Below are 115,343 nucleotides of genomic sequence, written 5' to 3' on the forward strand. Positions count from 1 at the left end.
TCCGAAGATATCAGCCGCCATGTTCTGCACCTGAAACCCGTGCTGGAGCAATTCAACATCGGCCTGCCGGAGGGCATCCGGGAACCCCGCAGCATTCAGGCCGACCCGACACCCATTCTCCAGCTCTATTCCTTGCCCCGGCCTGACGGCCTGCCGCCACAGATGGCTGCCAAACTGCTGTTCAGCTACGACGGAGTGATTCTGGGTCTGGGCGAGACCATGGCCGTTGTCCAGCTGGAACAGGACGGCGAAACCTTGCTGGTTGAACGCAACCCGCGCAGGGAGTTCGAACACCGGAACCGGATTGTCGGCCTGGTTCCCCTGGCGCAAATGGCCGAGGGGCTGATGACCCTGCCCCCGGCTATCCGGAACGATCTGACCTTTCCCGCCCATGGAGACTGGCTGGACTTTCTGGCCTGGACGCTCCCAGCTCTGGAGACCGAAGGCTGGGTCATTGAAATGGACGAGTCCTTCCAGGTGCCGGTGGTGGAAGCCGACGAATGGTACGGCGCCTCCAGCGCCGCCGGGGAAGACGGTTGGTTCGACCTGGAGCTGGGCATTATGCAGGACGGCCACCAGATCAACCTGATCCCCCTGCTGATGCAATGCCTGGAATTACTGCGCCCCGACTTCGGCACAGACTCCACCGGCGAGCTCCAGCTACCGGAAAACCTCTGGCTGCACGACGAAGAAACCCTGATCCGGGTGCCTTCGGAACGGGTCAGGCCCATGCTGGAGACCCTGTTCGAACTCTACCGGGACAAAGACCCGTCCGAGCCTTTCCGTCTGCCCAGAATTGAAGCCGCCCGGCTGATCGGCCAGTCCGAGGCCGACTGGCGTGGTGGCGAACAACTGCAGGACCTGGGCCGCAAGCTGGCAGACTTCAACGGACTGGACACAGTGCCCGCCCCCGAAGGCCTGCAGGCGGATCTTCGCCACTATCAGCAGGAGGGCCTGAACTGGCTGCAATTTCTTCGCGACGCTGGCCTGGGCGGCGTGCTGGCCGACGACATGGGCCTGGGCAAAACCCTGCAAACCCTCGCCCACCTCCAGGTTGAGAAACAGGCGGGTCGCCTTATCAAGCCTGCCATTGTGATCTGTCCCACCAGCGTGATACCGAACTGGAAGGCGGAAGCCGCCAAGTTTACTCCGGGCCTGATGGTAACGGTGCTTTACGGCCCCAAGCGCAAAAAACAGTTCCAGGAACTGGACACCACCGACCTGATAATCACCAGCTATCCGCTGCTGGCCCGGGATGGAGAGATGCACGAAAAAACCGCCTATTCCACCGCGGTTTTCGACGAAGCGCAGAACCTGAAAAACCCCAGGGCGGCTGTCTCCAAAGCCGCCAGAGCTCTGAAAGCAGAACACAAGATCGCCCTCACCGGCACCCCCATGGAAAACCACCTGGGAGAGCTCTGGTCCCTGTTCGACCTGGTGCTGCCCGGCTATCTGGGTGATCACCAGGAATTCCGCGAGTTCTTTCGCAACCCCATCGAGAAAGACGGCAACCCCGAGCGTCACACTGCCCTCTGCCGTCGCATTCGGCCCTTCCTGCTACGCCGCACCAAGGAACAGGTAACCCCGGAGCTACCGGAGAAAACCGAGATGGTGCGCATGATTGAGCTCAACCGGGGCCAGCGCGACCTGTACGAAACCATCCGCGCCAGCATGGACAAAAAGATCCGCGACCTGATGGCCGACAAGGGCATCGCCCGCAGCCAGATCGAAATTCTGGAAGCCCTGTTGAAACTGCGCCAGATCTGCTGTCACCCCGCCCTGCTCAAACGCCAGGCCAGCGACAGCGAACTGGCCTCTGCCAAGCTGGACCTTCTGCTGGACATGGTCACCGAGCTATTAGAAGAAGGCCGCAAGATCATCATCTTCTCCCAGTTCACCTCCATGCTGGGCATTATCGAAAAAGCCTTTCAGGAGCGCGGGCTGATATACGCCAAACTCACCGGCCAGACCAAAAACCGCGCAGCCCCGGTAGAACAGTTCCAAAGCGGCGCAGCGCCCTTGTTCCTGATCAGCCTGAAAGCCGGCGGCGTAGGCCTCAACCTGGTCGCCGCCGACTGCGTGATTCACTACGACCCCTGGTGGAACCCCGCCGTCGAACGCCAGGCCACAGACCGCGCCTGGCGCATCGGCCAGGACAAGCCCGTCTTCGTCTACCGGCTGATTTGCGAGGGCACCGTCGAGGAACGCATACAAACCCTGCAAGAGAGAAAAGCCCGGCTCGCCGACAGCCTGTACGGCACCACAGAAACCTTCTCCGCCGCGCTGACAGCGGACGATGTGAAGGCGTTGTTTCAACCATTGAAGTAGCGTTTAAGCTCTGGGATAAAACCGGCGGTAGGCCGATGCTCATTCAGGTGCGACGGCAGTGCTCAGGACCGCTTCAGATGGAACAACCGTTCACGTTGAACCAGAATCGGTGTTCCTGTTCAGCCAGAATGATTGCTCAGATTGGGCCGGATTGTGCACTGACGGTGCAAAGCGGGCTGACGACGGCAAACAAACGACCCTGACCGCCATTATCGAGAACCTGACCCAGACCGCCGCCATCGGCTTCACCCAGTCCCTTTAGGCGCTAAGCGCTCGCCGGTTGAACATTCGCGCTTTGGTTGCCGCCTAAAGTCCCTGGCGTCTCGCTAATGATAGTAGTCCGATCCGCAGCTAATAATTTATAGGTCTTCACGAATACTCCCTTATCCATAACGAGGCTGTAGAAAACCCTTCACAGAGCCCAATCATCAGCCGCTTTGTTGTTTTGTCATTGCCTGCCACTAACTCGTGCAAGCTTGTTCGTTCGTCGGCAATACTCGATCAATAGCACTAATCAGCTCCTAATGCCGCCCTGTCAGACGCTTCAGGGCTATTTCTCGCGATTTCATAGACCTGCATCATGCCGCCAACTGCCCATAATTGGCCAGCTTCTCAATGTTGTGCACCAGGCAATACAGTTGCCACTGACCCTGCACCTTTTTTTTGCTCCGCAGGCTGAAGCGATCCAGGCCTTTGTTACTGTCGATGTTGCCGAACACCGGTCCAACCACTTCAGACCCAGCCGCACTGGACGTTGATTGGGAGGGGTGCCAACTGAACAACGCATATCTGAACGGCGCGAACCTGGTGACCGCGAACCTGAGCGGTGCACTCTGGATTAATGGCATGCAATGCGCCAAGGTGCCCATCGGTGAATGCAAGTAGCCTTGATTTGGCTCAGGGCAGGGCGGAAAGAACGATAGCCTCGTTCCGCGAGGAAGTAATATCAGAGTAGCGTTTTAAGGGATTTGTTAAGGGTCGACGTTGACTGGTCGGTATGTCGCCCAGCCGATCCGGCCCCTAAATTCGCCTCTTTGTAGTGTTAAGAAGGAAAAACCACAACGTCATCTCCCTCTTGCCATGGCCGAAACTTGGTCATGGCTTGCAGAAAGAATGAGTGCTCCAGCCAGTGTTGTAACCACAGATGCACGTTCGGGTAAGGTAGGTTGTAAAAAACATCGCGATCCACATGGGCGAATTGACGGACAAAAGGCACGATACCAATATCGGCGATGGTCGTGTTATCCCCCAGTAGGTAAACGTTTTTAGTCAGCAACTCCTCTAAAACCTGTAAAAAGGCCTCGCCCTGTTGCCGATACTCTGACTGGGTCATCTCGAGATATCGGTCGGCGTATTTATAGCGATCCAACCAATGTTTAAATTCATTGTCGTTTCGCTCAATCAGAGCATTGGCCTGATGCAAAACCGTTGCATCCAACAGCCCTTGTGGATCTTGCTGCCGAAGCGCCCACACCATTATTTCCCGGCTCTCTTCAACCACGGTACCATCAAAAAGCTGTAAAACAGGCACGGTGCCTTTCGGGCTAATCGCCAGCATCTGGTCCGGTTTGTTTTTCAATATTATCTCCCGAAGCTCCACCTGCAAATCAGCAAACAAGAGGCCGAGACGGGCCCGCATAGCATAGGGACAGCGACGAAAAGAGTACAGGCGATGAAGTGAGGAACTCATGAGTATTTTTCGCAGTTGAATCGAAATCAGTGGGCTTAGAGTCACTGATTTCAGTGGTTACTTAATTTCACTCTTGATTTTTGAGGTACGGGATCAGGTCAATGGCATAGCCATGTCTTGGTTCCTCACGTAGAAACTGATTGTTATATGTTTTTCTTGGAAATGTATCTGACATTCACCAAGCCCTCGAAGTCATTATCTTGAGTCCAGATAACAGCGGAGTACTTTTGAGCAGTGGCAAAGATAATGCTGTCAGCTAGTGGAAGTTTATGAAGAACACCAACCTTGGCGGCATTCATCGCCAACTCTGAATCCAGCGGGATTACTTTGCCTTGGTTCATATGGGCCGTGACAATCAAGGCCGCCTCTTCTCCGCGTTGACGCAGCACGTTCTTAAAAACTTCCGTAATCGTGATGCTCGGCACCAGCAACTCCGATAACTTTTCGATTGGCTCAGCAAATACCGTGGCATTGCTGTCACTGGCGAAATACGACAGCCAGGCTGACGAATCAACAACATTCATACCCTGTCTTCTTCCCTGACTACTGAGGTATCGATCCCCTTGAGGAAGCCCCTCATCTCCTTCATAGATTTTAGCGGGATCACCTCGATTCGTCCTTGATACGAGATAATTTGGACCTTTTGCCCAGAGACTATGCCCATGGATTCTCGAATTTCTTTAGGAATTACAATCTGATACTTTGGAGAAACAGTTACTTCCGTCATAGCGGCACCGATCGATGAGACTTTGGTATTACGATATCCCTATCGATCGAAGTGGTCAAGGCACATAACGGTGAGCTCACCGGTAAATTACGAGCATAGCGAGTAATTTACCCGAGTGCAGCGCATTGTTATGAACCTTCTGCTCGGTCATCATGCTGTCTTCTGTCAGACGGGCGGCAGGTTCAGCTCTTTTAGATATTGATTGTGCGCCTTCGCGGCCTTATTCATCCGCTCATCTATCTCGGCAAGTTCGGCGTGGACGTCTGCAAGTTTGATTTCGGTTTCTGGCTTTGCAGTGCTGACGTAGCGCTCTTCTTCCTTGCGGTATTGATAGAAGTCGACAATCTGGTCGATATTCTCCGGTCGCAAGTAATTTTGACGCTTGCCTTTTTCAAAGTGCTCACTGGCGTTGATAAAGAGCACGTCATCGGGTTTTTTGCATTTTTTCAGGACCAGAATGCACACGGGTATGCCAGTGGAGAAAAACAGGTTGGACGGTCGGCCAATCACGGTGTCGATGTGGCCGTCCTTGAGCAACTTGGCACGGATGCGTGCTTCTGCGCCACCGCTGAACAATACGCCGTGGGGCAAAATGATTGCCATGGTGCCTTCGTCGCCAAGAAAGTGAAAACCATGCAGCAAAAAGGCGAAATCCGCCGCTGATTTTGGGGCTAGGCCGTGGCTTTTAAAGCGAAAGTCTTCGCCTAGGGCGTTATTGGGCTCCCAGCGGTAGCTGAACGGCGGATTCGCCACTACCGCATCGCATTGCAGTTTTTTGGCCAGATTCATTTCGTTGAGCAAATCCCAGTCATTCACCAAGGTATCACTGTGGTGTATTTCGAACTCGGTATCCTTCATCCCGTGCAGCAGCATATTCATGCGCGCCAGGTTGTAGGTGGTGATGTTCTTTTCCTGACCATAAATCATGCCGATGCCGTGCGGGCCCATCTGACTGCGCACGTTTAGCAACAAGGAACCGGAGCCACACGCGAAATCAAGCACCCGATTGAGGGGTATAAAACTCGCCCGCTTTCTTACCAGAGCCGGCGGCAAACTGGCCGATCAGGTATTCGTAGGCATCGCCCAGCACATCGCTGTCGGTAGAGAAGTGCGCGATGCCCTCGGCGATTTTGGTAATGATGGTGCAGAGCTTTTTGTTCCGGTCGGTCGATTGTTTGCCGAGCTTTTCGGAGTGGAGGTTAATTTCCGAAAACAAGCCCTGGAAGGTGCTGGCAAAGGATTCGTTTTCAATGTGTTTGAAGCCGCGCGCCAGGGTTTGCAACAGCTCCGCGTCCTGCGTGCGCGCCAGCTCGGCGATGCTGCTCCACAGGTAATCCGGGTGGATGACATAGTGCATCTTCCGACGCATCTGCTTTTCAAACGCGGGTATGTCGTCGACGTTGTCCTGATACCACAGAGACAGCGGTGCAGAACGGAGGTAATGCCTTTGGAGTAAGCAAACAGAATAATCTTCAGCAAGATGGCCGGATCGTAGGCCAGGCGGCCGGTGCAGCCGATTGTTACGCACTTGTTGACACCAACGGTGAAATTTCAACCAAAGGACGGTGCGAAGACAGGTCGTGAGCTGACTGCAGGCTTAGCCAAAATTCGGGGGACATGTTGAACGCCTTTGCGAACAACCAGGCTGTCTCGGGGGTTATTCCTCTTTTGCCGCGGACTATCTCGTTTACACGCTGAACAGAAATACCCAGATGCTCAGCTAAGGCGGTTTGACTCAACCCTAAAGGCTCAAGGAACTCCTTTATCAAAATAATGCCGGGATGTGTACTTACTCTGTGAGTTGGAATCATGGGGACACCTCAGTGATAGTCAACGATCTTAACGTCGTGGGCTCCGGCGCCTTGCCATCGAAAAACGATACGCCATTGAGAATTGACACGAATACTATAGAAGCCAACGTAGTCTCCCTTCAGAGCCTCCAACCGATTGCCTGGCGGAGATCGGAGCTCCTCCAATGACCCGACAGCATTCAGAATATCGAGCTTATAGAGCGCCGGCTCTTTGACATCGCTCGCCATCACCTGTGACAAAGCCGCAGCGAAGCGGAGGGTTCGGCATCCGGTGCATGGCCTGGTTATGTGCTGCTCTAGGCAGCGACAAGCTTCTTAACCTTGAGCTCTTTACGGTGCTGCTCAGCATGCCAGAGTTCATATTGAGACTGCTGGTTCAGCCAACTTTCTGCCGAGGTATCAAACGCGATAGAAAGCCGAATAGCCATTTCGGGACTAATACCAGCCTTGCCGTTCAGCACGGCGCTCAGAGTTTTGCGGCTTACCCCCAATGCTTCTGCGGCAGCCGTTACAGACAAGCCAAGGGGTTCCAGACAAAGCTCTCGCAAGACTTCGCCCGGGTGGGGAGGGTTGTGCATCAACATCGGCGGTACCTCAGTGGTAATCTTCGTAATTCACTATCTCGGCATCTCCGTCCTCAAACCAGAACGTCACTCGCCAGTTACCACTGACCGTCACTGACCAAATTCCGGTGCGATTCCCCGAGAGCTCGTGCAGTCGAAGGCCTGGTAAGTCCATATCATTAACGTCTGACGCTGCATTTAGCCTACCGAGAATAAGCCGAAGCCTCTTTGCATGAGCGGCCTGAATCCCTGCGGTGCTGCCGGACTTGAAGAATTTAGCCAAGCCCTTGTGTTTGAAGCTTCGAATCATTCCTTGAATGTACCCCGTAACGTATCGGGTGTCAAAAGTACATAACGAGGCTGTAGAAAAACCCTTTTTAGAGCCAAATCCGCAGCCGCTTTGTTGTTTTTCGCACCCTGCGATCAACTGGCGTAAATTTGATCATTTGCTGGCAACACCACAGCATTATTGATATCCGGCGCTGAACACTCTACACATGGCCGTCTGTGACCTATATCTGGCCACATCCTAGCCCCGGTTTCATGCCGCTAACTGCCCATAATTCGCCAGCTTCTCAATGTTGTGGACCAAGCAATACAACTGCCACTGACCCTGCACTTTTTTCTTAGTTCGCAGGCTGAAGCGATTCAGACGTTTGTTGCTGCCGATGTTGCCGAACACGGGCTCAACCACGGACATGCGATGACCGTAAATCGCTTTGCCTTGCTGGCTATCGACTCGGTGTTTCATCCAGTCGGTATACGTTGGGCCGCGCCTGAGCTCCAGGGTGTAGGAGACCTGTCTCCCTTTTCCCTTGTGGTGATCTGCTGAGCTGGAGTTTTGCATGCATTGATGTTTTTTTGGACAATGGCGACACTGCAATAACCGGCCTTGGAAGCGGGCTCTGGGTACGCCATTTTGGTCGGTTCGGGTGCCTTCGTGGCGCAGGGATTCTCCGGCGGGACAGATGCACGTCATCGTAACCGGGTCGAACTGGAAGTAACCGTTGATCTGACGTTCATACAGGTACTTCATATTGGGTTTACTCGTCTCATCCATGAGACTCGCCCTTCGGGCCAGCCTGCGGCTGGTCAAATTTACTCCAGATAAATTTGTCGTTGGCGAAGCCGGTGTCGGCGGTCACTATCGCGCCGGTTTGATAGATGTTGTCGGCAATGCCGAGCTTTTTAAAACGACGCTGAACCGTCTCCAACACCGGCTTTAACGTGTGATGTTCCTGGCCTTCACCGAAGGCTTGAGCATCGATGATAATCTGGTGTTTTTTGTCCACCGTAGCCACGCCGTTATAGCCTTGAATCGTGCCTTTGCTGGTAGTCATCTTGCCGCTTTCGTTATCGGTGATGTTGCTCTTCACTTCTTTGGGCCGTTTCCCTGGCCCATCCTTGGGCTGTTTGTCTTTAGGAAACGGTCCACTTTTTTCATCGACTCATCCAGAGAGAGCACGGTTTTCGCGCGTCGAATATCTCTATCCAGTTCGGCTTCCGTCTCCGCCTCATCCCGCTCATGATGCTCATGCAGGTGGTGGCGAATCAGTCGCTTCAGCTTATCCCGTTTTTCGCTCAGCTCTTTAAAGGTGCCAGACCATTCCTTCGCCGCGTCTGATGACATTTTGCAGCCGTCGATGGCAAACAACTCGTTGCCCAAAAGGCCCTGTTCATGGCACACCAGCAGTATTTGCTCGAACAGTTCTTCAATCTCATCGGCGTGCTGGCTGACGAACTTAGCCAGGGCGGTGAAGTGCGGGACGGTGATTGCAGGGCAGTGCTTTAAAGATGATGTTGGTCTCGCAGCACCACTGGATCTCGCGGCTGGAGGTGATGCCTTTGGAATAAGCAAACAGTATGATCTTCAGCAAGATGGCCGGATCGTAGGCCAAGCGGCCGGTGTCGTCGTTGCGATATTTCGGGTGAAAAACCGTCAGATCCAGCTTGTGCTCAATCAGGTAATGAACGGCGTGTTCAAAAGTGTCGGGCTGGAGTTGTTCTCGGTAGTTGATGACGACCATCGTATCTTGGTCGTAGTTGTAGTGCTTGAAACGAGGCATACCGACGGCTCCTTGTCTGTTTTCTCAATACTACCAAAATCGGTCCGACTTGGGGTTTTTCTACAGCGACAGCCTCAACGCCTGCAACAACTGCACTTAGGATTGGCGCTGCTTTTGCCGGCTTTTATTTTTGCAAAAACAGCGACAAGACTAAAGTGTCAGATTGCTTGCACTTGTGTACGCCCAGCATGGGCATGAACTAATGGGGTGAAAGTCCCCTGTGGGAAGATCACCGTTCAGCCGGTTTTACCGATTGAACGCTAACCACTAGCGAATGGCAAGGGCCAACCCGCGAGGTGCGGTCTCCGGAACGCCGGCCGGAAGTAAGCCGCTAGCAAAGCTGCGAGCTGATGAACAAGAACATCATATGAGGCGTAGGCCGGAGGCGAGTTGGCACAAGCCGACGGGGCGGCCTCCCGCGAAGCCGCGTGATCTAACGGCCACCGTAAATGATGCAGTTGCGCAGTGACAGTGCATGTTCTTATTTGGGGCGGTCCGACGCTTCGGGATCTGTTCAACGAGCGATCGGTCAATTACCAGTCAGGCCACTGGTCGATCAAGCCTGGGCGCAGCCGTTGCCATCGGCGGTTGCGAGCGAACAAGGTGGACACCGATAGCGCCGATAGGGGTAACCCCGCCGGTGATTGAGCAGAAGTCAGCAGACGGCATAGTAGCCAAACGCCCATCGTAATGGTTGGGACAGGGTGAAGGCCTGAACCCGAAAATCAATGAGGAGCCTGTGCCGCTGCCCGATTCCATGTCCGACCGGACTGAGGAACGTTGGCGCAAAATCAGAAGCCATCATTGGGGTAGGAGGAGGTAATCGGCCATCTTACTCTGAACGTTTTCGGGAAACGCCCTGTGCGGACCCGCCGGTCCGACGCATCGGTGCAGGGTGTTGTGGAGGCTGAGGGTTAAAAACCCTCGGCTACCCGATTAGACGTCTGTGTTTTATAATGGAAGTGGAGCCTACGCTGCTGGCTTGACATGGAGTTGCAACCCTAGCGCCTTAGCAACTTTCAGCACGGTACTTAGCTGCGGGTTGCCTTCAGCCGACAGCGCTTTGTATAAACTTTCACGCCCTAGTCCCGTTTCCCGCGCCAGTTCAGCCATACCTTTGGCCCGCGCAATATCTCCGAGCGCCATTGCGATAAAAGCAGCATCTCCGTCGCTTTCTTCAATAGCCGCCTCCAGATATGCAGCCATCTCTTCGGTCGTACGAAGGTGCATTGCCACATCATAGTCATGAAGTTTAATTGTCATTGCCTAACTCCAAGCCCTTTACTAATTCATAGGCCAGTTCAATATCATCAGCTTGGCTAGACTTATCCCCGCCACAGAGCAGGACAATCAGCACGTCGTCCCAGTCTGTGTAATAAACCCGATATCCAGGCCCCAAGTCGATTTTCAGCTCCGACACGCCATGCTTGAGATTCCGATGCTTGCCCGGATTACCCAAGGCCAAGCGCTGGATGCGCGTCTGTATTCGGGCACGACCGCTAATGTCCTTTAAGCGGTCCAGCCATTTCGTGAACTGGGTGGTGGTCTGAATCCTTTTCATTTGGGCATTGTATCTCATGGGATACGTTTTGCAAGCCAATTCTTAGGCCTGAAGGTAAGAGTGTGGATAGCAGTCTAACGCTCGGCTTTGCGGCGTGCCGGAGCGCAGCGTAGGCGCGTCCGACAACAGCCGCTTGTGTGCGGTGTACGCCCAGCATGGGCATGAACTAATGGGGTGAAAGTCCCCTGTGGGAAGATCACCGTTCAGCCGGTTTTACTCGATTGAACGCTAACCACTAGCGAATGGCAAGGGCCAACCCGCGAGGCGCCGTCTCCGGAACGCCGGCCGGAAGTAAGCCGCTAGCAAAGCTGCGAGCTGATGAACAAGAACATCATATGAGGCGTAGGCCGGAGGCGAGTTGGCACAAGCCGACGGGGCGGCCTCCCGCGAAGCCGCGTGATCTAACGGCCACCGTAAATGATGCAGTTGCGCAGTGACAGTGCATGTTCTTATTTGGGGCGGTCCGACGCTTCGGGATCTGTTCAACGAGCGATCGGTCAATTACCAGTCAGGCCACTGGTCGATCAAGCCTGGGCGCAGCCGTTGCCATCGGCGGTTGCGAGCGAACAAGGTGGACACCGATAGCGCCGATAGGGGTAACCCCGCCGGTGATTGAGCAGAAGTCAGCAGACGGCATAGTAGCCAAACGCCCATCGTAATGGTTGGGACAGGGTGAAGGCCTGAACCCGAAAATCAATGAGGAGCCTGTGCCGCTGCCCGATTCCATGTCCGACCGGACTGAGGAACGTTGGCGCAAAATCAGAAGCCATCATTGGGGTAGGAGGAGGTAATCGGCCATCTTACTCTGAACGTTTTCGGGAAACGCCCTGTGCGGACCCGCCGGTCCGACGCATCGGTGCAGGGTGTTGTGGGGGCTGGGGGTTAAATACCCCCGGCTACCCGATTAAATTATTGCTAGGATTGACCAAAATGACATTAAAGCCACCACAAATAGGCTTAGTATCCCAAGATAAAGTAGTGGGGTTTTCGTCTTTTTGAGCTGAAGCTCCACGTATGCGTGCTCGACTATTTGACGCCTCGTCTTCTGCGAGTTTTCTCTCAGCTCCAAAATCTCGGTTGGGAAATAGTGCGCACCTACATCAATGGCTCGAAATGAGATGTATATTGAAATCACGCTGGCAGCAAGGGCTATGTAGTTATTGCCTATACCAGCACAACCAACCGCTAGCCCGAACGCGAGAGTGCCCACCACTACCTCAAGATGCACCTCCCAACTTCGTAATTTTTTTACAAGCTGCTCTCGATCCACATTCTACTCCTCAAGCTAGACCTGTTTGCCGTAAATTTAACGCGAAGCTTAGCGGCGCCCTTGTAATGGAGGCGAAGCCGCAATGAAAAGGGCGTCCGGCGGCCGTAGGCCGCGTACTACAGCGACTGGTTAGCTGGGGGCAACTGTGAAACCTGAGCCCTGGCAACCAACACGGTGGCCTACTCCGCCGCCCTTGCACCGGAAACCGCCGATGCACTGTGATTGAAACTACCGCTAATGATGCGGTGAACGAACCTGAACCTGAGATTAGCAGATCCGGAACCAGATTTTCGTGGACGGCCCCACACGGCAAACACCGTTTTCTATATCAACACCGCGACCGATTGAGCTGCCAGCAAGACGCGGATTCCGACGGCCTTGGCGATGACGGAACTGCCGGTTTTGCTACAAACTTTCGGCCAAGGCCACTGGCACACAGCCACCAAAAAAGACCGAGGCACTACCAGCTAACGCTTGCAGCAGGGGCGCGACTTTGGGAGCGTCCCTTGCCTGCACTTGTGTACGCCCAGCATGGGCATGAACTAATGGGGTGAAAGTCCCCTGTGGGAAGATCACCGTTCAGCCGGTTTTACCGATTGAACGCTAACCACTAGCGAATGGCAAGGGCCAACCCGCGAGGCGCGGTCTGGAGGAAGCCGCTAGCAAAGCTGCGAGCTGATGAACAAGAACATCATATGAGGCGTAGGCCGGAGGCGAGTTGGCACAAGACGACGAAGCCGCGTGATCTGACGGCCACCGTAAATGATGCAGTTGTGCAGTGAAAGTTCATGTTCTTATCTGGGGCGGTCCGACGCATCGGGATCTGCTCAACGAGCGATCGGTCAATTACCAGTCAGGCCACTGGTCGATCAAGCCTAGGCGCAGCCGTTGCCATCGGCGGTTGCGAGCGAACGAGGTGGACACCGATAGCGCCGATGGGGGCAATCCCGCCGGTGATTGAGCAGAAGTCAGCAGACGGCATAGTAGCCAAACGCCCATCGTAATGGTTGGGACACGGTGAAGGCCTGAACACTTAGTTGAATAAAGGAGGAGCCATGACAGACTTGAACACACGAACACCGTCCGGTGATGACGTGATTCAGCGTATGGATATGAAGCCAGCCTTTAGCGAAGATCTACTCGGACAAGCGTTGCAACCTGAAAACCTTCAGGCGGCATGGAAACGCGTTCGAGCCAATAAAGGGGCGGCTGGCATCGACGGGATGACCGTTGATGAGTTCCCCTCTTGGGCAAGGTGTGGCCGTTGGAAAGAGGTTGTTGAGGAACTGGAAACAGGTCTCTATTATCCCTTTCCGGTCAGACGTGTTGAAATAGATAAACCTGATGGCGGCAAACGCCAATTAGGGATACCCACGGTCACTGATCGTGTTATTCAGCAAGCCATTGCCCAAATACTAACTCCCATCTTCGATCCAGACTTCTCGAACAATAGCTTCGGGTTCCGTCCAAGTCGTAATGGGCAGCAAGCGGTTAAGCAGGTTCAAGGCATCATCAAAACGGGTCGCCGTTTTTCTGTTGATGTTGACCTGTCTAAGTTCTTTGATCGAGTTAACCATGATTTACTGATGACGTACCTTGGCTACAAAGTGAAGGATAAACGGCTTCTTAAATTGATTAAGCGTTATCTCCGAGCTGGGGTTATCGATAACCAGCTCTATAGTGAAAGTCATGAGGGTGTTCCTCAAGGTGGGCCTCTTTCGCCATTATTGGCGAACATCATGCTCGACCCACTAGACAAAGAACTTGAGAAGCGAGGCCACAAATTCGCCCGATACGCAGACGACTTTACGATCTTAGTAAAGAGTAAGCGTGCAGGCGAACGTGTACTTCATAGTATCAGTAAATACCTGCAATGCCGTTTGAAATTGATCGTTAACACGATCAAAAGCCGCGTCGTTAAAACCAATGATAGCAAGTTCTTGGGATTCACTTTCCGAGCAGGGAACATTCATTGGCACCCGAATACGTTGAACAAGTTCAAACAACAAGTTCGGAAACTAACGAATCGCAACTGGGGTGTATCAATGCGATACCAACTCTTCAAGCTGAGCCAGTACCTACGTGGCTGGATCAATTACTTTGGTATCGCCAAAGGCTATCAACTCTGTGTCGATCTAGATCAATGGATTCGGCGCAGGGTCAGAATGGCTTACTGGCGACAGTGGCGCAAGCCACGAACCAAGGTAAGAAACTTGATGAGACGAGGTGTGCATGTGCAGTCAGCAGTTGCGTGTGGCATTACCAGCAAAGGGCCATGGCGTAGCGCTAAAACTCCAGGGATCAATCAAGCATTGTCTTTAAAATATTTGAAATCTGAGGGGCTTTATTCGTTGCGTGATGGTTGGATCAAGCTTCACTACCCTAAGTGAAACGCCCTGTGCGGACCCGCATGCAGGGTGTTGTGGGGGCTGAGGGTTAGATACCCTCGGCTACCCGATTATGTGATGGTTGCACTTCATAGTTGAAATTCAGTTTGAATTTACCAGTTCAGTTCTTCTTTTGAAGCTTTACTCTGTTCGTTATACATCATAAGAATGGTGTTGTAATTACACATACCTATATTACAATATTGATCAATTACGCCATCAAGTAACTTCCTATTTTTCACTTTTCTTAGTTTTTTAAAGGAATTTAGTTCTTCTTTTTCCATCATTCTGAGAGTAGAAGGATCTCCCATTCCGATTTGGCTATATGTTTGTTTTACGCTAACCGTTATCTGAGCTATAACATTAGCTTTTTCATCTTCTGTACCCTTGAAATCTAAAGGGTGGATTAAGCTCGAAGCACTGCTGCTTAGTGGCAACATCATAGCTAATACGAGAGTTGTAAACCTGCTCATTATTTTCTCCTTAATTTGAGCTATAAAAACATAACGCCTTGCTCACTGGAGAGTATGTTGGCGATATTTTTGCGTCTTTTCTTTTGCAAAAATAGCAACAGCTGTATCGATTCCAGTGCAGCAACATGTTAGTACTCATTTTCCATAACACATAAATTTACAGATTAAATCTGGTTGTCGCTTCTCGTCGGTTTCGGCCATATAAGCACGAAACATGAAATTTTCACCTTCACTAGAAATCGAACAAGAATAATAACTTGCTTCCTTACCTCCTGCTATCTCAAAGCCAGAATATGCGCAAAATTAAAAGTTCTTGGAAATATAACTTTTAGGAAGAAATGCTATACAACCACTTTCATTTTTTACACCAGTGGTTGACATGGGATTTTTCTTAATTGCCACACCGCGCTCTTTCAGCCAGCAAGTAGATGAGTCAATGCTTAACTCTGTTACTTCTGCCGATACGTACCCTAGAGGTAAGGAACAAAAAAATAATACAATAAGAATTTTAGATATTTTCACGATACCACCTTGAGTACTAACAGCGTATTGGGCAGCGCCCTTCATTATTGAATCATCTGACATCTTCGTTTTCACCCATCACGATTACGCAGCTTCCAATCGACTCACTCATAAAACTAGCCAAAAAACAGCAAAATACCAGCCTAACGTCGTCAAAATTCGTAATATCACAACGCAATAACGAAGCTGCCACGCGATTACCAAAAGTACTCGGCCACCATCCAAAAAAAAGGCCCGAAGCAAAACCCCGGGCCTTTTTATCACTTCACCAAGTCATTACCTCAACCACACTTACTATCACCACAATTCAAACAAGTCGCACAGCCATCCATCACAATCACCGCTTTAGTGCTGCACTTGCCGCACATAGTGGCGTTGGGTGGGAAGTCACCGGACGTGTCGTCGTTGGTGGCTTTGCTCTGATTGGCTTCAAAATCAGCCCGTTTTTCAGCGAGGATGCGTTTGGTGGTTTCGCTCATTTCTTCGCTTTCCAGCAGGCCCACGGCCTTCAGGTGCTTTTCAATCACGGCGCCAATTTCGGCGACCAGTGAGGGCATGAACACGCCGCCTTTTTTGAAGTAGCCGCCGTTGGGGTCGTATACCGAACGCAGTTCTTCCACCAGGAAGGTCAGGTCGCCGCCTTTGCGGAATACCGCAGAGATGACGCGGGTGAGGGCGATAACCCACTGGAAGTGTTCCATCGACTTGGAGTTGATGAACACTTCGTAGGGCTGACGGCTTTCGTGGTCGGTGTCTTCGTTCAGCAGAATGTCATTAATAGTAATGTACATTGCGTGCTCCGCCACCGGCGGTTTGATTTTGTAGGTGGTGCCCAACAAAAACTCTGGCCGCTCGATGTATTCGTTCATCTTAACGAGCGTGCTTTCTGCAGCCGGCGCGGGCTGGTTGTTTTCGTCGGCTTTGGTTACCCGATAACCGACGATTTTGTTGCTAATTTTTACTGTCATGTCTGTATTCCTGTGTCGGTTTTCGGATCAATACTTGCCGTAAGTGCCTTCTTTCAATGCATCAAACAGGTTGGCGGCGGAGTGGATTTCGCCGTCGTAATCAACCTGCTCGTTACCCTTCAGTTTTACTTTGGTGCCATCGTCCAGGGTGAATTCGTAGACGGTGTTTTCCAAATCGGATTCTTTAACCAGTACGCCCTGGAAAGCTTCTGCGTTGAAGCGGAAGGTGGTGCAACCTTTCAGGCCTTTGTCGAAGGCGTACAGGTAAATGTCTTTGAAGTTCTTGTAGGGGAAGTCGGTCGGCACGTTGGCGGTTTTGGAGATAGACGAATCTATCCACAACTGGGCTGCGGCCTGGATGTCTACGTGCTGGGCCGGGGTTACGTCATCTGATGTGGTGAAGTAATCCGGCAGTTTTTTATCAGCGTCGTCTGAGAACGGCATGGCGCCCGGGTTGCTCAGGTGGCGGTAGGCCAGCAATTCGAAGGAGAACACGTCGACTTTCTCTTTGGTTTTACGGCCTTCGCGAATGATGTTGCGGGCGTAATGGTGCGAGAAGCTTGGCTCTATGCCGTTACTGGCGTTGTTGGCCAGTGACAAGCTGATAGTGCCGGTGGGCGCGATGGAGGTGTGGTGGGTAAAGCGGCCACCTTTCTCGGCCAGTTGTGCCACCAGCTCCGGTTCTACTTCAGCGATGCGCTGCATATAGCGGCTGTACTTGGCGTGCAGCACGCGGCCCTTGAGCTTGTCGCCCAGGTTGTAGCCGTCGGCTTTCAGCTGCGGGCACTTGCCCAGCATTTTCGGGGTGATTTCGAACTCGTCGTCCATAATCGGCGCCGCGCCTTTTTCTGCGCCCAGGGCCAGGGACTGGCGCCAGCCTTCTACGGCCATTTCACGTACGACGTCTTCGGTGAACACCACGGATTCTTCAGAACCGTAAGGCATACGCAGCATGGCAAGGGTGGAACCCAGGCCCAGAATGCCCATGCCGTGACGGCGCTTGTAGGTAATTTCGTGGCGTTGCTGTGCCAGTGGCAGGCCGTTGATTTCCACAACGTTGTCTAACATGCGGGTGAAGATGCCGACGACTTTTTTGTACTTTTCATAGTTGAAGCTGGCTTTGTCGGTGAACGGGTAGTCCACGAACATGGTCAGGTTTACCGAGCCTAGCAGGCAGCTGCCGTAAGGGGGCAGGGGCTGTTCGCCGCAGTTGTGGGCGTGAAAACCGTTGGCATCGAAGGTATTGATACCGGGAACCTGCACGTCGTAAACGGCTTCGACAGACGCTGTTTCTACAGCAGTAACGCGGGCTACGAAGCGCTCACGATTCATTTGCCGCTTGTAGCTGGACAGTGACGTTTCAAGCTGACTCTGTTTGTCGGTGTCGGCAAAACCCACTTCATCAGCAAAGCGGCGAAGGTTCTCTCCGCTTATGACCAGTTCGTGCTGGGGCTGGGTGGGGTAAGCCTGTTGTCCGCCTTTGCCGTTCGGCAGGGTAGCGGTTGAGGCGACGCGCCGGTCTTCGTAAATGCTGGCAACGATGCCAAGGCGTAACAGCATGCGCTGGGTTGCCTTCAATCTTTGCAGGTCAGACTGTGCCAGGCGAACACTCACGCCTTTTTGCTGGGTGCCCTGTACAGAACCGTCGGCGTCGAAAAAGCCCCGCAGAAAGCCGCGATAAGCCGCTGAAGATGCTTTTTCAAGACTTGCGGTAATAATTTTATTACCCGGGCTCATGCCTACGTCGTGTGCAAGCTGTTTCAGGGCAGCGGTGCTCATGCGGTATTCGTTACGGCCGCTGACTTGCTGCCAGCCGTTAAAATCAGCGCGGTGGGGCAGGCTGCGCAGGGCTGTTTCAGCCGCCTGCATGATGGCGCTGTGGCCGGTGGCTGCCGGGCCGCCGTTAACGGCGATGGCGGGTTGCCATACCGACAGAACGGCTTTGTCTTGCTTCAGAGTGCCGTCACCGACCAGCAAGCCCAGTAAATAGCCTTGGTCTTCATTCAGGGTGCCTTCCCAGTCGGCCAGCTTACGCTGATCTTGAAGGAGTACGCGGTCGCCCTGTTGCAGTTCACCAGCGGCACACCATTCGGTTTCTGTGCGATAGCGGGTGAAAGCACTCACGCGGCGCACACGGTGATCAGCTGTCAGCTTGAGTTCGTAGCCTTCTGCAGTTTTCAGCACCATCGTTGCTTTGTCGGCGGTTTTGAAGAAGCCTTCGGCGCCGGATTCGTGGGCCTGACCGTCCACCATGGCGGTGAAGGGCTTGCCAATCAACTCGCTGACCTGGCGTGGGCCTTGGCTGGTCTGAACCCAGGTGTCACTGGTCACGCACGGGTTGGTGGCGCGGATGTCCTCGCAGAACCAGTTGTTGTTCATCTGGTTTACTTTGTCGATCAGGATGAAACCTGGCTCGGCGTAGTCGTAGGTGGAGGTCATGATGGTGTCCCAGATGAACCGGGCTTTCAGGGTGCGGTAAATGCGGCAGGCTACTTTGCCTTCGGCGTTCATTACGTAGTCTTTTACTACCGGGAAGTCACGGTATACAAACTTGGCCGGGTCGGTCAGGTCCAGGCCTTCTTCTTCCACTTCTTTATCGGTCACCGGGAAGGACAGGTCCCAGTCTGCGTCGTCACGTACGGCGTTAATGAAGTCTTCGGTGATCAGCAGTGACAGGTTGAACTGGCGCAGGCGGCCATCTTCACGCTTGGCCTGAATGAAGTCGATGATGTCTGGGTGGTGAATGTCAAAGGTGGCCATTTGAGCGCCGCGACGGCCACCGGCTGATGACACGGTGAAGCACATACGGTCGAAGATATCCATGAACGACAGCGGGCCGGATGTGGTGGCACCGGCGCCAGCGACGTACGCACCGCGGGGACGCAGGGTAGAGAATTCATAACCGATACCACAGCCGGCTTTAAGGGTCAGGCCTGCTTCGTGGTTTTTCCCCAGAATGTCGTTCATGGAGTCGTTAATGTTGCCACTAACGGTGCAGTTGATGGTAGAGGTGGCAGGCTTGTGAGCCTGTGCGCCCGCGTTGGAAATAATGCGACCGGCAGGAATAGCACCGTGTTTCAGGGCCCAGGCAAAGTCTTTGTAGTGCTTGGCGCGCAGGTCTTTGTTTTCGACTTCCGACAGAGCGCGGGCTACGCGCTCGTAGGTGGCCAGAATGTCTTTGTCGACGGCTTCGCCGGTTTTGGTTTTCAGCTGGTACTTGCTGTTCCAGATGTCGAGTGATGCGTCTTGCATCGGAATGGTTGTGACTAATGCCTGTGCTTTAGCGTTCATTGCCGCCCTCGAACTGTGTGTGTCGGGAAAAAAAGCGCCGCCGTGTGCGGTGCGCCATGTCAGTGCTTTATCAGTACTTTCGCCAGGCGCTCGTGCTGGGCGCCTGGCTGGAAATTTGCGTGTGTTTACGTATTTATTTCTCTACCAGATTAGTGCGTAGAACTATATATAGGTCTAAGTGAGCGTGAGTATAACAGGATGTAGTGTTTTTAAAAGAAAAGCCCGGCTATGGCCCGGGCTAATATGACGGTTAAAATCAATGGAAAAGCGCTTGCAAAATCGCAACAAACTGAAAACCGAAGGGCTTCAATATGTTGGGGGCGGGTGTGTCTTTTCAGACAACCGCCTTGTGACAGGGTTTAGCCCAGCAGCAGGCTGTCGTCGTCTACGGTCAGGCCACGCTGTTGTTCAAACAGGTTGAGCAGGTCTTTTACTTCCAGCCCTTCGCGGTCTTTGCCGGCAATGTCAAACACCACTTCGCCTTGGTGCAGCATTACGGTGCGGGTGCCTACTTCCAGCGCCTGCTTCATACTGTGGGTGACCATCAGTGCCGTGAGTTTCTGTTCAGCGATGATATTCTGGGTCAGCTCCAGCACGAAAGACGCGGTTTTTGGGTCCAGCGCAGCGGTGTGCTCGTCTAGCAGCAGAATACTGGACGGCGTCAGGCTTGCCATCAACAGGCTAACGGCTTGGCGCTGGCCGCCAGAGAGAAGGCCCATTTTATCAGTCAGGCGGTTTTCCAGGCCCAAACCCAGAGTGGCCAGGCTCGAGCGAAAGCGTTCCAGGTACTGTTTTTTCACTCCAGTGCCCAGGCCGCGGCGTTTGCCGCGTTTGATGGCCAGGGCCAGGTTTTCTTCAATCGACAAGCCTTCACAGGTACCTGCCAAAGGGTCCTGAAATACCCGCGCTACGCGCCCGGTGCGCTTGTGGGTTGGCAGCTTGGTTACGTCGATGTTATCGACAAGAATTTTGCCGCTGTCTATTAGCACTTCGCCGGCCAGGGCGTTCAAAAATGTCGATTTTCCGGCGCCGTTACTGCCAATAACGGTGACAAATTCGCCTTGGTTGACGGTCAGGCTCATGCCACGCAGAGCCGGGTTTTCCAGTGGGGTGCCTTCGCCGAAGGTCAGCCGGAGGTCTGTTGCGGTAATCATGGTGCCTCCTCAGGCCTTTCTGCGTTTGAGTTTGTTCATCAGTGACACGCGGGCACCGGGCAGAACAATGGCCAGGGTGACCAGAACGGCGGTAACCAGATTCAGGTCTTGGGCTTTCAGGCCCAGTGCATCGGCGTTCAGTGCGAAGGCGATGGCCAGGCGGTAAATGATGGCGCCAATCACGCAGGCCAGCAACGCACGAAATACGCTGGTGGGCGTAATAACCGCTTCACCGCCAATCAGCGATGCCAGGCCGATCACAATAACGCCCACGCCCATGGTGACGTCGGCTGCGCCCTGGCTTTGGGCGAACAGTGCGCCGGCCAGGCCCACCAGGCCGTTAGATACCGCGACACCTAGAATAATCATGCCACCAGTGGCGATGCCCTGAGCCCGAGCCATACGGGCGTTAGCACCGGTGGCGCGCATGGCCAGCCCGGTTTCAGATTTCATGAAACGCCAAAGCAGGAACAGCGACACACCGATAACGAGAGTGAACAGCAACACCGGTACCTGATGATATTCAAGCTCTAAGTTGTACCAGGGCGTTAGCACGGTGTCTTCCATCAACAGTGCCACGTTGGGGCGGCCCATAATGCGCAGGTTGATGGAATAGAGCGCAATCATGGTCAGAATAGACGCCAACAGGTTCAGAATTTTCAGTTTTACGTTGAGCAGGGCGGTTACAGCACCGGCGGCCATGCCGGCCAGTATCGCGGCACCGGTTGCCAGCCAAGGATTCCAGCCGGCAATAATCAGCATGGCGGCTACGGCGGCACCAAGGGGGAAGCTGCCGTCTACGGTTAAGTCGGGGAAGTCCAGAACACGGAATGACAGGTAGACTCCGAAGGCAACCAGGCCGTATATCAGGCCGGTTTCTAATGCGCCATAAAAGGCAATGTTACTGAGCATGAATAAGATTCGCTGTAAAAGAAAACGGACAGGTCGGATTGGTTACCGCCTGCCCGTGTAAGTCAGGCTTTACTTGGCGTTGGAAACCACTTCTTTGGCTTCCGCAATAATGTCATCGGCAATGGTCATGCCCATGCGTTCGGCGGCTTCCGGGTTTACAAACAGGTCCAGGGTGTCCATGGTTTCTACCGGCATATCGGCGGTGTTAGCACCTTCCAGAATGCGTACCACCATGGCACCGGTCTGGCGGCCGTGATCGTAATAATTGAAGCCCAGCGCGGCAGCTGCTCCGCGGGAAACCGTGGCGGTGTCAGCGGCGAATACTGGAATTTTCGAGCGTTCACCCACAGAAATTACGGCTTCTGCTGCGCTGATGACGGTGTTATCCGTGGTCAGGTAGATGGCATCTGCCTTGCCCACCAGTGAACGGGATGCTCCCAGCACTTCGGAGGTTTTGGTCGCGGCAGCTCTTACCAGCACCATGTCGCGGGCTTTCATGCTTTCTTCAATCATGTCTACCAGGGCTACGGCGTTGGCTTCACCCGGGTTGTAAACCGTGCCAATACGCTTGGCGTTTGGTACCAGGCGCTGTAGCAAATCCAGATGCTTCTCGATTGGGAGCATGTCTGATACGCCGGTAATGTTGGCGCCGGGTGCATCCAGTGATAGTACCAACTTGGCGCCCAGCGGATCGGTTACCGCGGAAAATACAACCGGAATATTGCGGGCTGCGGCCGCAACGGTTTGCGCAGACGGCGTGGCGATGGCGACGATAACAGCCGGGCTTTCACCCACAAATTTACGCGCAATCTGGGCGGCAATGCCGCTGTTGCCCTGAGCGCTTTCGTGGATGATGCGAATGTTGTCGCCGTCTACATAGCCGCGCTCTGCCAGTTCATCTTTTATGCCCTCATAGACCGAGTCCAGAGCGGGATGTTCTACAATCTGGGTAATAGCAACAACAGGGAGCTCTGCGGCCTGAACAAAACTGGCAGCGGCAAGCACGGATGCACCAATCAGGGTGCGTAACATTCTCTTGGCCATACAACCATCTCCGAGTCGGTTAACTGATGTTATGTTGGTTATTTTCGCTGTTCATGTACTTTTTTTGATCATTTACACGGAGCGGGAGTTTACCACAGGATTTGCGCTTGCGGGGTTGGGGGCCCGGCGTGATTTTGCCTTGGTCTGGCGGGCGTTACAAGGCCGGCAGGCGATTGCGGATATTGATGGCATTTTATGTTTAACTCACATATTTTAAGACACCGTGGGTCGGTGTAATGTGTCATCGTGATATACAGACCAATAAGCGCTTACTGCCAAGGTTTAGAAGGCTGCTTTCCAATCGGACTGAATGAGCAGGGTATCCAATGAAAACAACGAATAAGTTACCTCTGGACATGATTTACCACTGGGAGGCCACCATAGGGGACTCCTTATACTTGACCCAGCCGACAGGAAACGGCCAGGTTGACGAGTTTACCTGGCGCCGTGCAGCCGACGAGGCCCGGCGCATGGCTGCGTACCTGAAATCGCTGGATTTGCCCGCGGGCAGCAGTATTGGACTGATTTCGAAAAATTGTGCCCACTGGGTGATGGCAGACTGGGCAATCTGGATGTCGGGTTACGTGTCTGTGCCCATTTACCCGACGCTGAACGCGACCACGGTTGGCTACATCCTTGAACACTCCGAGTGCAAGGCGCTGTTCGTTGGCAAGCTGGACGACTGGGACATGATGAAACCCGGTGTGCCAGAAACCCTGCACTGCATTTCGTTTCCATCCAGCCCGCCCACGAGCTTTGTGACCTGGAACGACATTATTCGCGACACGGCGCCGCTGGAAGGCAAGGTGAAGCGCGAAGCCGATGAACTGGCAACGCTGGTCTATACGTCTGGCAGCACCGGCCAGCCCAAAGGCGTTATGTTGAGCTTTGCGAACATGGCGTTTGCGGCTGAAGGTGTCACTCAGACTCTGGGGCTTTCACCCAACGAGCGCATGCTGTCTTATCTGCCGCTGGCACACGTGTTTGAACGTGCTTTTGTGGAGTTCGGCTCGCTGTATAACGGCTTTCAACTGTTCTTTGCTGAATCCATGGATACTTTCGTGGCCGATGTTCAACGCGCGCAGCCCACGCTGTTTTTGTCTGTGCCCCGGCTGTGGGTGAAATTCCAGCACGGCGTACTGAAGAAACTGCCGCAGAAAAAACTCAACCTGCTGTTAAAAATCCCACTGGTTAGCGGTGTCATTAAGAAAAAGATTCTCAATGGCCTGGGGCTTGGTAAGGTGAAATTGGCGGGCAGCGGGTCTGCGCCGCTGTCTAATGATGTGCTGGGCTGGTATCGCAACCTTGGGCTGGAATTGCTGGAAGGTTATGGCATGTCCGAGAACCTGGCCTATTCCCATATGAGCAAACCGGGGCGCTCGCGAATTGGCTATGTTGGCGAGGCCTTGCCCGGTGTGGAAGTGCGCATCAATGACAACGGCGAAGTACTGATAAAAAGCCCGGCCACCATGATGGGGTACTTCAAGGATGAAGAACGCACTCGCGAAACCATGAGCGAAGACGGCTTTTTGAAAACCGGTGATAAGGGCGAGCTGGACGAGATGGGGCGCCTGAAACTAACCGGCCGTACCAAAGAGATGTTCAAAACCAGTAAAGGCAAGTACATTGCCCCGGCGGCTTTGGAAAACCGACTGATGGCAAATCAAAACATTGAGATGGTGTGTGTTTCCGGCGCCAATCAGACCAATCCGTTTGCACTGGTGCTGCTCAATGAAAATTTGCGGCCGCAGATGGCAGACCCGGAAGTGCGCAAAACCGTTGAAGCAGAACTAAACAGCCTGCGCGATCAGGTAAATCGTGCGGTAGACCCACATGAGAAACTGGCGTTCATTGCGGTGGTTACGGATGAGTGGTCAATCGAAAACAGTTTTCTGACGCCTACTCTCAAGCTTAAACGTAACGTGGTTGAAGCGGCTTACGAAAGCGAGGTTGAAGGCTGGTATGCCGAGCGTAAAGCGGTGGTTTGGCACTAAACACCCGTGATTTTGTGAGAAGCCCGGCCATTGCCGGGCTTTTCTGTAAAAAACCAACGTTTATTGTGGGTATGCCGTTATAGGGGTGTCCCTGTTTTTTTTCAGGACTATGTTTTCAGGAGCATGGCATGTCGCGCCTCGCGCAGTTTCAAAATCGTATCAACCAGAATATTCCATTAACCAAGGCTATGGGCCTGCAATTGCTGGAGTGGGACGGCACGGCCTTGTTGTTGAGCGCTCCGCTTGCACCCAACAGTAATCACCAGGGCACGGGCTTTGGTGGCAGCCTCTACGGCGTTGGCGTATCGGCCGCCTGGAGCGTTGCTGAGCTGGCGCTGGCTGATCTTCAGCTGAAAGGCACGGTGGTGATACAAACGGGCACGATTGAATACAAGTCGCCGGTGGACGGGGATTTTTTTAGCGTATGCCGTTTGCCAGACGGCGAAATGCCGGACCACTTTCGAAAAAGCCTGGCCCGCCACGGCCGTGCCCGGCTGGAGCTAACAGCTGAGATTTTTTGCGGTGACCCCTCGCTGGAACCGCCGCAAGAGCCGGCGGCTGTTTTTAGGGGGCGCTTTGTGGTTTCTGACGTGCGCTCGCGAGCCGGATAGCGCGTGCTGAAAGCTTTTTAGGATAGCAAACCGCGTCAGTTCATGGCCCGCGAGTTAGAAATAGACCGGCTCATCAGAATAATGGGGATAATGCCGGCCACCACAATAATCAGCGCCGGCAATGCGCTGTGGAACAGCTTTTCGTCAGAGGCAAACTGGTACACGTAAGTTGCCAGGGTTTCAAAATTGAACGGCCGCAGAATCAGTGTGGCTGGCAGTTCCTTCATACAGTCTACAAACACCACCAACGCCGCTGTTATAAGAGTGCCCCGCAACATGGGCAGGTGAACTTTCACCAGAGTTTTGCCCGGCGTATGCCCCAAAGAGCGTGAAGCCATGTCCATACTTGGGGTGATTTTCTGCAGGGCGCTTTCCACGCTGCCAGCGGACACCGCCAAAAACCGCACGGTGTAAGCAAATATCAGTGCAAACGCTGAACCGCTAAGCAGTAGGCCACTGCTGAAACCGAAGTAATCGCGCATCAGACTGTCTAGCCAGTTATCAAATCCTGCCAATGGCACAATCACACCAACCGCAAGCACGGCGCCGGGCATGGCGTAGCCCAGGCTCGACAGCCGCATTAGCACCTGCATGCCACGGGTGTTATGCAGTCGGCGGCTGTAGGCCAGGGTTACGCCAATAACCAGCGTGGTGAGCGCTGCAGCGCTAGACAGGAAAAGACTGTTTAGGGTGTTTTGAATAAAATCCGGGTTCCAGCTCTCGCTGAAATATTCGATGGCGTAGGTAGCCAGAGTGGCACCCGGAATGGCAAAGCCCAGCAAAACCGGAATACCACACACCGCCACACAGACCATCTGGCGTGGAAACGACATGGTGAAACGGCGGATAGGCTCGCGGTTGTCGCGGGCGGCGAACTGCTGTTGGCGGCGGCGGGAATAGCGCTCGAGGGTAACCAGCACCAGTACAAATATCAGCATGACGCTGGCAATCTGTGCGGCGCCGCCAAGATTGCCCAGGTTCATCCAGGTATCAAACAGGCCGGTCGTGAGGGTTTGCACGGCGAAGAAGTCGACGGTGCCGAAATCGTTGAGGGTTTCCATCATCACCAGTGACAAGCCAACGGCAATCGCCGGGCGGGCAATGGGCAGCACCACGCGGAAAAATGTACTGATTGCCGAGTGGCCGAGGCTGCGGCTAACCGCGAACAACGACGGTGACTGCTCCAGAAACGCGGCGCGGGCTAGCAGGTACACATAAGGGTAGAGCACCAAACCGATCATCAGGATGGCGCCCTCCAGGCTGCGGATTTCGGGAAACCAGTAATCCGCCGCGCTGGTCCAGCCAAACACGGCGCGCAAGGTGGTTTGCACAGGCCCGGCATAGTCCAGCAGGCTGGTGTACACATAGGCAATAACGTAAGCCGGTACGGCGAAAGGCAGCAGCATGGCCCACTCGAAATATTTGCGGCCGGGAAACTCGCACATGGTGACGGCCCAGGCGCTGGACAAGCCAATACCCAGGGCGAGTATGCCTACGCCCAACATCAGTTTGAGGGTGGTTAACAGGTAGCGCGGCAGAGTAGTGCTCATCAGGTGCGGCCAGATGTTCTCGTCTGGAAAAAACGCCAAGTAAATAACGGCAAGCACAGGTAGAGCAACAATGGCGGTAATCAGTGCTGCGGCAATCAGCCAGCGTTTGGATGTGCGTTTGATTTGCAGCGGTTGGGCCAGTGCAATATGGGCGCTGGTGGCAGCTTCAGACATGCGAATCCTTCTGATTCAGCCCGATACAGTGGCTGAAAGACAATGAACCATTGATGAAGATTGGTTCAAAATGATGATGAAAAGGATTCGGATTTTAGACAGCTAGGGGCTGGCCTGCAAGCAAGCAAGCGGCAGAAAGTTCCTGCCGCTTGCTGCTTTTCAGTCAAACGGGCTTATTCGCCGTCAAAATCTACGCGGTCGACCAGTTTCACAGCTGCGTTGCGATTGTCAGCAATTTTCTGCAGTGAAAGGGAGTCCGGATTGATTTCGCCCCACTCGGCAACCATACCAACAGGCTTCACATTCGGGTTGGCCGGGTACTCTGCGTTTGCTTCAGCGTAGATGCGTTGGGCTTCTGCAGAAGACAGGAACTCCATCAGTTTAATGGCGTTGTCTTTGTTCGGTGCGCTTTTGGTCAGTGCAATGCTGCTGATATTGATATGGGTACCACGGCCATCGGCGTTGGGAAATACCAGGTTCACAGTTTTCGCGGCTTCACGTTCGTTATCATCTTGCAGCATGTTGCCGTAGTAGTAGCTGTTACCAATGGCAACGTCACACACGCCGGCTGCAATGGCCTTGATTTGATCGCGGTCGCCACCTTGGGGTTTGCGTGCCAGGTTGTCTTTCACGCCTGCCAGCCACTTTTCGGTGTCTGCTTCACCGTGGTGAGCAATCATCGAAGAAATTAGAGCGATGTTGTAAGGATGCTTGCCGCTGCGGGTACAAATGCGGTTGTTCCATTTTTCGTCTGCCAGATCTTCGTAGGTGGTTATTGCGCCTTCTTCAACGCGGTCTTTGGAGGTGTAGATCAAACGGCCACGGGTTGTCAGTGCGAACCACTGGCCATCTGGGTGGCGCAGGTTTTCCGGGATGTTCTTGTTCAGAATTTCATTGTCAGTAATGCCCTGCAGCAGGTTACGCTCAACAAGTTCGTCGATACGGGAAATGTCGACGGTCATCACCAGGTCTGCGGGGCTATTACGGCCTTCGCGGTCGAGGCGCTCGGCCAGGCCTTGCTTGGCGAATACCACGTTGGATTCAATACCGGTCTCTTTTTCAAACGCGTTCAGCAGAGGTTCCAGCAGGTAAGCCTGGCGGTAGGAGTAGATGTTCACTTCGCCGTCAGCAAACGCGGGCATGGGCATGGCGGTTAGGGCAATGGCCGCTGTGGCAGCAAGTTTCAATCGCATAATGGCAACCTCGGTTGGGAGTGTGATTCTGTCAGGCTTTGGTGAATGACTATTAACAACGCCAACCATTCTCATTTGTATTACCCGAATAGTCAATACTGTCTGTCTATACTTTGAGAAATTTGGTGGTATTCTTTATGGAAACAACAGCTTTCAGCCTTGGTGTGGATTTTATGACCCCAGATGACCGCCGCATACACCTGCGTACCGCCATGAGTGCGACGGTGAAAGTTGAGCATGAAACCCTGGGCAACTTTGTGTTTGGTACCCGCGACATATCTGACGGCGGCGTGTTTATTGCGATTGAAGATCAAAAATTTGCCCCTCAACTTGGGGACAAAGTGACCGTTCAAGTGCAGGGCTTGCCGATAGAGGCTCCGATTTTGCACATGATGGTGCGGCGTAAAACCTCTGAGGGTTACGGTTTACAGTTTGCCGACAGCAACCCATAACGGTTAATATTCCTGCCCGATTAAGCCTGTCGTGCGCTTTAACAAGCGATGCGGCACGCAGTCTATAAAAAGTGACGCAGTATCCAGTCACGCAGTTCCCGCATTCAGCCTCATGTTTTTCTGTCAGGAATGTCTATGGCGTACGCTCTGGAAATTCAGGGCCTGACCAAAACCTATGGCAATGGTTTTCAGGCTCTTAAAAGTATTGACCTCAAAGTGGCCGAAGGCGACTTTTTTGCGTTGTTAGGCCCCAACGGCGCCGGCAAATCCACCATCCTGGGGGTGGTGTCATCGCTGGTGAATAAATCCGCCGGGCAGGTGCGAGTGTTTGGCCATGATTTGGACACCGAGCTGTCGGCGGCCAAGCTTAACTTGGGCGTGGTGCCCCAGGAATTCAACTTTAATCAGTTTGAAAAAGTGCTGGATATTGTGACCACCCAGGCCGGCTATTACGGTATTCCGTTAAAGCAGGCTCTGATCTCTGCCGAGAAATACCTGAAACAGCTTGGGCTATGGGAAAAGCGCAATACTCCGTCGCGCACGCTGTCTGGCGGCATGAAGCGGCGCCTGATGATTGCCCGTGCGCTGGTGCACGAACCGCGCCTGTTGATTCTGGACGAACCCACCGCGGGCGTGGATATTGAGCTGCGCCGTTCTATGTGGACGTTTCTGCAAGAAATGAACCGCAATGGCACCACCATTATTCTGACAACCCACTACTTGGAAGAAGCCGAGGCACTGTGCCGCAACATCGCCATTATTGATCACGGCCAGATCCTGCGAAACACCAGCAAGCGCGAGTTACTGCAGCAACTGAGTGTGGAAACCTTTGTACTGGATCTTGCCGGTGGTCATCAACAGCTGCCCGAGCTTGACGGTTATGTTTGCCGCTTTGATAAAGACGGTGCTTTGGAAGTGGATGTGCAAAAAGGGTCCGGTTTGAATCAGGTTTTTGTGCAGCTGCAACAGCAGGGCATCGAGGTAGAAAGCATGCGCACCAAAGCGAACCGCCTGGAAGAGCTATTTGTTCGCATGGTTGAAGCCAACGCCGACAACAGTGACAACGATCCGAAGGCGCAGTTATGAACTCGTACGCTCTGTGGACCGCGTTTTATACCATTCTGAGTCGTGAAATTCGCCGCTTTACCCGCATCTGGCCGCAAACCCTGTTGCCGCCGGCGGTCACCATGACCCTGTATTTTATTATTTTTGGCAATCTGATTGGTTCCCGCATCGGTAAGATGGACGGCTTCGACTACATGCAGTTTATTACGCCGGGCCTGATTATGCTGGCGGTTATTACCAGTTCCTACGGCAACGTGGTGTCGTCGTTTTTCTCGATGAAGTTTCAGCACAGTATTGAAGAGCTGCTGGTAGCGCCGGTGCCAAACTGGGTGATTCTGGCCGGCTACGTGTGCGGCGGTATGGCTCGCGGCCTTGGCATTGGGGTGGTTGTAACGCTGGTATCGCTGGCGTTTACCCACTTGCAAATTCACAACCTGCTGATGGTCGTGGTTACGGTGTTTCTGACCTCGGCGCTGTTTTCCCTGGGCGGTTTTATCAACGCCATGCTGGCAACAAAATTCGATGATATTTCCATTGTGCCCACCTTCATCCTGACACCGCTGACCTACCTGGGCGGCGTTTTTTATAGCATTAATCTGTTGCCGGACGTTTGGCGCGTGGTGTCTATGGCCAACCCGATTCTGTACATGGTGAATGGCTTTCGCTACGGCATTCTGGGTGTGTCCGACGTGAATCCGTTTGTGTCTCTGGGTATGATTCTGCTGTTTATTGTGGTGTTGGCGGCGGTTGCATTGAACCTGTTGCGCCGTGGCAAAGGCATTCGTAACTGATTCAGGAAACTTTATGGCACTTGATAATGCGCCGCTGGGGAAAACCAGCGAATACCCGGATGCCTATGACCCCGGCCAGCTGTTTCCGATTCCGCGGCTGCACAACCGCCAGCGTATAGGCCTGGAAGACGGCCGCTGGCCCTGGTTTGGCGGGGACCTATGGCAGGCATGGGAAGTTTCATGGCTGCGCCCAAGTGGCGTGCCGGTGGTGGCTTGGGCGGAAATCGAGTTTCCGGCAGAATCGCCCCGGCTGGTTGAGTCTAAATCCCTGAAGTTGTATCTGAATTCACTGAACCAGACCGTTTACGCCAGTGCTGAGCGGGTTTGCGAAGTGATTGTTGCAGACTTGTCGTCAGCCTGTGGCGCGGCGGTTCGGGTGACCCTGCACAGCGTTGATGAAGGCGCTCTGGCCCAAGGGCGGCCGCAGGAATATCAGCTGATTGATGACGAACCTTTGACTGATGTGGTTTACAGCTACGCGCCAGAGTCCCTTGTAACCGGCACAGAGATCGTCAGCGAAAAGTTGTGTTCACACCTGTTGAAAAGTAATTGCCCGGTAACCGGACAGCCAGACTGGGGTTCGGTATTGATTGACTATACCGGGCCGAAACTGGATCGGGTTGGCCTGCTGCGTTACATCGTGAGTTTTCGCCAGAAGCAGGACTTTCACGAGCACTGCGTAGAGACTTTGTTCACGGACCTGATGCGCCATTGTAAGCCGCAGGCGTTGACTGTAACCGCCCGTTATACTCGTCGCGGCGGTCTGGATATTAATCCGTGGCGCAGCACCAGCGCTGATGCCAATTCAGGCCCGCGGCTTATACGGCAGTAGCTTTTTATGAGTCCCGCTGATGGCGCAAGCGGCTAGAGGCTTCGTCTAATGCCCGCAGTATGGCGATCCGGTCGTTTTCGTTTACTTTTGCGGAATCCAGATACAGGGTAAAACCACTGTGCTCGTGTTCCAGAAAGCTGCGGTTGCGGCCCAGGTCGCAGCGGTAATCGATCACCTGATACACCGCAATGGGCCTGCTGAAGCCTTTAACCGTTACCTCGCCCTTGTCGCGGCACATAATGCTGTCTTTAATCAGCGAAAAGGCTTCGTGGGTTACCAGAATCTCACCGGGCTGCGCCAGATGCTCCAGCCGGCTGGCGAGGTTCACTTCCTTGCCAATGATGGTGTAATCCATGCGATTCTCGGCGCCAAAGTTGCCAACGGTGGCATAGCCGGTGCTGATGCCCATACGAATCTGCAGCGGGGTTTTGATGCCTTTGCTGCGCCAGTTCTGGCGCAGTATTTTCATGTGTTTGCGCATGTCGATGGCCATAGACACGCAGGCCAACGTATCCGCCCGTTGACCACGGCTGGTGGGGTCGCCAAAAAAGATCATGATGGAGTCGCCCACAAACTTGTCAATGGTGCCGCCGTGCTTGAGGGCAATTTGCGACATTTCATTGAAGTAATGGTTTAACACATCGGTCAAGGCTTCCGGCTCCATTTCTTCCGACAGCTCGGTAAAGCCCTGAATGTCTGAAAAAAACACCGCCAGTTTTTTGCGCTGGGTTTCCAGGCGTACATCCCGCTGGCCGGTAAAGATGGTTTGCTATACCTGCGGCGACATGTACTTTGACAATTTTTGCGATAGTGCGATGGACTGTTCGCGCTGGGTTTGAATCAATAACGTGGCGTGGCGTGGCGTAGGGCTTTGGCTTGCTGATGGAAAAACAGAGCGGTTGCGCAAATGTAAACACCGGCTACGATCACCGCCAGTAAATCTGCAAGGGGGGTAGGGTGATGGCATGGTCAGGGTTGAATAGAAAGAATATGGCCAGCGCCGACCCAGAAAGTATCAGGCTACCCTTTGCCCATTGCTTTAAGCCTCCCACCATAAAGCAGGTGAACATCACCATTAACGCAATGGTGGCGGCGGATATGCTTGCCAGCCCCAGGCTACCGATAAACGCCCCGGAAATGGCGCAATCTATTAGCAACAAATTTTGACCAACAGTGGTTGAGTTCCGCTTGCGGGCATCCAGGGAAAACAGCTGGGCCAGGTGTGGCCAAACCAAGGCAAACCCTGCCATGCCAAAAAGCCACTCTGAGTGAAGCCTACCCACAGCAGCTGCGACCACAATCACGGCGACGGCGGTGTAACCCAGTGTGCGGCCAAGATAAGCGGGCATGATGGACACGGTGTTCACCGGTGTTTCCACAGCGATGTCCATAACGCTAGCGGGGGTTGTTCCGGTAACGGGAATGTTGGCAGATGCTCTGCTCATTTCAGAATCGAATCCTTCCTGTCAGCATGTCTTTGAACATAACCCAATCGCCCATCAAGCTATACAGAGGGTGGTGGAATGTAGCGGGGCGATTTTTCTCAAAGCCGAAATGGCCAATCCAGGCGAAGCCATATCCGATCACCGGCAGAGCCAGCAGCCAAAGTAGATTGCCAGACACGGCCACCCAGGCTATGACGGCCAGCACCAGTGAACTGCCAATAAAGTGCAATCGCCTACAGGTTCGGTTGCGGTGCTCATTTAAGTAAAAAGGGTAGAATTCGGCAAAGCTGCGAAAGGTTTTTGGTGCACTCACGGTAGCCTCCATGTAGCTTTATAGTTGTTGGTTTTACAAGAGGGCACTCAGCCTAACAGCAATATTCGATTGTCACCATTGAGTGCTATAACAAGGCTTTATTTTAACACCTGACAGGATTATATGACGGCTATCAGCGATTTTATTCTTGCCCGAAGCTCTGAGCCCCGGCTGCAGGCACCGGCACCGGGGCCAGACGTTCTGGCGCAGGCTTTTGCCTGTGCGGCGCGAGCGCCAGATCATGGCCTGTTGCGGCCCTGGCGATACCTGGTGGTGGAAGGCGAAGGCCTTGAGCGCTTGGGCGATTTGTTTGCAGACACTTACGATCCGGAAGCCGACGAGAAAATCCTGGTGAAGCTTCGTAAAGCGCCGCTTCGGGCACCCATGGTGATTATTGCGATTGCGTCACCGGCTGAGCACCCGAAAATTCCGGCCAGTGAGCAAGTGTTGTCCGCGGCTGCGAGCACCACCTTGCTGGAGTTAGCGCTTCAGGATGCGGGTTTCGGTGTTATGTGGCGAACCGGGTCACCGGCTTATAATCCGGCGGTTGCACGGGCGTTGGGTTTGAGCGAGCGCGAATCGGTGATTGGTTTTATTTACACGGGCAGCGTTGTTTGTGCCAAGCCTGCGGTGCCGCGTCTTGAACCGGCGGCGTTTGTGTCGCGCTGGCCGCAGTAGCCAGCGCCTCTTTACGCTTGAAGAACACCCTTAACAGAGCACCTTTTACGGTACTCTTTAGGTTAGGGCACTCTTTAGAGGTCGTTCAGCAGTTCCAGCGTTTGGGCCAGGCGCTGGGGCGCTGAATCCATTTCCAGAATCTCCTGCATGAGCTCAGGCTCGAAATGCACCACGCCAAACAGCGCCAAGCTGAACTGGCCGTCGGTTTTTGCCTGCCATTCTTCTGATTCCGCCAGTTGTTTTACCGATTTCCGAATCGTCGGGTCGCCGTGGCCCAGAGCGACCAGCCGATGCAGGATTTTATCCCGCAATTCGGCGCATTCGCGGGTTTCACTGTCGCTGATCGGTTGGTCATTAAACTCCGCGCAGTCATAGATTTGATAAGGTAACTGCTGAAGCTGCTGGTCCAGCCGGTAGCGCTGCTGTATGTGCACGTTCAGCAGCAGGCGACCGTCTTCCATGGTTTCCAGAAGCTCACAACGGCCGGCACTGAACACGTCATAGGGGCGATAGGTGGCCTGATTAGAGCTTAGCGCCTGCTCCAGAGACTCTGCCTGTTTGCCTGGGCTTAACTGTTTTTCGGTGTGGCAGATGGCCAATAGGGTGTCGGTTTCCAGGCAGTGCTGAATCATCGCGCGGTAGCGCGGTTCAAACACGTGCAGCGGGAACACAGTGCCGGGGAAGGTGACGCACCCGGGAATAGGGAAGATGCAGATTTTGGCCACGGGCTTGCTCCATGATGGTTTGCGGAAAGTGGTCAATGAAAGGTGGTCAATGGAATCGACGTTTACACACTTTACGCTGCCGCTGCGCTAACTGCTCACATCCGGGCGGCAAAACCGCTGTGATGGGTGAGCGCCTTGAGGGCAGTTGCTTGCCGTTTTTTTGCAGTTGCGTAGGGATCACGTTGTTTGAAACGCCCAATATCGGCGTTATTTAGGGGTGTTTCGCCGTTCAAAGCCTAAAAACAGCGCTGCAATCCCGTAAAGACAAAAATTTTCGCAGTTTTCACCATTCTGGCATCGCACTTGCTTTTAACTCTTCATACACCTGAAACCGGCAATCTTTCGTTAACCGCCGGCACAGAATTGCGGAGGCAGCATGGCAATCTCATTCGATAGTGCACTGGGTATTCATCAATACGCACTTCAGGCACGGGTTCAACGCGCAGAAGTTTTGGCCAACAACCTCGCCAACGCCGACACCCCGGGTTTCAAGGCCCGGGATATCGACTTCCAGGCGATGATGAAGCAAGCGCAGAGCAGCGCCAGCGGCTTTGGCATGAACACCACCCACAGCGGCCATATTACCGAAGGTGGCGGTGCGCCTGGCTCTGTCAGCGACAACGATTTGCTGTATCGCACACCGCACCAGCCGTCGGTAGATGGCAATACGGTCGATGCCCAGCAAGAACAGAGCCGCTTTATGCGCAACGCCATGGACTACCAGGCCAGCTTTCAGTTTCTTAATAGCAAATTCAGCGGGATTAGCAAAGCGCTGACCGGCCAGTAAGCCGCAGTTAACACGGTGAACACAGGAGATTTTTATGTCACTGGGTAACATTTTCGACATCGCCGGTTCCGGTATGACTGCGCAATCGCTGCGGCTAAACACCACAGCTTCTAACATTGCCAACGCCGAAACCGCCAGTTCCAGCACCGGTGAAACCTACCGCGCCCGTAAGCCAGTGTTTGCAGCGGTTCAGCAGTCGCTGTTAAACGGCAATCAGCCGGCGTTCGGCTCCGGGGCAGAAGGTGGTGCTGGAGTTCGGGTGGAAGGCATAGTCGAAAGCGATGCCGATCTGCAGATGCGCTATGAGCCCAACCACCCGGCTGCTAGCGAAGACGGCTATGTGTACTACCCCAATGTGAATGTGGCAGAAGAGATGGCCGATATGATGTCCTCTTCGCGCAGCTTCCAGATGAATGTAGACATCATGAACACTGCCAAGTCGATGATGCAGCGCATTTTGACTCTGGGCCAGAACTAACAGGCGGTAATCAATCATGAGTGCAGTAAACGCAAGCCAGGCAACGGATGTCCTAAGCCAGTATCAGCTGAAACAGCAGTCGGCAAGCGGCAAAGGTGAGCTGGGCAAAAATGAATTCATGGAGCTGATGCTGGCCCAGCTGAAGAATCAGAACCCGCTGGAACCGCAAGACAACGGCGAATTTATTTCCCAGTTGGCGCAATTCAGTTCGCTGGAAGAAATGCAGAAGTTGTCTGGCAACGTAGACAGCGTGATCGGTGAATTCCGTTCTACCCAGGCCCTGCAGGCCTCTGCCATGGTTGGCAAAACCGTGTTGGTGTCGTCGGACTTAGCGATGCTGGGTGCCAGCGGCGAGGTTAACGGAAACGTTGATGTGCCTGCCTCAACCGGCGGCGTACAGGTGTCGATATTGAACGGTTCGGGGGAGTTGGTGCGGCAGATGGATTTGGGTGGCAAGTCCGCCGGTCCTGCCAAGTTCACCTGGGACGGTAAAGACGGCAACGGCAGTGCTTTGCCGCAAGGCTCTTATTACGCAGTAGCTTCCGGGGCCTACCCTGGTGGTTCGCAGCAGCTGGGCACCATGATGAGCGCAAACGTCGACAGCGTATCTTTGGGTAAAGGCGGCTCTATTTCTCTGAATCTTGCGGGCATGGGGTCTATTGACCTGTCGCAAGTTCAACAAATTAATTAATACCGGCGTCAGCAGGGGTGAATCATGGCATTTAACACAGGATTAAGCGGCCTCCGGGCGGCGGCGGTAGACTTGGACGTAACCGGCAATAACATTGCAAACGCCAGTACAGTGGGTTTTAAAGGCAGCCGCGTGCAGTTTGGGGATTTGTACGCCAATGGTTTTTTAAGTTCTGGCAGCGCCCCGGTTGGCGACGGGGTTAGTGTGCAAAGCGTTCAACAGTCGTTTGGCCAGGGCAACATCAGCTTTACGGATAGTGGACTAGACCTTGCTATCGACGGCGACGGCTTTTTTGTATTGAACAATGGCGGCGAGCTGCGATATTCCCGCGCTGGCCAGTTCGGTACTGACAAAGACGGTTTTGTGGTGAACAACCAGAATATGCGGGTGCAAGGCTTTGTTGCAGACGCCGCCGGTAACCTGTCGGGCGTTCGTGACGATTTGCAAATAGCGAGCGATAACCTGGCGCCGCAGCGCACCACCAACCTGCGTACCGACCTCAATCTGGATGCGCGGGAACAAGTGCTCACGGCAACGCCGCCTAATCCTTTCGACCCGTTAGATCCGACGACTTACAATCACGTTACAGCAACCAACATCTTCGACAGCTTGGGGAATCCCCATGAGGTCACGCAGTTTTATACTAAACAAGCTCCAGCAGGGGGTTCTCAGAGCAATTGGTTGTTACACCTGCAGGTAGATGGCGAAGCAGTGGGCGGTGCAGCTGGGTCTACAACGACACCGCCTAATTACGTGCCGTATGAATTGGTGTTTGACCAAAATGGAAATCTGGCCACTGCTAATAGCAATGCAAATGGCGTAATTTCAATCGATAACTGGGTGCCAAAAGATAAGGATTTAAACGCAAATGGAGCGGCGTCTGGGGCCGGCGCGACGTTTGACCTGAATTTGGGTAGCGCCACTCAATATGGCGCCAGCTTCGGTGTCAATGATCAACGCCAAGATGGTTATACCACCGGCCGGCTGTCGGGGCTGGATGTGTCGCAGGAAGGCGTGATTTTTGCCCGCTATACCAATGGCCAGTCGAAATCCCTGGGGCAGGTAGCGTTGGCCAGCTTTTCGAATGCCAACGGGCTGTCACCGTCTGGTGATACAAGCTGGGTAGAAACCTTCGACTCTGGCCAGGCGGTTATCGGTAGGCCCGATACCGGAACCCTGGGGGCGATTCAGTCCAGCTCGGTTGAAGAATCCAACGTAGACCTGTCTGCGGAACTGGTGAACCTGATTATTGCCCAGCGTAACTATCAGGCCAATGCCAAAACCATTGAAACCTCGGATGCGGTCACCCAGACCATCATCAACCTGAGGTAAGCCATCGAGCGCCCGCCAGGGTGCTTTTAACAGAACCGGGCCAGATAAGGCCCGGTTCTGTTTACTCCTGAGCTTTTCTTATTTCGTTGCCACTAAAACTGGCACGACTCCTGCTTTAAGACTGATAACAGTCAAATATCCGGCAGGAGCCTTCCCCATGGACAAAGCCCTTTATATCGGAATGTCCGGTGCCAAGCAGAACATGCTGGCCCAGCGCGCCCACGCCAACAACCTGGCCAACGTGACCACCACCGGTTTTAAAAAAGATTTCGCCCAGGCCCGCAGTATGCCGGTGTTTGGCGAGCATCACCCTACACGCGCCTACGCGATGACGGAACGCCCGGGTACCGATTTGTCTTCGGGCGCACTGATGGAAACCGGGCGCAAGCTGGATGTGGCGATGGAAGGCGACAGCTGGCTGGCGGTGCAAAACAACCTGGGTGAAGAAGTGTTCACTCGCAGTGGCTCCTTGCAGATAGATGTAAATGGCCTGCTGCGATTGGCTAACGGTGAAATGGTGCTGGGCAATGGTGGTCCGGTGGCTTTGCCGCCTTTTGATAACGTTGAGATTGGTGCCGACGGCACCGTGTCTATCGTTCCGGTGGGTGGCCCGCCCGATCAGTTGGTGGAGGTGGACCGGCTCAAGCTGGTAACGCCGCCGCCACAGGCACTGGAAAAAGGCCCGGATGGCTTTATACGTCGCAAGCCCGATCAGGCGGTTGGTGGTAATGAACCAGCCGATGCCAACGCCCGAGTTTCCAGTGGCTTTCTGGAAAGCTCCAACGTAAACGCGGTGGCAGAAATGATTTCCAATCTGCAGCTTTCACGGCAGTACGAAATGCAGGTAAAAGTAATGAGCACCGCCAAAGAAAATTCTGAAGCAGCGGCACGGCTATTGCAGAACCTTTAATAGCACGGGTATCAAAACTTGAAACAACACGCCGGCGGGCGGGAAAGCGGCAAGAATTCGCCGCCATCCACAACAGCCTGACGGTAGGGAGCGATAAAAATGCATCCAGCATTATGGGTCAGTAAAACCGGGTTGAGCGCGCAGGACACCAACATGTCCACCATCTCTAACAACCTGGCGAACGTGAACACCACCGGTTTCAAGCGCGACCGCGCGGTGTTTCAGGATCTTCTGTATCAGGTGAAACGCCAACCCGGTGGCCTGAACACACAGAACACCGAATTACCTTCCGGGTTGCAATTAGGTACCGGTGTGCGTGTTGTGGGTACCGCCAAACAGTTTACACAGGGCAACTTGCAGATAACCGAGCAGCCCCTGGACATGGCGATTAACGGCCGCGGCTTTATGCAAGTGCAAATGCCAGACGGCCAAACCGCCTATACCCGCGACGGTCAATTTCAGCTCAATTCCGATGGCGATGTGGTGAATCCTAGCGGTTACGCCCTGGAGCCCAACATCAACATTCCGGACAACGCCACTAATGTGACCATCGGTCGCGATGGCACGGTGACCGCAGTCACCGACGATCAGGCTGCTCCCATCAACCTGGGCCAGATCACCTTGGTGGATTTTATCAACCCCCAGGGCTTGCAGGCTATTGGTAACAACCTGTTCAAGGAAACCAATGCCAGTGGCGACCCGGCCGAAGGTGAGGCGGGCCTGGCCGGGCTGGGCACGCTGGAGCAGGGTTCTATTGAGTCTTCCAACGTGGAAGTGGTGGAAGAGCTGGTGAATATGATTACCACCCAGCGCGCCTACGAAATGAACTCGAAAGTGGTATCGACTGTTGATCAGATGCTGCAGTTCATCACCAACAATATTGGTTAACGCCGGTTGTTGCCGGCCAGAGGTTTCGCTATGACAGCTAACACCGTTTTTTTACAGTTCCGCCGCAGCGCCAGCGTTGCCATGGTTCTAGTGCTGGCGGTGCTTCAGGGTTGCGCTGCCATGAGCCGGCCCCGCGCCATGCCGGATGACCCGGAATACGCTCCGGTGCGGGCCCAGGCGATGATGCAGCGCGATCTCGAAACCGGTTCTATTTACCAGGTTAGCCGCAATTACAATTTTTACGGCGACACAGTGGCGCTCAACGTGGGCGATGTGCTTACGGTGACCTTGAACGAGTCTACCCGCGCCAGTAAAAACGCGGAAACCAGTATCTCGAAAGACAGTGACATCAGCCTGACCGAGCCCAACATATTTGGTAGAAACCAGCTGGGGCTGGCAACGGCTATCGAGCAACAGCGAGATTTTCAGGGTGCCGCCGAGGCCGATCAAAGCAACAGCCTGGCCGGCAGCATTACCGTGACCGTCACCGAAGTACTGCCTAACGGCGTGTTGCGCATTCGTGGCGAGAAGTGGCTGTCGCTGACCAATGGCGAAGAATACATTCGCCTGACAGGTTTGGTGCGGCCCCAGGATATCAAGCCGGACAACACTCTGGCGTCTAACCGCATTGCCGATGCCCGCATTGCTTACGGTGGCACCGGTGACTTTGACCAAGCCAACCAGATGGGCTGGATGGGGCGTTTCTTCAACAGCGAATGGTGGCCTCTGTGAACCTTTCCAAAGTGATTCTGTGTAAAACGAATGTGCGCAAATGTTTGGCAATAGCGTTAATGGCGTTAATGGTGGCGTCGCCGGTGATGGCTGACAGGCTTAAGGATTTGGCTCGCATTAAAGGCGTACGTGACAACCAACTGGTGGGTTATGGCCTGGTGGTTGGCTTGGCCGGCACCGGCGACAAAGCGCCATTTACCAACCAGACCTTCCGTAACATGATGAACCAGTTTGGCGTCACTCTGCCGGAAGGCGTTGATCCAAAGCTGGCGAACGTCGCTGCGGTTACGGTGAACGCCACCATTCCGGCGTTTGCCAAGCCCGGTCAGAAGATCGATATTACCGTGTCGTCTATTGGCAACGCCAAAAGCTTGCGCGGCGGCATTCTGCTGATGACCACGCTGAAAGGCGCTGATGGCAACGTGTATGCGCTTGCGCAAGGTAGCCTGATTGTTAGTGGTTTTGGCGCTGAAGGGCTGGACGGCTCGCGTATTACCGTTAACATTCCCAGCGCCGGCCGCATCCCCAACGGCGCCACCGTCGAGCGCGAAGTGGCTTCGCCGTTTAACCGGGGCGATACCATTACGTTTAATCTGTTGCGCTCAGACTTCACCACCGCCCGTCGGGTTGTTGAAGCCATCAACGGCAACCTGGGTCCGGATATGGCTTACGCTCACGACGCCACCTCTGTTTCTGTGCGGGCCCCGCGGGATGCTTCCCAGCGAGTCAGCTTTCTGTCGATTCTGGAAAATATTGAAGTGAATCCGGCTGAAGCCGCCGCCAAGGTGGTGATCAACAGCCGCACCGGCACCATTGTGGTGGGCCAAAATGTGAAGGTCAGCGCGGCCGCGGTTACACATGGCAGCCTGACGGTGATTATTCAGGAAAACCCCAATGTTGTGCAGCCTAATCCGTTAGCGGCTGGCAACACCGAAGTGGTGCAAGACTCTCAGATTACGGTGACCGAAGACCCGGCTCGCATGTTCAAGTTTGGCCCTGCGGTCACCTTGAACGAGATAGTTCAGGCGGTAAACCAGGTGGGTGCGGCTCCGGGTGACGTAATGGCGGTACTGACAGCGTTAAAACAGGCCGGTGCACTGCGCGCCGAGCTGATTATTATTTAGAGCAGCAGGGGCAGATCGATGCAGGACTATCGGATTCAACAGGCCAATGTCTACACCGACTTCGAAGGCCTGAACGCGCTGAAAACCCAGGCCCGTACCGACAAAGAGTCGGCACTGCGGGAAGTGGCGCGGCAATTTGAAAGCCTGTTTCTGGCGGAAATGCTCAAGTCTATGCGCAAAGCCGGTGATGTGATGGCGGAAGGCAACTACCTGAACACCAACGAAAGCAAGGCGTATCGGGATATGTTCGACAACCAGATAAGCCTGTCGATGTCTGGCAATCAGGGCACCGGCCTGGCGGACGCTTTGGTGCGCCAGCTCAGCCCGCAAGTACCCGGTATGAGATCTGACGGTAGCCCGCTGGCCGACCAAAAAGCGACGTTGGCCGATTACGATCGCAGTGTGCCGCCTTTGTCACCACGGTTGCCAGCGGAAGTTAAGAGTGTGCAACAGCTAGCGGAAGCCTTGCCGGTTATGGCTGATAGCTCCCAAGGCGACGCGCCATTGCCCGCGCGCTTTGAATCTCCGGAACAGTTCGTGCAGACCCTGCTGCCCATGGCGCAACGCATAGCCAAAGACAGCGGCATTAACCCACGGTTTATGGTGGCCCAGGCTGCGCTTGAAACCGGTTGGGGCAAACACATGATTGAAGGTAAGGGCGACAGTCCCAGCTATAACCTGTTTGGCATAAAGGCCGATCAGCGTTGGCAGGGTGATTCGGTTGCTATTACCACCACGGAGTTCCGCGAAGGCGTGCCGATGAAAGAGCAGGCGGAGTTCCGTGCCTATGCTGATTACGAGGCCAGTTTGCGGGACTACGTCGATTTTCTGGAATCTAATCCACGCTATCGGGACGTGTTGGCCGTGGCGGATAAACCAGCCCAGTTTGCTGAAAAACTGCAGCAGGCTGGTTACGCCACCGATCCGAATTACGCTGAGAAAATTCGCAGCATCATGAACCGTGATTCTCTGATGACGGTTTCCATGGGCCGAGCTGAGGCCGGGGAGTAAACGCAATGGCAGGATTACTGGGCATTGGTTTAAGCGGCATACTCGGGAACCAGGCTGCGCTGAACACCACCGCTAATAACATCACCAACGCCAACACACCGGGTTATAGCCGCCAGGACGTGCAGTTTGGTGCTCAGACACCGCAGCGTACCGGCGCCGGCAGTATTGGCACCGGCGTCAATGTGGAAAACATTCGCCGCCTGGCAAATGAATACCTGACGCAGCAAATCCGTGAGGATTCCAGCCTGGAGGGCGAGCAAAGAACCCTGAACAACGAGCTAAGCCGCCTGGATAACCTGCTGGGCGGCGAGTCTACGGGCCTCAGCAAAGCCTTGAACAATTTTTTCGCCAGTTTGCAGAACGCCGCTGAAGACCCTACTTCATTGCCCCAGCGCCAGCTCGTATTGAGTGAAGGCCAGCAAGTGGTAAACCGCTTTTCTGCGCTCAATGAAAAGTTCATTCAGCAGCGCGAATCGGTCAAAACCCAGATGCAGCAGGGCGCTAAAGACGCCAACGCGCTGATTGCCAGTATTGCCGATCTTAATTCGGCGATATCCCAATCCCCCGGCCTTGCCCAGGGCCGAATGCCCAACGATCTTCTGGATCAGCGTGATGAAAAACTGCGCCAGCTGTCCGAACTGGTCAGTATAAAAGTCAGCCCAACCGAAGGCGAGCAGGTGAATGTCACCCTGAACAACGGCCAAGGCCTGGTTATAGGCAACATCGCTGCAGAACTGGGCACTCGGCCCAGTGCCTCTGACCCCTTAATGCTGGAGTTTACGCTGGGCACCAGTGGCCGGGTTGTGAACGTCGACAGCCAGATTAACGGTGGAAAGCTGGGCGGCCTGCGCCACTTTCAGCAGCAGGCGTTAGCGCCGGCATTTGACGAGCTTGGCCGTATTGCCATTGCGCTGGCCGATACCATGAACAGCCAGCACCAGATTGGTATGGACTTAGAAGGCGAATTGGGGGGGCTTTTTTTTAAGGACTTTAATAGTGAGGCTTTTCAGGATAGTCGGGTAGTTCCTAACGACAACAATTCAGGCAGTGCCCAACTGGCAGTGAGGATCAGCGATAGTTCAAAGTTGGCTGCCGGCACTTGGAGTCTGAAAATTGACGCAACCAACTACCAACTGATTAATGATCGGACTGGCGCTAGCGAAGAGGAAGAGTTGCCGATCCCTAGTAAAATCGAAATGCCTGGATTTACGATCCTTTATGACACGGGTACTTTTGCAACGGGTGATAGCTTTCAAATTCAGCCCACGCGCAACGGCGCCGCCGATATTGCCATGCAGGTTCGGCGCGAAGAAGATTTGGCGTTTGCTAGCCCGATTCGCGCTGAAGGCGGTCCAGGCAATAAAGGTACCGGAGTCATTAGCCAGGGCACCATGCTGCCGCTTCGTGATCCGATTGCCAATGAGCCGTCACCGGATTTTCCTGGCTTGGATGAGTTAGCAAACGAGCCTCTGGTTGTGGAGTTTTCAAAGAACGATGACGGTAAGCTGCTTTACACCGTTAGTCGCAAATACGACGATGACACCTCTGACGATGACACCTCTGATGATTACAGTACTTTTTTTAAACCTGGCCAAGGCCTGTTTAGTGACAATCCGTCAGACGGGGATGCTTATCAAAGCTTTCAGTTTAACGTGACTGGGCAGCCTGTGGCTGGTGACAGCTTCGAAATTCAGTTCAACAAAAACGGCGTATCTGACAACCGCAACGCCGAGTTTCTGGCGTCATTCGGCACAAAAAACACACTGAACAATGGCAGCCAGAGTTTCGCCGAAGGCTACGCCGGGCTAGTGGAAAATGTGGGCGTGCAAACCCGCCAGAGCCAGCTGGATCTGGAGGCGGGAAAAACCCTGCTGGAGCAGTCATTCAATCAGCGCGAGTCTGTTTCCGGGGTGAATCTGGATCAGGAAGCCGGCAAACTCATTCAGTACCAGGCCGCTTACAACGCGTCGGCCAAGGTGATTACTGTTGCACAGGACCTGTTCAACACATTGCTGCAAACCTTCCGCTAAAACGGGCAAGGTTCAAAAAGGTAATGCGAGATGATTAGAATATCTTCACAACAAATCTTTTCCGGCGGTATCAACCGGCTGCAGGATCTGAGCGCGCAGCTGAACAAAACCGATGAGCAGATTGCCACCAATAAGCGCGTTAACCGGCCGTCAGACGACCCGGTCGCGGCGGCACGTATTCTGAAGCTGGATCAGGAAGTGAGTCGCATCGAAACCTACGAGCGTAACGCGCAACTGGCCAACAACCGGCTGAGCCAGGAAGAGAACGCCATCTCAAGCTCCCTGGACATTCTGCAGAGCATGCGTGAGTTGACGGTGCAGGCCGGTAACGGCTCGCTGTCGGCAAACGATCGCCTGTCTATCAGCTCGGAAATGAAAGAACGCCTGCAGCAGATGGCGCAAATGGCCAATACCCAGGACGCCTCAGGCGAATATATTTTTAGCGGTTTTCAAGGCGGCTCACCGGCCTTCGCTAACGAAGGTAACGGCTGGACGTATAAGGGCGACGAAGGTCAGCGCATGCTGGAGATTGACGACGGTGTAACCGTAGCTATTAGCGATCACGGTAAGGGTATTTTTGACCGTATTCCTGCGGCGGCTAGTGCAACCACGACGTCGGTTTCTGGACGTATAAACGGCCTGAGCGTAATTAATCAGTCAGACTTACAGGCGGGGGGTGTCTCGACTCTGGCATTTACTGTCACCGCTGCTGGCGAGCTGACATACACTGATGATAACGGCTCCCAGATCGTCACTTTTGATCCCGATAAGCTCGTTTCCGGTGAGCCTATTACCGCGACTGTGAACGGAGTGCAATTCACCCTGACAGACGCAGCAGCAGATGACGTATTCACCATCGAAACCAGCGCAAAGCAATCAGTCTTCAAAACCATAGAAAACCTGATCAGCGGCCTGGATAATCTGAGCAAAAGCGATGGCGCGGGTTCAGACGCTTACAACGACTTGATTGCCGGCTCCTTGTCCAACTTGGATAACGCTCAGGAAAGTTTTATTTTAAAACAGACCGAATTGGGTGGGCGGATGAATTCGGTGGAATCCACCCAGGCATTTCTGGAAGATTCCGCACTCTACAGCAAAGAGATCCGCTCCCAGCTGCAAGACCTTGATTACGCAGAGGCCATCAGTAGGTTGAGCTTTCAGAGCTTTGTATTGCAGGCGGCACAACAATCGTTTGCACGGGTATCTCAGCTGTCATTGTTTGACCGTTTGTAAATTATTGCCAGGATAGGGAAATTGTTCTGCTTTTGTTATTGATTTCAGGCTCAGCGTCAGTATAATTGCCCCTCTTCTGATGGCGGCGTGGTGGAATTGGTAGACACGACGGATTCAAAATCCGTTGCTAGTAATAGTGTGGCGGTTCGAGTCCGCCCGCCGCTACCATATATTTATAAGCCGCACCCTGCGGTTTCGTGCATAGTCCTTTTCATGAATGTCTCCGATTTCCGTTTTGACTTACCGGATGAGCTGATTGCCCGCTATCCGTTGAGTGAACGCTCTGCTTCCCGTCTATTTTGCCTTGATGGCCTTTCTGGCGATATCAATCATCGCCGTTTCACAGACCTACCCGATCTTTTGCAGTCTGGCGATTTGCTGGTGTTCAACAACACCAAGGTGATTCCTGCGCGCCTGTTCGGAAAAAAAGAAACCGGCGGCGCGGTAGAAATTCTGGTGGAGCGCATTACCGGCGAGCAGCAGATGCTGGCCCACGTGCGCGCGTCCAAATCCCCCAAGCCCGGGCAGCAGGTATTGTTGGAAGACGGCACTGCGTTGAACGTTATCGCCCGCGCCGATGCCTTGTTCGAGTTGCAGGCTGACGGCAGCGAATCACTGCTGGATATTCTTGATCGTCTGGGCCATATGCCCCTGCCACCTTATATTGACCGTGCGGATGAAGCGTCTGACCGGGAGCGTTACCAAACCGTTTATGCCCGCGAGGCCGGTGCGGTTGCCGCGCCAACCGCGGGCCTTCATTTTGATGAAGCGCTGTTGCAAAAACTCGCAGCGATGGGCGTAGACTCTACGTTTGTGACCCTGCATGTGGGTGCCGGCACCTTTCAGCCGGTGCGGGTAGACAAACTGGAAGATCACGTAATGCATCATGAACTGGTGCATGTGCGCCAGGACACGGTAGATGCGGTGGCCCGTACCCGCGCCCGTGGCGGCCGCGTGATTGCCGTGGGAACCACCTCTGTGCGCTCGCTGGAATCAGCCAGTCGCCATGGCGCCCTGCGCCCGTTTACTGGCGACACTGACATATTTATTTACCCCGGTTACAGCTTCCAGGCCGTAGACGCACTGATTACCAATTTCCATTTACCCGAATCTACGCTGATCATGCTGGTCAGTGCCTTTGCCGGTTACGAAAACGTGATGGGCGCTTATAAAGAAGCCGTGCGCGAAGGTTATCGTTTCTTCAGCTATGGCGACGCCATGTTCATTACCGGACAAGTGCCCAGCCGTGGCATGCTGCAGCATTCTGCAACGGAGCCGCAGGGCGGCCCCGAAACACAAGAATTTCACGGAGAAACCCGGTGACTGACACCTGTTTCATGAGTTTTGAAAAACTGGGTGAAGACGGCCGTGCGCGCCGTGGCCGCCTGACCTTTCCCCGCGGTGTGGTGGAAACGCCGGCGTTTATGCCTGTTGGTACTTACGGCACAGTGAAAGGCATGTTGCCCCGTGATATCAAGGAAATTGGCGCCCACATCATTTTGGGTAATACCTTTCACCTGATGCTGCGCCCGGGCACCGAAGTGATCAAAGCCCACGGCGACCTGCACGATTTTACCCAGTGGCAGGGGCCGATTCTGACCGATTCCGGCGGCTTCCAGGTGTTTAGCTTGGGTGAAACCAGCAAAATTACCGAGCAGGGCGTGATTTTCCGCTCGCCGGTGGATGGCTCGCCGGTGGAATTGAACCCGGAAATTGCGATGCAGGTTCAGCGCGACCTGGGTTCTGACATTGTGATGATTTTTGACGAATGCACGCCTTACCCGGCCACCGAAAAAGAAGCCAAAGATTCCATGGAGTTGTCTTTGCGCTGGGCGGCCCGCAGCAAGAATGCCCATGAGGGCAATCGGGCGGCGCTGTTCGGCATTGTGCAGGGCGGAATGTACGAAAGCCTACGCAAGCAGTCCTTGGACGGCCTGACCAACATCGGTTTTGACGGTTACGCCATTGGCGGGCTGTCGGTGGGCGAGCCCAAAGAGGACATGATTCGTATTCTGGACGACTTGCCACCAAAAATGCCGGCGGACAAGCCCCGTTACCTGATGGGCGTAGGCCGCCCTGAGGATATAGTAGAGGCAGTGCGTCGCGGTGTGGATATGTTTGATTGCGTAATGCCTACCCGCAACGCCCGTAACGGGTATCTGTTTACCGCTACCGGCACTGTTAAGATCCGCAACGCCAAAAACCGCCACGACACCGCGCCACTGGATGACAGCTGTGACTGTTACACCTGCCAGAACTTTTCCAGAAGTTATCTGCATCATCTGGATAAGTGTGGAGAAATGCTCGCTTCGCAGCTGAACACCATTCACAATTTACGCTATTACCAGAACCTGATGAGTGGATTGCGTGGGGCCATTGAAGCAGGTACATTGTGCAACTTTGTAACCGAATTCTACGCCTTGCGCGGCGCAACCGTGCCCGAGCTTAGCGGCGCCTGAAGCTTTTATTCACACTTTACTATTCAATTAACGGAGAAAATGCATGAAATCGATCAAATTACTCGTTGCCGCACTGCTGGCACTGGCTCCCACGCTAGCAATGGCGCAGGACGCAGCCGGCGGTAGCATGGGCGTTATAGGGCAGGTTATCTTTTTTGCCGGCTTTATTTTGATTTTTTACTTCCTTATCTGGCGTCCGCAGTCCAAGCGCGCGAAAGAGCACAAGTCATTGATGTCTGGCCTGAACAAAGGCGACGAAGTGGTTACCTCTGGCGGCATGGTCGGCAAGATCACCAAAGTGTCTGACGACTTTATTGTTCTGGAAGTGGCCGACAACGTTTCAGTTCGTATCCAAAAAGTAGCGGTTTCCGGTGCTTTGCCAAAAGGCTCGTTGAAAGATATCTGAGCCGCGCCAACGGACGTTCAGCCGGGCTTTTTAGCCCGGTTGGTTCTATCTGGCTGAAACACCACGGTCGGCGCCAGCCCGGCTTATAGGAACCCCATGCTTAACAAGTATCCGCTCTGGAAAAACCTCATTATTCTGGTTGCTCTGGCAATCGGCTTTATATACGCACTCCCGAATTTGTTCCCGGATGATTTTGCCGTTCAGGTTACCGGTGCCCGCAGCAGTACCGAAGTCGATGCACGCGTTTTAGAGCGTGCGGTGCAGGCTCTGGAAGCCCAAGGTATCGAAGTAAAAAGCAGCAGTTTGCAGGATCGTGACGCGCTTATTCGGGTAACCAGCGGCGAAGATCAGCTTCAGGCCCGCCCTGCAGTGCAAGCGGTACTGGGTAATGACTATCTGGTTGCGCTGAACATGGCTGCTTCTACTCCCGGCTGGCTACGCAGCTTGGGCGCCGGCCCAATGAAGCTGGGCTTGGATTTGCGCGGCGGTGTTCACTTCCTGCTGGAAGTGGATATGGAAACCGCTGTGAACCAGCGCCTGGAAGCGTTGGCCGGACAAATCAAACGTGAACTGCGCGAGGAGCGCATTCGCTACCGCGGTGGTGAGCTAGAGGGAGATATCGAAGGCGAACGGGAAATTATTCTAAGCTTTCGTGATGACGAATCCCGCGCCGAAGCCTTCACCCTGATTCGCCGCCAGTACTTGCAGTTTATGATGGACCAGCGCACCCGTGGCGACGAGCGCTTGATTGCGCTAACCCTGTCGGAAGCCGAAGTGCGCTCCATTCAGGAATACGCCCTGGAGCAGAACCTGACCACCATCCGTAACCGGGTGAACGAATTGGGTGTGGCCGAGCCGCTGGTGCAGCGCCAGGGCTCCAGTCGCATCATCGTTGAATTGCCGGGTGTTCAGGATACCGCGCAAGCCAAACGCGTATTGGGCGCCACCGCGAATCTGGAATTCCGGATGGAAGCTCGGCCAGACACGCCAGCCGGCAGTGTCGAAACTTATGGTTTTCGCGATACGCCCCAGCGTACCGCTCGCTTAGAGCGTGAGCTCATTGCCACAGGTAATAACGTAGCCAATGCCCAGCAGCAGTTTGATGAGAACGGCCAGCCACAAGTCAGCATTACAATGGACTCTGTGGGCGGCGATTTGATGAACCGTGCCACTCGCAACGCCGTTGGCCGGCGTATGGCGGTGCTGTTTATTGAGTTCCGCACCGAAACCGAAGACCGTATGGTTGACGGCGAGGTGGTCACCGAGGAAAAGCGGGTAGTGGACAAAGGCATCATCAGCCTTGCAACGGTGCAGTCTGCACTGGGTGCGAGCTTCCGCATTACCGGCCTGGACTCGATTCCGGAAGCGTCGGAACTGGCACTGCTGCTGCGCGCCGGTGCATTGGCCGCGCCCATGTACTTTGTACAGGAACGAACCATTGGCCCTAGCCTGGGTCAGAAAAATATTGATGCCGGTATGATGTCGGTATTGCTGGGCTTTGTGCTCGTGCTGATTTACATGGCGCTTTACTATCGCGGTTTCGGGCTTGTTGCCAACGTATCGCTAACCCTGAACCTGATGTTGCTGATTGCCTGCATGTCGATTCTGTCGGCTACGCTGACGTTGCCGGGTATCGCCGGTATCGTTCTAACGGTGGGTATGGCCGTAGACGCCAACGTATTGATATTTGAACGCATAAAGGAAGAGCTGAAAGCCGGCACTGCGCCTCAGCTGGCCATAAATTCCGGTTATTCGCGGGCTTTTGTATCCATTTTTGATGCAAACATTACAACCTTGCTGGTGGCGCTCATTCTGTTCGCTATGGGTTCCGGCCCGGTGAAAGGTTTCGCGATTACCTTAAGCCTGGGCATTATGACATCGATGTTTTCTGGCCTGATGGTCAGCCGCAGTATCGTCAATGTGGTTTATGGTGGCCGCAGGGTCGAAAAACTTTCGATCGGAGGGAAGCAGGCTAATGCATGACGCTCAGATAAAACCGTTTGATTTTATGGGTTTTCGGAAGATTGCTTCAATACTCTCGATTGCTCTGGTGGTGCTTTCTATCGGTTTGCTGGGAGTGCGCGGGCTGAACTTCGGTATGGATTTCACCGGTGGCACATCGGTGGAATTTGAATACCAGCAAGCGCCAGTTCTGGCTGAGATACGCACAGCGTTGAGTGACGCTGGCTATGACCAGTTTGTGGTACAGAATTTCGGTTCTGACACAACGGTGCTGGTGCGGCTGTCAGAGTCGGGTAACGATATGCTGGCCCAGGAGATCACTAGCACTTTAACCGCTGGTGGTGCTGATCTGAAACTGATCAGTTCGGAGTTTATCGGCTCCCAAGTGGGTGAAGAACTGAAAGAGGACAGCGGTTTGGGCATGCTGATTGCCCTGGTGGTGGTGCTGATTTACGTTGGCATGCGCTTTCAGTTCAAATTCGGTATTGCTGCCGTGGTTCCCCTGGCCCACGACGTCATCATTGTATTGGGTATATTCTCGCTGTTTCAGTGGACCTTTGACCTTACGGTCCTGGCCGCCCTGTTGGCCATCATCGGCTACTCGCTGAACGACACAATTGTGGTGGCCGACCGTATCCGGGAAAACTTCCGCACCATGCGGGTAGGGGACTCATGGGAGGTTATCAACACCTCAATTCACCAGACCATCAGCCGTACCATCAATACTTCTGGTACCACACTGGTGGTGCTGATTGCGCTTTACGTGTTCGGCGGTGAGGCGATCAACGGATTTGCTTTGGCGCTGATTATCGGCGTGGTGGTGGGTACTTACTCGTCTATCTACGTATCGGCGAACCTGTTGATTGCGCTCGGCGTGTCTCGCGAAGACCTGATTCTTCCGGTGAAAGAAGGCGTTGTCGGCCAGGATGAAGACGAGAAACCGCCGGAATGGTTGGACCGTATGTAGCTCTTTTGACAGGGGCTGTAGACGGACACTGCCGATAAACCCTGTTGGTTTGTCGGCAGTGGGTTCGCAAGCATAAAAAAACCGCCAGTCCCTCGGGATTGGCGGTTTTTTTATGCTTGCTTTGCTAACAGGGCAAGTGCAGTTTAGCGGGGCAAGCGGCCGCGGAACGGATGCAGTTCCTTCAGCAGTTCACGAAACAGCTTGGGGTTAGCCACAATCAACTGCTTGGCATTACTGGCCGACGGGTTGCCAGAGAAGTCCCCGGTCAGGGCGCCTGATTCCATCGCCAGGGCAACACCCAGGTCCATTTCGGCGCCTTCCGGACGAAAGGCAATCACTGCGTCCAGATGGCCGGCTGATACCCGTGCGATATCCAGCACCACACATCCGGATGTACGGAAAATGCGTGAGTTGGTCGCTAGAACCGTGGCCATTTCGCCCCACAGTTGCGGGTTGTCGTCTTTACGGGCCTGGTCCAGAACGTTGGTAGCCAGCGCCGAGCTGGTTAGTTGGCGCACTTCTGATACCCGCACCCGGCGGCTGTTCAGTGCGGCGCCGTGGCCACGGCTGGCTGAGTATTCTTCACCGGTGATTGGGTTAACAATCAGTAGGCTCTCAATCCGGTTGTTCTTTTTCTGGGCCAGTGCCAGAACAAATTCCGGAATACCCCGCAGAAAATTGTCGCGACCCAGAACCGGAAAGATGTGCCAGCTTTTGTCATAGGTGCCGGCATCTGCCTGGTTCAGGGGGGCAATGTGGTGGTCTTTGTAGGCTTTTTCGAGCTGCTCTACGAAATTATCGTAAATGGCCTGTTCGACGCGGTCCAGCTGATGCTCTCGCTCGCTGCTGTCTTTGTCGCTGGGTTCCTGGCGCTCGAAATGTGCTTTGAGGTAGTCCGACCCCTGGCGCGCAACGCGCAGGGCCATTTTAATCGCTGGTTGCATCTGAGTGATCAACATCCGGGTGTATTAAGGTTGATTATTATATCAGTCGGTGTGCGCTTTGTCTGTTTTTAGACTCCGCATAAGCGCGGATAATGGCCATTGAACACACGGGTTGCCCGCTGGTTTTCGTGATTTATCAACGTAGTCGCGAAATACCCCATCCAATTGACTCAAGTGGAGCGGGAGCGACTTCTCTAACATTTGGGTGGGGATGGATAGCGTGACCTCGACAGAGGTCTTGTCTTAGCAGAAACGCTGTGGTTATATACAGTATGACCGAGTTCACCAAAACCCTCAAAGTCCGAGTTCGGGACAAACACGCTAATGTGCTGCGCTGTCAGGCCGCGGCTGTTAACCGTGTGTGGAATTTTGTGAATGAACTCAGTCATCGCAGCATTCGGGAGAGAGGACAGTTTCTGTCGGCCTTCGATCTTCATCCTTATACCAAGGGTGCCGGCAAGCTTCTAGGCCTTCACAGCCAAACACTTCAGGTCGTTGCCCAGGAATACGTCACACGCCGCAAGCAGTTCCGAAAATCCAAACTCGCGTGGCGTAAAACCCACGGGGTTCGCCGGTCGCTCGGCTGGGTGCCAGTGAACACCGGCGCCGCGGTTTGGAGCAACGGGCAGGTTCGGTTCCACGGTCAGCATTATCGGGTCTGGGACAGTTACGGTTTGTCTCAGTACAAATTCCGCTCTGGCTGCTTTTCTGAGGACGCCCGAGGTCGGTGGTATTTCTGCGTGGTTGTCTCGGTAAAACCCGATCGCCGGTGCGGTACCGGCAGCGTGGGTTTGGATCTCGGCCTGAAGACCACGGCCACGCCCAGTTCCGGCGAGCCGCTACAAGCGGGTCGCTTTTATCGAGATCAGGAAGAAAAGCTGGCGGTAGCCCAGCGGGCGAGAAACAAGCAGCGGGTGAAGGCGATTCACGCCAAGATTCGCAATCGGCGGCACGATGCCTTGCACAAATTCAGTCGTGAGCTGGTCAATAACAACGGCCTGATCGTTGTCGGCAATGTGTCCAGCTCCGGCCTAGCAAAAACCACTATGGCCAAGTCGGTGCTCGACGCTGGCTGGTCCACATTGAAAACCCTGTTGTTATACAAATGCGAGAGCGCAGGCGGGATTTTTCTGGAAGTTGATGAACGGTACACCACCCAGACTTGCTCGTGTTGTGGCTCTTTGAGCCCCAACAGTCCGAAAGGTAGAGCAGGCCTTAGAATAAGAGAATGGACCTGTGAGTGCGGTGTCACTCACAACCGCGATTCCAATGCGGCCAGGAACATTCTCGCGCTTGGGCATAAGCGTCTAGAGGTAGGAATCCCCTTCCAAAAAGCCGGTTAGGCGGTTTGGTGGAGGAGGATGTCAACTGTTATTATTGCCGCCTAATTTTGCTAACAGGCCGTTATCATGCACAAACCGTCCCGCCCGCTGGGCTCACCTGACACCTACAACGACCGAATCCGTATTGTTCTGGTGGAAACCTCCCACTCTGGCAACATTGGTGCGGTAGCGCGAGCCATGAAAAATATGGGATTGGGAAATCTGTGGATGGTGAACCCACGATCGTTCCCGGACGAAACCTCGTACGCGAGGGCCGCCGGGGCATCGGATGTTCTGGACACCGCAACCGTGGTGGGCAGTCTTGACGAGGCACTGGCGGATTGCGTGTTGGTGATGGGCACCAGCGCTCGCGGGCGCAAGGTGCCCTGGCCAGTCATGCCGCCGGACCAGGCCGCAACTGCGGCAGCCAGCCATTGCGGCCAGGGCACAGTGGCGCTGGTGTTTGGTCGGGAGAATCATGGCTTGAGCAACGACGAACTGCAACGTTGTCACTATCATATTCATATTCCGTCCAATCCGGATTACAGCTCATTGAATCTGGCGATGGCTGTTCAGGTTATGTGTTATGAATTGCGCATGAGTTATCTGAAAGGGCTTGAAGCCGATGCCCGGCGGCCCTATTTAGAGCCAATTGCGCAGCCTGGTGACCCCGGGTGGGACGTAGCTCCTGCCAGTGTTGGCGATGTTGAAGGCTTTTTTGGCCATTTACAGCAGGTGCTGGAAGAAATTGATTTTCATCGCCGGGACAAGCCGCGCCAACTGATGGCGCGTCTGCGCAGGTTGTTCCAGCGGGCGAAAATGGACCGAATGGAAGTTAATATCCTAAGAGGCGTTTTGTCGGCCGTTCAAAAAACGGCAGGCGCTTCGGCAACCGAGCAATCAACCTCCAGTACCGGGCCACAAGCGCCGGAGCAGGACCAGGGCAAACGTCATGTTTAGACAATTACGAGAAGATATCAGCAGTGTGTTCCGCCGTGATCCCGCTGCGCGTAATACCTTTGAGGTTCTGACCAACTACCCGGGCCTGCACGCACTCTTACTGCACCGGGTGGCACACTGGTTATGGGGAGTGGGCCTGAAGTGGCTGGCTCGCACTCTGTCTACGCTTACGCGCTGGCTTACGGGTATTGAGATTCATCCCGGTGCCACCATTGGTCGACGCTTCTTCATTGACCATGGTATGGGTGTGGTGATTGGTGAAACTACGGTCATCGGTGACGATGTTACGTTGTATCAAGGCGTTACCCTGGGCGGTACCAGCTGGAACAAGGGTAAGCGCCATCCCACCATTGGTGACGGGGTGGTCGTAGGCGCCGGAGCCAAAATATTGGGGCCATTTGAAGTAGGCGCGGGCGCCAAAGTGGGCTCCAACTCGGTGGTCACAAAAGCGGTGCCAGCTGGCGCAACCGTTGTTGGCATACCGGGCCGCGTGATCGAAAAAGACAAAGACGAGCAAAGCTCGCGGCGCCGGGAAATGGAAGAGCGCATGGGCTTTGACGCCTATGGCGTGACCGAAGAAATGCCAGACCCACTGGCGCGGGCAATGCGTTCGCTGCTCGACCACATGCACGCAGTGGACGACCGCATGGAAATAATGTGCAAAGCCTTGCGCAAGGTAAGCGCCGACTATCCGAACGGCGATTTGCCGGTGCTGTCAGAGGACGATTTTGATTGCCTGCGCGATACCGACAGCGACGCCTCGCGCAAAAAAAACCGCGAAGACGCAAAAGTGGTTGCAGCGGCTGCGGTCGAGCCGATCACCAAAGCGGATGCTATAGACAGTGCGAAGGAGAGTGTGAAAGAGAGTACCAAAGAGAGTACTGAAAAGGGTGCACAAAAGGGTGCTGAAGAGAACGCTTCAAAGATTTCCGAAGACGGCGGCGGGAAGAATGCAAGCGAGCCCACAAGGGATAGTGGCTGAATACTTGACTGAATTAGTAGGTCAATTCATACTCGTGTTTGCGAATAGAGGTCAATTTCCATCGCGGGGCGGAGTTTATGAAGTTGACAACAAAAGGCCGGTACGCGGTAACCGCTATGCTGGACCTTGCACTGCACGGTGACCATGGGCCGGTTACGCTTGCTGATATATCAGCCCGCCAGGAAATCTCCCTGTCGTACCTGGAACAGCTATTTTCGCGGCTGCGACGCAGGCACTTGGTGGCCAGCATCCGTGGCCCGGGCGGTGGCTATCGCCTGAGCCGCGGTGCTGATGTCATTTTTATATCAGAGGTGGTAGACGCTGTCAGCGAGTCACTTGATACCACACGATGTGGTAATAAGGGCGATTGTCAGAGCGGCGAGAAATGCCTGACTCACCACCTGTGGTCTGACCTCAGCGAGCAGATTTTTCAGTTTCTGGATAACATTAGCCTGAATGACTTGATGAAAAAACGTGAAATCCGCCAAGTGGCGGACCGCCAGAATCTGCGCCAGAGCGATGCAGGTTTTGAAACGATTAACACCCGGCTGCTGAGCGAACAGGCGCCGGTTTAAGTCTGGTTTCTAACGCCATGAAAAAACCCGTTTACTTAGATTATGCGGCCACTACGCCCGCAGATATTGCTGTTGCCGAAGAAATGATGCGCCACCTGACATTGGATGGCGTCTTTGGTAACCCGGCCTCGCGTACCCATGGTTATGGTTGGCAGGCCGAAGCAGCAGTAGAAACTGCACGTCGCCAGGTGGCCACATTGATCAACGCCGATCCCCGCGAAATTGTATGGACCTCCGGTGCTACCGAGTCTGACAACCTGGCGATCAAGGGCGCGGTGGCCGGGCACGATGCTCCCCACATTATTACCTCTATGATTGAACACAAAGCCGTTCTGGATACTTGTGGCTGGCTGCAGGAGCAGGGTGTGAGCGTTACCTGGCTGAAGCCCGATGCTTGCGGGCGTATTCATGTTGGGCAGGTGGTCGAGGCACTCAGGCCAGAGACCGTGTTGGTGAGCCTGATGCTGGTAAACAATGAATTGGGCAGCATTAGTGACATTGCGGTTGTTGGGGCCGAACTGCGTGGCCGCGGGGTACTTTTTCACGTTGATGCAGCTCAGGCTCCCGGAAAAATACCGGTGGATGTAAAGGCCTTGAGTGCTGATTTGCTGTCACTGTCGGCGCATAAGGTTTATGGCCCCAAAGGGATAGGCGCGCTTTACGTGCGCCGCTCGCCAGACGTGCGTATTCAAGCGCAGATTCACGGTGGCGGTCACGAGCGCGGTATGCGCTCTGGCACCCTTCCGGCCCATCAAATTGTGGGTATGGGTAAAGCGTTTGAGTTGGCCGCAGACAGCCTTGCCGCCGACAGTGCCAGGCTGGAGCAGTTGCGTGGGCATTTTCTGGGGGCGCTGGCCGAGCTTGAAGGGGTTTCCCTTAACGGGAGTCTCAATAGCCGTCTCAACGGCGATAAAGCCGGTGATGACCCCAGCTTGCGAGTGCCCGGTATTATCAATTTGTCGTTTGCGGGCATTGATGCAGAAACCCTGATGTTGGGCCTGCGTGAATTGGCGGTGTCTTCCGGTTCGGCCTGTACATCGGCAACCCTGGAGCCGTCTTATGTATTGCGCGGTATCGGGCTAAACGATAAGCAGGCTCAGTGTGCGCTGCGGTTTTCATTTGGCCGGTATACTAGCGGCGAGGAAGTGGATTTCGCGGCGGCACACATTATTGATGTTGTTGGCCGGCTGCGGTCTGCGCGGTAGGCACCGGCCCCGTGACTGCGTATAATTGCAGGCTCGTTTTTTATCTAACCTCTAATGGAGAATCACAATGGCGAATGAACGCACTCTGTCGATCATCAAGCCTGATGCCGTTGCAAAAAATGTAATCGGCAAAATCATCAGCCGTTTTGAAAATGCGGAGCTGCATGTTGTTGCAGCAAAAATGATGCACCTGAGCCAGGATCAGGCTGAAGGCTTTTACGCCGAGCACAAAGAACGTCCGTTCTTTAACGATCTGGTCGCGTTTATGACGTCTGGCCCGGTGGTTGTTCAGGCTTTGGAAGGCGAAGGCGCCATTTTGAAAAACCGTGACCTGATGGGTGCTACTAATCCAAAAGAAGCGGAAGCTGGCACTATTCGTGCCGACTTTGCATCGTCTATTGATGCTAACGCGGTTCACGGCTCCGACTCGGCGGCTTCCGCAGAGCGCGAAATTGCTTATTTTTTCAATGATAACGAAGTCTGCCCGCGCGGCTGATTTTGTTCACCGGGGGCGGTGTTGCTGCCCCCGGATTGGTTATTTGATCGAGGTTATACAATGACAGCACCCGCTGAAAAAACAAATCTTCTGGGAATGCCCAAAGCCAAGCTTGAGGCCTATTTTGAATCCCTGGGGGAAAAACGTTTTCGCGCTACCCAGGTGCTGCAATGGATTCACCAGCGTGGTGTGGGTGACTTCGATGAAATGACCAATATGAGCAAGCCCCTGCGGGACAAGCTTAAGCTGATCGCCGAAGTACGTGGCCCGGAAGTGGTCTATGACGAAGTGGCCAAAGACGGCACCCGTAAATGGGTAATGCGCATGGACAACGGCAACAACGTAGAAACCGTGCTGATACCTGACGGTGAACGTGGCACTCTGTGCGTGTCATCACAGATTGGTTGCAGTCTGGATTGCAGTTTTTGTTCAACGGGTAAGAGAGGCTTCAACCGTAACCTGACCTCTGCCGAGATTATTGGGCAGGTGTGGGCTGCGCGCAAAACGTTCATGCCCTATGCTCCGGGCCCAGATCGTCCGATTACCAACGTGGTGATGATGGGCATGGGCGAGCCCTTGTTGAACTTCGACAACGTCGTAGACGCCATGAATCTGATGATGGAAGATCTGGCCTACGGCATTTCCAAGCGCCGGGTAACCCTGAGCACGTCGGGCGTAGTTCCGGCGATCGACAAGCTGGGTGAGGTTACCGATGTTTCATTGGCTATTTCTTTGCACGCCGCAAATGATGAGTTGCGTAACCAGTTAGTACCTATCAATAAAAAGTACCCAATAGCAGAGTTGCTGGCAGCTACCCGCCGTTATCTAAGTCGCCTGCCAGACAAGCGCAAGGCAACGATTGAATACACTGTGATTGCAGGTGTGAACGATCATGTCGATCAAGCGCGAGAACTGGCCGAGGTTCTGCGTGGTTTGCCGTGTAAGATCAACCTGATACCATTCAATCCGTTCCCGGAAAGTGGCTATGAACGCCCGAGTATGAATGCCACCCGGCGATTCCAGGCGGTGTTGAACGAGGAAGGATATATTGCGACTGTACGCATGCCCCGTGGCGATGACATAGACGCTGCTTGTGGTCAGCTGGTGGGCAAGGTGGAAGACCGAACCCGCCGCAGCGCTCGCTATATTGCGGTGCAGCAGGTTTCAGCGTAAATACCCGGCTGTGGATGCGGCAGGCTTTCTCCAATAGCAGCTTCAGGATGAGTTCACGGCTATGGTAAATCAGTTTGTCAGTGCCCGTTTTATGATGTCGCTGATGCTGGCGACGGTGTTGTTGTTTTCGGGCTGTGTAACCACCACTGACAGCCGCTTTGCCCGCGAAGCCGATCGCCAGAAAGCGCTGACGGATTACGTTCAGCTGGCATCAGCGTATATTGGCCAGGGAAATTTTGAGCGAGCCCGTCATCACTTGGACCGTGCTCTGGAAATTGATTCGAATAATTCGCCGGCGTTAGCCGCCAAAGGCCTTATTTTCGCCAACGAGGGCGAACCTGAGCTGGCTGAAAGCAATTTCAGACGCGCAATCTCCGCCGATTCAAAAAATACCCGCGCCAATGTTTATTATGGCGCGTTTTTGTATGGCCAGAGCCGAATGGAACAGGCGCGCGACCAGTTTGCCAAGGCTTCTGGCGATACCGGTTATCCGGACCGGGGCTCCGTTTTTTTCAACCTCGGGATGACTCAGGAGCAGCTGGATGATTTTCCAGCTGCGATCAGCAGCTACCGCCGCGCCACCGAGTTAGCACGCAGTGATCCCAAAACATTGCTGGCCTTATCACGCGTGCTGTTAGAAACCGGTGATGTGACAGCATCCGACTACTATTACAGCCGGCTGTTAACCATAATGCAGCGCAGCGCCCGCCTGCAGCACTCCTCTGAAAGCCTGCTGGTGGGGGTTCGTATTGCGCGCCTTCTGGACAAACGTGACCAAGAGGCCAGTTTAGCGTTAATGTTGCGGAACAATTTCCCCGAATCGGCAGAACTCCGGCAATATAAGGTACTGATGTCTAATGGCCAATGAAGAGAATAAAACTGCCCCTGGCAATCGGCCGGTGGGCCCACAGTTAAAACAGGCCCGTGAGGCGAAAGGGCTTAGCGTAGCCGAAGTAGCCGATGCCCAGCATCTTCGTCCGGCCATTATCCAGGCCATCGAAAATGGCAAGTACGAGCTGATTGATACAGAGCTCTTTCTGAAAGGCTACATACGCGCCTACGCGCGCCAGGTAGGCCTGGATGGCAACGCCCTGATTGCCGACCTTAATCATGAACTGGAACCCAGGCGTCAGGAGCAGGCGCAAGCGAAAGCTGCGAATCCGCTGGTTGATATAGAACGCCGGCGGCGAAAAAAACGCCGGGTAGCCAAAGCCGCGTTGTGGCTGTTTGCCCTGGCGGTACTGGGCTTGTTGGTGTTTTCGTTTATTTACAATCCTTCGCAGCTGGCTAGTTTGACAGGCGCTGGGGCATTGACCGGTGACAGTGCCCCAGCGGTGGCGTTAGAGAGCGATTCAAACGATGCTGTAAGCAGTACCGCAAATGGCTTAACAACACAGTCTGAGCAAGATAACCTTTTACCAAACGAAACGAGTGATGGCGACCTATCAGCTTCGCCCACGAACGAAGAAGGCGCGCTAGAGCCGCTGACAGCGACAGGCACAGGCTCTTTTTCTGACGGCGCGGTGTCTTCGCTGGCGCAGGCAGCAGCCAATTCGGCCGTCATCAGCGACAATGATCGTTCGACGACAGACACGGAACAGGCTCTTCAGGTTGCAGACAACCGCGGCCGGTTGGAAATTGAATTTATTGATGATTGCTGGATTCAGGTTCGAGATGCTAATGGCAGAAGCCTGGCCAGCGGTCTGAAGCGCCAGAGCGACCGAATTGATTTGCGCGCTGAAAGCGATATTCGCCTGGTAATAGGTGCCGCTAATGCAATCGGGGTCATGCGCTTTGAAGGCGCCCCGGTTGACCTTGGCAGCAAAGGCGTCGTTGGTAATCGCGCCGAGTTTGTTTTGGCCTTGAATGAATAGCACAACGTAAACGCCGATACTTTTGGTTTTCACAGATGGGTTTTCACAGATGGGTTCTCGCAAATGAAGCATGAATCTCCGATTAAAAGACGTAAATCCCGCCAGATCATGGTGGGCAATGTGCCAGTGGGTGGCGACGCGCCGATTGCCGTCCAGAGTATGACGAACACCGAAACCTGCGACGTGGAAGCAACGCTGGGGCAGATACAGGCCCTTCAAGACGCCGGTGCCGATATTGTCCGCGTGTCTGTGCCGTCAATGGAAGCCGCAGAAGCGTTTGGTCGTATTCGCGCCCGCGCGGGTGTTCCGCTGGTTGCCGACATTCATTTCGATTACAAAATCGCGTTACGGGTGGCCGAACTGGGCGTTGACTGTATTCGTATCAACCCCGGTAACATCGGCCGGGAAGATCGTGTTAGCGCGGTCATCAGTGCCTGCCGCGACCGTAATATTCCAATTCGGATCGGCGTTAACGCAGGCTCGCTGAGTAAAGAGCTGCAGCGTAAATACGGCGAACCGACAGCAGATGCGTTAGTGGAATCGGCCATGCGCAATGTCGATATTCTTGACAGGCACGACTTCCAGAATTTTAAGGTCAGCCTTAAAGCGTCCGAAGTGTTTATGACGGTAGAAGCTTACCGCAAGATTGCCACGCAGATTGACCAGCCGTTGCACCTGGGTATTACCGAAGCCGGCGGTTTCCGTTCCGGTACAGTGAAATCTTCGATTGGGCTCGGTTTGTTGCTGATGGATGGCATTGGCGACACCATCCGCGTGTCTTTGGCGGCAGACCCTGTGCAAGAAATCAAGGTGGGCTACGACATACTCAAAAGCCTGCGTTTGCGCTCCCGCGGCATTAACTTTATTGCCTGCCCCAGTTGTTCGCGGCAGAATTTCGATGTTATCCAGACCATGAACGATCTGGAAGTGCGTTTGGAAGACGTAAAGGAGGCTCTGGATGTTGCCATTATTGGTTGTATCGTGAACGGCCCAGGCGAAGCCAAAGAGGCCGATATTGGTTTGACCGGTGGCAGCCCGAAAAACCTGTTTTATATGAATGGTAAGCCTCAGCAGAAATTGGACAACGCAAATTTAACCGACGATCTTGAGCGTCTGATTCGCGAAGAAATTGCTCGCCGTCAAGAAGCCGAAAAAGCTATTTTTGCCCGTTCCTCTGAATAATATGCAACGAAGACGGTTACAGCGATCGATAACACTTATCGATAACAACAGCCACAACAGGTAGACAATGCATTGGCGCAGCGCCATTGCACAAACCACAGAGACGTTTAAGGGTTTAACTTGGCTAAGATTCAGGGAATTCGCGGGATGAACGATATCCTGCCCGAACAGACTCCGGTCTGGCAATATGTTGAAGCAACAGTGCGTAAGGTGTTGGGGCAATACGGGTACCAGGAAATCCGTATGCCGATTGTGGAGCAGACCGACCTGTTCAAGCGCTCTATCGGCGAAGTGACCGACATTGTTGAAAAAGAAATGTACACCTTTGAAGACCGTAACGGCGACAGCCTGACTCTGCGCCCTGAAGGCACTGCGGGTTGCGTGCGGGCTGCCGAAGAGCACGGCCTGCTGTTCAACCAAACCCGGCGGATGTGGTACACCGGCCAGATGTTTCGCCACGAGCGCCCACAGAAAGGGCGTTACCGCCAGTTCCACCAAGTGGGTGTCGAGTGCTTTGGCATGGCTGGGCCCGACATAGACGCAGAGCTTCTTATTCTGACGGCGCGGTTGTGGAAAACGTTTGGCCTGGCTGACCATGCGCGTCTCGAAATCAACTCGATTGGCACCGCTGAGGCCCGCCGAAACTATCGCGAGGCGCTGGTCGCATACCTGCTGCAGTTTAAAGCCGAGCTTGATGACGACAGCCAGCGCCGGCTCGAAACCAACCCTTTGCGGATTCTGGACAGCAAAAACGCGGCTACCCGCAAGATTCTTGAACAGGCACCAAAACTGGACGCCTGGCTTGACGACGAATCTCGTGATCATTTTGAACGCTTGAAGCAATTGTTGGACGCCGCCGGAATCGCGTACACGGTGAATCCGGCGCTGGTTCGCGGCCTGGACTACTACGGTAAGACGGTATTTGAGTGGATTACAGACAGCCTGGGCGCCCAAGGCACGATTTGCGCTGGTGGCCGCTATGATGGACTGGTAGAGCAACTGGGCGGGAAACCCACGGTCGCCGTTGGTTTTGCCATGGGCGTGGAGCGTCTCATCCTGTTGTTGGAAACCCTTAATTTGATACCCGAGTCGGTCAATAACCAAGCCGATGTTTACGTTACCGCAATGGGCGATCAGGCAGTTGCGCCAGCGTTGCTTCTTGCTGAAGAGCTGCGGGACCAGCTTCCGGGCTACACCATTATTAGCCATTGCGGTGCGGGCAGTTTTAAAAGCCAAATGAAAAAAGCCGATCGAAGCGGCGCCCGTTATGCACTCATTTTGGGTGATAACGAGCTTCAGAATCAAAGTGTTGGCTTTAAACCTTTACGTACAGACGAGCCCCAGCAAGAGCTCCCGCGGCAGCAGGTTGCCGCGGCTCTAGCGCAGGCGCTGTCGCAGTAATCCGTTTAAAGCGCCGTTTCTAATTTACAACAGGAGTTATCATGGCCGAGTTGCGTACAGATGAAGAGCAGGTTGAAGCGATCAAGCAGTGGTGGAAGAACAACGGTAGTTCGCTGCTGATTGGTATTGGTGCGGCCCTGGCGATTGTGTTCGGCTGGCAAGCGTGGCAAAACCAACAGGCCCAGCAGCGTACCGAGGCTGCCAACCAGTTTGTTACTCTGATGAACGCCTTTGGCACGGAAGATGAAACCAGCGCCGACACCGTCGCTTTTGTGGCTAAAACCCTGCGCGATGAACATGCCGACAGCGCTTACGCGGTTTACGCCAATTTGATGCTGGCCCGGGTTCAGCTCATGCAGAACAGCGACGCCGAAGGCGCCGTTGAATCCTTGCAGTGGGCACTGAATAAAGCGGCGGAGACTCAGCCTCTGGTTCTGGTTGTGCGCAGCCGTCTGGCGCAAGCTCAAATGGCTCTGGAAGATTATGATGCGGCGTTGGCCACCATTGACGGTGCTAAAGACAGCGACGCTTTTGGTGCTATGTTTGCCGAATTGCGCGGTGACATTTTGCTCGCCAAAGGCGATCAGAATGGCGCCCGTGACGCCTACCTGGCTGCTCGCGAACAGGGTGAAGAAAATCGCAGTGGTGTCCTGCAGCTGAAACTGGCGGATCTGGGTGTTGGGGGTGATGCGTGATGTTAAGCGCAGGTTTCCGCCAGCTGCGCGCCAGTGCTGTGGTGCTTGTGGCGTCTGCCCTTGTGATCGGTTGCAGCGCCAACGATACGTTTGAACAGCCTGCACAATTGCCGGATGTTAACCAGCAGGTGTCATTTGAACGGGTTTGGAACGTTACTGTGGGTGACGGCCATGACGGCGAGTTTCTGTACCTGGCGCCGCTAAACGCCGGCGATGTTGTTTACGCCGCATCGGCTGACGGAGAGTTGCTCGCTCTGAACGCAGAAACCGGCAAACAGATCTGGGAAAATTCGGTGGAAGACCGAATTTTCGCCGGCGTTGGCGGCGATGCCAATCAGCTGTATCTGGTAAGCCGTGATGCCGATTTGCTCGCGCTGTCGCGGGAAGACGGCAGCGAACTTTGGCGCGCGTCACTGCCGACTGAAGTTCTTTCGGCGCCGCAGTCCAATGGCAGCCTGGTGGTTGTGCAAACCACCGACGGCCGCGTGTTGGCATTCAATGCCGCTGACGGTGAAAAACGTTGGCAATATGACAGTGTTGTGCCTGCCTTGTCGGTTCGCGCCGCAGCAGCGCCGCTGGTAGGTGCCGACGTTATAATAAGTGGCTTTGCCAACGGCAAATTATTAGCTCTGTCTGCAGAATCTGGCCAGCCGCTGTGGCAGTACGAAGTAGGCGCGCCCCAGGGCCGTACCGAGCTTGAGCGCTTGGTCGACATTACCAGCCAGCCTTTGGTGCTGGAAAACGCGATTCTGGCGGTGGGCTATCAGGGCAAGCTGGCGCTGATTGATTTGCGCACCGGCAATGACATCTGGAGCAAGACAGCCTCCAGCCTGTATTCACCCATGGTCAGTAATGGCAATATTTTTCTGGTGTCTGCTAACGGCGACGTGGTCGCTATGCGCGGTTCCGATCGCCGCGACCTGTGGACTCAGGATAAACTGGCCTGGCGCCAGCTGACCCAGCCGGTTGCCTTCGACGATTATCTGGTGGTAGGTGACTTTGACGGTTACCTGCACGTGATGTCCCAAGACAGCGGTGAGCTGGTAGGGCAGATGAAATTTGATGGTGACGGTATCCGCGTACCGGCCCAGCGCCTGAGTAATGGTAATCTGCTGGTCTTCGGCAACGGCGGTAAACTCGCCGCTTATAGGTTGCAATCGAAAAACTGACGCGACACGCGGCCCGGCCTCCAAACTGGGCCGACTTCTTTTGTGAGTAGCGAATGACATTTTTTTTGAGTAGTGAAACACTATGAATCCAGTCATTGCCCTGGTGGGCCGCCCGAACGTGGGCAAGTCCACACTGTTTAACCAGATGACCCGTTCGCGGGATGCACTGGTCGCCGATTTTCCGGGACTGACCCGCGACCGTAAATACGGTGAAGGCAATTACGAAAATCAACGCTTTATTGTCATCGATACTGGCGGCTTGATGGGCGACGAGCTTGGGCTTGACGCCGCGATGGCAAAGCAGTCTTTGCAGGCGGTTGAAGAAGCCGACATCGTTCTGTTCATTGTGGACGGCCGCGCCGGTGTTATGCCTGGTGATCAGGTACTTGCTGATCAGCTGCGCCGATCGGGCAAGCACGCGCACCTGGTGATTAACAAAACGGATGGCCAGGATCCAAATCTGGTAGCATCCGATTTTTATGCACTGGGTTTTCAATCCCAATTTCGCATTGCCGCATCTCACAATCGCGGCGTTCGATCTATGTTGGAGATTCTGCTGCCGACGCCGGAGGAAGATGCAGAGATAGACGCTGCTCATAATCACCCCGGCATTCGCATCGGTATTGTTGGCCGCCCCAACGTGGGCAAATCGACCCTGGTAAACCGCATGCTGGGTGAAGAGCGGGTTGTGGTTTACGACCTGCCGGGTACCACCCGCGACAGCATTTATATCCCCTACGAGCGTTTGGGCCAGGAATACACCCTGATTGATACCGCCGGTGTGCGGCGGCGCAAAAATGTGCGAGAGACGGTTGAGAAGTTCTCGATCGTCAAAACCTTGCAAGCCATAGACGACGCCCACGTAGTGATTTTGGTGATTGACGCCCGCGAGGGGTTGGTTGACCAAGACATGCATCTTATGGGCTTCGTGCTAAGTGCCGGCCGTTCGTTGGTGATTGCTATCAATAAATGGGATGGCATGAACGGTGAAGACCGTGACAAAGTAAAGGAACAGATTCGCCGGCGTTTGGACTTTCTGGACTACGCCGACAAGCATTACATTTCGGCGTTGCACGGTTCTGGGGTGGGTGTGATGTACGAGTCGGTCAACGCCTGCTACGAATCGGCTATGGCAAAATGGCCAACCAATCGTCTGACCACGATTTTGGAAGATGCGATTGCCCAGCACCAGCCGCCCATGGTTCATGGCCGTCGTATCAAGCTGCGTTACGCTCACCAGGGTGGCTCTAATCCGCCGACGGTTGTGGTACACGGCAATCAGACAGACTCTTTGCCCGGTGCTTACAAACGTTACCTGGAGAATAGCTTCCGCAAGGTGTTAGCGGTAACCGGCACGCCGATCCGCTTCGAGTTCCGCTCCAGTGAAAACCCGTTTGCCCATAAAGTGGACCGGATGACGCCGCGGCAAAAAGTCAAAAAAGACAACGATGAAAAGAAGGGCGGGGGCAAGCCCAAAAAAGCGCGCCAGAAGAGCCTGAAGCGCTGATAGTCAGAATTGCCTTAAGCGCTAAAAAAACCGGCCCGTTATGAACAATAACGGGCCGGTTTTTTTATGGGCGTTGGCTATGTAAGACCGTAAGGCCGGGCAAGATCAGGCTTTGCTGGCGTCTTCCACTTGCTTTGCCTGAACAGCGGTTATGGCGATGGTGAATACGATGTCCTCCACCAGCGCTCCCCGTGATAGGTCGTTCACCGGTTTACGCAGGCCCTGCAGCATAGGCCCAATGCTGACCACGTTGGCGCTGCGCTGCACCGCTTTGTAAGTGGTATTGCCAGTATTCAGGTCAGGGAACACAAATACGGTTGCGCGGCCGGCTACCTGGCTATTGGGTGCTTTGCTCAGGCCCACGCTTTCAATAGCGGCGGCGTCGTACTGCAGGGGGCCGTCAATCAGCAAGTCCGGACGCCTTTCCCGCGCCAGCCGGGTAGCTTCGCGTACCTTATCCACATCCTGACCGCTGCCAGACTCGCCGGTACTGTAGCTGATCATCGCCACGCGCGGCTCAATGCCGAATGCTTCGGCTGATTGTGCGCTCTGGATGGCAATGTCTGCCAACTGTTCCGGGTTGGGGTCCGGGTTTATGGCGCAGTCTCCGTAAACCACAACCTGCTGCGGCAACAGCATGAAAAAGACCGACGACACCACTTTCGCGTTGTCGTGGGTTTTTATCAGCTGTAGGGCAGGGCGCACGGTGTTGGCGGTGGTGTGTATGGCACCGGACACCAAGCCGTCTGCTTCGTCCAGCGCGACCATCATGGTACCCAGAACGACGTTGTCTTCAAGCATGCTTTCCGCCACTTCGGCAGAAAAGCCTTTGTGTTTGCGCAACTCTACCATGGGCGCCACGTACCGCTTGCGCACCGCAGAGGGCTCGATAATTTCAAGGTCGGGTGGTAATTCCAGGCCCAGAGAGGCTGCTACTGTGCGTATTTCGATGGCGTCACCGATCAGGGCGCAGCGCGCAAGCTTGCGCTGGTGGCAAATGACGGCTGCTTGTACCGTGCGCGGCTCGTGGCCTTCTGGCAAAACAATGCGCTTGTTAGCAGCACGGGCGCGCTCGGAAAGCTGGTGACGAAACGCCGGCGGCGACATACGGGTCTGGCGCGGCACCTTAAGGTGTTCCTGCAGCCAGTCGGTATCAATGCGCGGCGCGATCAGGTTCATGGCGGTGTCGATCCGCTGCGGATCGTCGATAGGAATAGACCTCGACAGGCCCGCTAGCATGTGTGCGGTTTCGTAGGTGTTGGTGGTGGTGCTGAGAACCGGCATGCCGGTTTCCATGGCCCGGCGACACAATTCGATCACCCGCTGGTCTGGTATTAAACCGCCGGTGAGCAGAATGCCGGCCATGGGCACGCCATTCAGGGCCGCTACGGCGGCGGCCACAAGAATGTCCTCCCTGTCTCCGGGAGTCACCAAAAGGGTGCCGGACTTAAGAATTTCGGTCATATTGCGGATGGTGCGGGCGCAAACAGAAACGCGGTGCACCCGGCGGGCCTGCATTTGGCCCTCGTGCAGTACTTTTACCTTCAGTTCGCGCACAATGTCTGAAACCCGCGGTGCCAGCAGGCTTGGTTCCCAAGGTATTTCGGCTAACAACCGATACTGCCCGCTACTAAACACTTTGCATGTGTTGCGGTAATCTTCAGACGGTGTCGCGGTGAGGGTCGTCATGCCGGGCATGTTGCGTTCTTTTGGCGCACCGATTTTGTTAAGAATAACGCCTAGAACGTCAGCCTCATGCTGTCCCGAAAACAGTCTTGCGGAGAAGCCCAGTTGTTCGTCCAGCTCGACGGGGCTACAGCCTCTGGGTGACGTTAGCAGAATGATTTCCGAGCCCAGGTTGCGGGCGACTTCGGCGTTCAGGCGGGTAATGTAGGTGCCGTTCTGGTCGGGTTCCAGGCCCTCTATAATCACCACATCGACGGTGCAGGCCACCTTCTGGTACTCACCCACTACACGCTCAAGCAACAGGTCAGATTTGTTGTGATTGAGCGCGTGCTGTGCTTCTTTCAGGGTAATGGGTGTTGGCGGCTGAAGATGGCTGTGGGTGCGCACAAACTCAACAGAAGAGTCTTTGCCGTTATTGTGGGTAGCATCGGCTTGGTGCACCACCTGGCAAAACGGCTTATAAAAACCAACGCTGACACCCACCCGCTCCAGTGCCCGCAACAGGCCCAGGCACACAGACGTCAGGCCGGAATCTGTGGAGGTTGGTGCAATAAAAAGACTTTTTGCCATAGTTACAAATTCCGCCGCTAGCGTGGGACAAATCGGTTAGTTGAGTTTTGCCAGACGTACTGCTTCGCCCGCGATGACACGTTCTTCGTCGGTAGCAATCACCAGTATTGGGAAGCGCGACTCTTTACAGTCAATTCGGCCGTCACGATTCAGGCCGTTGTCATCGTTATTGTGCTCATCAATGGCGAACCCAAGCAGTCCCAGGTGATTGACGGTCTGCTGGCGTACGCGGGCGCTGTTTTGGCCAATGCCTCCGGTGAACACCAGGGCATCAAGCCGGTTCAGTGATGCCATCATGGCGGCGACATATTTGGCCAGGCGGAAGCAGAAAACATCGATGGCCAGTTGGGCTGGCTGATCGCCCTGATTCGCCAGGTCGCTGAGGGTGCGCATGTCGTTGGCTTGCCCTGACAGCCCGAGAAGACCGCTGCTGTGGTTGAGTTCGTAGTGCAGTTGCTCGGCGCTGACGCCTTTGCTCTGCAGGTAATCGAACAGCCCGGGGTCTATATCGCCACTACGGGTGCCCATTACCAGCCCCTCCAGAGGGGTCAGGCCCATGCTGGTATCAACACTTCTGCCATCACGTATGGCGGTAACACTGCAGCCGTTGCCCAGATGCGCAGAAATAATAGAGGTGTCAGCCGTGGATTGCTCCAGGCGAAGAGCTGCTTGTTGCAGCATATAAGCGTGGCTGGTGCCGTGGAAGCCGTAGCGGCGAACACCCCAGTCACGGTAGTAGTGTTGTGGTAGCGCGTAATGAAATGCCCTTTCTGGCAAGGTCTGGTGGAAAGCGGTATCAAAAACAGCCACCTGAGGCACCAACGGAAACAGCTCGCGGGTTGCTATAATGCCTTCAAGGTTAACCGGGTTGTGCAGTGGAGCCAACGCGCTACAGGCTTCTATAGCGGCCAGCGCTTTGTCGTCAATCAGTACCGCTTCGCGAAATGTTTCACCGCCATGAACAACCCTGTGGCCGATAGCCGCCGGTTGTTTCGGCATCAGGCCCTTTTTGTGCGCTACATCCACTAGCACGGCCAGGGCTTCCCTGTGCGTGGTGTTGGGTGGCAGCACGGTGGCGTCCCGCTGTGTTCCAATGCGAAAGTGGGCATTGGGAGTGTTCAGCCGTCCTGCCAGCATCGACGCGATCTTTTGTCGATCTTTGTCAAAAAGCGCAATTTTCAGCGATGAGCTACCGCAGTTCACCACTAACAATGTGTCTTGCATAATTCTGGGTTTCCGGTTTGTCAGATTCTTTGTTGGCCTGTGTACGAATCCAGCCACTGACTGAATTCGATAGCGGGTAGTGGTCGGCTGTACAGGTAACCCTGAGCGCAATCACAACCTGCCTTTTGCAGAAATTGGACTTGCCCCTCCTCTTCAACGCCTTCTGCGATCAGCCTGAGCCCCATGCTGTGAGCCATATTGATGATTGCGCTGACCAGCGCTGCGTCATCCGGGTCTTTGAGGACATCTTGCACAAACGATTTATCAATCTTGAGTGTATCAAACGGGTAGCTTTTCAAGTAACTGAGGGCTGAATAGCCGGTACCAAAGTCGTCTACCGACAGGCGCACGCCGTGCTCGTCAAGCTCCCGCAAAATCTGGGCAGTCTCAATCGAGTTGTCCAGAATGAGGCGCTCGGTAATTTCCAGTTCCAGAAACTCGGCTGCCAGGCCGGACGTAGACAATGCGTCCATCACAGAGGTAACAAAGCCCGGGTCGCGGAACTGGCGAGGTGAAACGTTCACCGAAATGCCCACATCGCGACCCAGTTGGTTTTTCCAGGCCATGGCCGCTTGGCAGGCCTGGTGAATTACCCATTCGCCAATGGCCGTGATCAGCCCGGTCTCCTCGGCCAGCGGAATGAAGCGGTCGGGCATGACCTGGCCAATTTCCGGATTGTTCCAGCGCAGTAAGGCCTCTGCCGCCAGCAGGTTACCGTTAGCGGTGTCTACAATGGGTTGGTAAAATAACTCGAATTCTTCTTGTTGCAGAGCACGTCGAAGGCGGGATTCAAGCTGAAGGCGTTCGTGGGATACTTCGCTCATCTCTGGCGAAAAATGCACGTAGTCACTTTTGCCTTTGCGCTTGGCCTGGTACATGGCCGCATCGGCGTGCTGCATCAGCTCGCCGCTGTTGTCAGAATCTGCGGGGAACACCGCAATACCAATGCTGGTTGTTACGTAAACCTCGTGACTGTTTAAATGGTAAGGCATTGAAAACGTTTCGAGTATGCGCTCGGCTACTTGAGACGACCCCTCGGCGCTTTGCAGGCCAGGCAAAATTACCAAAAACTCATCGCCGCCCAGACGCGCGACTGTGCTGGTGCCGCGCAGACAGCTGGAAATGCGCCTGGCGGCTTCAACCAGCAAGGTGTCACCGGCGTCGTGGCCCAGGGTATCGTTAATATGCTTGAAATCGTCGAGGTCAAGAAACATCACCCCCACTTCAGTGCTTTCGCGCCGGGCTTGCGCCAGTGCCAGCTTCAGACGGTCCAGTGCCAACATGCGGTTTGGCAGCCCGGTCAGGATATCGTAGTTGGCCTGTCGCAGTAGCTGGCGCTCATAGCGTTTTCGAATACTGATGTCTTCACCCAGAATCATAAATCCGGTGGTGTCTGCTTTCGCGTCCTTGATGGGCGTTATGATGAGCTGCTCCCAGAAGCGCTCGCCGTTGCGCCGGGCACTGGTCACTTCGCCCTGCCAGACTCCAACTCGCTGTACCTGCAGGCGAATGGACTTCCACAGTTTTTCAGTATCCCGACTGTCTGAGGCGCTGCTTGCCAGTGCCCCCGGGTGTTTGCCGATGATGGCACGGGCACTGTAACCGGTCAGTTGGCTGAATTTTTGATTTACAAACTCAATGCGCCACTGGCGGTCGCAAATAATGACCGATGACGGGCTTTGTTCAATGGCCTGCGAAAATTTCTGGATTTCCAGGGCATCTTGCTCTTGGCGGGCCATGTCCTGATTCAGGCGCTCGCGCATCTGGTTGATGGCGTCGGTCACCTGGCCCAATTCGTCCTGACGCCGGCCAGGGGTATCAGGCCGATTCAGCGTCAGCGGGCGCTTCAGATTATGAATTGAAAAGTCTCTGGCGTAGTCCGCCATGGTGGTCAGGTGTCGGGTAACAAAAAACCGGAAAATCCAGATAATAAGAATGGAAACAAACAGCGTTTGTAAAAACTGGGTGGCGAGAATAATGCCCACCCGCCTGTTCATGTCTTGATGCACCCTGGCAAGGCCAGCGGTAATGGTAAGTCGCCCGAGTTTGAGCTTGTCGCCCTGGCCATGATTCAGCTCAAAACTGTGAACGATGGTGTCGGCATCGCGGGGAAGCTCACCAATGACCAGTTCAGAATCGGGTTCAATCGCAAGCCTTAAATGCACAATATCCGGGAGGCTGAGAATGCCTTCCAGCTGGATTTGCAGAAGCTTCTGATCCAGCGCCCACAGGCTTCGCGACAGCCCAGAGCCGTCGCTGGTTTCGACGGCCTGCATGCGCTCCGTAATTTGCGTGAGTTCTTTGCGGTAGTCAGAGTAAAGTTGTATCGCAGACGAAATGAACGTAAACGCCAGGCTGAATAGCAAGACCCAGGCCAGTAAATGCAAAGACAGCAGCGAACGCTGACGAAACAGGTTCAGGCGCTTAAAAAGTGTCGTCATATCAAGGATTGGTCGCCCGCAAGTGGTCGGAATCTAGCGAAAGGTAGTAATGGACTATAACAGTCAAAGTTTCGCGGTGTCTTGTATTGGTCGCCGTTCGAAGGAAGAAAAAGGCGGGGCCGATCACAGGCCACGGCTTATTTTTTTAAGCCGTTATAGGGCTTGATGTAGATCAACACGGGGGTATGCGGCAAGTCGTAACCTGAATTCAGATCGAAACACAAGAATTTAGGAGATTTGCCATGTATCTGGACACCGTTGTTATTGCTGGAATCGTAACTGTGCTGCTGGTGGTGGCATTCTTTGTAGGATTTGGCGTCTTTATTATGCGCGATCAAAAAGCCCATGGCCCTGACGCTACCAAAACCGCGGATAAGAAGATCGACAAGCCAGCTTGATTAAGGCTGCGAGGCCTAACACTATAAAACTGAAGTGTGTTACATAAAAAATCTCCGGAAACTTAGGCAGTTTTCGGAGATTTTTTGTGTTCCAGAACGAAGAAATATAAGTAGAACGAATTGGCGTCCCCTAGGGGGTTCGAACCCCTGTTGCCGCCGTGAAAGGGCGGAGTCCTAGGCCACTAGACGAAGGGGACGCAACATATTCAACTACTTGCCTCGTTGAGGTGGCGCACATAGTATGAGCCACCCTTGTCCGTGTCAACACTTTTTGCCGCTATTCTTCAGTTTGCGATCGCATCCTTTAGCGCAGGCTCCAGGTCCGTGAAGCGAAATTCAAAACCCTCAGCAACAAGCCTTGCGGGAATTGCGCGCTGGCCGGTCAGCAGCAGTCCGGACATTTCCCCCAAAGCCAGTTTTAGGGCCACGGCGGGTGCCGGCAGAATCGTAGGGCGATGGAGCACACTGCCCATGGTTTTTGTAAATGTCGCGTTGGTCACCGGAGATGGGCTGACAACATTGTAAGCGCCCGATGCGGTCTCGGTATTCAGCATCCACAGTAAGGCGGCGACAACATCCTGCCGGTGTACCCAAGGCATGTACTGCTCACCACTGCCAAGCTTGCCGCCTACACCGAGTTTGAACGGCAGAACCATGCGTTGCAAAAAGCCGCCACTAGCGCCCACCACGATTCCGGTTCGCGACAGGCAGACGCGCACCCCCATGTCAGCCAGCTTCATAGCGGCCTGTTCCCAATCACTGCAAAGACGATGGGTGAACTCGTTATGTGGAAGCGTTGCTTCGGTTACTTCAAGGTTGCCATGGGCGCCGTAAAAACCAACAGCGGAACCGGACACCATGACCTGTGGCGGCTGCTGCCAGGTTTTTACCACATCAACCAGCTGTTGGGTAAGTTCGATACGACTGTCGCGAATTGCCTGCTTGCGCGTCTCGCTCCAGCGCTTTTCAGCAATGCCTTCGCCTGCCAGGTTGATAATGGCATCAAAGCCTTTATGGCCCCGCAATTTGGCCAAATCCGGCAGCGCTTCAACTCGACCGCATATAGCGCGCACATCTGCTGCACTCTGTCGGCTTAAAACCGTAATTTGGTCTCCGTTTGCGAGTAATTCACAACATAGAATCCGTCCGATAAAACCGGTGCCACCGGTCAGCAATATGTGTCTGCTCATGGTGTTTCCATTCCTTGCGTAGAAGGCCCCTTAGTGGTGAAGGGTGTCTGTTGCCTTGTTTCCCGCGTACACTGCCGCAGAGACAAGTACTATGGCAGCAACCTTAACAGGGTAATGGTGAATGTTCGATTGGAAAGACATTCTGGATTTCTGGTTTGGTGAGTTAGACAAAAATGGGCTGCCTGACTCGGCTCATCGCAACCGCTGGTTTCTGAGTAACCGAAAGTTCGATCAGGAAATTCGTAGGCGTTTTTTGTCGCTGGTCTTGTTTGCCTCGGAGCAGGGTCTTGACCACTGGCAGAAAAAGGCTGGCGGCGTGCTCGCTGAAATTTTGCTGCTTGACCAGTTTTCGCGCAATATTTTTCGCGGCGGTGCTTTGGCATTTGAGCAGGATATTCTGGCTCGAAAGTTATGTAAGCAGGGCATGAACAAAGGTTTTGACGTGTCGTTACCGGCCATTCAGCGGGGATTTTTTTATATGCCCTTGCAGCACTCCGAACGCCAAGAAGACCAGTCACTTGCGATAGAGTGTTATGAACAGCTCACAGCATCCACCAGCGGCTTGTTAAGGGAGTTTATGGGCAGCTTTTTGCAATCAGCCCTTGAACACCAGGCAATAATCACGCGCTTCCATCGTTTTCCGCATCGCAATAAAGCATTGGGGCGAACCAACACAAAAGAAGAGAGCGACTATTTGCTCAATGGAAAACGTTTCGGCCAGTAAGTTTATAACGTTGGTATTACCGGCTCTGTAAGTAACGGACTTTCCTCAATAGGGACGCTATGCACCAAGCAATCACCACTGCGCAATTTATTTATGATCTGATCGGGCGTCGAAGCCCGCTCGGTGTTATTTTGTCGGCGATAAGTACGATGGTTGAAGAGCAGTTTCCCGATGCCATGGTGTCGGTGATGCTCTATTCGGCGCAGAACCGAACGCTGAGCTTGGTCGCCGGTGATGCTTTCAGCCAGAACTATCAGCAGGCAATGCGCGACATACAAATTGGTCCGGAGGTGGGCTCTTGCGGAGCCGCGGCCTATCTTCGCGAAATTGTGGTGTGTGAAGATCTATTAAACGATAGCCGCTGGGTAGGTTTAATCGACCTGGTGAAGTCAGAGAAAATCGCAGCCTGCTGGTCAGCACCGATCATTTCCCCCTCTGGCGAACTACTGGGAACCTTCGCCACCTATTACCGACACTGTAAATCGCCAGAACTGTCCGAAATTACCCTTATCCGCAAAGCGGCCGGCCTTGCCGCCCTTGCGATAGAGCACCAGGCGGAAAGAGATCGCAGAGTGTCGAGTGAGCAGCGTTTCCGGTCTCTGTTCAGCCAGCACCCTGATGGCGTCTTCGAGATTGGGCTTGATGGCCGCTTTGTGGACTGTAATCAGGCAGCGGAAGTCATCGCCGGTTATGGTCGCGACCAATTGGTCGGAGAGCATTACAGCAAGGTGCTGTTACCCGAGTTTTACAACGTCGCCAGTGACGCGTTGATTTTGATGGCTGGAGGTGAGTCTCATAGTTACGAAATCGCTGGCTTGAACGCGTCGGGCCAGGCCATATTTGTAGACGTCATTAACCTGCCCATCGTTGTTGATGGTGAAGTTAGGGGCGGTTACGGCATCGCCCGGGACATCAGCGAGCGTAAAAAAGCCGAAGATCGTATGCGTTTGCTTGAACGCGGCATTGAGGCAAGTCCGAACGGCGTTGTGATGCTGGATGCGAGCGTGCAGGGCTATCCAATGGTCTATGTGAACCCGGCATTCACTGAAATGTCGGGCTATCAGCCCGAGGAAGCTATCGGGAAGGGTTTTTTGGTGCTCTTTGGCAAAGGCACTGCGCCGGAAGCGTTGCGCTTGATTCAGTCAGCGTTGGAGCATCAGGAAGAGCTTGATATTACGCTCTTGTCGTACCGGAAAAATGGTTCCACCTTCTGGAAAAAACTGACAATAACCCCGGTCTACGATGGCCGTGGAAATTGCACTCACTATATTGCGGCCCAGCAGGACATTACGCGTCAACTCAAGAGTGAAGAGCTTCTTGACTATCAGGCTCGCCACGACCCTGTTACCGGACTGCAAAACCATCAGCTGTTTGAGACGCACCTCAACCAGGCCTTTGCCCGCGCGCGCGGCAAGCCCAGCGACATGGTGCTGTTATACGTCGACCTCGACGATTTCAAGTCGCTGAACGAAAGTCTTGGCCGCCAGGTGGGGGATTTGTTGTTGGCGGTGGTCGCCGATCGGCTGCGCAATTTGTTAGCCAACGATGATGAGCTCACCCGCTTGGCGGCAGACGAATTTGTTGTTATGCGGCCGGCCCTGAAAACCGAGGCCGAAGTGAAGATGCTTGTCAGTCGAATGTTGACTCGCCTTGCGGAAGCCTATGACATAGAAGGCCAGCGCTTGAGTATCAGCGCCAGTATTGGCATTGCGTCAGACGACGGTTTAGTCCAACAGCCAAAAGAACTCTTGGATAATGCCGCTTTGGCAGCGCGCGAAGCCAAACGCCAAGGTGGCAATACCTACAGCTGGAACAACGGTGCAGCCTCTACAACCGGCGCAGAGCAAGTGATTATGCGGCGGGAATTGATGGAAGCCATCGAAGCCCAGCAGTTTGTAGTGCATTACCAGCCTCTGGTGGATGCTAAAACCGGCCGTTTGCGTAGCGCGGAAGCACTGGTGCGTTGGAATCATCCGGATCGCGGGCTGTTGCTGCCCGGGGCCTTTATTTCGTTGGCGGAACAGACTGGGCAAATTGTTGCTATTGGCCGCTGGGTACTGCATCAGGCGTGCATGGACATGGCCCAACGTTGGCGCCAGACGGGCCAGGCGGTGTCGATTGCGGTCAATATTTCGCCCTTACAGTTTCGCCGACCAGAGTTCATCGAAGACGTGCTTGCCGTGCTTGAAGTCAGTGGGTTACCGCCGGAATTGCTGGAGCTGGAAGTGACGGAGGGTGTGCTGCTTTCTGGCATCGATAAGGCCATCTCCATGCTCAAGAGTCTTCGTGACCTGGGCGTTCAGGTGGCTATTGATGATTTTGGTACCGGCTTTTCCAGCTTGAGCTATTTGCGCCAGCTACCCATTACCAAGGTAAAGCTGGACCGCAGTTTCATCATCGATGTCACCACCGATCGGGGCAGTGCCGCGATTGTGCAAGGGGTGATTACCATGGCGCACCATCTTGGCCTGTTGGTAGTGGCCGAGGGCATAGAAACGGTTGAGCAGCAAAACTACCTGACGGCCAGTGATTGCGATTTGCTGCAGGGGTTTTTGTATTCCAGACCCGTGCCGTTGGGCCAGTTTGCTCTGGGGCTGGAATACTGATTCGCTAAAATTACCTTACTGGTCGGGGGTGGCTGCCGTCTGGTTTAGCAGCTCGGGTTTTTTCAGCGCCCGCGCCAGCAGCTCCCGTTCTTGCGCCAGTACCAGCGCACATTGCTCAGCCATCTGCTCGCCGATGCCTTCTACCCTGCGCTCCAGAAATACCCGCAATTCGTCAGAAAACTCCAGCATTTTATCGCGTTCATCTGCTTCTTTTTTAGAAGTGAACAGCAGATTGTTGGGATCAGCCATTGCTTTCTCCTTGCCATCACGGTCGCTGAAGTAAAGCGTTTGTACGCCCATATATGTCTCCTTGCCGGGTGTTTAAACCGGTATCGACTGTTTTAAAATGAAAAAAACCTGACCAAGGCGAATGCAGCGATCAGTAAGTGTAGCAGCTTAGCACTGTTTATATATACAGTGCTAGTGGCATAGGCTGCGCCAGACGGTATATTGGTGTTAATGTTTCGCCTTTAATTTCACCAATCAGGCCATCACTATGCCAAGGTTCCTTCATACCGCCGACTGGCAAATAGGGCGCTATTTCAACCGCTTTGACACCGATAACAGCAGTGCGCTGGCTGAGGCCCGTTATGGCGCTATCGAGCGCCTGGCGCAACTGGCGGTGGAATACAACTGCGATGCCGTGCTGGTGGCGGGCGACGTTTTTGATGCGCAAACCGTATCTGACCGCTGTATTCGCCGCACGTTTAACGCAACCGCGGGCTTTACAGGGCCTTGGGTAATGCTGCCGGGCAATCACGATGCGGCGCTGGCCGAAAGCGTGTGGACCCGCGCCCGGCGTATCAATGCCGTGCCGGACAATGTGCACCTTGCGCTAGAAAGCGGCGTTATAGAACTGCCGCACCAGAAGATTGCTGTGCTGGCGGCGCCTTTAACCCAGCGCCACACCTACGATGATTTGACCGCGCCCTTTGATTCACTCAGCACCCCGCCGCAATGGCTGCGGGTGGGGCTGGCCCACGGCAGTGTGCAAGGCGTGTTGGCGGAAGACATTGACGCCACCAATCCGATTGCCGCCGATCGCAGCGTAAGCGCCGCGCTGGATTACCTGGCGCTGGGTGATTGGCATGGCCTGAAGGAGATTAATGAGAGAACCTGGTACAGCGGTACGCCGGAGCCTGAGCGCTTCCGGAATAATCAGCCGGGTTTTGCACTGTTGGTGACCGTGTCCGAACCTGGCGCTCTGCCTAAGGTGGAAGCACTGGAAACGGCACGCTATCACTGGCATCAATGGCAAGAAAAGTTGGTGGTAGAGACCGATATTGATGAGTTGCTGAAGCGTCTTGACGAGCTACCGGAAAGTTCCGTTTTGGATCTTAAGCTGGAAGGCAGCATCACCCTGGCGGGTGAGCAGCGTCTGGCGGAGGCTTTGTCCCGCGCGGAGGCGCGTTATCGCAGCGTTACCTACGATCGCTCCCGTTTGTTGCTGGTGCCCACGGAGGAAGATCTGGCGGGATTGCAGGCCAGCGGCTACGTCGGTGATGTGCTTGAGCAGCTGCAAACCCGGCAGAGTGGTGCAGAAGCACAGACTGCCCGCGATGCCCTGGCCATACTCGCCAGCCTGTTACTTGAAGCCCGCAAGGAGGAGCATCCATGAAACTTGAAAGTGTGCGGGTGGAGCAGTTTAAGCAGTTCAAAAAACCGTTTTTATTGAATGGCTTGAGTGATGGTATTAATGTTATTTCCGGTCCGAATGAGGCCGGTAAAAGCACCTTGGTGCGGGCCATTCGGGCGGCATTTTTTGAGCGCCATCGCTCCAAGGCCGCCGAAGATTTGCGGCCTTGGGGTGATTCATCCGCAGCACCCGCCATCGAATTGGTGTTTCACTATAACGGTCAGAACTGGCAGTTGAACAAGAGCTTTCTGCAGCGTAAACGCTGTGACCTGTCGATACAGGGCACCACTTACAGTGGCGAGGAGGCAGAAGAAAAGTTGGCGCAGCTGTTGGGTTATCAGTTCCCCAAAAAAGGCGCGAGTAAAGAAGAGCACTGGGGGATTCCGGGGCTACTCTGGGTAGAACAGGGCAGTGGGCAGAATATTGAACAGGCCGTTGTGCATGCGGGCGATCATTTGCAATCGGCGTTGAACAGCCTGGTATCGGAAGTTGTCAGTGAAGGCGGTGATGGGTTGATTCACACCGTACGCCAGCAGCTTAGCGAACTGCTGACCGCAGGGGGCGCGCCAAGGGGTGAATACAAGCAGTTGCTGGCTGACGAGCTGCCTGGGCAGCAAGAGCTCGACGCGTTGGAAACCCGCATAGAGCAGTATCAAAATCAGGTAGACCGGCTCGCCAAGGTTGCGCTGGAATTCCACAAGATAGACCGTGAGCAACCCTGGATAAAGGTGCGTCAGGCTCTTGCCGAGGCCCAGGAGCGTTACCGTCAGATTGAGTCGTTACAGGGCCAGCAGCAAACGTTGAACCAGGCCTTGACCTCGGTACAACAACGGGCGGCACTGTTACAGCGCAATAAACAGCAGGTACAGGCAGATGGCAAACAGTTGCAGCAGCGCGAGCAGGAACACAACACGGCGCAGCAGGCACTGAATGACGTACAAGCGTCCGCAGCCGGCTTGCATGCTGCTTTAGAGCAGTGCCAGAGCCAATATCGCGATGCGCTGGAGGTAGAGCGTCAGGCCGGGCTGCTGGAAACTCGGCAGCGACTGGAACACAGCAGCGCCAGAGCAAAAACGCAGTTGCAGCAGCTGTCTGAGCGCAAATCACGGGCGGCAGAGTTACAACAGGCCCTGGGCGAGAGCCGTAAGCTGACGGCTCGGCATCAAATCAGCAAAGCCGCCGTCGATCAGTTGCGTACAACCCAACGCCAGCTGGATGATGCACGCCTACGTTCGCAGGCAATTGCCACGCGAATTGAATGGCAACTGGAGGCTGGCCAACAGATCGAGTTGGGTCAGGATACGTTGCCGCATCAGGGCGAGCAATTGCTGCTGAGCAGCACGCGCCTGCGCATTGTGGGTGTTGGCGAGTTTACAATTACCCCTGGTGGCGATGACTTGGCTCGCTGTCAGCGTCAGCTGGAACAGTTGCAGTTGGCTTTGGGTGAGCAGTTACAGGCTCTGGGTGTTGCAGACCTGGCGGCAGCAGATCATACACTGGTCGCTCAGGAGCGTGCGCAAGCGGATGTGCATCGAATGCTGGAACTATTGCAGTCGTTGGTGCCCGGCGGTCTGGCAAGTCTGGACAGCGACTATCAGGCCTTGAGCGCGGAGCTTGCGCGTAACTGCGCAGAAAAAGAGGCTTTGGCACCCGCTACGACATTGGCTAAAGGCTTACCGGCTCTGGCTAAGGCGCAAGATCTGCGCAGTGACGCTGAAAATCGGTTATCAGCAGCAGAGAAACGTTTCGGCGAACACGAAAAGGCGCTTCTGGCCGCATCTCATCGTTATCAGAACGCTGATCACGAGTGGCACACGTTGCGCGCCAGTCTGAACAGCGAGCAACGCCAGCAGGAAGTGACACAGTTAAACAGCGATTTGATCGCAGTTGAGCAGGAGCAGGCGGGGCAACAGGGGCGTTTGCAGCAGATGCTGGCGCAGATTGCCGCGGCACGGCCGGAGTTAGTGCAGCAGGATATACAGCGCCTGGGGGCCAGCGCGGATCAGCTTGAGCAGGCCCAGCGAGGGCGCGAGCTTGAGTTGAAGGAGTTGCGGGCACGATTGGAGATCTGGGGTGCCGAAGGCCTGGAGGAGCAGCGTGGCCGTTGCCTGGCCGAACTGGAGCAAAACCGGCGCCGTTGCCAGCAACTGCAGCGTCGGGCAGAGGCGCTGCAGTTGCTGCTCCAGTTATTAACGGAAAAGCGCCAGGCGTTGACTCAGCGTTTGCAAGCGCCGTTACAGAAACACCTGAATCATTACGTTACGGTGTTGTTTCCCGATGCTCAGCTGGAGGTAGACAGTCAATTGCTCCCGGGCCGTTTCACCCGCGACGGGGAAACCGGTCAGATGGCCGAACTCAGTTTTGGCGCCCGAGAGCAGATGGGCCTTATCAGTCGTTTGGCTTACGCCGATTTATTGAAAGAAGCCGACAAGCCGACGTTAATCATTCTGGATGATTCGCTGGTACACAGCGATAGCGTTCGCCTGGACAGCATGAAGCGAATTCTGTTTGATGCGGCGCAGCGCCACCAAATCCTGTTGTTTACCTGCCATCCGGATAACTGGCAGGACATGGGCTCAGAGACTATTAATCTGGAAGCTTTAAAGGCTAGGGCAGTGCTTTAACAGACCAAACGCGGGTGTCCTGATGATTATGTTGAAAGATTTCGCGTAAGTTTGTTGACCCTAGATAAAACATCCGTATAATGCGCTTCCGTTGTCAGGCAACAACTTACGACAACATTAGCGGGAATAGCTCAGTTGGTAGAGCGCAACCTTGCCAAGGTTGAGGTCGCGAGTTCGAATCTCGTTTCCCGCTCCAAATTTGAAAACCCGGTCTTGTAAAAGGCCGGGTTTTTTTATGTTCGTTTCGATCACAAGGGCAAACACAAGGGTAATGGCGTTAGCGCTCGGCTATACTCTTCCGTCTTCTTTCATGCTGTCCGCCGGGAGACTTTCATGCGCGTGCACTCGCTGTTTCTGTATCCGGTCAAATCCCTTGCGGGTATTGCCGTGGACTCTTTTGAGCTGGATGAATTTGGTCCGGCCGGCGACCGGCGCTGGATGCTGGTTGACGACGAGTGTCAGTTTGTAACCCAGCGCACTCTGCCACAGCTGGCATTGGTTCAGCCTTCGCTGGGTGCCGATGGCGAGGTTTCTATTACCCTGCCAGGGCAACCGCCTATTGCGCTGCAAACCAGTGGTGAGAACCTGTCTGTGCGAGTGTGGCGCGATTGGGTTCAGGGCCAGGTGGGTTGTGATGCGGCCAATGGTGCCATCAGTCGCTTTTGTGGCCTGTCTTTGCGCTTCGTATTCATGCCTGATAGCAGTTTTCGCCAGGTGCAGACCAATCTGGCAACAGAACGCCGGCGTGTGAGTTTTGCCGACGGTTATCCGTTGCTGGTTACCAATACGGCGTCACTAGTGGAGCTGAATGAACACTTGGCGGTTACGGTGGATATGCGTCATTTTCGCCCCAATATCGTGGTTGATGGCGCCGCTGCATGGTCGGAAGACAACTGGCAGGCCGTTACCATAGGCGAGGGCAGTTACCGGGTGCTTAACCCCTGTTCCCGCTGTTTAATGACCACTGTTAACCCAGATACCGGGGAAAAAGCCGCTTCGGTCCAGCCATTGCGGACGCTTGCGACCTATCGTCGCACCGCTGGCGGCATCATGTTCGGAATGAACGCGATTCACGACTCGCCTTGCCGGCTGAGCGTGGGTGACTGCGTTATCGTGAATCAATCGGAGTAATAAACTACGTGCCTTTGTTAACGCTGGACGGGGTTTCCCTGTCGTTTGGAATGCAGCCGCTGTTAGATAATGCCTCATTGGTGATGGAGGCCGGTGAGCGGGTGTGCCTGTTGGGTCGCAACGGCGAGGGTAAGTCTACCCTGCTGAAAATCGTCAACGATGAAGTAACGCCAGACGGCGGCATCGTCCGCCTGGAAGACGGCGCGGTGTTGGCGGTGTTGCCACAGAATTTGCCCTCTGGCGATATCCGCACCGCCTACGATGTGGTTGCTGGCGCTTTTCCTGAAACCGGCGCACTGCTCATTGAGTTCCACCACCTGACCCAACAGACAGACGAAAAGAGCCTGAACCAGATGATGAAGGTGCAGGAGCGTCTGGAGGCTTTGGACGGCTGGCGCCTGGACCAAAAAGTCACCAGTATGCTGGCGCAGTACGGCGTAGATCCCGAGCGCACGCTGGATACGCTGTCGGGTGGCTGGCAACGCCGGGTTCTGCTGGCGCGGGCGCTGGTGTCTGAGCCGGATATTCTGCTGCTTGATGAGCCTACCAACCACCTGGACGTGCCCGCTATTGCTTGGCTGGAAGACGCTCTGGTCCAGTTCCGTGGTGCCATCCTGTTTGTGAGCCACGACCGTGCGTTTATTCGCCGAATGGCCACCCGGGTGGTGGAGCTGGATCGCGGTCAGCTGGTCAGCTTTGCCGCCAGTTACGATCACTATCTCGACTTGAAAGAAAAGGCGCTGGAAGAAGAGGAACGTCACGCAGCACTTTTTGATAAGCGCCTGAAGCAGGAAGAAACCTGGATTCGCCAGGGCATCAAAGCTCGCCGCACCCGCAATATGGGCCGGGTGAGGGCACTTAAAGCGATGCGTGAAGAGCATCGCCAGCGCCGGGTGCGCGGTGGCACGGCCACTTTTGCGGTGGAAGACGCTGCTCGATCTGGCAAGCTGGTGGCCGAAGCCCTGGGCGCCGGTTTTGCCTATCCGGGTCACCCCGCGGTTATTTGTGACATGAACCTGACCATTTTGCGCGGTGACAAAATCGGATTGGTGGGTGAAAATGGTACCGGAAAAACTACGTTGGTGCGCCTGCTGCTGGGCGACCTGGAAGCCACTGAGGGCAGCATTCGCCGCGGTACAAATCTGGAAGTAGCTTATTTTGACCAGCTTCGGGGCGAGCTCGATTTAACTCGAAATGCAATTGATAACCTGTCGGAAGGTCGTGAATTCATTGACATTAATGGTCAGAGCAAACATGTTATGGGGTATCTACAGGACTTCCTGTTTACCCCGGAGCGGGCACGGTCACCTGTCAGTGTGTTCTCCGGTGGCGAGCGCGCCCGTTTGCTGCTGGCCAAGCTGTTCAGCAAGCCCGCCAACGTGCTGGTGCTGGACGAACCCACCAACGATCTGGATGTTGAAACTCTAGAGCTGTTGGAAGAGCAGCTGTCGGAATTCCGCGGCACGGTGATTGTGATCAGCCACGATAGGGAATTCCTGGACAACGTGGTCACCGAAACGCTGTTTCTGGACGGTACTGGCCAGGTGCACGAGTTTGTTGGGGGCTATACCGACTGGCGCCGCCAGGGCGGCCAATTTCCAGCCGAAAAAAGCGGCAGCCGGCCCGACAGGCAGCGCGACAAGCAGCAAAAGCCGGAAAGTAAGAGCAAGAGTAAGCCAGCTGCGCAGTCCGGGACCAAGCCCACGGCGGCAAAAATCAGTTATAAGTTGAAACTGGAGTTGGAGCAGCTGCCGAAAACCATTGAGCGCCTGGAGCAGGAGCAACAACAGCTGCAGGACGCCATCGGCTCAGCGGACTTCTACGCTAATTCTGCGAAGAAAGTTGATGAAACCCTGGCCCGGCTGACGGCGGTGGGAGCAGAGTTGGAGACCGCAATGGAGCGTTGGATGGAACTGGAGGAAATGACCGGGAAATGACCCCGGCTCTTTTTATTGCCAAATTGCTCGATTGCTTGCCGGAATTTCGCCGGCAAGCAATCAGCTGGTCACTGTGCGTCTTAAAAAATACGTACGGCCAGCACATCGCACTCGGTGCCGTGGAGTACGCCGTTTGCGGTAGAGCCGAGCAACAATTGAAAGCCTTTACGGCCATGACTGCCCACAACTACCAAGTCAATGGCGTGTTCTTTGACCAGGCGGTGTACTTCAGACTCAGGGCGGCCAACGGTCACCACCTGATTTTCTTTGGGTATGCCGTATTCTTCACCGTACTTGGTCAGCTGCTCGCGGGCAGCCTTGTCGAGCTGGTCCTGTAATTCGGTCAAATCCATCGGAATATCGCCACCATAGGCGTAGCCCACAGGCTCCACCACGTGTGCCAGGATCAGTTCAGCGCCTTGGCTCCTAGCCATCTCTTTTGCTTTGTGCAGGACTTGTGGCGCTTCTTCCGTTAAATCAATGGCGACTAGCAACTTCTTGTAAACAGACATGGCACTATTACTCCGTGTGTTGCAAATGTCAGAACCCTTGATTACAGGATAGTATGGTTAAGCCCGGCGGAAAAGGGGTTAGTGTGAGTTAGGCTTTGTTAGCAGAGCTTTCGGCGGCGTTGAAGCCTTGCCGTATTAGGTTCAGAGTAAGCCTGCGCAGTAACAATTGCAGTTGCCTGTGATCGGTCGTGTTAAGAAAGAAATTGACAAACGGACGGTTTTTTCTCATCGTGTGGTCTCGATATTCAAACGGCTGTATGAATTTGAATTGAAGATCGGGCAGCGGCCGCAGTGGTTAAAGGTTCGCTGCATCTGCAGCCGGGATCTTGCAGGTTAATGTGCAAGTACACCGGCGCACAAAACAGTTTCAATCACAGACTGGAGATCAGTTGATGATTTACGAAGGTAAAGCCATCACGGTTAAAGAGATCGAAGGCGGAATCGCCCAGTTGAATTTCGACTTGCAGGGCGAGTCTGTCAACAAATTCAACCGTCTTACCCTGGAAGAGCTCCGTAATGCGACAAAAATACTGACGTCACGGGCGGATCTGAAGGGTCTTGTTGTTACCAGTTCCAAAGACAGCTTTATTGTTGGCGCAGACATCACCGAATTTAAAGATTTGTTTTCCGGCCCGGAAGACGAACTGGTGGCCAACAACTTAAGCGCCAATGAAATTTTTAGTGCCATTGAAGACCTGCCATTCCCCACGGTTACCGCCATCAACGGTATTGCGTTGGGCGGCGGTTTTGAAATGTGCCTGGCCACCGATTACCGGGTTATGGCACCAAAAGCCAAAGTGGGCCTACCGGAAACCAAGTTGGGAATCTTCCCGGGCTTTGGCGGCACCGTACGCCTGTCACGCCTGATTGGCGTAGATAACGCGGTTGAGTGGATCAGTGGTGCGACCGAAAATCGTGCAGATGTGGCGCTTAAGGTGGGTGCCGTCGATGCCATCGTTGAACCAGACCAATTGGTTGCTGCTGCAGTAGGAGTTATCAACCAGGTGAACAGCGGCAAGCTCGACAATCTGGCGCGCCGTGAAGAAAAGAAGGGCAAGATCAAGCTCAACGCCATGGAAAGCATGATGGCGTTCGAGATTTCAAAAGCTTTTGTAGGTGCCAAGGCTGGGAAAAACTACCCGGCGCCCGTTGAAGCGATCAAAGTGATGCAGAAGCACGCCAGTATGACTCGCGACAAGGCCATTGAAGTAGAAGCCAAGGGCTTCGCCAAAATGGCGAAAACGGACGCTTGTGCAAGTCTGATCGGCCTGTTTCTGAATGACCAAGAACTCAAGCGCAAGGCGAAACGCTGGGCCAAAGACGCTGCCGATGTAAAGCTGACAGCGGTTCTGGGTGCGGGCATTATGGGTGGCGGCGTGGCGTATCAGTCTGCGCTTAAAGGCACGCCCATCATCATGAAAGACATCAATCCCGAAGGCATCGCCCTGGGCCTGAAAGAAGCCAAGAAGCTTTTGCTCAAGCGCATTGACAAAGGGCGCATGAAACCGGATCAGATGGCGGACGTGCTGAACAGCATCACGCCAGCGCTAAATTACGGCGATTTCAAAAACGTAGATCTGGTTGTTGAAGCAGTTGTTGAGAACCCCAAAGTGAAAGATGCGGTTCTGCGCGAGGTTGAAGGCCAGGTTCGTGAAGACACTATTCTGACGTCTAACACCTCGACCATCTCTATCGACCTGTTGGCAAAGAATCTCAAGCGCCCGGAAAACTTCTGTGGCATGCACTTCTTTAACCCGGTGCACATGATGCCTCTGGTCGAGGTTATCCGCGGTAAGAAAACCAGCGATCGTGCCATTGCGACCGCCGTGGCTTATGCCACTGCCATGGGTAAAACGCCCATAGTGGTTAACGACTGCCCGGGCTTTTTGGTCAATCGGGTGCTATTTCCATACTTCGGTGGCTTTATTGGACTGGTACGTGACGGCGCTGACTTCCAGAAAGTCGATAAGGTGATGGAAAAGTTTGGTTGGCCCATGGGCCCCGCGTATCTGCTGGATGTGGTCGGCATGGACACCGGCAAGCACGCTGGCGAAGTGATGGCTGAAGGCTTCCCTGATCGTATGAAGCACGAAGGCACCACCGCCATCGACGTGATGTTTGATAACAAGCGTTACGGCCAGAAAAATGAGAAGGGCTTTTACCGCTACGAGCTGGACCGTAAAGGCAAGCAGCAAAAAGTGGTCGACGAAGAATCCTACAAGCTGCTGAAGCCGGTTGTTCAGGGTGATAAAGAGTTTGAAGACGATGAAATCATCGCGCGGATGATGATCCCGCTGTGTATGGAAACCGTTCGTTGCCTGGAAGACGGCATTGTAGAAAGCCCGGCTGACGCCGATATGGGTCTGATCTACGGTATTGGCTTCCCTCCGTTCCGCGGTGGTGCACTGCGTTACATCGACCAGATGGGCGTGGACATGTTTGTGGAACTGGCTGACAAATACGCAGATCTTGGGCCGCTATATCAGCCCACCGACAAGCTGCGTGATATGGCAAAAAACGGCCAGACCTTCTTTGCTTAACCCTGAACGAGATTTCCGAACGGAGAAAGATCTATGAGCCTTAATCCGAGAGACGTTGTCGTCATTGATTGCGTGCGGACTCCGATGGGCCGCGCCAAAAACGGCTGTTTCCGCAATGTACGTGCAGAAACCCTGTCGGCAACCCTGATCGACGCACTGTTCGAGCGCAATCCCAAGCTCGATCCGAAAGAAGTGGAAGACGTAATCTGGGGCTGTGTGAACCAGACCCGCGAGCAGGGCTTCAACGTGGCACGCCACATTTCCTTGCTGACAAAAGTGCCCCACGAAGCCGGTGCCCAGACAGTTAACCGTCTGTGTGGTTCTGCCATGAGCGCGATTCACACCGCGGCCCAGGCGATCATGACCGGCAACGGTGACATGTTCGTGGTGGGTGGTGTCGAGCACATGGGCCACATTGGTATGACCGACGGGTTTGATCACAACCCGGCGGCGTCTAAGTACACGGCCAAAGCTTCCAACATGATGGGCCTGACAGCAGAAATGCTGGCCAAGATGCACGGCATCACCCGTCAGCAACAGGACGAATTCGGAGCGCGTTCCCATCGGCTGGCGCAGGAAGCCACCGATGAGGGCCGTTTCAAGAACGAAATCGTCCCTATAGAAGGGCACGATGAGAACGGTTTCAAAGTGCTGATTGAGCACGACGAAACCATCCGCCCGGAAACCACCGCTGAATCATTGGGCCAGTTGCGCCCGGCGTTTGATCCGAAAAACGGCACGGTAACAGCCGGTACGTCATCGCAGCTCACCGACGGTGCAGCAGCGATGATATTGATGTCTGCCGAGCGTGCCCAAGCCCTTGGCCTCAAGCCGATGGCGCGGATTGTGAGCATGGCGGTAGCGGGCGTTGACCCGGCTATTATGGGTTATGGCCCGGTCCCTGCGACCAAGAAAGCGCTTAAGCGTGCCGGTCTGAAAATCGAAGATATCGATTTTTGGGAGCTGAATGAGGCCTTTTCCGGGCAGTCCTTGCCGGTGTTGAAAGATCTCAAGCTGATGGGTGTCGTGGATCAGAAAGTGAATCTCAACGGCGGCGCTATTGCACTTGGTCATCCGCTGGGTTGCTCTGGTGCGCGCATTTCAACCACGCTGCTGAATATTATGCAGGCCAACGGCGGTAGATACGGTGTGTCCACCATGTGTATCGGCTTGGGCCAGGGTATATCGACGGTGTGGGAGCGGCTGTGATTACCTGTGAATCCTAGCTGACGTTTAACAACAAGGCCCGGCAACTAGCCGGGCCTTGTTGTTTATCAAAATGAAAAAAGTTGTTTATCCGGACGAAAAAAAGCCGGTTGGAAAACAAAGAATGGGTTGTCTTGCTATTCTTGACCCTGTAAAACAGTGAGCCTATACATGTCAGCGGCAAGGTTGTTTTTATAGCCGCCTGATTTTACAGCGAGTTTGCGGTTTGCTGCACAACTGACCGATTTACCGCCAAGGATACAGATCTCCGATATGGGTAAAAGTCTCGTAATTGTCGAGTCGCCAGCGAAAGCGAAGACCATCAACAAGTATCTGGGGGACGACTTCATTGTTAAGTCGTCCGTCGGGCACATTCGTGATCTTCCAGTTAGCGGCAGCGGGTCCACCAGCGACCCCAAAGAGCGTGCTCGCCAGGCCGCCGTCACGCGTAAATTGAGCCCTGAAGATAAGGTGGTGCACAAGAAGCGTAAAGCGCGTGAACAGCTGGTCGCCCGCATGGGTATAGATCCGGATCACGACTGGAGCGCGCGCTATGAAATTTTGCCGGGTAAAGAAAAGGTCGTTAATGAGCTGAAACGACTGGCCAAGTCTGCCGACCACATCTATCTGGCAACGGATTTAGACCGCGAAGGTGAGGCCATAGCCTGGCACCTTCAGCAAACCATTGGCGGCGAGCCGGAAAAATACCGGCGCGTTGTTTTTAATGAAATTACCAAACGCGCTATTCAGGGCGCCTTCAAAGACCCCGGCAAGCTGGACACCGATATGGTGCATGCCCAGCAGGCACGGCGTTTCTTGGACCGCGTAGTCGGTTACATGGTGTCGCCACTGCTTTGGGCCAAGTTGGCCCGCGGTCTGTCCGCCGGCCGTGTGCAATCGGTTGCGGTAAAGCTGATTGTTGAGCGTGAACGGGAAATCCGCAAGTTTGTGCCGGAAGAGTACTGGCAGCTGTTTGCAGGCCTCGCAACCACAAGCGCCAAGCAGCCGGTGCGTTTCGAAGTTACCCGCTACAACGACAAACCCTATCGCCCGGTTAACGAAACCCAGAGCAATGACCACGTAACGCGTCTCAAAGCGGGCGAGTTTGCGGTGGCCAAGCGTGAAGACAAACCAACCCGTTCGCGCCCGGGTGCTCCTTTTATTACGTCGACTTTGCAGCAGGCCGCCAGTAACCGCCTGGGCTTCAGTGTTAAGAAAACCATGATGCTGGCCCAGCGTTTGTATGAAGCCGGGTACATCACCTACATGCGTACTGACTCCACCAACCTGAGCCAGGATGCCGTTAACAGCAGTCGTGAGTATGTAGAGTCTACCTTTGGCAAAGAGTACCTGCCGGACAGCCCCCGCATCTATGGTAGCAAGCAAGGTGCTCAGGAAGCTCACGAGGCTATCCGCCCGACCGAAGCGACCCGAAAGGCGGTATCTATTACCGGTATCGAGAAAGACGCCGAGAAGCTTTACGACATCATTTGGCGCCAGTTCATCGCCTGCCAAATGGCCGACGCCGAATTTCTCAGCACGTCTATCGTCGTGGCCAACGGCGATTACGAGCTGCGCACCCGGGGTCGCATCAGCAAGTTTGAAGGCTTTTTGAAAGTTGCACCCCAGGCGTCGAAAAAAGACGAAGACGTTGCGCTGCCCGACATCCGTGTCGGCGAGAGCCTCGGCCTGGACAAGCTCGATCCCTCCCAGCATTTCACCAAGCCGTCACCGCGCTTCACTGAAGCAAGTCTGGTGAAAGAACTCGAAAAGCAGGGTATTGGCCGACCTTCTACTTACGCGTCTATTATTTCGACCATTCAGGACCGTGGTTACGTGCGCCTGCAAAACCGTCGCTTTTACGCCGAAAAAATGGGCGAAATTGTGACTGAAAGGCTGTGTGAATCTTTCAGTAATCTGATGGATTACAGCTTTACCGCACAGATGGAAGGTGATTTAGACCATATTGCCGACGGCAATGTGGAATGGAAAAAAGTTCTGAATGATTTTTATGGCCGTTTCCGAAAACAACTGGAAGTGGCCGAGGCGAATGACGAAGACGGCGGTATGCGTTCTAACGAGCCTACGGAAACCGACATTCCGTGCCCTACATGTGGCCGTAACATGCAGATTCGCGTTGCCAGCACCGGCGTTTTCCTGGGCTGTTCGGGTTACTCGTTACCGCCAAAAGAGCGTTGTAAAACCACTATTAACCTGGTGACCGGTGACGAAGTGGTCAGCGCTGAAGAAGACGTGGAAGGTGAGGGCGAAAGCCGCCTGTTACGGATGAAGCGCCGCTGCCCCAAGTGCAGCACGGCTATGGACAGCTACCTGGTAGACGAAACCCGCAAGCTTCACGTGTGTGGTAATAATCCGGATTGCTCCGGCTATGAAGTCGAGCAGGGCAGTTTCCGTATTAAGGGTTATGATGGCCCGACGTTGGATTGCGACAAGTGCGGCAGCGAAATGCAGCTGAAAACCGGTCGTTTTGGCAAGTATTTTGGCTGTACCAATGAAGAATGCAAAAACACCCGTAAGCTGCTGAAAAGTGGTGAGCCTGCACCGCCCAAGATGGATCCGGTGGCGATGCCGGAGTTGCAGTGCCAGAAAGTGGATGACATCTATGTGTTGCGTGATGGTGCGTCCGGCATGTTTCTGGCGGCAAGCAAGTTTCCCAAGAATCGGGAAACCCGTCCGCCGCTGGTGCTGGAAATTAAACCCCACCGCGACGAGATTGATCCCAAGCACAACTACTTGATGGAAGCGCCTGAGCGCGATCCTGAAGGTAATCCGTCAGTGATCCGCTACAGCCGGAAAACCAAGGAGCAGTACGTAATGTCGGAAAAAGACGGCAAAGCGACTGGCTGGTCGGCTTGGTATGTGAGCGGCAAGTGGCAGCCTAAACAGAAATAAGTTGGGCGGGTTGAGTTATGAAGCAATGGGCAGGTGAAAACCCGCCCATTGCTGTTTGCAGAGACTAAAAAATTTACAAAGATGAAAATCCCCGCCTTCTGAATCTGAGCGCTTTATATTTTCGGGCGCAAGCGCTCGATCAGCGACGAGGTATCCCATCGTTCGCCACCCATCTGCTGTACATCTCCGTAAAACTGGTCCACCAGTGCCGCTACCGGCAGTCGCGCGCCGTTTTTTCGCGCCTCTTCCAGGCAAATGGCCAGGTCTTTACGCATCCAGTTCACCGCAAAACCGTGTTCGAATTCACCGGCAATCATGGTACCGGACCGGTTTTCCATTTGCCAGGACTGAGCCGCTCCCTTTGAGATTACCTCAACGACTTTGCTGGCGTCAAGGCCAGCCTGTTCGGCAAAGTGCAGGGCTTCTGACAGCCCCTGAACCAGTCCCGCAATGGCAATCTGGTTGACCATTTTTGTCTTCTGGCCCGCCCCTGCCGGCCCCATAAGATTCAGAGCTTTAGAGTAAATACTTAACACGGGTTCTGCTTTTTTGAAGTCGCTCCTGCTGCCACCGCACATGACGGTCAGTTGGCCCTTTTCGGCGCCTTGCTGTCCGCCAGACACGGGCGCATCGATAAAGCCGGTTTGTTGCTGTGCAGCCCGTTCGGCCAGGCGTTCGGCAACCATGGCTGAGGCGGTGGTGTGGTCAATCAGTAGCGTTCCCGGGGCGGCATTGGCGAGAATGCCGGTGTCGCCTTCATACACTGCCAGTAAGTCATCGTCGTTGCCTACGCAGGTAAGAACAATGGTGCTGCCCTGAACCGCCTCGGCGATGCTGGCGCAGGCCTTGCCGTTGTAATCTTTTGCCCACTGCTGGCTTTTGCTGCTGGTACGATTCCACACTCGGACATCGTAGCCGGCAGCTGCCAAATGCCCGGCCATGGGATAGCCCATAACGCCAAGACCAATAAAGCTCACGGTTGTCATGATTTGCTCCTCAGGATTGGTACAAAACAAAAAAACCGCTAAAACTAGCGGTTTTTCTGATATTTGCTCAGGGTGTTTGCATCACTGAATCAATCTTTCGGGTAATCGCGTTTGGGCGAGCCCGTGTAAAGCTGGCGCGGACGACCAATACGGTAATCGCCGCTGACCATTTCGTTCCAGTGAGAGAACCAGCCGATAGTGCGCGACAGGGCAAAAACAACGGTGAACATAGACGTAGGAATACCAATCGCCTTTAGAATCAGGCCAGAGTAGAAGTCTACGTTCGGATAAAGTTTGCGCTCAACAAAGTATTCGTCTTCGAGGGCGATTTTTTCCAGGCGCTTGGCAATGCGCAGCAGCGGGTCGTTTTCCAAACCCAGTTCCGTCAACACTTCGTGAGCGGTTTCGGCCATGACCTTGGCCCGGGGGTCAAAGTTTTTGTACACCCGGTGGCCAAAGCCCATCAGGCGGAACGGGTCGTCTTTGTCTTTGGCTTTGTCGATGAAAGTTTCGATGTTGGATTCATCGCCAATTTCGGCCAGCATGGCCAGAACCGCTTCGTTGGCGCCGCCGTGAGCGGGCCCCCACAGTGCTGCAATGCCAGAAGCCATACACGCGTAGGGGTTGGCGCCGGTAGAGCCGGCCAGGCGCACGGTAGAGGTGGATGCGTTTTGTTCGTGGTCAGCGTGCAGAATGAAGATTTTGTCCATGGCGTTGGCCAGAATCGGATTTGGCTTGTATTCCTCACACGGGGTGGCAAACATCATCTGCAGAAAGTTTTCGGCGTAGGTCAAGTCGTTACGCGGATAAACAAAGGGTTGGCCAATACTGTACTTGTAACACCAGGCTGCAATGGTGGGCATTTTCGCGATCAGGCGGTGGCCGGTTATTTCGCGCTGGTGCTCATCGGTTACGTCCATCTGGTCGTGATAGAACGCCGATAAAGCGCCCACTACGCCGCACATAATGGCCATTGGGTGCGCGTCACGGCGGAAGCCGTTAAAGAAATTGCGCATTTGGTCATGCAGCATGGTGTGGTTTTTGATGGTTTCGTGAAATGCTTCGTTTTCTTCGGCAGTGGGAAGCTCTCCGTGCAGTAGCAACCAACAAAGTTCTAAGTAATCAGAATGTTCTGCCAGCTGCTCGATTGGATAGCCGCGGTGCAAAAGTACGCCTTTGCCACCATCAATAAAGGTGATGGCCGACTCGCAAGCCGCTGTGGATACAAAGCCGGGATCGTAAGTGAACACGCCTTGCTGGACCAGGCTCCGTACATCAATAACGTCTGGGCCGACGGTGCCTGAGTAAACCGGTAGCTCGAGGGACTTGTTGCCTACTGTCAGCGTGGCTTTCCTGTCGGTCATGGTGCTCTCCTGTTTAAAAGCGTGTCAGCTTTTCAGAGTTTAAGAATGCGCGAGTAAGGCGCGTATTATCGCAAAACTGGCGGCAAAATATAGGCTGATCGCTTTCTTTGTCAACAAAAGGCTACACAAAACCTAAAATAGCTCGATAGCGTCAATGAGTAAATGCCGGTACTCGTTATGACGTTTGCAGGGCTTTGTTGTCAATAAGCCTTTTGTCTTGATATACATTCGTTTACTGGCAATGATTTGCGTCAATTGCAGGTTTGTAATTAATTCGCTTACTCCTTATAATCTTTAGCCCGGAATTGGGGGTTTAGCCGACCGTGGCGCCTTTCCCAACGCAACCTTGCCAGTGCGCAACGAGCTGTCGGGAAAAAATCCCCTCATACCCTGAGCCAATCGTGTGTCAGTCTCGTATCTGCACATTGATCCTTATATACCAATCACCTGCGTCCGGCTTGCCGGCTCCGCGGCAACAAAGAGAGTGTGAGAGCGCTGTGAATAGCAAACGACCAGTAAATCTCGATCTCGGCAAGTTTCATTTTCCATTGCCAGCCATTACCTCCATATTGCACCGCGTCAGCGGCATCATTATTTTTGTCGGTGTAGCGTTTATGCTTTATGGTCTGGATCTTTCTCTATCAGGGGAAGAGGCTTACGGCCATGTGAGTGAATTGCTGAACAGCTTCCTCGCCAAGCTGATTGTCTGGGGCATTTTGTCGGCCCTGCTATATCACCTGGTGGCAGGCGTCAGGCACCTGCTTATGGACATGGGTATTGGTGAAGAGTTAGAGAGCGGCCTGGTGGCTGCCAAAGTGACTCTGGCCGTTGCCATAATTCTGATTGTGCTGGCAGGAGTTTGGATATGGGCAATGTAAGTAGTGTAACCAATCTGGGCCGTAGTGGTGTTGCAGACTGGCTAATGCAACGTGTTTCGGCCTATGTTCTGGCACTGTACACAGTGGTTCTTTTCGTCTTCATTATTGCCAATCCTGGCATGAGCTACGACACCTGGACAGGCCTGTTCGGCCAGACCTGGATGCGTATTTTCACGCTGATGGCTCTGCTTTCGATTGGTGCGCACGCTTGGGTTGGCTTGTGGACAGTAACAACTGACTATATGAAATCAGCCTTGCCGCGCTTTCTAGTGCAGGCCGCGTGCGGTTTGACCATGTTCGTGTATCTGGTTTGGGGTATTCAGATCCTGTGGGGGTTTTAATTAATGGCTAATATCAAGACTATGACCTATGACGCCATCGTGATTGGCGGCGGCGGTGCCGGTATGCGCGCAGCTTTGCAGTTGACCGAAACCGGCGTGAAAACGGCGTGTATTACCAAGGTGTTTCCAACCCGCTCGCACACCGTGTCTGCTCAAGGTGGTATTACCTGTGCGATCGCCAGCGCGGATCCCAATGACGACTGGCGTTGGCACATGTATGACACCGTCAAGGGGTCGGATTACATTGCCGATCAGGACGCGGTTGAATACATGTGTTCCGTAGGCCCGCAAGCTGTGTTCGAGCTTGAGCATATGGGCCTGCCATTCTCGCGCACCGAGCAGGGCCGTATTTACCAGCGCCCGTTCGGCGGTCAATCCAAAGGGCCGAATGATTCTACCCAGGCAGCTCGCACTTGTGCGGCGGCCGACCGTACCGGTCACGCGCTCTTGCACACGCTGTATCAGGCCAACCTGAAGGGTGGTACTACCTTCCTGAATGAATGGTATGCGGTAGATCTGGTCAAAAACGCCAAAAACGAGGTTGTTGGTGTTGTTGCCATTGAAATCGAAACGGGCGAAGTGGCTTACATCAAAGCCAAAGCAACGGTTCTTGCGACCGGCGGCGCTGGCCGTATTTATGCTTCTACCACCAATGCCCTGATTAACACCGGCGACGGTATCGGCATGGCCCTGCGTGCCGGCTTCCCGATGCAGGACATGGAAATGTGGCAGTTCCACCCCACCGGCATTTACGGTGCGGGCACGCTTGTGACCGAAGGTTGTCGGGGTGAGGGCGGTTACTTGATCAACTCCGAAGGCGAGCGATTCATGGAGCGCTACGCGCCCAATTCCAAAGATCTTGCAGGCCGGGACGTTGTTGCACGCTCTATGGTTATCGAGATTCTGGAAGGCCGTGGCTGTGGTCCTGAAAAAGATCACGTTCTGCTGAAGCTTGACCACCTGGGTGAAGAGACCCTGAATCTGCGTCTGCCGGGTATTTGTGAACTGTCGAAGACCTTTGCCCACGTAGATCCGGTGAAAGAGCCTGTTCCTGTTGTTCCCACCTGTCATTACATGATGGGCGGTATTCCGACGAACGTCGGCGGTCAGGCGTTGACCCAAGACGATGACGGCAAAGATCAGCCAATACGTGGTTTGTTTGCCTGTGGTGAAGCGGCTTGTGTTTCAGTTCACGGTGCCAACCGTCTTGGCGGCAATTCGCTTCTGGACCTGGTGGTGTTTGGTCGTGCCGCTGGCTTGCACATTGAAGAGCAGTTGCGCAACGGTTTTGACGTAGACGGCGCCAGTGACGCCGATATCAAGCGCGCCATGGCGCGGCTTGATCGTTTGGCTAACGCGACCGAAGGTGAGCACGTGGCGGCGGTTCGTAAAGATCTGCAAACCTGCATGCAGCTGTATTTCGGTGTGTTCCGTGACGGCGAAAGCATGGATAAAGGTCTGCAGCTGCTGGGTGAAATCGGTGAGCGCGTTCGCAACACCCGCCTGACCGACACCAGTAACGCGTTCAATACCGCGCGTATTGAGGCGCTGGAGCTGGACAACCTGTTCGAAGTTGCTTACGCCACTGCGGTATCAGCGGTAGAGCGAAAGGAGAGTCGCGGTGCTCATGCCCGTAACGACTTTACTGAGCGTGACGACGAGAACTGGCTGAAGCACTCGCTTTATTTCCCGCTGGACAAGCGGGTTGGCAAGCGTGATGTTAACTTCTCGCCGAAGACTGTCGACACATTCCAGCCGATGACTCGGTCGTATTAAGGGGACGAAGACTATGTTGGTAAGCCTTTATCGTTACAACCCGGAAGCAGACAACGCCCCGTTCATGCAGGATGTCGAGGTTGAACTTCCGAAAGGTAGAGACCTGATGGTGCTGGACGTGCTCAATCTGCTGAAAGAAAAAGACGTCACCCTATCGTACCGGCGATCATGCCGTGAAGGCGTGTGCGGCTCTGACGGCATGAACATGAACGGCAAAAATGGTCTGGCGTGCATCACGCCGGTGTCTCAGGTGATCAAAAAAGATAAGCTGGTATTGCGCCCGTTGCCTGGCTTGCCGGTCATCCGTGATCTGGTTGTGGATATGAGCCTGTTTTACAAGCAGTACGAAAAGGTCATGCCGTACTTGGTTAACAATCAGCCTGCGCCCGCTATTGAGCGTTTGCAGACGCCGGAAGACCGTGAAAAGCTCGACGGTCTTTACGAGTGTATTTTGTGCGCATGCTGTTCCACGGCTTGCCCGTCGTTCTGGTGGAACCCGGACAAGTTTATTGGCCCTGCAGGCCTGTTGCAGGCTTACCGCTTCCTGGCGGACAGCCGTGATACCGCCCAGGCCGAGCGTTTGGCTGATTTGGACGATCCGTTCAGCGTGTTCCGCTGCCGCGGTATCATGAACTGTGTCAGCGTGTGCCCGAAAGGCCTTAACCCGACCAGGGCTATTGGCCATATTCGGAACCTGTTGCTGCAGCGTGCAACTTGAGCGGCAAAATGTAATACAGACGCTATACTGTGTCTGGTGAGTATGATTCTTGAAGGCCTCGCCAATTTGGCGGGGCCTTCAACCAAAGGCGTATAGTCAATAGTCTGGTACCGGTTCAGACTTCGTGTGCCGTGATTGTTAGCCGTTAAGTGGCTCGCACTGCGTCGCTAAGTATAAAAAATTTCGGGGAAAGCAGGCATCCGTTCCGGATGTGGCGGCCAAAGTCGACAGCGTAAAAACCCGTATTGACTGGCATGAGGCACTGGCCGACCATTACGGCTTCCCGTACCAGCCCAAGGTGAGCTATTCAAAATGCACGAAAGCATCATGGAGCAGTTGTGGCAAACTTCCCATCTACAGGGAGGTAATCTTGCCTACGTTGAACAGCTTTTTGAAACCTATCTTTCAGACCCTAACGCTGTCCCTGAAGAGTGGCGTAGCTACTTCGACAAACTTCCCAGCGTCGATGGTTATCAGGGCAAAGACATTGCCCATTCCGCAATTCGTGAACAGTTTAAGCATATCTCCCGCAATCAGCGTTTTCTGGCCGGCAACGCTGCGCCAGCAGGTGCCGTACCTGATGCGGACAAAAAGCAGACACACGTACTTCAATTAATTAACGCATACCGCTTTCGGGGTCACCAGCATGCGAAGCTGGACCCGCTGAATGTTAAACCGCGTGAACTGGTTGAAGATCTTGACCCGGCTTTTCACGAGCTTTACAACGCCGATAACGATATCGAGTTCCAGACTGGCTCGCTGAGTTTCGGTTCTGAAACGATGAAGTTAGGCGACATCATAAAAGGCCTGCAACAGACTTATTGCGAGAGTATTGGTGCAGAATACATGCACATCGTCGACACTCGCATCAAGCGCTGGTTCCAGCAACGTATGGAGCCGATTCGCTCCAATCCCGGTTTTGAGGCCGACACCCGTATTCATTTGCTGGAGCGCCTCACCGCCGCCGAGGGCCTGGAAAAATACCTGGGTTCACGCTACCCCGGCGTTAAGCGCTTCGGCCTTGAAGGCGCAGAAAGCCTGATTCCCTGCCTTGACGAAATTATTCAGCGTGCCGGTTCCGGTGGCACCAAAGAAATCGTTCTGGGAATGGCTCACCGTGGCCGTCTGAACGTGTTGGTCAATATTCTGGGTAAAAATCCGACAGAAATCTTTGACGAGTTCGAAGGCAAAAAACTGGCGGACTCGGGTTCCGGTGACGTTAAGTATCACCAAGGCTTCTCATCCAACGTGATGACCCCGAGTGGTGAGGTTCATCTGGCCTTGGCCTTTAACCCTTCGCACCTGGAAATTGTGTCCCCGGTGGTTGTGGGCTCTGTTCGCGCTCGCCAAACCCGCCGCGAAGATAAAGACGGCAAGCAGGTTTTGCCGGTTATCATGCACGGCGATGCTTCGTTTGCAGGCCAGGGCGTGGTGATGGAAACCTTCCAGATGTCACAGACCCGCGGTTTTGGTACTGGCGGCACTGTACATATTGTGATCAACAACCAGGTTGGCTTTACCACCAGCAAGAAAGAAGACGCTCGTTCTACGGAATACTGTACAGACATCGCCAAAATGGTACAGGCTCCGATTCTGCACGTGAACGCAGACGACCCGGAAGCGGTGTTGTTTGTAACCCGAATGGCAATGGACTATCGCACCGAATTTAAAGGCGACGTGGTTATTGACTTGGTGTGCTACCGCCGTCGTGGTCACAACGAAGCCGACGAGCCTGCCGCTACTCAGCCGATGATGTACGAGAAAATTCGTAAGCTGAAAACCACGCGCAACATCTATGTAGATAGCCTGATTGATGCTGGCGTCGTGAGCGAAGACCACGCCAAGCAGATGGAAAATGATTACCGCACGGCTCTTGATAATGGTGAGCACGTAGTCAAAGCGTTGGTTAAAGAACCAAACGCCAAACTTCATGTTGACTGGACTCCGTATCTGGGACACGAGTGGACAGCCAAATGCAAGTCTAGCGTGCCGCTGAAGACCATTCAAAAACTGGGCAAAAAACTGAGTGAAGTGCCCGAAGGTTTCAGTATCCAGCGTCAAGTGTCTAAAATCGTGAAGGATCGTGACAAAATGACGGCCGGCGCCTTGCCTCTTAACTGGGGTTACGGCGAGATCATGGCTTATGCAACCTTGTTAAACGAAGGCTATCCGATTCGTATAACGGGGCAGGATGTGGGCCGTGGTACTTTCTCCCACCGTCACGCCGTATTGCATAACCAGAAAGATGGCTCTACGCACATTGCGCTGACCCATCTGTCAGACGATCAGCCCAAGTTCGAGCTTTACGATTCTCTGCTATCCGAAGAGGCTGCACTGGCCTTCGAATACGGCTATGCGACCACATCGCCTAGCGCGCTGGTTGTCTGGGAAGCGCAGTTTGGCGACTTTGCCAATGGTGCCCAGGTGGTAATCGATCAGTTCCTGACCAGCGGTGAGCACAAGTGGGGCCGTCTGTGTGGTCTTACCATGTTGTTGCCCCATGGTTATGAAGGTCAGGGCCCAGAGCATAGCTCGGCGCGCATTGAGCGCTTCCTGCAGCTGAGTGCGGAACAGAACATCCAGGTGTGCGTACCCACAACGCCGTCGCAGGTGTTCCACATGCTGCGCCGACAGGTGAAACGCCCGGTTCGTAAGCCATTGATTGCAATTACGCCAAAGAGCCTGTTGCGCCATAAAGAAGCTATTTCCAGCCTGGACGACCTGACTTCAGGTACATTCCAGACCGTGCTGCCGGAAAAAGAACCGTCTGATGCGAAAAAAATCACTCGGGTTATTCTTTGCAGCGGTAAGGTCTACTATGAATTGCTGGAGAAGAAGAAGGCCGACGAGCGTAACGACACGGCCATTATCCGTATAGAGCAGCTGTATCCGTTCCCGGGTGAAGATCTGGACGAATTACTGGCGGGATTCAGCAAGCTTAAGCACGCTGTCTGGTGCCAGGAAGAACCGATGAACCAGGGCGCCTGGTATAGCAGCCAGCACCATATGCGCAACGCGCTGCAACGGCTGAACCCTAAACTGCACCTCGAATATGCGGGTCGTGATGCCTCGGCTGCACCCGCGGCCGGCCACATGTCTGTGCACATCGAACAGCAGAAAAAACTGGTTAACGACGCATTTGAAGTCTGACAAGCTACCGAGCCATCAAACTTGCGAGCTATCGAACTTCCGAGCTATCGAACAAAGGAACCGTAATGTCTACAGAGATTAAAGCCCCCGTATTCCCGGAGTCGGTCGCAGAAGGTACTGTCGCGACCTGGCACAAGCAGCCGGGTGAAGCCTGCGCGCGCGATGAGCTGATCGTTGATATTGAAACCGACAAAGTGGTGCTGGAAGTTGTTGCACTGGCTGACGGTGTCATCGAAGAAATCTTGAAAAACGAAGGCGACACCGTAGAGAGCGGTGAAGTGATCGGAAGATTCAAAGCAGGCGCTGCTGGCAAGTCCAAGGGCTCCGACAGTAAAGACGCGGCTGAAAGCAAAGAAAAAGCCGAAAGCAAAGATCAGGGCGGCGAAGCGGCGTCGTCATCAGATGCGATTCTGAGCCCGGCCGCGCGCAAGCTGGCCGACGAGAACAACGTTGAGCCAAGTGCATTGAAAGGCACTGGGAAAGACGGTCGGATTTCTAAAGAAGACGTTCAGAGCCACATTGATAACGCCAAGTCTTCTGGTGGCTCTTCGGCTGCCAAGCCTGCCGCTGCGCCTGTAGCCGAGATCAGTGCCGGTGAGCGTATTGAAAAACGCGTTCCCATGACTCGCCTGCGCGCCAGCATTGCGAAGCGCCTGGTCAATGCACAACAGAGCGCTGCTATGTTGACCACCTTTAACGAGGTGAACATGGGGCCGATCATGGAACTGCGCAAGCAATATAAAGAAAGCTTCGAAAAGCGTCACGGTATTAAGTTGGGCTTTATGTCTTTCTTTACCAAAGCCGCGACCGAAGCCCTGAAGCGCTTCCCTGCGGTGAATGCGTCCATAGACGGCAACGACATGGTTTACCATGGCTACCAGGACATCGGTGTGGCGGTATCCACCGAGCGCGGTTTGGTGGTTCCGGTATTACGTGACGCTGACGCAATGAGCCTTGCCGACGTTGAGAAGAAAATTGTCGAGTACGGTACCAAGGCTAAAACGGGCAAACTGGGCATTGATGAAATGACCGGCGGTACCTTCACCATTACCAACGGCGGCACCTTTGGTTCCCTGTTGTCGACGCCTATTCTGAACCCGCCACAAACGGCGATTCTGGGTATGCATAAGATCCAGCCACGTCCGATGGCGGTGAATGGTCAGGTGGTGATACAGCCCATGATGTACCTCGCGCTGTCTTATGACCACCGCATGATTGACGGCAAGGAAGCAGTGCAGTTCCTGGTTGCCATCAAGGATATGCTGGAGGATCCCGCGCGTATCCTGCTGGACGTATAGGCACTCCACTTATCGAATCGGAATACAGGATTAACTATGGCTGACAAGTTTGATGTAATCGTAATTGGCGCCGGCCCCGGTGGTTATGTGGCTGCAATCAAGGCCGCGCAACTGGGCTTGAACGTCGCCTGTGTAGAAAGCTGGTCTTCTGACGAAGGCAAGCAGGTGTTGGGTGGAACCTGCCTTAACGTAGGTTGTATTCCGTCCAAGGCACTGCTGGAGATTTCTCACAAGTACGAAGAAGCAAAACATGGTTTCGCCGATCAGGGCATCATCGCTAACGATGTCACTATGGACATCGGTAAATTGATGGAGCGTAAGAGCGGCATTGTTAAGCAGCTGACTAGCGGCATCGCGGGCCTGTTCAAGTCAAACGGTGTTACCTCGATTTATGGTTACGGCAAGCTGCTGGCAAGCCGGCAGGTGGAAGTGACTGATAACGACGGCAAGACCAAGACCTATGAAGCCGATAACGTTATTTTGGCGACAGGCTCTCGTCCGATTGAGATTCCGCCAGCGCCAAAAACCGAAGGTTATATCACCGACTCTGAAGGCGCTCTGGAATTTACCGAAGTGCCCAAGCGATTGGGTGTGATTGGTGCCGGCATTATCGGTTTGGAGCTGGGCAGCGTTTGGGCCCGCCTGGGTTCTGAAGTGACCCTGTTGGAAGCCCAGGATACGTTCTTGCCAGGGGTAGACCAGCAGATTGCCAAGGCCACGTTGAAAGAGTTCCAGAAGCAAGGTCTGAATATTGTAATGGGCGGCCGTGTAACGGGTGCTGAGGTCAAGCGCAAGCTGGTCTACGTAAGTTACGAAGACAGCAAGGGCAAGCAGGAGCTGATGGTCGATAAGCTGATTGTGGCTGTTGGCCGTCGCCCCTATGCGGACAACCTGCTGGCAGCAGACTCCGGTGTGAACATGGACGAGCGCGGTTTCGTATCCGTGGACGATCACTGTAAAACCGACGCCCCGGGCGTTTGGGCGATTGGTGACTTGGTGCGCGGCCCGATGCTGGCCCATAAAGCTTCTGAAGAAGGCGTTATGGTTGCTGAACGCATTGCCGGCCATAAACCACAGGTCAACTATGACTGCATTCCCAATGTCATTTACACCGCTCCGGAAGTCGCGTGGGTTGGTAAGACCGAAGAGCAGCTCAAGGCTGACGGTGCAGCCTATAAAGTTGGGACCTTCCCGTTTGCGGCAAACGGGCGCGCCATGGCTGCCAATTCGGCGGTGGGCATGGTGAAGATTATTGCGGACGAGAAAACCGACCGCATTCTGGGCTTTCATGTGTTAGGCCCAGCGGCGTCTGAAATCGTGGCCCAGGGCGTTATCGCCATGGAGTTCGGTTCCAGCGCAGAAGATCTTGCGTTGACCTGTTTTGCTCACCCGACTTTGTCTGAGTCGGTGCACGAGGCAGCTCTTGCAGTTAACGGTGGTGCAATTCACGTTGCCAATCGTCGCAAGAAGAAATAGTAAGCCAGAAAGTCATGGGGCGCCGTAGGGCGCCCCATGACTTTTAGAGACTCTTGTTTTAGAAGCTCTGGTTTTAACGACTCTGGTTTCCGTAGACGCAATCGTTGGGCCGGTGTTATCAGGGTCCATCAAGATGGATTTGTCGCTAGCGGGTTTATCCCACAGGTGTTTATCCTTCATCAAAAAGCAGGACATAAACTATGAATTTGCACGAATATCAGGGCAAGCAGCTTTTCGCTGAATATGGCTTGCCTGTATCACAGGGCATTGCCTGTGATACCCCGGATGAAGCAGTAGCAGCTGCAGAAAAGATTGGCGGTAACAGCTGGGTTGTCAAAGCTCAGGTTCACGCCGGTGGCCGCGGTAAAGCCGGCGGTGTAAAGCTGGTTAAAAATACCGACGACATTCGTGCCTTTGCCGAGCAGTGGCTGGGCAAGAAGCTGGTTACTTTCCAGACCGACGAGCACGGCCAGCCGGTTAGCAAAATTTTGGTTGAATCACTGACTGACATCGACCAAGAACTGTATCTGGGCGCGGTTGTAGACCGTGGTACCCGTCGTATCGTGTTCATGGCTTCCACCGAAGGTGGTGTTGAAATTGAAACGGTTGCGGAAGAAACTCCGGAAAAAATCCTGAAGGCCGAAATCGATCCGCTGGTAGGCGCACAGCCTTACCAGGGCCGCGAACTGGCATTCAAACTGGGCCTCGAAGGCAAGCAGATCGGCCAATTCACCAAGATTTTCATGGGTTTGGCGAAGTTGTTTGAAGACTACGATCTGGCGCTGTTGGAAATCAACCCGCTGGTTATCACTCCGGCCGGTGACCTGCATTGCCTAGATGCCAAAATTGGCGTGGATGGCAACGCTCTGTACCGTCAGAAGAAGCTTCAGGCTATGCGCGACCCGTCACAGGAAGATTCCCGTGAAGCCGAAGCTGCAGCCTGGGAATTGAACTACGTAGCGCTGGATGGCAACATCGGCTGCATGGTTAACGGTGCTGGTCTGGCCATGGGTACCATGGACATCATCAAGCTGGCTGGCGGACGCCCGGCTAACTTCCTGGACGTTGGCGGCGGTGCTACCAAAGAGCGCGTAACCGAAGCGTTCAAAATCATCCTGTCTGACGATGCCGTGCAAGCCGTACTGGTAAATATCTTCGGCGGTATTGTACGTTGCGACATGATTGCTGAAGGCATCATTGGCGCGGTTAAAGAAGTCGGCGTAAAAGTGCCTGTAGTTGTTCGCCTTGAGGGCAACAACGCTGAATTGGGTTCCAAGGTGCTGGCAGAAAGCGGTTTGAACATCATCGCCGCCAGCAGCCTGGCCGATGCCGCAGAACAAGTCGTTAAAGTCGCGGGAGGCAAATAATGAGCATTCTGATCAATAAAGACACCAAAGTAATCTGCCAGGGCTTTACCGGTTCCCAGGGTACATTCCACTCCCAGCAGGCTATTGAATACGGCACCAATATGGTCGGTGGCGTAAGCCCAGGCAAAGGCGGCACCGAGCACTTGGGCCTGCCGGTGTTCAACACCGTACGTGAAGCTGTAGAAAAGACCGGTGCACACGCGACCGTGATCTACGTTCCGGCTCCGTTTTGTAAAGATGCCATCATTGAAGCGGCAGATGCCGGCATCGAGCTGATTGTGTGCATCACCGAAGGTATTCCTACCATCGATATGCTGTACGCCAAAGAGTACGTTGATCGCAAAGGCGTACGTATGATCGGGCCCAACTGCCCGGGCGTTATCACTCCGGGCGAGTGCAAGATCGGCATCATGCCGGGCCACATTCACAAGCCGGGTAAAGTCGGTATTGTGTCGCGCTCTGGCACTTTGACCTACGAAGCCGTCAAGCAGACCACAGATTTTGGCTACGGCCAGTCTACCTGCGTTGGCATCGGCGGCGATCCGATTCCGGGCTCCAACTTCATCGACATCCTCAAGCTGCTGCAAGAAGATCCGCAGACTGAAGCGATTGTGATGATCGGCGAAATTGGTGGCACCGCGGAAGAAGAAGCCGCAGCTTACATCAAAGAGCACGTTACCAAGCCGGTGGTTTCTTACATTGCCGGTGTGACAGCGCCCCCAGGTAAGCGTATGGGCCACGCCGGTGCCATTATCTCTGGTGGCAAGGGCACCGCAGACGAGAAGTTTGCCGCTCTGAACGACGCCGGTGTAAAAACCGTGCGCAGCCTGGCCGACATTGGTAAGGCTCTGAAAGAAGTGACCGGCTGGTAAAACCCGCGGTCATTTTTAAAAACCCCCGTTTCTGTTCTGCAGGGCGGGGGTTTTTTGCTTATAATGCCGGGTCGCCTGGCGTAATATGGCGCCACTTGTATTTCATCAAAAGGAGTTCTTGCTTTGAGTTCTGTAGATTCCCAGCAACGGATATTGTCGGGCATGCGTCCGACCGGCAAGCTTCACCTTGGCCACTACCACGGTGTGCTTAAAAACTGGGTGAAACTCCAGCATGAATTCGAGTGCTTCTTCTTTGTTGCCGATTGGCATGCGCTGACCACGCAGTACGACGATCCGTCTAACATAGAACAAAGTGTGTCGGACATGGTTATTGACTGGCTGGCTGCCGGGGTTAACCCGGGTTCATCCACGATGTTTATTCAGTCCCAGGTGCCTGAGCATGCCGAGTTGCACCTTCTTCTGTCGATGATCACGCCTTTGGGTTGGCTTGAGCGCATTCCGACCTACAAAGACCAGCAGGAAAAGCTGCGCGAGAAAGATCTCGCTACCTACGGGTTTTTGGGGTATCCACTGCTCCAGTCGGCCGACATTCTGATGTATCGGGCAGGGCGTGTACCGGTGGGTGCCGATCAGGTTTCCCACGTTGAAATCACCCGTGAAATCGCACGTCGCTTCAATCATCTTTATGGCCGTGAGCCTGGCTTCGAAGACCAGGCCGAGGCGGCCATCGTGAAAATGGGCAAGAAAAACGCCAAACTCTATCGCAACCTGAAGAAACGCTATCAGGAAGAGGGCGATCTGGATTCGCTGGAAACGGCCCGTGCCCTTTTGAAAGAACAGCAGAATATTTCCTTGGGCGATCGCGAACGCCTTTATGGTTACATTGAAGGCGGCGGTAAAGTGATTTTGCCAGAGCCTCAGCCATTGTTGACGCCTGAATCAAAACTGCCAGGGTTGGACGGGCAGAAAATGTCCAAATCCTACAACAATTACATTGGCCTGCGGGAGGCGCCGGACAGCGTAGCGGCGAAAGTGCGCACCATGCAGACTGATCCGGCGCGGGTGCGTAGAACCGACCCGGGCGAGCCGGAAAAATGCCCGGTGTATGCCATGCACAAGGTTTATTCCGATGCCGACACCCGCAGTTGGGTGGAAATTGGCTGTCGCAGCGCCGGCATCGGCTGCCTGGACTGCAAAAAACCGCTGATTGATTCCATTGTGGAAGAGCAGCGGCCATTGCACGAACGTGCGGCCGAGTACGAAGGCAATCCGGATCTGATTCGTTCCATTCTGGAGGAAGGTCGCGAACGCGCTCGCGACGCAGCTCGCGACACCCTGGACGAAGTGCGGTCTGCCATGGGCCTGAGCTATCGTTGAAGTGCTTACTGGCCCGGCAGCCCCGGCAGCAAAGCCAGAGGGCGTAAAGCCGCCGCATCTCGCTCTAATAGCGGGAAAACCGCTGGCGCAGTTACCGCTGGATCTTTATATCCCGCCAGACGCTCTGGCGGTTTTTTTGGACGCGTTTGAAGGCCCCCTGGATTTGTTGTTGTACCTGATTCGGCGTCAGAATATGAACATTCTGGAAGTCGACGTCAGTGCCATTACGCGCCAGTATATGGAATACATTGCCGTTGTAGAGTCCATGCGATTTGAGCTTGCGGCGGAGTATCTGGTGATGGCGGCCACGCTGGCCGAAATCAAGTCCCGGATGCTGTTACCGCGGCAGCAGATTGAAGAAGACGAAGAAGACGACCCACGGGCAGAACTGATTCGCCGTTTGCAGCAGTACGAGCGTTTTAAAAAAGCGGCAGAAGACATAGATAAGATGCCGCGCCAGGAGCGGGATATCTTTGTTGCCGATGCCGGTATGCCAAAGCTTCCCTCGGTACGCAGCCATCCTGGGGTGGCTATGGCGGAGATTTTACTGGCATTGGAAACCGTGCTCAAGCGTGCAGACATGTTTAGCAGCCACCACGTTGAGCGAGAGAAGCTGTCGACCCGTGAGCGCATGTCGGCGATTCTGGCTCGGCTGCAACAAGGCGGTTTTATTCGTTTCGAAAGCCTGTTCCTGCCGGACGAAGGGCGTCTGGGGGTTGTTGTCAGTTTTTTGGCAATGTTAGAGCTGGTAAAAGAGCAGCTGGTTGAGTTGGTTCAGGCTGATCCGTTTGGCCCCATTCATTTGCGGGCGCGGGTTGCGGTCTGAAAACCCTGAATACTGGTGCAACGAATTATGATGAGTGATGCTGCCTTACCCATTACAGGGATTATCGAAGCGGTTCTGCTGACAGCGGGCAAGTCGTTAACGGTGCAGCAGCTCAGAGAAGTGTTTGACGAAACCGAGCGGCCAACCCATAAGGCAGTGGAGCAGGCGCTGGTGGAATTAGAGCAACTTTGCTGTGGTCGTGGTTTTGAGCTGAAAAAAGTTGCCAGCGGTTACCGCCTTCAGGTGCGTGAATCTTTTGCTCCTTGGGTGGCTCGGCTGTTTGAAGAAAAACCACCGCGTTATTCGCGGGCGCTGTTGGAAACACTCGCATTGATCGGCTACCGCCAGCCTATTACCCGTGGTGAAATTGAAGATATTCGCGGCGTTGCGGTAAGCAGCAATATCATTCGTACGTTGGTTGAGCGAGAGTGGGTCCGAATTGTAGGTCATCGGGAAGTACCGGGCCGGCCGGCTATGTATGCCACCACCCGACAATTTCTTGACTACTTTAACCTAACAAGCCTGGACCAGTTGCCGCCCTTGTCTGATAGTCGGGATTTGGACGCGATCGGGCGCGAAATTGAGCAGAAAATCGAACAAACACCATTTCACTGATGCAGGCCCTGCATCGGTCCGTTATTTAAGGATTAACCCATGGCGTCAGAACGCCCCTGGACTACCGGCAAGCCGGCAGCCAAATCAGCATCGAATGCGAACAAGCCGAGCGCTAATCGCCGTAACCCAGCGAAATCATCGGCAAAAGCGGCGAAGCCAGGCAAGCCTGCGCCAGAGGTGCTGGCGACTGTGCCAGTAGGCGGTCCTGAGCGAATTCAGAAGCTGCTGGCACGTGCCGGTGTTGGATCGCGGCGCGAAATTGAAGGCTGGATGGACGCGGGTCGCCTATTGGTCAATGGCAAACCCGTTACTCCAGGCCAGAAAGCCACGGTGAGCGATGTTTTTGAACTCGACGGCAAGCGCTTGGACGTTGCTGCCGCTGCCGAGGTTTTGCGCCGAGTGCTGATTTACAACAAGCCGGAAGGCGAAGTAACCACTCGCAAAGACCCGGAAGGGCGCCCAACCGTGTTCGACCGGCTGCCGCGATTGCGTGAACATCGCTGGATTTCTATTGGCCGGCTGGATTTGAACACCACTGGTCTGGTGATGTTCACCACCGATGGCGAGCTGGCTAACCGGCTTATGCATCCTTCTAGCCAGATTGATCGGGAATACGCGGTGCGTATATTTGGCGAAGTAGACGACGCCATGATTGAGCGCCTGCGCACCGGCGTCACCCTGGAAGACGGCGAGGCTAAATTTAGCGACATTTCCGCCGCCGGCGGCACCGGCATGAACCGGTGGTTCCACGTGACTTTGTTGGAAGGGCGCAACCGTGAAGTGAGGCGCCTTTGGGAATCGCAAGGCGTGCGCGTCAGCCGCCTGAAACGTGTTCGTTACGGCTCAATATTTTTGCCCAGCAGATTAACCGTGGGGAAATGGGAAGAGTTGGATCAGAAAGCCGTGGATTTGCTGAGCCGCACGGTTGGCTTGGCTAAAATGGCGGTTCCGCAACAGACACCGGATGAAGCGGCGGCGCAGGCGCGCCAACAAAGAAAGGCAGCTCCGGTAACCAATCGCAGCAATCGTGCGGCAGGCTCCCCCGGTTCAAAAGCGGGACAGGGCGCTCGCAAGTGGGCGGTTGCAGACTCTAAACCTCAGCGCAGTGGCGGCAAAGCCCGTACCGATAAAACCCGCGGTTAATAGCCGGGTAGGGCTGGCGTTAAACAACGGAGGGTGCCATCAGCTGATGGTGGCAAACACGCGCGTGCAATTGCGGCCTTGGTCTTTAGCGCGATAAAGAGCTTCGTCTGCGCGCGCTAGCCATTGCCCTGAGCCTTCGCCAGCGCGGTGAAGTGCAACGCCACAGCTGGTAGTCACCGCCACTGAATGCTCTCCGCAATCAATTTTTAAGGCTGCAATGGCTGATCGAACGCGCTCGGCGACATCTACTGCAGAATACTGATCGGTATGGGGCAACAGCACCGCAAATTCTTCGCCGCCAAACCGGTACACGCTGTCGGAGCTGCGCACGGCAGATGCCAGCGTTTCTGTCACGCGCCTTAGCACAAGGTCGCCTACCACATGCCCACAGTTGTCGTTTACCGCTTTGAAGTGATCGAGGTCGCACAGGATCAGCGAGTAAGTCTCGTTGTGACGGCCGGTTAGTAGCTGGGCTTTTTGCAAGGCTTCTTCCATGGCGCGTTTGTTGCCAATCCCGGTCAGTGAGTCGGTCAACGATGCCTGCTCCATAGCACTGAACCGACAAGCGTTGCGCAGCGAGCATATTGCCGCGCCAATCAGCATCTCAACGGCTTGCAACTCATCGTTACTGAAGCGCTTATGCCGATGCAGCGACAAGGTGCCAAAATTCTCGTCCTCCAGATTCAGACGGTACTCGCAGCGGTGAGGGCCACCCATGCCAGTGGTAAACACAAACTCTTGGCGCGCCATCTGGTGGCGGTATTGAAAGGCATCAAAATGAACAACCTGCACCATTTCTTCTGCCAGCATGGTCAGCTGTGCGTCCAGCTTCAGGGTGGCTGAAAGTCGGCGTACCAAGCGGTTGAGAATACCCGGTTCACTGTTCCATTCCTCAAAACTTTGGCGCAGCTCTGCCAGTTTTTGTTGCTGTGGCGCTGTAAGTGGGAAAGGCGATATGTGTTTCACGGTGGCTCAACTCACTCTGTCGTTAGGTGGCAGTTTGCACACTGGGTAGCTGACAAGGTAAATGCAGGTATTATGCCTGTTTTATAAAATGTATATAAATCAGTATTTTGAGAATTATTTTTGGAGTTCCCTTTTAGTTTTAAGGCTATTATTGGATTTTTGTCAAAAAATCGGCAGGCGCACCTTGGTGGGTTCCGGTGTGTTAAGCTGAAGTCTTATCCAGCGATGTCATCATAATTCGAGCTTCATAGTCTATGCGGTTGAAATCCATAAAGTTGTCAGGGTTCAAGTCGTTTGTGGACGCGACCACGGTAGCATTTCCGTCAAATATGACAGCGGTTGTGGGGCCAAACGGCTGTGGCAAATCCAACATCATAGATGCTGTGCGATGGGTCTTGGGTGAAAGTTCAGCCAAGTATCTGCGCGGCGAGTCCATGACTGATGTGATATTCAACGGCTCGAGCGCGCGCAAACCAGTGGGTCAGGCCGCGATTGAGCTGGTGTTCGACAATCACAATGGTTCGGCACCGGGTGAATTCGCCCAATACAGTGAAATTTCTGTGCGCCGCCGGGTTTCCCGCCAGAGCCAATCTGATTACTTCCTTAATGGCACCAAGTGCCGCCGCCGCGATATTACCGATCTGTTTCTTGGTACAGGCCTTGGGCCGCGCAGCTACGCCATCATTGAGCAGGGCATGATTTCCCGGTTGATTGAAGCCAAGCCTGAGGAACTCAGGATTTATATAGAGGAAGCTGCGGGCATATCCAAGTACAAGGAGCGCCGCCGTGAAACCGAAAACCGCATTCGCCGCACCCAAGAAAATCTTGAGCGCCTGAGCGATGTACGCGCCGAGCTCGGCCGGCAACTTCAGCACCTGGAGCAGCAAGCGGTTGCCGCTGAAAAGTACAAAACCTTCAAACAAAACGAGCGTTGCAAAAAAGCCGAACTTACCGTGTTGCGCTGGCAACACTTAAACACCGAGCTGCAATCCTGGCATGGGCGTATTCGTGATACCGAATTGCAACTGGAAAAGCACCTGACCGGGCGTATTCGACTGGATACCGAGCTCGAAAGTTTGCGCACAGAACATCAGCAGCGCAATGAGCAGTTTAACCGTACCCAAGCGCGCTATTACGAAGCTGGGGCAGATGTCGCGCGGCTTGAACAAAGTTTGCAGAATAGCCGCGACCGCAGCCGCCAGGCCAGTCTGGAAGTTGATCAGGCACTGGCCAGCGAACGCGAGCTGGGCAGTGAGCTGGAGCAAGACAACGACAAACTTGCAGCGTTTGAAGAAGAACTGGCCATGCTTGAGCCAGAGCAGGAAGAGTTAAGCCTGCGGGCAGAAACCTCTGGTGAGCAGCTCCATAACACCGAACACGCCATGGCCGACTGGCAGCAACGCTGGGACGATTTCAGCGCTCGTTCGGCAGACGCGCACCGCCAGGCCGATTTGGCACAATCGAGCATCCGCGCCCTGGACACCGCCATAGAGCAACTGCGGCTACGGGATCAACGGCTGCAGCAGGAGCGCCAAACTCTGCAGCAGCAGTTGGATCACGAAACACTGGGTGAGCAGCGCGAACTGCAGGCTAGGGTTAGCCTGAAGCGCGAAGGCGCGCAGCAAATTATTGAAGATAGCCAACAGCAGTTGCAACAACTGCGTTCACAGCAGCAGCAGGCCGAGCAGCATCAAAATCAGCAGCGCCAGCAGGTTCAACGCCTGGAAGCCACGCTTGAGTCCCAGCAGCAACTGCTGGCAGAGCAGCTAGGCCATAACAACGGTGCGCTGCAACACTGGCTGGACCAACACCAGCTGACACAAACACCACGGCTTGCAGCTGCTCTGGATATTGATGAAGGTTGGGAATTTGCAACCGAACAGGTGCTTGGTCGCCTGTCCCAGAGCTTGGTGTTACCTCAGCTCTCAGCACAACTGGCGCTGCTTGACGACGCTCCCGCCGGTGCTGCTCTGTTGTCTGCCGATGCTGCACCGGCGGAGTTGCCAGGTGCCACTAGCCTGGCCGCCAGGGTGCGCGGTAATGCGGCTATTATTGATGCGTTGGCGAATATTCTGGTGGCAGACAGCCTTCAGCAAGCGCAGCAACAGCAGCGCCAGCTGCAGCACGGACAGAGTGTGATAACGCAGCAAGGGGTATGGATGGGCCGCCACTGGGTATTAATGCCGGCAGCCGATGCCAGCCAGACCGGGGTGATCGAGCGTCAAAAAACCGTACTGAGCTTGGAAGCACAGCTAGAGCTGGCGCAGCGAAGGCTCGAGCTGGCAGAAACCAACAGCGTGGATGCAAGTCAGGCGCTGGAACGAACAGAACAGAAGCGCGAGCAAGCCCGCCGCGAACTGACCGAGGCAGATCAGCACCTGGGCACCATTGCCGCTCAGCTTGGTGCCCTGCAAGCCCGGAGCGAGCAGATAACCCAGCGTTTGAATCAGATTGACGCTGACGCCGCAGAGCTAGAGTTGGATCGTGAGCACCAGCATCAGGAGCTGGAGTGCGCGCGGGAAGAATGGCAGCAGGGGCTAGAGGCAACAGAGGAACACGACGAACACAAAGAGCAGTTGCTGGCGCAACGTGACGGACTGCGCGAGAAACTCGATCAGCTGCGCCAGCAGGCCCGCCATGAGCGCGACCAGGCTCACCAATTGCAGCTTACGCTGCAAAGCCTGAACAGCCAGCGCGACGGCTTGCGACAGACCATCAGTCGCGCGCATCTGCAACAGCAAAGAGTGGATGAACGCCTGGAGCTGTTGCGGCAGTCTCGCGAGCAGGCGGAAGAACCTTTAGAAGACCTTCAACTAGAGCTGGAGGGCTTGCTAGAACGTCGGCTTGCCGAAGAAGGCACGCTATCCGAGGCCCGTGAGGGTCTAGAAAATCTGGACCGTCGGGTGCGCGAGGCCGATCAGGGCCGCAGCGGCACCGAGCAACAGATCCAGCAGGTGCGCGCCACGCTAGAAACACTGAAAATGGAATGTCAGGCGCTGGAGATTCGCGCGGGTAACCATTTGGAGCAGCTGAGCGAGTTGAACATCACTTTGCGCGCTGTGCTCGAACAGCTGGACGATTCTGCCAATGAGCAGGAATGGACTGAGGAACTGGAAAAGATCGCCGGTCGGATACAACGTTTGGGCGCCATTAACCTGGCGGCTATTGACGAGTTTCAGGTGCAGAGCGAGCGTAAAACCTATCTCGATAGCCAACACGAAGACCTGACCGAAGCGCTGGAAATCCTGGATGGCGCCATTCGCAAGATCGATCGCGAAACCCGTCAGCGCTTTAAAGAGACCTTTGACCGGGTTAATGAAGGTCTGCAGGGCTTGTTCCCCAAAGTTTTTGGCGGCGGACACGCCAGCCTGGAGCTAACAGGCGAGGATTTGCTGGAAACCGGTGTTACCATCATGGCGCGGCCCCCGGGCAAGAAAAATAGCACCATTCACCTGTTATCCGGGGGTGAGAAAGCGCTGACCGCCATCGCCCTGGTGTTCGCAATATTTCAGCTTAATCCGGCGCCTTTTTGCATGCTGGACGAAGTGGACGCTCCGCTTGATGATGCCAATGTGGGCCGTTACGTGAATTTGGTGAAAGAGATGTCAAAGCAGGTGCAGTTTATTTACATTACGCACAATAAAATCGCCATGGAGCAGGCTGATCAGTTGATGGGTGTGACCATGCACGAGCCGGGTTGCTCGCGACTTGTTACAGTAGACGTAGAGGCCGCTGCCGCGCTGGCCGAGGCTTGATTGGGCCGCGAGTATGACAATCCGGCCATAAGCCGGGGTTATGCGTTGTAT

General features: G+C 54.4%; 95 protein-coding genes, 3 tRNA genes and 6 pseudogenes (1 of these 104 running past the window's edge). 67 read left to right on the top strand and 37 right to left on the bottom strand.

Annotated elements, in window-relative coordinates; all coding sequences use genetic code 11:
• Positions 1 to 2,328, top strand: partial view of a DEAD/DEAH box helicase gene (locus tag ATG98_RS16410; RefSeq protein ID WP_179888184.1) — the 3' portion only. Its footprint begins 924 nt before the window's first position; the window shows 2,328 of its 3,252 coding nt (coding positions 925-3,252); the start codon falls outside the window, past its left edge; it ends in the stop codon at positions 2,326 to 2,328.
• A 58-nt stretch (positions 2,329 to 2,386) separates the two neighbouring features.
• Positions 2,387 to 2,590, top strand: a complete 204-nt coding sequence (locus ATG98_RS16415; RefSeq protein ID WP_098418181.1) for a hypothetical protein — start codon at positions 2,387 to 2,389, stop codon at positions 2,588 to 2,590.
• A 316-nt stretch (positions 2,591 to 2,906) separates the two neighbouring features.
• On the opposite strand, the pseudogene ATG98_RS23010 reads toward ATG98_RS16415, so the two are convergent.
• Positions 2,907 to 3,059: pseudogene (locus tag ATG98_RS23010) on the bottom strand (transposase); the annotation flags it as partial.
• On the opposite strand from ATG98_RS23010, the gene ATG98_RS23015 reads away from it, so the two are divergent.
• Entirely contained in the window at positions 3,034 to 3,213 is a 180-nt protein-coding gene (locus ATG98_RS23015) for a pentapeptide repeat-containing protein (RefSeq protein ID WP_143751121.1), read from the top strand. The pseudogene ATG98_RS23010 and the gene ATG98_RS23015 sit on opposite strands and share 26 nt — an antisense overlap.
• 157 nt (positions 3,214 to 3,370) lie before the next feature.
• Here ATG98_RS23015 and ATG98_RS16430 read toward each other — a convergent pair whose 3' ends face one another.
• From ATG98_RS16430 to ATG98_RS16485, 12 genes and pseudogenes are all read right to left on the bottom strand, one after another.
• A complete protein-coding gene (locus tag ATG98_RS16430; protein ID WP_179888185.1) occupies positions 3,371 to 4,018 on the bottom strand; it encodes a glutathione S-transferase in 648 nt (215 codons plus the stop codon).
• A 143-nt stretch (positions 4,019 to 4,161) separates the two neighbouring features.
• The gene (locus ATG98_RS16435; protein WP_098418183.1) at positions 4,162 to 4,542 is read right to left on the bottom strand and encodes a type II toxin-antitoxin system VapC family toxin; all 381 of its coding nucleotides are present in this window, start codon (positions 4,540 to 4,542) and stop codon (positions 4,162 to 4,164) included.
• Positions 4,539 to 4,745 (bottom strand): AbrB/MazE/SpoVT family DNA-binding domain-containing protein, encoded by a 207-nt coding sequence (locus tag ATG98_RS23020; protein WP_098418184.1) that lies wholly within the window; start codon positions 4,743 to 4,745, stop codon positions 4,539 to 4,541. The genes ATG98_RS16435 and ATG98_RS23020 overlap by 4 nt, the downstream gene beginning before the upstream one ends.
• 165 nt (positions 4,746 to 4,910) lie before the next feature.
• A pseudogene (locus tag ATG98_RS16445) lies at positions 4,911 to 6,177 on the bottom strand (type I restriction-modification system subunit M); the annotation flags it as partial.
• 88 nt (positions 6,178 to 6,265) lie between these two features.
• Positions 6,266 to 6,556 carry a HigA family addiction module antitoxin gene (locus ATG98_RS16450; RefSeq protein WP_081622979.1) on the bottom strand — a complete coding sequence of 97 codons (291 nt, stop codon included), beginning with the start codon at positions 6,554 to 6,556 and terminating at the stop codon, positions 6,266 to 6,268.
• Positions 6,557 to 6,565: 9 nt separating this feature from the next.
• Entirely contained in the window at positions 6,566 to 6,784 is a 219-nt protein-coding gene (locus ATG98_RS16455) for a type II toxin-antitoxin system RelE/ParE family toxin (protein WP_098418185.1), read from the bottom strand.
• A gap of 68 nt (positions 6,785 to 6,852) precedes the next feature.
• A complete protein-coding gene (locus ATG98_RS16460; RefSeq protein ID WP_026596149.1) occupies positions 6,853 to 7,140 on the bottom strand; it encodes a HigA family addiction module antitoxin in 288 nt (95 codons plus the stop codon).
• Positions 7,141 to 7,150: 10 nt separating this feature from the next.
• Positions 7,151 to 7,429 (bottom strand): type II toxin-antitoxin system RelE/ParE family toxin, encoded by a 279-nt coding sequence (locus tag ATG98_RS16465; RefSeq protein ID WP_007349587.1) that lies wholly within the window; start codon positions 7,427 to 7,429, stop codon positions 7,151 to 7,153.
• 231 nt (positions 7,430 to 7,660) lie between these two features.
• A pseudogene (locus tag ATG98_RS23025) lies at positions 7,661 to 9,185 on the bottom strand (transposase).
• Positions 9,186 to 10,154: 969 nt separating this feature from the next.
• The gene (locus ATG98_RS16475) at positions 10,155 to 10,448 is read right to left on the bottom strand and encodes an addiction module antidote protein (protein WP_007352669.1); all 294 of its coding nucleotides are present in this window, start codon (positions 10,446 to 10,448) and stop codon (positions 10,155 to 10,157) included.
• The gene (locus tag ATG98_RS16480; RefSeq protein WP_036186105.1) at positions 10,438 to 10,746 is read right to left on the bottom strand and encodes a type II toxin-antitoxin system RelE/ParE family toxin; all 309 of its coding nucleotides are present in this window, start codon (positions 10,744 to 10,746) and stop codon (positions 10,438 to 10,440) included. The genes ATG98_RS16475 and ATG98_RS16480 overlap by 11 nt, the downstream gene beginning before the upstream one ends.
• Positions 10,747 to 11,650: 904 nt before the next feature.
• On the bottom strand, positions 11,651 to 12,016 hold the full coding sequence (locus ATG98_RS16485) for a hypothetical protein (protein ID WP_098423861.1): 366 nt from the start codon (positions 12,014 to 12,016) through the stop codon (positions 11,651 to 11,653).
• A gap of 1,055 nt (positions 12,017 to 13,071) precedes the next feature.
• Between ATG98_RS16485 and ltrA the strand changes: the two genes are divergently transcribed.
• Positions 13,072 to 14,406: a group II intron reverse transcriptase/maturase gene (ltrA, locus tag ATG98_RS16495; RefSeq protein ID WP_098423862.1), complete on the top strand. Its 1,335-nt coding sequence runs from the start codon at positions 13,072 to 13,074 to the stop codon at positions 14,404 to 14,406.
• A 110-nt stretch (positions 14,407 to 14,516) separates the two neighbouring features.
• Here the strand turns inward: ltrA and ATG98_RS16500 are convergent, their stop codons facing one another.
• From ATG98_RS16500 to ATG98_RS16525, 8 genes and pseudogenes are all read right to left on the bottom strand, one after another.
• Entirely contained in the window at positions 14,517 to 14,876 is a 360-nt protein-coding gene (locus ATG98_RS16500; protein ID WP_218925885.1) for a hypothetical protein, read from the bottom strand.
• A gap of 303 nt (positions 14,877 to 15,179) precedes the next feature.
• A complete protein-coding gene (locus ATG98_RS21635) occupies positions 15,180 to 15,461 on the bottom strand; it encodes a hypothetical protein (RefSeq protein WP_143751485.1) in 282 nt (93 codons plus the stop codon).
• Positions 15,462 to 15,679: 218 nt separating this feature from the next.
• Complete coding sequence (locus tag ATG98_RS16505; RefSeq protein WP_098423863.1) at positions 15,680 to 16,366, bottom strand: NrdJb; 687 nt, start codon at positions 16,364 to 16,366, stop codon at positions 15,680 to 15,682.
• 27 nt (positions 16,367 to 16,393) lie between these two features.
• On the bottom strand, positions 16,394 to 19,432 hold the full coding sequence (locus ATG98_RS16510) for an LAGLIDADG family homing endonuclease (protein ID WP_323807761.1): 3,039 nt from the start codon (positions 19,430 to 19,432) through the stop codon (positions 16,394 to 16,396).
• Positions 19,409 to 19,657 (bottom strand): annotated as a pseudogene (locus ATG98_RS22870) (ribonucleoside-diphosphate reductase, adenosylcobalamin-dependent); the annotation flags it as partial. The gene ATG98_RS16510 and the pseudogene ATG98_RS22870, both read right to left, overlap by 24 nt.
• Positions 19,658 to 20,016: 359 nt before the next feature.
• Positions 20,017 to 20,811 carry an ABC transporter ATP-binding protein gene (locus tag ATG98_RS16515; RefSeq protein WP_098423865.1) on the bottom strand — a complete coding sequence of 265 codons (795 nt, stop codon included), beginning with the start codon at positions 20,809 to 20,811 and terminating at the stop codon, positions 20,017 to 20,019.
• Between the two features lie 9 nt (positions 20,812 to 20,820).
• Positions 20,821 to 21,723 (bottom strand): ABC transporter permease, encoded by a 903-nt coding sequence (locus ATG98_RS16520; RefSeq protein ID WP_098423866.1) that lies wholly within the window; start codon positions 21,721 to 21,723, stop codon positions 20,821 to 20,823.
• 69 nt (positions 21,724 to 21,792) lie between these two features.
• The gene (locus ATG98_RS16525; protein ID WP_098423867.1) at positions 21,793 to 22,767 is read right to left on the bottom strand and encodes an ABC transporter substrate-binding protein; all 975 of its coding nucleotides are present in this window, start codon (positions 22,765 to 22,767) and stop codon (positions 21,793 to 21,795) included.
• Between the two features lie 326 nt (positions 22,768 to 23,093).
• Here ATG98_RS16525 and ATG98_RS16535 point away from each other — a divergent pair, with 326 nt between their 5' ends.
• A complete protein-coding gene (locus ATG98_RS16535; protein WP_098418202.1) occupies positions 23,094 to 24,761 on the top strand; it encodes an AMP-binding protein in 1,668 nt (555 codons plus the stop codon).
• Between the two features lie 128 nt (positions 24,762 to 24,889).
• Positions 24,890 to 25,372 carry a thioesterase domain-containing protein gene (locus ATG98_RS16540; protein ID WP_098423868.1) on the top strand — a complete coding sequence of 161 codons (483 nt, stop codon included), beginning with the start codon at positions 24,890 to 24,892 and terminating at the stop codon, positions 25,370 to 25,372.
• Between the two features lie 35 nt (positions 25,373 to 25,407).
• On the opposite strand, the gene ATG98_RS16545 is transcribed toward ATG98_RS16540, so the two are convergent.
• Both ATG98_RS16545 and ATG98_RS16550 read right to left on the bottom strand, forming a co-directional pair.
• Entirely contained in the window at positions 25,408 to 27,096 is a 1,689-nt protein-coding gene (locus tag ATG98_RS16545; RefSeq protein WP_098418204.1) for an ABC transporter permease, read from the bottom strand.
• Positions 27,097 to 27,269: 173 nt separating this feature from the next.
• Positions 27,270 to 28,289, bottom strand: coding sequence for a Fe(3+) ABC transporter substrate-binding protein (locus tag ATG98_RS16550; protein WP_098423869.1), 1,020 nt, complete (start codon positions 28,287 to 28,289; stop codon positions 27,270 to 27,272).
• Between the two features lie 173 nt (positions 28,290 to 28,462).
• Here ATG98_RS16550 and ATG98_RS16555 point away from each other — a divergent pair, with 173 nt between their 5' ends.
• The 4 genes from ATG98_RS16555 (at position 28,463) to queF (ending at position 31,429) form a co-directional block, all read left to right on the top strand.
• A complete protein-coding gene (locus ATG98_RS16555; RefSeq protein WP_098421627.1) occupies positions 28,463 to 28,741 on the top strand; it encodes a PilZ domain-containing protein in 279 nt (92 codons plus the stop codon).
• Positions 28,742 to 28,876: 135 nt separating this feature from the next.
• The gene (locus tag ATG98_RS16560; protein ID WP_098418206.1) at positions 28,877 to 29,827 is read left to right on the top strand and encodes an ABC transporter ATP-binding protein; all 951 of its coding nucleotides are present in this window, start codon (positions 28,877 to 28,879) and stop codon (positions 29,825 to 29,827) included.
• Complete coding sequence (locus ATG98_RS16565; RefSeq protein WP_098423870.1) at positions 29,824 to 30,597, top strand: ABC transporter permease; 774 nt, start codon at positions 29,824 to 29,826, stop codon at positions 30,595 to 30,597. Before ATG98_RS16560 ends, ATG98_RS16565 begins: the two co-directional genes overlap by 4 nt.
• A gap of 13 nt (positions 30,598 to 30,610) precedes the next feature.
• The gene (queF, locus tag ATG98_RS16570; RefSeq protein ID WP_098423871.1) at positions 30,611 to 31,429 is read left to right on the top strand and encodes an NADPH-dependent 7-cyano-7-deazaguanine reductase QueF; all 819 of its coding nucleotides are present in this window, start codon (positions 30,611 to 30,613) and stop codon (positions 31,427 to 31,429) included.
• 4 nt (positions 31,430 to 31,433) lie between these two features.
• On the opposite strand, the pseudogene ATG98_RS23030 reads toward queF, so the two are convergent.
• Positions 31,434 to 32,874 (bottom strand): annotated as a pseudogene (locus ATG98_RS23030) (adenylate/guanylate cyclase domain-containing protein).
• A 1-nt stretch (position 32,875) separates the two neighbouring features.
• Positions 32,876 to 33,199, bottom strand: coding sequence for a DUF962 domain-containing protein (locus ATG98_RS16580; protein WP_179888187.1), 324 nt, complete (start codon positions 33,197 to 33,199; stop codon positions 32,876 to 32,878).
• Positions 33,200 to 33,310: 111 nt separating this feature from the next.
• On the opposite strand from ATG98_RS16580, the gene ATG98_RS16585 reads away from it, so the two are divergent.
• On the top strand, positions 33,311 to 33,865 hold the full coding sequence (locus ATG98_RS16585; RefSeq protein ID WP_098423872.1) for a nitroreductase: 555 nt from the start codon (positions 33,311 to 33,313) through the stop codon (positions 33,863 to 33,865).
• 74 nt (positions 33,866 to 33,939) lie between these two features.
• Here ATG98_RS16585 and ATG98_RS16590 read toward each other — a convergent pair whose 3' ends face one another.
• Positions 33,940 to 34,590, bottom strand: a complete 651-nt coding sequence (locus ATG98_RS16590; protein ID WP_098423873.1) for an LON peptidase substrate-binding domain-containing protein — start codon at positions 34,588 to 34,590, stop codon at positions 33,940 to 33,942.
• Between the two features lie 376 nt (positions 34,591 to 34,966).
• Between ATG98_RS16590 and flgB the strand changes: the two genes are divergently transcribed.
• From flgB to secF, 17 genes are all read left to right on the top strand, one after another.
• Positions 34,967 to 35,377 carry a flagellar basal body rod protein FlgB gene (gene flgB / locus ATG98_RS16595; protein WP_098423874.1) on the top strand — a complete coding sequence of 137 codons (411 nt, stop codon included), beginning with the start codon at positions 34,967 to 34,969 and terminating at the stop codon, positions 35,375 to 35,377.
• 34 nt (positions 35,378 to 35,411) lie between these two features.
• The gene (gene flgC / locus ATG98_RS16600; protein ID WP_007352191.1) at positions 35,412 to 35,855 is read left to right on the top strand and encodes a flagellar basal body rod protein FlgC; all 444 of its coding nucleotides are present in this window, start codon (positions 35,412 to 35,414) and stop codon (positions 35,853 to 35,855) included.
• Positions 35,856 to 35,871: 16 nt separating this feature from the next.
• Positions 35,872 to 36,546 carry a flagellar hook assembly protein FlgD gene (locus ATG98_RS16605; protein ID WP_098423875.1) on the top strand — a complete coding sequence of 225 codons (675 nt, stop codon included), beginning with the start codon at positions 35,872 to 35,874 and terminating at the stop codon, positions 36,544 to 36,546.
• Between the two features lie 24 nt (positions 36,547 to 36,570).
• A complete protein-coding gene (flgE, locus tag ATG98_RS16610; protein WP_098423876.1) occupies positions 36,571 to 37,878 on the top strand; it encodes a flagellar hook protein FlgE in 1,308 nt (435 codons plus the stop codon).
• Positions 37,879 to 38,035: 157 nt separating this feature from the next.
• Entirely contained in the window at positions 38,036 to 38,788 is a 753-nt protein-coding gene (locus tag ATG98_RS16615) for a flagellar basal body rod protein FlgF (protein ID WP_098423877.1), read from the top strand.
• 99 nt (positions 38,789 to 38,887) lie between these two features.
• Positions 38,888 to 39,676 carry a flagellar basal-body rod protein FlgG gene (flgG, locus tag ATG98_RS16620; protein WP_098423878.1) on the top strand — a complete coding sequence of 263 codons (789 nt, stop codon included), beginning with the start codon at positions 38,888 to 38,890 and terminating at the stop codon, positions 39,674 to 39,676.
• A 30-nt stretch (positions 39,677 to 39,706) separates the two neighbouring features.
• Positions 39,707 to 40,408: a flagellar basal body L-ring protein FlgH gene (flgH, locus tag ATG98_RS16625; protein WP_098423879.1), complete on the top strand. Its 702-nt coding sequence runs from the start codon at positions 39,707 to 39,709 to the stop codon at positions 40,406 to 40,408.
• On the top strand, positions 40,393 to 41,532 hold the full coding sequence (locus ATG98_RS16630; RefSeq protein ID WP_098423880.1) for a flagellar basal body P-ring protein FlgI: 1,140 nt from the start codon (positions 40,393 to 40,395) through the stop codon (positions 41,530 to 41,532). Before flgH ends, ATG98_RS16630 begins: the two co-directional genes overlap by 16 nt.
• Positions 41,533 to 41,550: 18 nt before the next feature.
• Complete coding sequence (flgJ, locus tag ATG98_RS16635) at positions 41,551 to 42,543, top strand: flagellar assembly peptidoglycan hydrolase FlgJ (RefSeq protein ID WP_098423881.1); 993 nt, start codon at positions 41,551 to 41,553, stop codon at positions 42,541 to 42,543.
• A gap of 5 nt (positions 42,544 to 42,548) precedes the next feature.
• Complete coding sequence (gene flgK, locus ATG98_RS16640; protein ID WP_098423882.1) at positions 42,549 to 44,573, top strand: flagellar hook-associated protein FlgK; 2,025 nt, start codon at positions 42,549 to 42,551, stop codon at positions 44,571 to 44,573.
• Between the two features lie 30 nt (positions 44,574 to 44,603).
• On the top strand, positions 44,604 to 45,806 hold the full coding sequence (gene flgL, locus ATG98_RS16645; protein WP_098423883.1) for a flagellar hook-associated protein FlgL: 1,203 nt from the start codon (positions 44,604 to 44,606) through the stop codon (positions 45,804 to 45,806).
• Between the two features lie 81 nt (positions 45,807 to 45,887).
• Positions 45,888 to 45,974, top strand: a tRNA-Leu gene (locus ATG98_RS16650).
• 45 nt (positions 45,975 to 46,019) lie between these two features.
• Positions 46,020 to 47,129, top strand: coding sequence for a tRNA preQ1(34) S-adenosylmethionine ribosyltransferase-isomerase QueA (queA, locus tag ATG98_RS16655; RefSeq protein WP_098423884.1), 1,110 nt, complete (start codon positions 46,020 to 46,022; stop codon positions 47,127 to 47,129).
• Positions 47,130 to 47,143: 14 nt separating this feature from the next.
• Positions 47,144 to 48,265, top strand: coding sequence for a tRNA guanosine(34) transglycosylase Tgt (tgt, locus tag ATG98_RS16660; protein WP_098424478.1), 1,122 nt, complete (start codon positions 47,144 to 47,146; stop codon positions 48,263 to 48,265).
• Positions 48,266 to 48,308: 43 nt separating this feature from the next.
• Positions 48,309 to 48,671: a preprotein translocase subunit YajC gene (yajC, locus tag ATG98_RS16665; protein WP_048385177.1), complete on the top strand. Its 363-nt coding sequence runs from the start codon at positions 48,309 to 48,311 to the stop codon at positions 48,669 to 48,671.
• A gap of 96 nt (positions 48,672 to 48,767) precedes the next feature.
• Entirely contained in the window at positions 48,768 to 50,654 is a 1,887-nt protein-coding gene (secD, locus tag ATG98_RS16670; RefSeq protein WP_098423885.1) for a protein translocase subunit SecD, read from the top strand.
• Positions 50,647 to 51,600, top strand: a complete 954-nt coding sequence (gene secF, locus ATG98_RS16675) for a protein translocase subunit SecF (protein WP_098423886.1) — start codon at positions 50,647 to 50,649, stop codon at positions 51,598 to 51,600. The genes secD and secF overlap by 8 nt, the downstream gene beginning before the upstream one ends.
• A gap of 143 nt (positions 51,601 to 51,743) precedes the next feature.
• Here secF and ATG98_RS16680 read toward each other — a convergent pair whose 3' ends face one another.
• On the bottom strand, positions 51,744 to 52,544 hold the full coding sequence (locus ATG98_RS16680) for an inositol monophosphatase family protein (protein ID WP_098423887.1): 801 nt from the start codon (positions 52,542 to 52,544) through the stop codon (positions 51,744 to 51,746).
• Between the two features lie 272 nt (positions 52,545 to 52,816).
• Here ATG98_RS16680 and ATG98_RS16685 point away from each other — a divergent pair, with 272 nt between their 5' ends.
• The 14 genes and pseudogenes from ATG98_RS16685 to der all read left to right on the top strand — a co-directional run bounded on the left by ATG98_RS16685 (position 52,817) and on the right by der (position 67,085).
• Positions 52,817 to 53,887 carry an RNA-guided endonuclease InsQ/TnpB family protein gene (locus tag ATG98_RS16685; RefSeq protein WP_098423888.1) on the top strand — a complete coding sequence of 357 codons (1,071 nt, stop codon included), beginning with the start codon at positions 52,817 to 52,819 and terminating at the stop codon, positions 53,885 to 53,887.
• 66 nt (positions 53,888 to 53,953) lie between these two features.
• The gene (trmJ, locus tag ATG98_RS16690) at positions 53,954 to 54,826 is read left to right on the top strand and encodes a tRNA (cytosine(32)/uridine(32)-2'-O)-methyltransferase TrmJ (protein WP_098418228.1); all 873 of its coding nucleotides are present in this window, start codon (positions 53,954 to 53,956) and stop codon (positions 54,824 to 54,826) included.
• A pseudogene (gene cysE / locus ATG98_RS16695) lies at positions 54,819 to 55,577 on the top strand (serine O-acetyltransferase); the annotation flags it as partial. The gene trmJ and the pseudogene cysE, both read left to right, overlap by 8 nt.
• A 308-nt stretch (positions 55,578 to 55,885) precedes the next feature.
• Positions 55,886 to 56,383: a Fe-S cluster assembly transcriptional regulator IscR gene (gene iscR, locus ATG98_RS16700; RefSeq protein WP_098418229.1), complete on the top strand. Its 498-nt coding sequence runs from the start codon at positions 55,886 to 55,888 to the stop codon at positions 56,381 to 56,383.
• Positions 56,384 to 56,400: 17 nt separating this feature from the next.
• Positions 56,401 to 57,588, top strand: coding sequence for an aminotransferase class V-fold PLP-dependent enzyme (locus tag ATG98_RS16705; RefSeq protein WP_098418230.1), 1,188 nt, complete (start codon positions 56,401 to 56,403; stop codon positions 57,586 to 57,588).
• A 67-nt stretch (positions 57,589 to 57,655) separates the two neighbouring features.
• Positions 57,656 to 58,084, top strand: coding sequence for a nucleoside-diphosphate kinase (gene ndk / locus ATG98_RS16710; RefSeq protein WP_098418231.1), 429 nt, complete (start codon positions 57,656 to 57,658; stop codon positions 58,082 to 58,084).
• A 60-nt stretch (positions 58,085 to 58,144) separates the two neighbouring features.
• Positions 58,145 to 59,257: a 23S rRNA (adenine(2503)-C(2))-methyltransferase RlmN gene (gene rlmN / locus ATG98_RS16715; protein ID WP_098418232.1), complete on the top strand. Its 1,113-nt coding sequence runs from the start codon at positions 58,145 to 58,147 to the stop codon at positions 59,255 to 59,257.
• Between the two features lie 61 nt (positions 59,258 to 59,318).
• Positions 59,319 to 60,125: a type IV pilus biogenesis/stability protein PilW gene (pilW, locus tag ATG98_RS16720; RefSeq protein ID WP_098418233.1), complete on the top strand. Its 807-nt coding sequence runs from the start codon at positions 59,319 to 59,321 to the stop codon at positions 60,123 to 60,125.
• Positions 60,115 to 61,131: a RodZ domain-containing protein gene (locus ATG98_RS16725; RefSeq protein WP_098423889.1), complete on the top strand. Its 1,017-nt coding sequence runs from the start codon at positions 60,115 to 60,117 to the stop codon at positions 61,129 to 61,131. Before pilW ends, ATG98_RS16725 begins: the two co-directional genes overlap by 11 nt.
• A 63-nt stretch (positions 61,132 to 61,194) precedes the next feature.
• Positions 61,195 to 62,313, top strand: coding sequence for a flavodoxin-dependent (E)-4-hydroxy-3-methylbut-2-enyl-diphosphate synthase (gene ispG / locus ATG98_RS16730; protein ID WP_098423890.1), 1,119 nt, complete (start codon positions 61,195 to 61,197; stop codon positions 62,311 to 62,313).
• A gap of 147 nt (positions 62,314 to 62,460) precedes the next feature.
• Entirely contained in the window at positions 62,461 to 63,714 is a 1,254-nt protein-coding gene (gene hisS / locus ATG98_RS16735; RefSeq protein WP_218925886.1) for a histidine--tRNA ligase, read from the top strand.
• Between the two features lie 41 nt (positions 63,715 to 63,755).
• Positions 63,756 to 64,409 (top strand): YfgM family protein, encoded by a 654-nt coding sequence (locus ATG98_RS16740; RefSeq protein ID WP_098418237.1) that lies wholly within the window; start codon positions 63,756 to 63,758, stop codon positions 64,407 to 64,409.
• The gene (bamB, locus tag ATG98_RS16745; RefSeq protein ID WP_179888306.1) at positions 64,409 to 65,578 is read left to right on the top strand and encodes an outer membrane protein assembly factor BamB; all 1,170 of its coding nucleotides are present in this window, start codon (positions 64,409 to 64,411) and stop codon (positions 65,576 to 65,578) included. The genes ATG98_RS16740 and bamB overlap by 1 nt, the downstream gene beginning before the upstream one ends.
• Before the next feature lie 82 nt (positions 65,579 to 65,660).
• On the top strand, positions 65,661 to 67,085 hold the full coding sequence (gene der, locus ATG98_RS16750; protein ID WP_098418239.1) for a ribosome biogenesis GTPase Der: 1,425 nt from the start codon (positions 65,661 to 65,663) through the stop codon (positions 67,083 to 67,085).
• Between the two features lie 105 nt (positions 67,086 to 67,190).
• Here the strand turns inward: der and pta are convergent, their stop codons facing one another.
• The 3 genes from pta to ATG98_RS16765 are packed head-to-tail and all read right to left on the bottom strand — an operon-like array spanning position 67,191 to position 73,006.
• Complete coding sequence (pta, locus tag ATG98_RS16755) at positions 67,191 to 69,341, bottom strand: phosphate acetyltransferase (RefSeq protein WP_098423893.1); 2,151 nt, start codon at positions 69,339 to 69,341, stop codon at positions 67,191 to 67,193.
• A 36-nt stretch (positions 69,342 to 69,377) separates the two neighbouring features.
• Positions 69,378 to 70,565, bottom strand: a complete 1,188-nt coding sequence (locus ATG98_RS16760; protein WP_098418241.1) for an acetate/propionate family kinase — start codon at positions 70,563 to 70,565, stop codon at positions 69,378 to 69,380.
• Between the two features lie 20 nt (positions 70,566 to 70,585).
• The gene (locus ATG98_RS16765) at positions 70,586 to 73,006 is read right to left on the bottom strand and encodes an EAL domain-containing protein (protein ID WP_098418242.1); all 2,421 of its coding nucleotides are present in this window, start codon (positions 73,004 to 73,006) and stop codon (positions 70,586 to 70,588) included.
• A 242-nt stretch (positions 73,007 to 73,248) separates the two neighbouring features.
• Between ATG98_RS16765 and ccoM the strand changes: the two genes are divergently transcribed.
• Positions 73,249 to 73,404 (top strand): cytochrome c oxidase subunit CcoM, encoded by a 156-nt coding sequence (ccoM, locus tag ATG98_RS23035; protein ID WP_179888189.1) that lies wholly within the window; start codon positions 73,249 to 73,251, stop codon positions 73,402 to 73,404.
• A 121-nt stretch (positions 73,405 to 73,525) separates the two neighbouring features.
• On the opposite strand, the gene ATG98_RS16770 is transcribed toward ccoM, so the two are convergent.
• Positions 73,526 to 73,601 (bottom strand) — tRNA-Glu (locus ATG98_RS16770).
• 87 nt (positions 73,602 to 73,688) lie between these two features.
• Entirely contained in the window at positions 73,689 to 74,594 is a 906-nt protein-coding gene (locus tag ATG98_RS16775) for a TIGR01777 family oxidoreductase (RefSeq protein ID WP_098418243.1), read from the bottom strand.
• A 121-nt stretch (positions 74,595 to 74,715) separates the two neighbouring features.
• Here ATG98_RS16775 and ATG98_RS16780 point away from each other — a divergent pair, with 121 nt between their 5' ends.
• Together ATG98_RS16780 and ATG98_RS16785 are read left to right on the top strand one after the other, a co-directional pair.
• On the top strand, positions 74,716 to 75,318 hold the full coding sequence (locus ATG98_RS16780) for a DUF924 family protein (protein WP_098418244.1): 603 nt from the start codon (positions 74,716 to 74,718) through the stop codon (positions 75,316 to 75,318).
• 59 nt (positions 75,319 to 75,377) lie between these two features.
• Entirely contained in the window at positions 75,378 to 77,924 is a 2,547-nt protein-coding gene (locus tag ATG98_RS16785) for an EAL domain-containing protein (protein WP_098423894.1), read from the top strand.
• A 15-nt stretch (positions 77,925 to 77,939) separates the two neighbouring features.
• Here the strand turns inward: ATG98_RS16785 and ATG98_RS16790 are convergent, their stop codons facing one another.
• Positions 77,940 to 78,224: a YebG family protein gene (locus tag ATG98_RS16790; protein ID WP_007351943.1), complete on the bottom strand. Its 285-nt coding sequence runs from the start codon at positions 78,222 to 78,224 to the stop codon at positions 77,940 to 77,942.
• Between the two features lie 196 nt (positions 78,225 to 78,420).
• On the opposite strand from ATG98_RS16790, the gene ATG98_RS16795 reads away from it, so the two are divergent.
• The 5 genes from ATG98_RS16795 (at position 78,421) to ATG98_RS16815 (ending at position 85,252) form a co-directional block, all read left to right on the top strand.
• Complete coding sequence (locus ATG98_RS16795) at positions 78,421 to 79,542, top strand: metallophosphoesterase family protein (protein ID WP_098418246.1); 1,122 nt, start codon at positions 78,421 to 78,423, stop codon at positions 79,540 to 79,542.
• Positions 79,539 to 82,184: an AAA family ATPase gene (locus ATG98_RS16800; protein ID WP_098418247.1), complete on the top strand. Its 2,646-nt coding sequence runs from the start codon at positions 79,539 to 79,541 to the stop codon at positions 82,182 to 82,184. Before ATG98_RS16795 ends, ATG98_RS16800 begins: the two co-directional genes overlap by 4 nt.
• 120 nt (positions 82,185 to 82,304) lie before the next feature.
• Positions 82,305 to 82,380 (top strand) — tRNA-Gly (locus ATG98_RS16805).
• A 137-nt stretch (positions 82,381 to 82,517) separates the two neighbouring features.
• Positions 82,518 to 83,315, top strand: coding sequence for an MOSC domain-containing protein (locus tag ATG98_RS16810; protein WP_098418248.1), 798 nt, complete (start codon positions 82,518 to 82,520; stop codon positions 83,313 to 83,315).
• An 8-nt stretch (positions 83,316 to 83,323) separates the two neighbouring features.
• The gene (locus ATG98_RS16815) at positions 83,324 to 85,252 is read left to right on the top strand and encodes an ATP-binding cassette domain-containing protein (protein ID WP_098418249.1); all 1,929 of its coding nucleotides are present in this window, start codon (positions 83,324 to 83,326) and stop codon (positions 85,250 to 85,252) included.
• Positions 85,253 to 85,332: 80 nt separating this feature from the next.
• Here the strand turns inward: ATG98_RS16815 and ATG98_RS16820 are convergent, their stop codons facing one another.
• Positions 85,333 to 85,764 carry a universal stress protein gene (locus tag ATG98_RS16820; RefSeq protein WP_098418250.1) on the bottom strand — a complete coding sequence of 144 codons (432 nt, stop codon included), beginning with the start codon at positions 85,762 to 85,764 and terminating at the stop codon, positions 85,333 to 85,335.
• A gap of 392 nt (positions 85,765 to 86,156) precedes the next feature.
• Between ATG98_RS16820 and fadB the strand changes: the two genes are divergently transcribed.
• The 3 genes from fadB (at position 86,157) to topA (ending at position 92,423) form a co-directional block, all read left to right on the top strand.
• On the top strand, positions 86,157 to 88,304 hold the full coding sequence (gene fadB / locus ATG98_RS16825) for a fatty acid oxidation complex subunit alpha FadB (RefSeq protein WP_098423895.1): 2,148 nt from the start codon (positions 86,157 to 86,159) through the stop codon (positions 88,302 to 88,304).
• A 33-nt stretch (positions 88,305 to 88,337) separates the two neighbouring features.
• Entirely contained in the window at positions 88,338 to 89,513 is a 1,176-nt protein-coding gene (gene fadA, locus ATG98_RS16830; RefSeq protein WP_098418252.1) for an acetyl-CoA C-acyltransferase FadA, read from the top strand.
• A gap of 270 nt (positions 89,514 to 89,783) precedes the next feature.
• Complete coding sequence (gene topA / locus ATG98_RS16835; RefSeq protein WP_098418253.1) at positions 89,784 to 92,423, top strand: type I DNA topoisomerase; 2,640 nt, start codon at positions 89,784 to 89,786, stop codon at positions 92,421 to 92,423.
• 113 nt (positions 92,424 to 92,536) lie between these two features.
• On the opposite strand, the gene ATG98_RS16840 is transcribed toward topA, so the two are convergent.
• Together ATG98_RS16840 and gltA are read right to left on the bottom strand one after the other, a co-directional pair.
• Positions 92,537 to 93,409: an NAD(P)-dependent oxidoreductase gene (locus ATG98_RS16840; RefSeq protein ID WP_179888191.1), complete on the bottom strand. Its 873-nt coding sequence runs from the start codon at positions 93,407 to 93,409 to the stop codon at positions 92,537 to 92,539.
• A gap of 89 nt (positions 93,410 to 93,498) precedes the next feature.
• Entirely contained in the window at positions 93,499 to 94,773 is a 1,275-nt protein-coding gene (gltA, locus tag ATG98_RS16845) for a citrate synthase (protein ID WP_098423896.1), read from the bottom strand.
• A gap of 497 nt (positions 94,774 to 95,270) precedes the next feature.
• Here gltA and sdhC point away from each other — a divergent pair, with 497 nt between their 5' ends.
• The 13 genes from sdhC to rluB all read left to right on the top strand — a co-directional run bounded on the left by sdhC (position 95,271) and on the right by rluB (position 110,571).
• The gene (gene sdhC / locus ATG98_RS16850) at positions 95,271 to 95,651 is read left to right on the top strand and encodes a succinate dehydrogenase, cytochrome b556 subunit (RefSeq protein ID WP_098423897.1); all 381 of its coding nucleotides are present in this window, start codon (positions 95,271 to 95,273) and stop codon (positions 95,649 to 95,651) included.
• Positions 95,639 to 95,992, top strand: coding sequence for a succinate dehydrogenase, hydrophobic membrane anchor protein (sdhD, locus tag ATG98_RS16855; RefSeq protein WP_098423898.1), 354 nt, complete (start codon positions 95,639 to 95,641; stop codon positions 95,990 to 95,992). The genes sdhC and sdhD overlap by 13 nt, the downstream gene beginning before the upstream one ends.
• 3 nt (positions 95,993 to 95,995) lie before the next feature.
• Positions 95,996 to 97,768, top strand: a complete 1,773-nt coding sequence (gene sdhA / locus ATG98_RS16860; protein ID WP_098423899.1) for a succinate dehydrogenase flavoprotein subunit — start codon at positions 95,996 to 95,998, stop codon at positions 97,766 to 97,768.
• 13 nt (positions 97,769 to 97,781) lie between these two features.
• Positions 97,782 to 98,486 carry a succinate dehydrogenase iron-sulfur subunit gene (locus ATG98_RS16865; RefSeq protein ID WP_098423900.1) on the top strand — a complete coding sequence of 235 codons (705 nt, stop codon included), beginning with the start codon at positions 97,782 to 97,784 and terminating at the stop codon, positions 98,484 to 98,486.
• A 312-nt stretch (positions 98,487 to 98,798) separates the two neighbouring features.
• Complete coding sequence (locus tag ATG98_RS16870; protein ID WP_098418259.1) at positions 98,799 to 101,636, top strand: 2-oxoglutarate dehydrogenase E1 component; 2,838 nt, start codon at positions 98,799 to 98,801, stop codon at positions 101,634 to 101,636.
• A gap of 65 nt (positions 101,637 to 101,701) precedes the next feature.
• A complete protein-coding gene (odhB, locus tag ATG98_RS16875; RefSeq protein ID WP_098418260.1) occupies positions 101,702 to 102,934 on the top strand; it encodes a 2-oxoglutarate dehydrogenase complex dihydrolipoyllysine-residue succinyltransferase in 1,233 nt (410 codons plus the stop codon).
• A 36-nt stretch (positions 102,935 to 102,970) separates the two neighbouring features.
• A complete protein-coding gene (lpdA, locus tag ATG98_RS16880) occupies positions 102,971 to 104,410 on the top strand; it encodes a dihydrolipoyl dehydrogenase (protein ID WP_098418261.1) in 1,440 nt (479 codons plus the stop codon).
• Positions 104,411 to 104,610: 200 nt separating this feature from the next.
• A complete protein-coding gene (sucC, locus tag ATG98_RS16885) occupies positions 104,611 to 105,777 on the top strand; it encodes an ADP-forming succinate--CoA ligase subunit beta (protein ID WP_098418262.1) in 1,167 nt (388 codons plus the stop codon).
• The gene (gene sucD / locus ATG98_RS16890) at positions 105,777 to 106,649 is read left to right on the top strand and encodes a succinate--CoA ligase subunit alpha (RefSeq protein ID WP_007351963.1); all 873 of its coding nucleotides are present in this window, start codon (positions 105,777 to 105,779) and stop codon (positions 106,647 to 106,649) included. Before sucC ends, sucD begins: the two co-directional genes overlap by 1 nt.
• A gap of 123 nt (positions 106,650 to 106,772) precedes the next feature.
• Positions 106,773 to 107,987 (top strand): tryptophan--tRNA ligase, encoded by a 1,215-nt coding sequence (locus tag ATG98_RS16895; RefSeq protein ID WP_098418263.1) that lies wholly within the window; start codon positions 106,773 to 106,775, stop codon positions 107,985 to 107,987.
• Positions 107,980 to 108,813 (top strand): segregation and condensation protein A, encoded by an 834-nt coding sequence (locus tag ATG98_RS16900; RefSeq protein WP_416376602.1) that lies wholly within the window; start codon positions 107,980 to 107,982, stop codon positions 108,811 to 108,813. Before ATG98_RS16895 ends, ATG98_RS16900 begins: the two co-directional genes overlap by 8 nt.
• Positions 108,814 to 108,840: 27 nt before the next feature.
• Positions 108,841 to 109,428 (top strand): SMC-Scp complex subunit ScpB, encoded by a 588-nt coding sequence (scpB, locus tag ATG98_RS16905; RefSeq protein WP_098423902.1) that lies wholly within the window; start codon positions 108,841 to 108,843, stop codon positions 109,426 to 109,428.
• A 39-nt stretch (positions 109,429 to 109,467) separates the two neighbouring features.
• Complete coding sequence (gene rluB / locus ATG98_RS16910; RefSeq protein WP_098418266.1) at positions 109,468 to 110,571, top strand: 23S rRNA pseudouridine(2605) synthase RluB; 1,104 nt, start codon at positions 109,468 to 109,470, stop codon at positions 110,569 to 110,571.
• Between the two features lie 39 nt (positions 110,572 to 110,610).
• Here rluB and ATG98_RS16915 read toward each other — a convergent pair whose 3' ends face one another.
• Complete coding sequence (locus tag ATG98_RS16915) at positions 110,611 to 111,537, bottom strand: GGDEF domain-containing protein (protein WP_098423903.1); 927 nt, start codon at positions 111,535 to 111,537, stop codon at positions 110,611 to 110,613.
• 254 nt (positions 111,538 to 111,791) lie between these two features.
• Here ATG98_RS16915 and smc point away from each other — a divergent pair, with 254 nt between their 5' ends.
• On the top strand, positions 111,792 to 115,292 hold the full coding sequence (smc, locus tag ATG98_RS16920) for a chromosome segregation protein SMC (RefSeq protein WP_098423904.1): 3,501 nt from the start codon (positions 111,792 to 111,794) through the stop codon (positions 115,290 to 115,292).
• Positions 115,293 to 115,343: the final 51 nt, after the last annotated feature.

It is taken from the genome of Marinobacter sp. LV10R520-4 (assembly GCF_002563815.1).
Lineage (GTDB): Bacteria > Pseudomonadota > Gammaproteobacteria > Pseudomonadales > Oleiphilaceae > Marinobacter.

What these genes read in the sequence shown, in the direction of transcription:
- ATG98_RS23015 (WP_143751121.1), top strand. Translation starts at nt 3,034, where the DNA reads ATGTTGCCGAACACCGGTCCAACCACTTCAGACCCAGCCGCACTGGAC.
- ATG98_RS16430 (WP_179888185.1), bottom strand. Translation starts at nt 4,018, where the DNA reads ATGAGTTCCTCACTTCATCGCCTGTACTCTTTTCGTCGCTGTCCCTAT.
- ATG98_RS16435 (WP_098418183.1), bottom strand. Translation starts at nt 4,542, where the DNA reads ATGAATGTTGTTGATTCGTCAGCCTGGCTGTCGTATTTCGCCAGTGAC.
- ATG98_RS23020 (WP_098418184.1), bottom strand. Translation starts at nt 4,745, where the DNA reads ATGACGGAAGTAACTGTTTCTCCAAAGTATCAGATTGTAATTCCTAAA.
- ATG98_RS16450 (WP_081622979.1), bottom strand. Translation starts at nt 6,556, where the DNA reads ATGATTCCAACTCACAGAGTAAGTACACATCCCGGCATTATTTTGATA.
- ATG98_RS16455 (WP_098418185.1), bottom strand. Translation starts at nt 6,784, where the DNA reads ATGGCGAGCGATGTCAAAGAGCCGGCGCTCTATAAGCTCGATATTCTG.
- ATG98_RS16460 (WP_026596149.1), bottom strand. Translation starts at nt 7,140, where the DNA reads ATGTTGATGCACAACCCTCCCCACCCGGGCGAAGTCTTGCGAGAGCTT.
- ATG98_RS16465 (WP_007349587.1), bottom strand. Translation starts at nt 7,429, where the DNA reads ATGATTCGAAGCTTCAAACACAAGGGCTTGGCTAAATTCTTCAAGTCC.
- ATG98_RS16475 (WP_007352669.1), bottom strand. Translation starts at nt 10,448, where the DNA reads ATGACAATTAAACTTCATGACTATGATGTGGCAATGCACCTTCGTACG.
- ATG98_RS16480 (WP_036186105.1), bottom strand. Translation starts at nt 10,746, where the DNA reads ATGAAAAGGATTCAGACCACCACCCAGTTCACGAAATGGCTGGACCGC.
- ltrA (WP_098423862.1), top strand. Translation starts at nt 13,072, where the DNA reads ATGACAGACTTGAACACACGAACACCGTCCGGTGATGACGTGATTCAG.
- ATG98_RS16500 (WP_218925885.1), bottom strand. Translation starts at nt 14,876, where the DNA reads ATGAGCAGGTTTACAACTCTCGTATTAGCTATGATGTTGCCACTAAGC.
- ATG98_RS21635 (WP_143751485.1), bottom strand. Translation starts at nt 15,461, where the DNA reads ATGTCAGATGATTCAATAATGAAGGGCGCTGCCCAATACGCTGTTAGT.
- ATG98_RS16505 (WP_098423863.1), bottom strand. Translation starts at nt 16,366, where the DNA reads ATGACAGTAAAAATTAGCAACAAAATCGTCGGTTATCGGGTAACCAAA.
- ATG98_RS16515 (WP_098423865.1), bottom strand. Translation starts at nt 20,811, where the DNA reads ATGATTACCGCAACAGACCTCCGGCTGACCTTCGGCGAAGGCACCCCA.
- ATG98_RS16520 (WP_098423866.1), bottom strand. Translation starts at nt 21,723, where the DNA reads ATGCTCAGTAACATTGCCTTTTATGGCGCATTAGAAACCGGCCTGATA.
- ATG98_RS16525 (WP_098423867.1), bottom strand. Translation starts at nt 22,767, where the DNA reads ATGGCCAAGAGAATGTTACGCACCCTGATTGGTGCATCCGTGCTTGCC.
- ATG98_RS16535 (WP_098418202.1), top strand. Translation starts at nt 23,094, where the DNA reads ATGAAAACAACGAATAAGTTACCTCTGGACATGATTTACCACTGGGAG.
- ATG98_RS16540 (WP_098423868.1), top strand. Translation starts at nt 24,890, where the DNA reads ATGTCGCGCCTCGCGCAGTTTCAAAATCGTATCAACCAGAATATTCCA.
- ATG98_RS16545 (WP_098418204.1), bottom strand. Translation starts at nt 27,096, where the DNA reads ATGTCTGAAGCTGCCACCAGCGCCCATATTGCACTGGCCCAACCGCTG.
- ATG98_RS16550 (WP_098423869.1), bottom strand. Translation starts at nt 28,289, where the DNA reads ATGCGATTGAAACTTGCTGCCACAGCGGCCATTGCCCTAACCGCCATG.
- ATG98_RS16555 (WP_098421627.1), top strand. Translation starts at nt 28,463, where the DNA reads ATGACCCCAGATGACCGCCGCATACACCTGCGTACCGCCATGAGTGCG.
- ATG98_RS16560 (WP_098418206.1), top strand. Translation starts at nt 28,877, where the DNA reads ATGGCGTACGCTCTGGAAATTCAGGGCCTGACCAAAACCTATGGCAAT.
- ATG98_RS16565 (WP_098423870.1), top strand. Translation starts at nt 29,824, where the DNA reads ATGAACTCGTACGCTCTGTGGACCGCGTTTTATACCATTCTGAGTCGT.
- queF (WP_098423871.1), top strand. Translation starts at nt 30,611, where the DNA reads ATGGCACTTGATAATGCGCCGCTGGGGAAAACCAGCGAATACCCGGAT.
- ATG98_RS16580 (WP_179888187.1), bottom strand. Translation starts at nt 33,199, where the DNA reads ATGGAGGCTACCGTGAGTGCACCAAAAACCTTTCGCAGCTTTGCCGAA.
- ATG98_RS16585 (WP_098423872.1), top strand. Translation starts at nt 33,311, where the DNA reads ATGACGGCTATCAGCGATTTTATTCTTGCCCGAAGCTCTGAGCCCCGG.
- flgB (WP_098423874.1), top strand. Translation starts at nt 34,967, where the DNA reads ATGGCAATCTCATTCGATAGTGCACTGGGTATTCATCAATACGCACTT.
- flgC (WP_007352191.1), top strand. Translation starts at nt 35,412, where the DNA reads ATGTCACTGGGTAACATTTTCGACATCGCCGGTTCCGGTATGACTGCG.
- ATG98_RS16605 (WP_098423875.1), top strand. Translation starts at nt 35,872, where the DNA reads ATGAGTGCAGTAAACGCAAGCCAGGCAACGGATGTCCTAAGCCAGTAT.
- flgE (WP_098423876.1), top strand. Translation starts at nt 36,571, where the DNA reads ATGGCATTTAACACAGGATTAAGCGGCCTCCGGGCGGCGGCGGTAGAC.
- ATG98_RS16615 (WP_098423877.1), top strand. Translation starts at nt 38,036, where the DNA reads ATGGACAAAGCCCTTTATATCGGAATGTCCGGTGCCAAGCAGAACATG.
- flgG (WP_098423878.1), top strand. Translation starts at nt 38,888, where the DNA reads ATGCATCCAGCATTATGGGTCAGTAAAACCGGGTTGAGCGCGCAGGAC.
- flgH (WP_098423879.1), top strand. Translation starts at nt 39,707, where the DNA reads ATGACAGCTAACACCGTTTTTTTACAGTTCCGCCGCAGCGCCAGCGTT.
- ATG98_RS16630 (WP_098423880.1), top strand. Translation starts at nt 40,393, where the DNA reads ATGGTGGCCTCTGTGAACCTTTCCAAAGTGATTCTGTGTAAAACGAAT.
- flgJ (WP_098423881.1), top strand. Translation starts at nt 41,551, where the DNA reads ATGCAGGACTATCGGATTCAACAGGCCAATGTCTACACCGACTTCGAA.
- flgK (WP_098423882.1), top strand. Translation starts at nt 42,549, where the DNA reads ATGGCAGGATTACTGGGCATTGGTTTAAGCGGCATACTCGGGAACCAG.
- flgL (WP_098423883.1), top strand. Translation starts at nt 44,604, where the DNA reads ATGATTAGAATATCTTCACAACAAATCTTTTCCGGCGGTATCAACCGG.
- queA (WP_098423884.1), top strand. Translation starts at nt 46,020, where the DNA reads ATGAATGTCTCCGATTTCCGTTTTGACTTACCGGATGAGCTGATTGCC.
- tgt (WP_098424478.1), top strand. Translation starts at nt 47,144, where the DNA reads ATGAGTTTTGAAAAACTGGGTGAAGACGGCCGTGCGCGCCGTGGCCGC.
- yajC (WP_048385177.1), top strand. Translation starts at nt 48,309, where the DNA reads ATGAAATCGATCAAATTACTCGTTGCCGCACTGCTGGCACTGGCTCCC.
- secD (WP_098423885.1), top strand. Translation starts at nt 48,768, where the DNA reads ATGCTTAACAAGTATCCGCTCTGGAAAAACCTCATTATTCTGGTTGCT.
- secF (WP_098423886.1), top strand. Translation starts at nt 50,647, where the DNA reads ATGCATGACGCTCAGATAAAACCGTTTGATTTTATGGGTTTTCGGAAG.
- ATG98_RS16680 (WP_098423887.1), bottom strand. Translation starts at nt 52,544, where the DNA reads ATGCAACCAGCGATTAAAATGGCCCTGCGCGTTGCGCGCCAGGGGTCG.
- ATG98_RS16685 (WP_098423888.1), top strand. Translation starts at nt 52,817, where the DNA reads ATGACCGAGTTCACCAAAACCCTCAAAGTCCGAGTTCGGGACAAACAC.
- trmJ (WP_098418228.1), top strand. Translation starts at nt 53,954, where the DNA reads ATGCACAAACCGTCCCGCCCGCTGGGCTCACCTGACACCTACAACGAC.
- iscR (WP_098418229.1), top strand. Translation starts at nt 55,886, where the DNA reads ATGAAGTTGACAACAAAAGGCCGGTACGCGGTAACCGCTATGCTGGAC.
- ATG98_RS16705 (WP_098418230.1), top strand. Translation starts at nt 56,401, where the DNA reads ATGAAAAAACCCGTTTACTTAGATTATGCGGCCACTACGCCCGCAGAT.
- ndk (WP_098418231.1), top strand. Translation starts at nt 57,656, where the DNA reads ATGGCGAATGAACGCACTCTGTCGATCATCAAGCCTGATGCCGTTGCA.
- rlmN (WP_098418232.1), top strand. Translation starts at nt 58,145, where the DNA reads ATGACAGCACCCGCTGAAAAAACAAATCTTCTGGGAATGCCCAAAGCC.
- pilW (WP_098418233.1), top strand. Translation starts at nt 59,319, where the DNA reads ATGGTAAATCAGTTTGTCAGTGCCCGTTTTATGATGTCGCTGATGCTG.
- ATG98_RS16725 (WP_098423889.1), top strand. Translation starts at nt 60,115, where the DNA reads ATGGCCAATGAAGAGAATAAAACTGCCCCTGGCAATCGGCCGGTGGGC.
- ispG (WP_098423890.1), top strand. Translation starts at nt 61,195, where the DNA reads ATGAAGCATGAATCTCCGATTAAAAGACGTAAATCCCGCCAGATCATG.
- hisS (WP_218925886.1), top strand. Translation starts at nt 62,461, where the DNA reads ATGAACGATATCCTGCCCGAACAGACTCCGGTCTGGCAATATGTTGAA.
- ATG98_RS16740 (WP_098418237.1), top strand. Translation starts at nt 63,756, where the DNA reads ATGGCCGAGTTGCGTACAGATGAAGAGCAGGTTGAAGCGATCAAGCAG.
- bamB (WP_179888306.1), top strand. Translation starts at nt 64,409, where the DNA reads ATGTTAAGCGCAGGTTTCCGCCAGCTGCGCGCCAGTGCTGTGGTGCTT.
- der (WP_098418239.1), top strand. Translation starts at nt 65,661, where the DNA reads ATGAATCCAGTCATTGCCCTGGTGGGCCGCCCGAACGTGGGCAAGTCC.
- pta (WP_098423893.1), bottom strand. Translation starts at nt 69,341, where the DNA reads ATGGCAAAAAGTCTTTTTATTGCACCAACCTCCACAGATTCCGGCCTG.
- ATG98_RS16760 (WP_098418241.1), bottom strand. Translation starts at nt 70,565, where the DNA reads ATGCAAGACACATTGTTAGTGGTGAACTGCGGTAGCTCATCGCTGAAA.
- ATG98_RS16765 (WP_098418242.1), bottom strand. Translation starts at nt 73,006, where the DNA reads ATGACGACACTTTTTAAGCGCCTGAACCTGTTTCGTCAGCGTTCGCTG.
- ccoM (WP_179888189.1), top strand. Translation starts at nt 73,249, where the DNA reads ATGTATCTGGACACCGTTGTTATTGCTGGAATCGTAACTGTGCTGCTG.
- ATG98_RS16775 (WP_098418243.1), bottom strand. Translation starts at nt 74,594, where the DNA reads ATGAGCAGACACATATTGCTGACCGGTGGCACCGGTTTTATCGGACGG.
- ATG98_RS16780 (WP_098418244.1), top strand. Translation starts at nt 74,716, where the DNA reads ATGTTCGATTGGAAAGACATTCTGGATTTCTGGTTTGGTGAGTTAGAC.
- ATG98_RS16785 (WP_098423894.1), top strand. Translation starts at nt 75,378, where the DNA reads ATGCACCAAGCAATCACCACTGCGCAATTTATTTATGATCTGATCGGG.
- ATG98_RS16790 (WP_007351943.1), bottom strand. Translation starts at nt 78,224, where the DNA reads ATGGGCGTACAAACGCTTTACTTCAGCGACCGTGATGGCAAGGAGAAA.
- ATG98_RS16795 (WP_098418246.1), top strand. Translation starts at nt 78,421, where the DNA reads ATGCCAAGGTTCCTTCATACCGCCGACTGGCAAATAGGGCGCTATTTC.
- ATG98_RS16800 (WP_098418247.1), top strand. Translation starts at nt 79,539, where the DNA reads ATGAAACTTGAAAGTGTGCGGGTGGAGCAGTTTAAGCAGTTCAAAAAA.
- ATG98_RS16810 (WP_098418248.1), top strand. Translation starts at nt 82,518, where the DNA reads ATGCGCGTGCACTCGCTGTTTCTGTATCCGGTCAAATCCCTTGCGGGT.
- ATG98_RS16820 (WP_098418250.1), bottom strand. Translation starts at nt 85,764, where the DNA reads ATGTCTGTTTACAAGAAGTTGCTAGTCGCCATTGATTTAACGGAAGAA.
- fadB (WP_098423895.1), top strand. Translation starts at nt 86,157, where the DNA reads ATGATTTACGAAGGTAAAGCCATCACGGTTAAAGAGATCGAAGGCGGA.
- fadA (WP_098418252.1), top strand. Translation starts at nt 88,338, where the DNA reads ATGAGCCTTAATCCGAGAGACGTTGTCGTCATTGATTGCGTGCGGACT.
- topA (WP_098418253.1), top strand. Translation starts at nt 89,784, where the DNA reads ATGGGTAAAAGTCTCGTAATTGTCGAGTCGCCAGCGAAAGCGAAGACC.
- ATG98_RS16840 (WP_179888191.1), bottom strand. Translation starts at nt 93,409, where the DNA reads ATGACAACCGTGAGCTTTATTGGTCTTGGCGTTATGGGCTATCCCATG.
- gltA (WP_098423896.1), bottom strand. Translation starts at nt 94,773, where the DNA reads ATGACCGACAGGAAAGCCACGCTGACAGTAGGCAACAAGTCCCTCGAG.
- sdhD (WP_098423898.1), top strand. Translation starts at nt 95,639, where the DNA reads ATGGGCAATGTAAGTAGTGTAACCAATCTGGGCCGTAGTGGTGTTGCA.
- sdhA (WP_098423899.1), top strand. Translation starts at nt 95,996, where the DNA reads ATGGCTAATATCAAGACTATGACCTATGACGCCATCGTGATTGGCGGC.
- ATG98_RS16865 (WP_098423900.1), top strand. Translation starts at nt 97,782, where the DNA reads ATGTTGGTAAGCCTTTATCGTTACAACCCGGAAGCAGACAACGCCCCG.
- ATG98_RS16870 (WP_098418259.1), top strand. Translation starts at nt 98,799, where the DNA reads ATGCACGAAAGCATCATGGAGCAGTTGTGGCAAACTTCCCATCTACAG.
- odhB (WP_098418260.1), top strand. Translation starts at nt 101,702, where the DNA reads ATGTCTACAGAGATTAAAGCCCCCGTATTCCCGGAGTCGGTCGCAGAA.
- lpdA (WP_098418261.1), top strand. Translation starts at nt 102,971, where the DNA reads ATGGCTGACAAGTTTGATGTAATCGTAATTGGCGCCGGCCCCGGTGGT.
- sucC (WP_098418262.1), top strand. Translation starts at nt 104,611, where the DNA reads ATGAATTTGCACGAATATCAGGGCAAGCAGCTTTTCGCTGAATATGGC.
- sucD (WP_007351963.1), top strand. Translation starts at nt 105,777, where the DNA reads ATGAGCATTCTGATCAATAAAGACACCAAAGTAATCTGCCAGGGCTTT.
- scpB (WP_098423902.1), top strand. Translation starts at nt 108,841, where the DNA reads ATGATGAGTGATGCTGCCTTACCCATTACAGGGATTATCGAAGCGGTT.
- rluB (WP_098418266.1), top strand. Translation starts at nt 109,468, where the DNA reads ATGGCGTCAGAACGCCCCTGGACTACCGGCAAGCCGGCAGCCAAATCA.
- smc (WP_098423904.1), top strand. Translation starts at nt 111,792, where the DNA reads ATGCGGTTGAAATCCATAAAGTTGTCAGGGTTCAAGTCGTTTGTGGAC.